Raw genomic sequence first — 113169 nt, forward strand, 5'->3', positions numbered from 1 at the left:
GAGTGGACCGCGTTGAGGGCCCGTAGTTTCAGCTTCTCCCAGCCGGTGACGTCGTCGGTCATGATCGCCCCGACGCCGTCCCAGTCCGGCCGCCCGCCGGGGAAGTCGTCCTGCATCACCCACTGCAGGAACGGCTCGGCGACGACCGGGGCCGCGTCGTCGGCGCCCAGCGCCGCAGCGGTCCGACGGAGGTGATCGGCGCTGGTGGCCGGCACGATCCGGTCGACCATGGTGGCCGGGAACGCCACCTCGCCGGGCAGTTGCGCGCCGGCGACGTCGAGCGCCTGCTCGACCAGGCCGCGGATGCGCGGGCCGTTGCCCATGAGGTTGTCGCAGCAGAGCACGGTGAGCGGTCCGCCACCGGCGGCCTGCCGCCGCAGCAGACCACGGACCAGCAGCGCCGGTACGCTCGCCGGCGGCGCGTGCCCGGTCAGCTGGGCGCGCAGCTCGTCGTCGAGCAGCAGCCTCCCGGCCGGGTCGAGGCGGTACGCCTTCTCGGTCACGGTCATCGACACGATCCGCACCCCGGGGTCGGCGATCGCCGCGACCACGCCGTAGGGGTCGCCGGCGGCGTGCCCGAACCCGGCGAGGATGCCGACCGCTCGGGCCCGGTCGGCGCCGTCGCCGACGGTGAGGACGCTGTACAGCCCGTCCTGCTCGCGCAGCTTGTCGAGGATCGCCCGGGAGCGCGGGGCCACCCCGATGATCCCCCAGTCGCCGCCGGACGCGGCGACCGCGGCCTCGGTGTAGACGGCCTGGTGCGCGCGGTGGAAGGCGCCGAGCCCGAGGTGGACGATGCCGGGCCGGACCGAGCCCGGCGTGACGGCCGGGCGGCTCGCGGCGGGCAGGGACGACAGCGCGCCGCGGTCGAGGCGGTAGGTCACCGTCATGCCTTCTGATCCATCCGGAAGACCCGCTTCGGCAGGTGGTACGCCAGGTCGGCGATGGTCTCGGCGGCCTCGTCGATCGGCAGGGTGCCCTGGGCGACCAGCTTCGCGAGGTATCCGGCGTCGACCCGGCGGGCCACGTCGTGCCGGGCCGGGATGGAGCAGAACGCGCGGGTGTCGTCGACGAAGCCGGACGTGTTGTAGAAGCCGGCCGTCTCGGTGACCGTCTCCCGGAACCGGCGCAGGCCCTCCGGGCTGTCCAGGAACCACCACGGCGCGCCCAGGTAGAGCGACGGGTAGCCGCCGGCGAGTGGGGCGAGCTCCCGGCTGAACGCGGTCTCGTCCAGGGTGTAGAGCACGACCCGCAGGCGGGGGTCGGCGCCGTACGCGTCGAGCAGCGGCCGCAGTGCGTGCACGTAGTCGGTGGCCGACGGGATGTCGCCGCCGGTGTCCCGGCCGTGCCGCTGGTAGAGGTCACGGTTGTGGTTGCGGACCGAGCCCGGGTGCAGCTGCATGACCAGGCCGTCGTCGAGCGACATGCGGGCGAACTCGACGAGCATGTGCGCCCGGAACGCCTCGGCGTCCTCCGCGGTCGCGCCGCCGCCGAGCGCCTTGCGGTAGAGCACCGCCGCGTCCGCGTCGTCGAGCACCAGCGTCCTCGCGGTGAGGTGGCCGTGGTCGGAGCTGGTCGCCCCGGCGGCGACGAACGCCTCCCGGCGGCTGCGCAGCGCGGCCAGGAACCCGGAGTAGGTGCCGACGTCGAGGCCGGTGAGGGCGCCCAGTTCGGCGACCCGCTCGGCCCAGCCGGGCCACTCCGGGTCGACCAGGTTGTCCGGGCGGAAGGTGGTGATCACCCGTCCGCCGGGGCCGCCCCAGCCGTCGGCGGCGAGCTTGGCGTGCGCCTGCAGCTCGTCGAGGGGGCTCTCGGTGGTGGCGAGGACCTCGATGTTGAACCTGGTGAACAGCGCGCGAGGCCGGAACTCCGGCTCGGCCAGCCGGGCGGACAGCTCGTCGTAGATCTCGTCGGCGGTGTCGGCGCCCAGCCGCGCGGAGATGCCGAAGACGTCGGCGAGGACCTTCTCGGTCCAGAGGCGCGACGGGGTGCCGCGGAAGAGTTTCCAGTTCTGTGCCAGCAGCCGCCAGATGGCGCGGCCGTCGGTCTCCACCGCGGAGCCGTCCACACTGGGCACGCCGAGGCGGGCCGGCGGGATGCCCTGGCTGGCCAGCATCCGGGTGACGTAGTGGTCGGGCACCACGAACAGCCGGGCCGGGTCTCCGAACGGCTGGTCGTCGGCGAGCAGCACCGGGTCGACGTGCCCGTGCGGGCTGATCAGGGGTAGATCCTTCGCGTGCTGGTACAGCTCGCGGGCGATCTGGCGCTGGGCCGGCTCGGCGGGGAGGAGATGGTTCTCGTCGGTCACCTGTTGTCCTCGAGATCTAGGAGGTCGTGCACACGGATGGCCTGGCCCTGGACCAGGGACTCGTTGGCGGCGAGGCCGGTGAGCAGGGCGCGGGCGCCGTCGACGGCGCCGGCGGTACGCCCGAGCGGGTCGGCCGGCGCGTCCGGGCGGATCAGGTCGGCGAGCATCCGTACGTCCGCTCCGCCGTGCCCGTGGCGGGCCAGCCCGTCCACCGTGATCTCCCGCGGCGGCGCCCAGAACGGCCGTACCAGCAGCCGTTTGAAGCCTTTCTCGGCGGTCGACTCGGCGCCCGGCTCGCCCTTGACCCCGGCGGCCGCGTCCGGCGCGACGTGGTCGCTTTCCACCACCTCGAGCTCCAGGCGGCCGCGGCTGCCGTTGAACATGACCCGGTAGCCCTCCCACGGGGCGTACGCGGTGAGGTGGTAGCTCATCGACGCGCCGCCGGTGTAGCGGACCAGCACCGCCATGTCGTCCTCGATGGTCACGCCGGGGCCGAACACGTTGCGGTCCCGGTGGTAGCCGTCGTGGCCCTCGGCGTCGAGGTAGAGCTCCTTCATCGCCGGCTCGTCGGCCATCCGGAGCGCGAACGGGTCGCCGTCGGCGTCGGTCGCGCCGTGTGCCCGGTCGTAGTCGCGGGCGTACCCGTGCCGTCGCCCCTGATCGCCGTAGAAGAACAGCCGCCCGGCGGCGAAGACGAGCGAAGGGCTGTCGTCGAGCCACCAGTTGACCAGGTCGAAGTGGTGCCCGGCCTTGTGCACCAGCAGGCCGCCGGAGTTGGCCTTGTCGCGGTGCCAGCGGCGGAAGTAGTCGGCGCCGTGCCGGACGTCGAGCAGCCACTCGAAGTGGACCGAGCCGACCTCGCCGATCTCGCCGGAGGAGATGACCCGCTTCACCGCCTCGTGCAGCGGGTTGTAGCGGTAGTTGAAGGTGACCCGGACGTCGCGGCCGGTGCGCCGCTGCGCGTCCAGGATGCGGCGGCAACCGGCGGCGTCGACGGTCATCGGCTTCTCGGTGATGGCGTCGCAGCCGGCTTCGAGCGCGGCCACCACGTAGTGGTCGTGGTAGCGGTCCACGGTCGCGACCAGCACGACGTCGACGCGCTCACGCTTGAGCATCTCGGTGAAGTCGGCCGCGTCGTAGACGGGCACGGGCGTTGCGAGCCGCCTGTTGTGCGCGGCGAGCCGGGCGGGATTGGTGTCGGCCATGGCCACCAGCTCGGCCACGTCCGCGTGGTCACCGGTGATCGCCCGGACGAACATTCCAGCCCGTGCGCCGGCGCCCACGAGGGCGTACCGGCGGGGTGGGGACGGGGGCATTCCGTCGCCTCCATTCGGCAAACGTTTGCAACAGATTAGGGACGGAAGCACGAGCGAAGTCAATGCGTAACACGGATTTGTCTAGATTTGACCCGGACCGAACACGATCTTGAAATGGGGGCGACATAGAAGGGCGTTGACACCACCGCAACCGTTTGCATTAATGGCTCTCACCGAGAGATCCGGGTCACATCGGATCGCCATCAAGGAGGGCACCGTGGCCGTGACGATCCGGGACGTCGCCAGAGCGTCCGGAGTGCACATCTCCACGGTGTCGCGCACGTTCTCCGCCCCGCATCTGGTCAACCCCGAGACGCGTTCCCGGGTCCTGGCCACCGCGGAGCAGCTCGGCTACCGCCCCAACCGGGCGGCCCGGGCGCTGATCACCGGACGTACCCACAACATCGGCCTGATCGTGGCCGATATCGCGAACCCGTTCTTCCCGCCCCTGATCAAGGCGGCCGAGACCCACGCCCGGCGGCGGGACTACCACGTCTTCGTCGCCGACACCGACGAGGATCCGATCGTCGAGCTCGACCTGGTGCAGGCCCTGGCCAAGCAGGTCGACGGGATCCTCCTGTGCAGTCCCCGGATGAGCGACGACCAGATAGAGCAGGTGCGCCGCGAGGTGCCCCTGGTCGTGATCAACCGCATGATCACCGGCTTGCCCGCGGTGGTCATGGACGTGGGACACGGCGCCCGGGAAGCCGTACGCCACCTGCTCGATCTCGGCCACCGCCACCTGGTCTACCTGGCCGGGCCGCGGGGCTCCTGGACCAACCGGGAGATCCGCCGGGCCGCCGGGGCCACCACCCGGGCGGCCGGCGCGGAGCTGACCGTCCTCGGCCCGAACCAGCCGGTCGAGGAGACCGGCGCCGCGGCCGCCGAGGCGGTGCGCAGGACCTGCGCCACCGCGGTGCTCGCCTACAACGACCTGATGGCCATCGGCCTGCTCCAGGCGTTGCAGGACCGCGGTGTCGACGTTCCGGGGCAGGTGAGTGTCGTCGGCATCGACGACATCGCGTACAGCGGGCTGGTCCGCCCACGGCTGACAACCGTGGCGAACCCGACCGCGGCCGCCGGCCGTGCCGCCGTCGACATGCTGCTCCAGCAGGGTGACGACGGGGCGACCGGGCAGGTCACCCTCCGGACCGACCTGATCATTCGCAACTCCACCGGCCCGGGGCCGTACGCCCCGGCCGTCGCGCTCAACGCTGAGGTTGCCGCAACCGTCAAGGAGTGACGAGACCCCATGACCGCATACCACCCCCTTCCCCGCCGCCGCGTGCTCAGCGGTGTCGTCGCCGCCGTGCTGGCCCTTCCCCTGGCCCTCGGCGCCTGCAGCAGCGACGACGGCGCCGCCGACGACGGCAAGATCGAGCTGAGCTTCTTCTGGTGGGGCGGGGAGGCGCGCGCCCAGCTCACCGAGCAGGCGCTCGCGCTCTACACGTCCAAGCACCCGGAGGTCACGTTCAAGAAGACGTGGCAGGCCAACCAGGGCTACTTCGACAAGCTGGCCACGCTGACGGCCGGCAACGACGCCCCGGACATCTTCCAGATCGACGACAACTACCTGGCCGAGTACGCGACCCGCAACGTCACGGCGGACCTCTCCGAGTACACGAAGTCGGGCAAGATCGACGTCTCGAAGTTCCAGAAGGGCCTCGTCGACTACAGCACCGTCGACGGCAAGGTGGCCGGCGTGGCCATGGGCGAGAACACCCAGGGCCTGGTCTACAACAAGGCCAAACTGGACGCGGCCGGTGTCGCGGTGCCCACCACCGGGCAGAGCTGGCAGGAGCACATCACCTGGGCCAAGGAGGCCGCGGCGAAGGCGAAGATCGCCGGCACCATGGACCCCAGCGCCGACTACAAGGCGTTCTGGGTGTGGCTGCGCCAGCAGGGCAAGGAGTTCTACAACGGCAGCGAACTCGGCTTCACCCAGGCGGACGTGCAGGCCTGGTTCGAGCTGTGGAAGGGCGCCCGCGACGGGAAGTCCACCCCGACCGCCGACGTGATCCACGAGGGCAACGCCACCGACGTCACCAAGCAGCTGGTCGTGACGAACAAGGCGCTCACCTCGTGGGTGTGGGCCAACCAGCTGCCCGAGCTGCAGAAGAACACCAAGGACGACCTGGCCGTGATCGCCTACCCGGGTGACGCTTCCAAGCAGTGGGCCCGTGCCTCGATGTACTTCTCGATCTACCGCGGCAGCAAGCACAAGGACGTCGCCGCCGACGTGCTGAACTTCCTCGCCAACGACCCGGAGGCCGGCAAGATCCTCGGCACCGACCGGGGCCTGCCGTCGAACCTCGACATCCGCACCCAGGTCGCCGCCTCCACGGACAACGAGGCGATGAAGGAGACCATCAAGGTGATGGACGAGCTGGGCAAGAACTTCGGCCCGGCGCCGACGGTTCCGCCGAAGGGCCACAGCACGGTGCGTTCCGAGCTGATCAAGGCCGCTGAGGAGGCCCAGTACGGCCGCGCCACCCCCGCCCAGGCCGCCGAGCAGTTCTTCGCCGCCAGCCAGGCCGCGATCAAGCGGTGAGTCCCATGGCAACAACAACGGCCCGGCCCTCGTCGACCCGGCCGCCGGCCGGCCCCGCCGCTGCTCAGCGGCGGGGCCGCCCCGCCAGGCACCGGACCGACGGCATCGCCGGCTACCTCTTCCTCTCCCCCTGGCTGCTCGGGCTGCTGACCATCACGGCCATCCCGATGCTGATGTCGCTGTATCTCAGCTTCACCAACTACGACGTCCTCTCCGACTGGGAGTCGATGGAGTGGGTGGGGCTGGACAACTACCGCACGATGTTCACCGACGACCCGTCCTTCTGGCACGCGGTCCAGACCACCCTGGTGTTCGCCCTGGTGGCGACCCCGCTCAAGCTGGCCGCCGCGCTCGGGGTGGCACTGCTGCTGAACCGCCCGTTCAAGGGCGCCGGCCTGTTCCGTGGCCTGTTCTACCTGCCGTCGCTGCTCGGCGGCAGCGTGGCGCTGGCCATCGTCTGGGTCAACATGTTCAACCGGGACGGCGCGTTCAACTCGTTCCTGAGCTGGTTCGGCATCGAGGGCAAGGCCTGGGTCAACGACCCCGACTTCGCGCTCGGCACGCTGATCCTGCTGGCCGTCTGGCAGTTCGGCGCGCCGATGGTGATCTTCCTGGCCGGCCTGAAGCAGGTGCCGGTCGAGCTGTACGAGGCGGCGTCGGTGGACGGCGCGAGCCCGTGGCGGAAGTTCATCAACATCACGCTGCCGATGCTGTCCCCGGTCATCTTCTTCAACCTGGTGCTCGAGACGATCAACGGCTTCCAGGGCTTCACCTCGGCGTTCGTGCTCTCCAACGGCACCGGCGGCCCGGTCGACTCGACCCTCATGTACACCCTGCACCTCTACATCAAGGGCTGGAACGAATACCAGATGGGCTACGCCTCGGCGATGGCCTGGGTCTTCCTGCTCGCGATCGGCCTGGTCACCGCCGTCGTCTTCCGGACCGGCAGGTTCTGGGTGCACTACTCGGACGGAGAAGACTGATGACCCTCCAGCGACTGGCCCGGCCCGTCACGCTGGTCCTGCTCTCGGCGGTGGTGCTCTACCCGCTGGTGTGGATGCTCGGCAGCTCGTTCAAGAGCCAGTCCGAGGTGCTGAACAACATGTCGATCCTGCCGAACGAATGGACGCCGGGGAACTACTCCGACGGCTGGAGCAACTTCGACGTCAGCTTCGGGCGGTTCTTCGTCAACAGCGCGATGGTGGCCGGCCTGACGGTGGTCGCCAACTGCATTTCCTGCCTTCTGGCGGCGTACGCGTTCGCGCGTCTCAAGTTCAAGCTGCGCGGATTCTGGTTCGCCATCATGATCGGGACGCTGCTGCTGCCGGGGCACGTGCTGATCGTTCCGCAGTTCGTGATGTTCAAGACGTTCGGCTGGGTGGGCGGCGACTGGCCGTACGCTCCGCTGATCGTCCCGCAACTGCTGGCCACCGAGGCGTTCTTCGTCTTCCTGATGGTCCAGTTCATGCGGGGTGTGCCCCGCGAGCTCGACGAGGCCGCCATCATCGACGGCTGCACCCCGTTCGGGGTCTTCCGGCACGTCATCCTGCCCCTGTCGCGGCCGGCTCTGGTGTCGACGGCGATCTTCTCGTTCATCTGGACCTGGAACGACTTCTTCCGCCAGCTGGTCTACCTCTCCGACCTGGAGAAGTACACCGCGCCGGTGGCGCTGACGCTCTTCATCGACTCGAGCGGCCAGTCCTCGGTGGGCCCGATGTTCGCCATGTCGGTGCTCTCGCTGGCCCCGGTCTTCCTGTTCTTCGTGGCCTTCCAGCGCCTGCTGGTCGAGGGCATCAACACGTCGGGCCTCAAGGGATGACACGCTTCCGCAGCCGCCCGCTCGCCGCCTCGGCGGCGGGCGGCGCGCCCGCTCTCACCAGCACCGGAGATCCGTCCGGGATGGACTGGCCGCGCGAGGACGAGCCGGAGGCCCGCCCCGACTGGCGCGAACGGTTCGCCCTCGGCACCGACCTGGCCCTGATCGGGGTCGTGGTGACGGCCGCCGCCCTGCCGGTGCTGACCCTCACCGCCGCGCTGGCCGCCGGGTCCACCGCCGTGCACCACCGTTACCGGGAGGGACGGCTGCCCGCGTTCCGCCCGCTGCTGCGCCAGTACGGCCGCTCGATCCTGCCCGGCATCCCGTTCGTGCTGGTGGCCGTACTCCTGCTGATCGATCTGCTGGCGCTGAGCCGGGGCCTGGTCCCCGGCGGCACACCGGTCCTGCTGGTCACCGCGGGTGTCGCCGGCCTGCTGGCGGGGGTGGCCACGCTCGCGCTGGTGGCGGTCGGGCGTGACCCGGACACCCCGTGGCGGGCGGCCCTCTCCTGGGCGTGGAGCCGGACGTCGGCCCGGCCGTGGGCGGCGATCGCACCCGCGCTGGCCGGGGTGATGGCGTTCTTCCTGGCGCTGTCGGTGCCGGCGACGATCCCACTGGTGATCGGCTTCCACCTGTTCGCCGCGCACGTGATCAGCGACCGGCTGGCGCCGGCGTCGTCGATCCGCGGCGGCCACCACCCGTCGGCGTGACAGCCGCCGGCGTGACAGCGGCCGGCGTGACAGCGGCCGGCGTGACACCAGTCACAGTGGAGCAACCTCGGGGGCGGGTACCGACACTACGGGCCGATCGGCCCGACCACCCCGCCTCCGAGGATCGCGTGCACCGGAACTCCGCCCTTCGCCTCAGCCGGCCCGGCCCGTCACGGCCCCGCCGGCCACCGCCTCCCCCGCGCCGTCCCGCCTCACCGCAGTGCCCCTCCGGATACCGGTGACCCGTCAGCTCAGCTTCGACCCGCTGGTCACCGGGTTGCCGTTGCCCAGGTAGAAGATGCCGGGCAGGCCGTCGGTCTCGAACTTCCCGCTCACGTTCTTGCGCAGCGTCGAATTGCGGATGGCCAGTGTGCCGGTCCGGTCGTTGCTGACGAAGAAGATCGCGCCGCCGCCCTCGTTGGCCCTGTTCTTCTCCACGATCGTGCCGTTCAGCGTGAGCGTGTAGGTGTCGCCGTCCTGGTAGATCGCCCCGCCGCTGCCGCCGCCCGGTGTCCCCGCGCGGGCCGGGTTCGCCCCGTTGCCGACGGCCGTGTTGCCGGAGAAGACGCTGTTCAGGATGGTCCACGAGACGTGGATGCTGCTCAGCGCGCCACCGTTGGAGCAGACGCCGCCGGTGAACGTGCTGCCCGCCACGTAGATCGGCTGGTTGCCGCCCTGCAACCGGACCCGGATCGCGCCACCACCGATGTCGGGGCCCGTACCGGCGCATCGGTTGCCGGTGAACCGCGAGTTGATCACCCGCAGGCCGCCGCCGTTGACGAAGATCGCGCCGCCGCCGCCCAGCTCGTCGCCCGTCTCGGTGGCGTTGCCCTTCGTGAAGGCCAGGTTCTGCACGGTCAGCCGTGGCGTCACCTTGTCGTGGCAGTGCCCGCTCGCCGGGCTCACGCCCTGCGCGGTGTCACAGACGTTCATGTAGAGGATGCGCCGCTTGCCGCCGCCGCTCAGGGTCACCCGGCCGCCGCCGTCGAGCACCACTTTCGCCACCGGGTTGCGCACCTTCGCGGTCGCGGCCATCGTGATCGTCACCGGCGACGGACCACAGTCGAAGGTGATCACGCCGCCGGCCGCGACCGCCTTCACCACCGCGGCGGAGGTGCAGCTCGCGGGGGTGCCGTCGCCGATCGTACGATCCGGCTTGCTCGTGTCGACCGGCTTCGCCGCCGCCGGGATCGCCGCCGTGCCGGACGGATTGCCGGGTTTCGGAAGGGTCTTCACCGTCGCCTTCGACGGCGACGGCGACGGCTTTCCGGACGCCGACGGCGACGCGGCGCCCGACGGCGCCGCGGCCGACGCGCCCGGCGCCGACGCCACGCCCCCCTCGGTCACCGGCGCGGGCGTCGCGGCGACCGGCTCGGCCGGCGGCGTCCCGCCGGACTGGCAGGCGGCCAGGCTCCCGGCGACGAGCAGGGTCAGAGCGATCCGTCGAATTGCCACCGGGCGATGCTACGGCGGACGGCGCACGTCCGCTGCCCGCCGTCCGGCCACATCAGCGCCGCCGCGTCAGCGTGGCCACCGACCGCCAGGCGCCCAGGAAGACCAGGATCAGCAGGGCCAGGGCGACGATGCCGAGAACGGTGACGAGGATCCCGTCCGCATCGAACAGTGGCGCGGAGCCCGAGCGGATCTCGCCGCGGGCCAGGACGCTGTCGGCCACGTCGATGGACTCGACATCGCCGGCCAGGCCCCACTCGTCGCCGTCCGTCAGGATCGTGCCGGCGCCCAGGTCGATCAGGCGGGCCGCCTTGATCTGCTCCTGACTCGCCAGGTCGTACTGCGGGCCGGGCTTGTCGAAGATCGTCGCTTCGGTGCCCTCGACCGGTGTGTACTCGACGGCCACCGGCCGGCCCGACGGCCACCAGCCCAGCACCCGCAGCGCGTAGCTCCCGTCGCGGGAGTACACCGTGCCGGTCGCCGTCCCGTCGGTGGCCGAGATCGCGGTGACCGTCCAGCGCATCGGGTGCCCGCCGCAGTCGCACGGGGCGCCGGTCGTCACCAGCAGGTTCCGGCCGTCCCGGGTCCACGCGCCCCGGCCGGCGAGCCGTGCCCCGGCCGGGATCGGCACGTCCGCCGTCGTCGCGCCGGCCAGGGTGAGAACGCTGAGCCTCCCGTCGTTCTGGTAGGCGAGCCGGGTGCCGTCCGGGGAGAACGCCGCCGTCCAGCCGCTCATGGCGACGACCCGGTTGAGCTCGGCGACCTCCCGCGGGGTTCCGCCGGACACGTCATAGAGGTAGAGCTTCGTCGTGTCGCTCGCCAGCCCGGGGTCGAGGTGGTCGCCGGCCAGCACCGCCACCGTACGGCCGTCGGGCGACCAGGCCTCCGGCTCCACCGAGACGTGGTCGCCCCACTGCGGGCCCCAGCCGCTCACCTCGCCGGTGGCCAGGTCGACGATGCCGTCCGAAGAGGCCAGCCGGGCGCCGTCCGGGGAGAGCACCGAGCCCATGCCGGCCGGGCCGGACAGGCCGGTCACCCGGTAGGTGTCGTCGCCGCGTCCGACCAGAGCGCCGAGTCCGTCCGACCCGTTCGGGAACCAGGTGTTCGAGCTGTAGAGGATCGAGGCGGCGCCGATCGGGGCGTCCTCGAGATCCGGGGTCCACGCTGCCGGGGCGCCGATCCGGGCCGGCAGTGTGGCCGCGCCCTGCTCGCCGGGGATGGCGGAGCCGCCGATCGGGTGCCACTCGAACACCTGAGCGCCGAACCCGCAGCCGAACGCCGCCACCGCGAACGCCGCGGTCAACGCCACGCTCCTGGCCAGCCGGTTCGTCCAGTCCGGCAGCTGTGCCGTTCGCATCGTGCCTCCCCACCGCCGGGCCCCGTACACGGCGCGCCGAGCATAGGTGATCTTGGCAAGGTTGGTCGTGCCCTCAGCTCGCGCCGCCGCGGCGGTGTTCGAAGATCAGGTACGTCTCGGTGCCGGCGATCAGGCGGGTGCCGCTCAGGCGCTCGGTGATCACGGCGCGCAGGTCGTCGACGTCGGCACAGGCCACGTGCAGCAGGAAGTCATAGGAGCCGGAGACGAAGTAGACGTCGCGGACCGCGGGGATGCCGGCCAGCGACTCGGCGAACCGGCCGATCGCCTCGCGGGCGTCCGACCGCACCCGGACCGCGATCATCGCCTGGATGGGCCGGCCGATCCAGGCCGGGTCGACGTCGGCGTGGAAGCCCCGGACGGCGCCCAGCTCGCGGAGCCGGCGGATCCGGGTGAGGCAGGTCGACGGGGCGATGCCGACCCGGTCGGCGAGGGCGTTGTTGGGCATCCGCCCGTCGGCCTGCAGGAGGCTCAGCAGCTCCAGGTCGATGTGGTCGAGGCCTCGAACATCCTTCGGTAGATCACTCACTTTCGACCATCACCACGAAGAATCTGCATGCACATTGTTACCGACAGAATCTTCTTCGCTCGACTTGCCGGTCTGCTGCACATCGTTCCACCCTATCGCCATCACTTGGTGACGGAAGGAAAGTCCCATGCACATCGGCGTGCCGGCAGAGGTCAAGAACCACGAGTACCGGGTGGCGATCACCCCGGCCGGCGTGGTCGAGGCGGTACGACACGGGCACACCGTGTCGGTGCAGGCCGGCGCCGGAGCGGGATCCGCGATCACCGACGACGACTACGTGGCCGCCGGCGCGGCCATCCTGCCGGACGCCGACGCGGTGTGGGGCTCGGCCGACATGATCCTCAAGGTCAAGGAGCCGATCGCGTCCGAGTACCACCGGCTGCGCGCCGGGCAGGTGCTCTTCACCTACCTTCACCTCGCGGCCGACGCCGAGGGGACCAAGGCCCTGCTGAACAGCGGGACCACGGCGATCGCGTACGAGACGGTGCAACTCGCCGACGGGTCGCTGCCACTGCTCGCCCCGATGTCGGAGGTGGCCGGACGGCTGGCCCCGCAGGTCGGCGCGTACAGCCTGATGCGCAACAGCGGCGGCCGCGGCGTGCTGCCGGGCGGGGTCCCGGGCGTCGCGCCGGCGAACGTGACGGTCATCGGCGGCGGGGTCTCCGGGGTGAACGCGGCGACCATCGCGCTCGGGCTCGGCGCCGACGTCACGATCCTCGACCTGAGCCTCCCGCGGCTGCGGCAGATCGACGCCCAGTTCGGCGGGCGGGTCAAGACGCTGGTGTCGAACGCGTACACGATCGAGCAGTCGGTGCTGGCCGCCGACATGGTGATCGGCGCGGTGCTGGTGCCCGGCGCGAAGGCCCCGACGCTGGTCGGCAACGACCTGGTGAAGCGGATGAAGCCCGGCTCGGTGCTGGTCGACATCGCGATCGACCAGGGCGGCTGCTTCGAGGACTCACGGCCCACCACCCACCAGGACCCGGTCTACCGGGTGCACGACTCGGTCTTCTACTGCGTGGCCAACATGCCGGGCGCGGTGCCGAACACCTCGACGTATGCGCTGACCAACGCGACCCTGCCGTACGTGCTGCGCCTGGCCGACCTGGGCTGGCGCGACGCGCTGCGGGCCGACCCGGCGCTGGCCCTCGGGCTGAACGTGCACGCCGGCGTTCTCACCAACGAACTGGTCGGATCGGCCCTCGGCCTCCCCACCGAGTCCGTCAGCTCGGTTCTGGCCTGATCCGGCCACTCCCGCGCGCCCTCCGTCCCGGTGACGGAGGGCGCGCCTCGTTCGCATGAGCCCGGCGGCCGCGGGTCGGCCGGGAGCGGGCAGCCACCGGCGCCCCGGCGGCCACGGGCGGTGTGGTCTCGGCGGGACGGCGCACGCCGTACCTCTGAGGGCGCTTTTCTATTAGGAAACCTTGCTTTATATTTTTGTCACATCCATCGATAGACGTTCATCTTTGGGGAGTGACATGCGCCGACTCATCACCCTCCTCGCGGTAGCCCTCCTGGGCGCCGCCGGATCGCTCCTGGTCGTGTCGCCGGCCTCGGCACACGGCTACATCTCCTCGCCGCCCAGCCGCCAGGCGCTCTGCGCCCAGGGCCGGGTCGCCTGCGGCCAGATCAAGTACGAGCCGCAGAGCGTCGAAGGCCCCAAGGGACTGCGCAACTGCCACGGCAACAACTCCGTGTTCGCCGAGCTCAACGACGACAGCAAGGGCTGGCCGGCCACCAACGTCGGCACCACGCAGACGTTCACGTGGATCAACACGGCCCGGCACGCGACCGCCAGCTGGGAGTACTTCATCGGCGGCACGCGGGTCGGCTACTTCGCGGGCAACAGCCAGCAGCCGCCGGCGACGCTCTCGCACACCGTCAACCTGAGCGGGTTCTCCGGGCGGCAGAAGGTCCTCGCCGTCTGGACCATCGCCGACACGGCGAACGCCTTCTACTCCTGCATCGACGTCACCATCGGCGGCTCCGGCGGCGGCCCCACCACCCCGCCGCCGACCGGCTCGTGCACGGCGCCGGCGTGGAGCAGCAGCGCCGTCTACGTCGGGGGCAACCTGGCGTCGCACAACAGCCACACCTGGAAGGCCAAGTGGTGGACGCAGGGCGAGACGCCCGGGGTCGCCGACGTGTGGGCCGACCAGGGCGCCTGCTGAGCCCGCTTGCGGAGGGGAGCCGGTGCGGCTCCCCTCCGACGGGTCAGAACGCCGCCAGGACCGAACCCTGGTACTTGTCCTGGATGAACTTCTTCACCTCGGCCGAGTGCAGCAGCTTCTCCAGCTTGACCACGCGGGCGTCGGACTCCTCGCCGGTGCGGACCACGACCAGATTGGCGTACGGGTTGTCGTCACCCGTCTCCAGCGCCAGCGCGTCGGTGGCCGGCTTGAGACCGGTCTCGATCGCGTAGTTGCCGTTGATCACCGAGATCGCGGTGTCCTCCAGGCTCCGCGGCAGCTGGGCCGCCTCCAGAGCCTTGAACTGCAGGTTCTTCGGGTTCGCGGTGATGTCCTTCTCGGTCGCCTTGACGCCCACCCCGTCCTTGAGGGTGATCAGGCCGTTGCGGGCGAGCAGGTTCAGGGCGCGGCCCGAGTTCGACGGGTCGTTCGGGATGCCGACGACACCACCGGCCGGCACGTCGGCGATCGCCTTGACCGTCTTGGAGTAGACGCCGAGCGGCTCGATGTGCACCGGCTTGAGCGGGGTGAACTTGTAGCCCTTCGACGCGACCTCCTCCTCCAGGTACGGGATGTGCTGGAAGTAGTTGGCGTCCAGCTGCTTCTCGCTCAGCGCGACGTTCGGCTGGATGTAGTCGTTGAACTCGACGATCTCGATCTTCAGGCCCTCGGCGGCGGCGAGGTTCTCCGAGACGTACTTGAGGATCTCACCGTGCGGCACGGGGCTGACACCGACCTTGAGGGTGTCCTTGTCGGCCTCCGCAGTGTCGGAACCGCACGCGGCCAGGCCCAGGACGAGGGCGGTGACAGCGATCAGAGAGCGGCGGCGCATGGATGGAGCCTTTCTATCGGTGGGAGAGCCGGCGGACGAGGAAGTCGCCCACCATCTGAACAAGCTGAACGAACACGACGAGGGCGACGACCGTCGCGATCATGACCTCGGTCTCGAAACGCTGGTAGCCGTAGCGGATCGCCAGGTCACCGAGCCCGCCGCCACCGACGACGCCGGCCATCGCCGAGTAGCCGACAAGCGCGATCACGGTGATCGTCAGGCCCGCCACCAGGGCCGGCAGCGCCTCCCGCAGCAGCACCTTGCCGACGATCTGCCGCCGGGTCGCGCCCATCGCGGTCGCCGCGGCCACCACATCCGGCGGCACCTCACGCAGCGCCGACTCGACGATCCGGGCGAAGAACGGGATCGCGCCGATCGTCAGCGGGACGATCGCGGCGTCGGTGCCGATCGTCGTCCCGACGACCGCCCGGGTGAACGGGATCACCGCGACCAGCAGGATGATGAACGGCAGCGACCGGCCCACGTTGACGATCGCGCCGAGCACCACGTTGAGCGGCCGCAGCCGGCCGGCATCGGTGAGCACCAGCAGCACCCCGACGAGCAGGCCGCCGACCGCGGTGAGCAGCGCGGACACGCCCACCATCCAGACCGTCTCCTGCAGACCGCCGGTCAGCAGCTCGAAAACCTCGGACCAGGTCATGACACGACTCCGCGCTCGCTCAGGAATTTCAGGGCCTCGCGGTTGTCGTCGGGAGCGCCGGGCAGGGCGATCCGCCACCGCCCGGCCCGCGTCGCGGCCAGCCTCTCCACAGACCCACCCAGGATGCGTACGTCCGAAGCGAACCGCCGGGCCAGCTCGGCGATGATCGGCGCCTCGGCCTCGGGCCCGCTGACCGTGACGTCGACGACCGTCGCGCCGGCCACCTCGGTCGGCCCGTCCAGCGGGAACAGGCCGCGGGCCAGCTCAGACCCCGGCGTCCGCAGCAGCTCGGTGATCGTGCCGGACTCGACGAACCGCCCGTCCCGCATCACGGCGGCCGACGTGCAGATCCGCTTCACCACAGTCATCTCGTGCGTGATCAGCAGGATGGTCAGCCCGAGCCGCTGGTTGAGGTCGTGCAGCAGCCGCAGGATCGACTCGGTGGTCTCCGGGTCCAGCGCCGAGGTGGCCTCGTCGGAGAGCAGCACCTTGGGCCGGGCGGCCAGCGCGCGGGCGATGCCGACCCGCTGCTTCTGCCCACCGGAGAGCTGAGCAGGATACGCCTCGGCACGCCCGGTCAGCCCCACCATCTCCAGCAGCTCGGCGACCCGCTGCTTACGCCCGGCCCGCGGCGCACCGGTGACCTCCAGCGCGAACGCCACATTGCCGGCCACGGTCCGCGACGACAGCAGCGCGAAATGCTGGTGGATCATCCCGATCCCGTGCCGGGCCAGGCGCAACTGCCCGCGGCGCAGCCGCGTCATCTCCAGGCCACCGACACTGACCGTGCCTGCATCCGGGCGCTCCAGCATGTTGACGCAGCGCAGCAGGGTGCTCTTGCCGGCGCCGGACTGCCCGAGAACCCCGAAGACCTCCCCCTCGCCAACCCGCAGATCAACCCCGTCGACGGCGGCGACAGACCCCTTCCTGGAGCGGTACGTCTTCCGAAGACCGCGTATTTCAATCACGTAAACACCCTGGTCAGCAGTTGTGACGAGCGTCGCAATGCCTACCGTTTCAGTGGGCATTTGCGGCAGGGCCCACGCTAGCCTCTGTTACGTCTCCAAGCCACTTCGTGTAACGACCCTCACGACTCCCGTTACTTTCACCGTCCCCTGCGGACGCCCGGCGGGCCCGAGGGCCGCACACCCACCCACAGCGTCCCGACCCTCCCGCGCTGCTCACGCCCCCTCGATCACGCCGATGCAGGCAACCACAGCCGCGCGGCGCGCCGGCGCCACCGTCCGGTGGTTCCCGCTCGGCACTGCGCGCTTCAGCACCGCGCGCTTCGGCACCGCGCGCTTCGGCACTGCCCGCTTCGGCACTGCCCGCTTCGGCACTGCGCGCTTCGGCATTGCCCGCGGAACTCGATCGCGGGAGGTTCAGCGGGCCTCGTGGATGAGAATCGCGATCTGCACCCGGTTGGCGCAGCCCAACTTGTCGAGCAGCCTGGACACGTAGGCTTTCACCGTCGGAACGCTCATGTGCAGGTCGGCGCTGATCTCCGCGTTCGACCGGCCGGTGGCGACCGCTTCGGCGACGATCCGCTCACGCTCGGAGAGCCGCCGCAGCCTCGCCACAGCCCGTGCCCGTCGCACCGACTCGGCTGCCCGCACGCGGCCACGGCGCTGATCGCCCGGTACGCCGCTACTTTGGTAGCCCCGTCCCGCGCTGTCGCCGTCGCCCGTCCCGCCGCGGCAGCCGTCGCCCGTCCCGCTGCCGTAGCCGTCGCCCCGGCCATCGGCATAGCCGTAGCCATTGCCGAAGCCGCCGTGGTCACCGATGTGAGGATCGCTGCCGCCGTGGCCGCCGCTGTGAACAACGCCGTCATCGCTTCGAACAACGCCGTCGCCGCTTCGAACAACGCCGTCGCCACGGCCGTCGCCGCCGCCTTGAGCGCGGCCGTGGCCGCCGCCTTGAGCGCCGCCGTCGCCGCCTCGAATAGCGCCACCACCACGGCCGTGGCCGCTGTCTTGAGCACCGTCGCCGTCGCCGCCGCCCTGAGCACCACCGCCGCCTTGAACACCGCCGCCTTCAGCGTCGCCGCCACCTTGAGCACCGGCGACGTCGGCAGGCCCGCCGCTCGTGCGGCCGACCGCGTAGTCGATCAGGCGTGGCACCACCGCCGGCGCCAGGATCGACTCGCCCGCTGCAGCCCGCCGCACCGCGTTCAGAATCTCGGTGGGCGCGATGTCCTTCAGCAGAAAGCCGTTGGCGCCGAGCCGCAGCGCCCCCAGCAGATACTCATCGGTGTCGAACGTGGTCAGCACGATGATCGCCGGCTCCGGCCCGTCGCGGCGCAGCGCCTCGGTGGCGGCGAGGCCGTCCGTCCTGGGCATGCGGACGTCCATCAGCACGACGTCCGGCTTCAGCTCGCGGGCCATCGTGATCGCCTCGGCGCCGTCACCGGCCTCGCCGACGATCACCACCTCCGGCGCGGCGCCCAGCACCAGCGACAACCCGACCCGGACCAGCGGATCGTCGTCGGCGATAAGGACCCGGATGGAGTCGGCCATATCGTCGTCGGCGATCAGGGCCCGGATGGAGTCGGCCATGGCGCCCAGGCTTCCAGATCGAAGGTGAGCCCGGTCCGCGGGCTGCCGTGAACACCGTGCCGCAGACTGCCGCCCAGCAACTCGACACGCTCGGTCAGGCCGAGCAGCCCGGTGCCGGCCCCGGGAACCGGTGTGGACGCCCCGCCACCCGGGCGGCCCGGACCGTCCGGCGACGCTGCCCGGCCTGTCGCGGCGCCGCCGTCCGGCAGACCCTGGTCGACGGGTGGCAGCGGGTTGGAGACGCGGAGGTGCAGCTCGCCGTCGCGTGTGCGCTCCAGCAGGAGCGTGACGGGGCTGCCCGGGGCGTGTTTGCCGGCGTTGGTGAGGCCCTCCTGAACGAGGCGGTAGACCGTCCGGCCCAGCGACGGGCTCATCGGATGGCCGCCGAGACGGTCGGCCACCGTCACCTCCATGCCCGCGGCTCCGGCGTCGGCGATCAGGCGGCCGAGCTGGCGCACGTCGGGCTGCGGGCGCAGGGCATCGCCCGGGCCCGCCCGCAGGACGCCGAGGATCTCGCGCAGGTCCTCCAGGGCGTGGTGGGCGCTGTCGCGGATCGTCGCGGCCGCCTCGGCCACCTCCTCGGGCGTCAGGTCGGGGCGGATCTGCAGTGCCCCGGCGTGCAGGCTGACCATGGAGATCCGGTGGGCGAGGGCGTCGTGCATCTCGCGGGCGATCCGTTCGCGTTCGCGGGCGCGGAGCTGCTCGGCCCGCAGGTGCGCCTCCGTCTCGGCGCGGACGGCCCGCTCCCGCAGCGACTCGATCAGCTCGTGCCGGGCGCGGGTGGCCAGCCCGAGCGCCACCGTGGCGGCGAGGAGGGCGATGGTCAGGACGGAGCCGACGACCGTGCTGACCGCGGCCGGCATGGCCGGATCCGGATAGATCACCGAGTAGACGATCCCGGCGGCCAGGTTGACCAGGACGAGGACGACGACCGGGCGGCCACGCCGCAACGAGACCAGCGTGTAGAGAGCGATCAGCCCGGCGAGCCCCGCCCCGTCGGTGACGACCGCGGCAACCGTCAGGAAGAACGCCACCGGGACCGGACGGCTGCGCCGCCACCACAGCGCCAGCGACAGCACACCACCGGCCACGAAGTGCAGGAAGACAGCATCGTCGGAGAGCCCGCGGGCGGTCGCCGCCTCACCTATCAGCAGCAGCCCGCCGAACCAGGAGGACAGGATGGCCGCGACATCCCAGGCACGCCCGCTCAACCGCTGACCCCGGCCGAACGCTGCCACGGCACGACTACCACCACCCGCCGCCGCGGGCGGGCCCAATGAAGCGGGCGTGGACGGTGGCGGTGGCTCCAGGGCCGGCGGGAGGGCTTCGGCGATCGTGCGCCCGTCCGGCGGGCTCATGAGCGGACCAGGGGGCGCCAGAGCTGCCGGTCGCCGTCGTCACGGACTGCGTAACCGAGTTTCTCCAGCGAGTCGCGGAGCTCTGCGGCCTCGCGGGGGGCCTTCTTGCGCAACGCCACGGCGCGGGCGGACAGGACCGCCTCGACCGCCACCGGGAGCTGCTCACCGCCGGGGGTCCACGGCCGGTAGAGGCCGGTGAAGGGGTCCGCGTCGTGCCAGGGGTAGCCGTACTCCATGAAGGTCTTCTGCAACGGGCCGCTGTCCGCCTGTGGCTCGCCGTGGAACAGCCGGCGGGACTCGCGGTCGAGAATGACGAGGAAGCCGCCGTCCATGAAGACGAAGTCGATCTGCGGGCGGGGGACGGCGACCTCCCGGTCTCCGGTCCGCAGGCGCACCTCACCGGCGCCCACGGTGACCCGGGTGCTGCGGCGGACGATCTCCACGCTGATCAGCGCGCCGGCGACGGCCAGGATGAGGACCTGAACCGCGACCTCCCACCAGGTGTCGACGGCCCCGGCCACCCGCCACACCACGCCGAGCACCGGGAAGTGGACGCCGGCCAGCCAGCGCGCGAGGATCGGCGCCAGCACCGCCACCAGCACGCCGGCGAGCGCCGGGCCGAGCAGCACGAGCACCCGGCCGGCCGGGGAGAACGCCAGCACCGTCGGCTCCCGGCCCGATGTGTCGCCGCCCATCCCCACCCCGTTCCGCCGCATCGATGCCCCCGACGCTATGCCCCACCACGGCAGCGGACCAGTTGCCTAAAGTCGACAGTTCAAGACTTTGGTATATGCCTCAGGCGTCCGGGATGGCCAGGGCGATGGTCAGCGCGAGCACCCACTGCGGGTCGCGGAGCCGGTCACCGTACAGCTCCCGCAGCCGCGCCATCCGGTAGCGGACCGTCTGCGGGTGCACGAACAGCTCGGCGGCGACGTCCTCGCGGCGGCCGTGGTGCAACAGCCAGCTGCGCAGCGTCTCGACTAGCTTGGCGGCGGCGGTCCCGCGCTCCCCGGCGAGCGGCGTCAGCGCCCAGGCGCGCAGGTCCGCCAGGGCGCTCGGGTCGGCGGTCACCACCACGGCCGCGAGGTGGTCCTCGGTGTCGGTCACCGCTCCGCCGTCCGGTGGGCTGAGCCGGTGCACCCGTACCGCCCGGTCGAGCGAGCTGCGCGCCTCGGTCCACGGGCGGGCCGGGCCGATCACCACGTTGTGGCCGGTGAGGAGCCGGTTCAGGGTGGGGCGCGAGCATCCCTGCGGATCGGGCACGAAGAGCACCGTCAACCCCGGCATATCGGGTACGGCCTCCGCGAGCTGCAGGGTCCGCGGGTCCAGCAGGTCGATCACCCATCGGGCGGCGCGCTCCGGCAGCAGCAGTGCGGTGAGGCTCTGCGGCGGCGTCCACTCGGCCTGCTCCGCCAGCCCTTGCAGGACGTGGGCCGGTTCGCCCGCGACCAGCGCCTGCGCCAGCTCCTGGAGCCGCCGCCGGCGGATGCGGCCGGAGGCGGCGAGCTCATCGGCGTGGCCGGCGACGCTCGCCGCGGACAATTCGTCGATGTACGCGAAGACGAGCTCGGCGAAGTCGGCGATGGTGGCGGCCGGCTGCCCCGCCTCGACGCTGATCGCTGCCAGCCCGCGCCACGCGACCCGGGCGCCCACCCGGTAGGCCGCGAGGAGCGCGTCGAGGCTGCGGCCGGAACGTGCCTCGCCACGGCCCAGCGCGTACGCCGCCTCGATCGCCGACGACATCGGGGTGCCGGGGTCGGCGCCGGGGCGCGACACCAGGTTGAGGAAGGTGCCGAGGGCGGCACGCACCGCGCGCGCGATCTTGTGCCCGAGCGCGCCGGAGAACGGCTCCGCGTATGCCGGCACCTCGCGGATGATCGCGGCTATGGTCTGTGAGGAGACCTTCGGAAGGCCGTGCCGGAGTGGGTCGATCACCTCGGTCGGCAGGCGATAAGACCGTACGTCACGTACCGGCTGTTTCACGCGGTCTGCCCGCATTTCGCTCGACATGCCCTGTCCCCTCAAGCAGGTTTGTTCACGATGCCCCGCAAACCCGGACTCTAGAAGGGTTTGTACGCGCATCCTTGTCCCCGCCGAACAATTATGCGGGCACGGATTCACTTCCCCTGGTCAGGACTTTGCTGTGGCGAGGCAGCAGGCTTGGTCACGTGGCAGTTACCCAGAAGTTGCGCGACGGCGCGTGGCGCGTAGTCGAGCTGATCACCACCCCGGTGGTGCCGGCCGACTACCTCGACGTGATCGCGCCCCTGCGCAACCCGACCGTCCTGCGAGCCCGGATCGAGGCGGTGCGCCCGGAGACCGCCAAGGCGGTGACCCTGGAGCTGCGCCCCGGCCGTGGATGGCAGCCGCACCGGCCCGGGCAGTATGTTCGGCTCGGCGTCGACGTCGACGGGGTCCGGCTGTGGCGTGCCTACTCGGTGAGCAGCGCGGCCGGCCGTTCCGACGGCAAGTTCACCGTCACCGTCAACGCCGTCGAGAACGGGGTCGTCAGCTCGTACCTTCTGGCCAACGCCCGTAAGGGCATGATCGTCCACCTCGACCTGCCGGACGGCGAGTTCCTGCTGCCCGAGCGGCGGCCGGCGAAGACGCTCTTCATCACCGCCGGCAGTGGCATCACCCCGGTCATGGGCATGCTGCGCAGCGCCCTGCACGAGCTGAGCGACGTCGTCGTGGTCCACTCGGCGCGCACGGCGGAGGCCGTCGTCTTCGGCGCCGAGCTGCGCGACCTCGCCACCCAGGGCCGGATCCGGCTGATCGAGCGGCACACCCGCGCCGACGGGCGGCTCAAGCCGGACGCGCTCGCCGACCTGGTGCCCGACCTGTTCGAGCGGGAGACCTGGGCGTGCGGCCCCGGTGACCTCCTCGACGACCTGCAGGAGCACTGGGCCGACGCGGGCGCCGCCGACCGGCTGCACATCGAGCGCTTCCGGACCGTGGTGCTGGTCGCCGGCGAGGGCGGCACGGTCACCTTCGAGAAATCCGGCCTGGTCGTCGACTCCCCCGGCGGCACCTCGATCCTCGAGGCCGGCGAGGCCGCCGGACAGCTCATGAAGTCCGGCTGCCGGATGGGCATCTGCTACAAGTGCGTGCTCCCGATGCGCGAGGGCATCGTCCGTGACCTGCGTGACGGCACCATCACCACCGCCTCCGAGGTGGACGGTGACAAGCCCCTGATCCAGACCTGCATCTCGGCCGCCGCCGGCCCCTGCCGGCTCGACGCCTGACCCACCGCCCCCTTCAGCCCCACCCGAGAGCCGCTCCCGGCGGGCCGGCTCCCACGAAAGAACGAGGAAGTTCCGTGACGACGCTGCAGCGCAAGGAAGTCAACCCGATCGCCCACCTCTCCCCCGAGGACATCGAGCAGATCGGCCGCGAACTCGACGCCATCCGGGACGAGGTGCTCGCCGTCCGCGGCGAGAAGGACGCGAAGTACATCCGCCGGATGATCGCCGTCCAGCGGCGTCTCGAGGTCGGCAGCCGGGCCGTTCTGCTCTTCTCGGTGCTCCCGCCGGCCTGGATCCTCGGCACCATCGGCCTCTCCATCGCCAAGATCCTGGAGAACATGGAGATCGGCCACAACATCCTGCACGGCCAGTACGACTTCATGCGCGACCCGAAGATCCACTCGACCACGTGGGAGTGGGACTTCGCGGCGCCCGCCGAGCAGTGGAAGCACTCGCACAACGAGCTGCACCACAAGTACACCAACGTGGTCGGCCGGGACAACGACCTCGGCTACGGCATCATGCGCGTCGACGAGCAGCAGAAGTGGGCGCCCGCGCACCTGGGCCAGCCGCTCTACAACTTCATCAACGCGTGCCTCTTCGAGTACGGCATCGCCGCCTACGACCTGGAACTCGGCCGCAACCTGGCGAGCAAGCGCCGCCGCAACAACCCCGACTTCCGGGCCCGGCTGCGTCAGGTCGGCCGCAAGATCCGCAACCAGATGCTGAAGGACTACGTCGCCCACCCGGCCCTGTCCGTGCCGGTCGGCCTTGCCTTCGGCAACCCGTTCGGCGCCTTCTTCGGCACGATGGCCGCGAACGCGGTCGCCAACGTGGTCCGCAACCTGTGGAGCCACTCGGTGATCATGTGCGGCCACTTCCCGAAGGGTGTGGAGACCTTCGAGCGGACCTCGATCACCGGCGAGACCCGCGGCGAGTGGTATCTGCGTCAGATGCTCGGCTCGGCCAACATCTCCGGCAGCAAGCTGATGCACATCATGACCGGCAACCTGTCGCACCAGATCGAACACCACCTCTTCCCCGACCTGCCGGCCAGCCGCTACGCGGAGATCGCGCCGAAGGTGCGGGCCCTCTTCGAGAAGTACGACCTGAAATACGTCACCGGCCCGTTCGTCGTGCAGGTGGCCTCGGCGTGGGCCAAGGTCTTCCGCCTCGCCCTGCCGAACCGTAAGCCGGCACGCGCCATCGACCACACCATCCCGCCGCGCCACCCGGCCGAAGCCACCGTCTGACGGCGCCTCCCCGGCGCCCGGCCTCCCGGCCACCGCCCGAATCCCGCCGGCCACACGTTCTCCGGACCGGCACCGGTCTCCGGCTCGCGTTGCCCGGACCGGCACCGGTTCCGGCGTCGGGGTGTCAGAACCGGCACCAGTTTCCGGCGTCGCGGTGTCAGAACCGGCACCAGTTTCCGGCGTCGCGGGTCAGGACCGGCACCAGTTTCCGGCGTCGCGGGTCAGGACCGGCACCAGTTTCCGGCGTCGCGGGTCAGGACCGGCACCAGTTTCCGACGTGGGGGTGTCAGGACCGGCATCGATTTCCGGCGTCGCGATGTCAGGACCGGCATCGATTTCCGGCGTCGCGATGTCAGGACCGGCACCGATTTCCGGCGTCGCGGTGTCAGGACCGGCACCGATTTTCCGGCGTCGCCTGGCCTCCTGCCCGGCCGCTCACCCGCGGCCGGGCAGGGCCGTCTGCGCCGGTCATCTTGACCGGCCGTCTTCATCGCCCGCCCTCGCCGACGAAATACAGCGGGCGTCACCGCTCCCCCGTCCGTCAAGAAGCGACCGGTGATGACGAGGCGGTGCGGTTCTACTCCGGTGGGAGGCCCAGACCGCCGAGAACGGTGAACTCGCGACTGGTGAACTCGCCGGTCAGCATCGGCATGGCCTCGGCGATCGCGGCACGGGTCTCCGGCAGCTGCAGCGAGGCGTCATGGTCTTCCTTGCTGTCCCACACCTCGTTGACCCAGATCGTCTGATCGTCGTCGTCGGCGACCCCGACCACGTAGAGGTGACATCCGGCGGTGCGCACGTCGTCGGAGGCACGCAGCAGGATCTTCACCACCTGATCACGGTGGCCCGGCTTCGCCTTCATCGAACCGAAGTAGCCGTATCTCGCCATCGTCTCCTCCTCGGTAGTTCCCGGTCCTGCCCCACACCCTGCCAGCCGGGTACGACATTTTCGCCCCACAGCGCCGCACTCCCGCGTCATGCCCTCGGACAGCCGCAGCCAAGAGGAAGGCGACCCGGACAGCCGCCCAGCAGAAAGAAGGCCACCCGGACAAACGCCACCAAGAAGAGAAACACCCGGACAGCCGACACCCAAGGGGAGGCCATCCGGACAGCAAGGCGGAAAGGTGACGAGCGGCGGACGACCCAGAAGGCGGGCCCGCCAAGGGCACGACACCAGCACCAACGGACGACCAAAGGCGGTCCCGCCAACCGCACGGCAAACAGCACCAACCGGACGGCCAAAAGGCGGTCCCGCCAACGACACGGCAAACAGCACCAACGGACGACCCAGAAGGCGGACCCGTCAACGGCGCGACAACAGCAGCAACGGACCACCAAAAGGCGGTCCCACCAACGGCGCGGCAACAGCACCAACGGACCACCAAAAGGCGGACCCGTCAACGGCGCGGCAACAGCAGCAACGGACGGCCAGAGGGCGGTCCGGCGAGGCGACGCGTCAGCGGCCCCGACAGGGGAGCGACGAAGCGGCACGGCAACCTGCCGGCCGGCGGTCCGCGGACGATGTGAGAGGCGGACCGGCGACCAGTGCCGCGTCAGGGGTCCGGTTGGGCGTCGGACAGGCGGGCGATCGTGGCGGTGGCCCGGTGCACGGCGTTGCGGCTGCCCGGCGGGATCACGTCGTCGAGGAAACCGAACCGGGCGACCAGCTCCGTGTCGGTGGCGCTCCGGCGGGTGGCCTGCCACCAGTCCGCGATGTCGCCCCAGCCGGGCGCCGACAGCGAACCGCCGAAGTGCTGGACGGAGAGTGCCCCGACCAGGGTGGCGAAGGCGACCCGGTCGGTCAGCGGCCAGCCGCCCAGGGTGCCGGTGATGAATCCCGCGGTGAAGACGTCACCGGCGCCGGTCGGGTCGAGGGCGTCCACCGGTACGCCGGGAACCGCCGCCACCTCCCCGGTGGTGCCGTCGACGGCCAGCGCCCCGTCGCCGCCGCACGTGACGACGACCACCGGGACCAGGGCGGACAGTTTCTCCAGTGCCTGACGCGGGTCGTCGGTGCGGGTGTAGCGCATGGCCTCGACCTGGTTCGGCAGGAAGGCGTGGCAGTCGGACAGGTGGCCGAGCACGTCGAAGGACCATTGCTCGGTCTCGTCCCACCCGACGTCGGCGAACACCATCGTGCCCGCGGCCCGGGCCCGCCGCACCCAGCCCATCCCCTGCGGTGACAGGCTGACCGCTGCGCTGCGGGCCGCCGGGAGGCCGTTGACCAGACCGTCCTCGTCGGTCGGCAGCGGATGGCCGTGGGTGATCATGCTGCGGTCGCGGTCATACGCCAGTGACACGGTCACCGGGGAATGCCAGTCGTCGACCCGGCGCGACGCGGACAGGTCGATGCCCTCCTGGCGGCTGAGCACCCGGTGGCAGAACTCGCCGTACGCATCGGAGCTGAGCGCTGTGCCGAGACCGGTGTGCAGGCCGAGCCGGCTCGCGGCGACGGCCAGGTTGGCGACCCCGCCGGGGCACGAGCCCATGCCGCTCGCCCACACCTCCTCGCCGGGCGCGGGCAGGTCACGAAGCCCGGTGAAGATCACGTCGAGATAGACGACTCCCGGAACGAAGAGGTCGAGCGGTCGCGCCATCGTCCGATCTTAGCCCCGCTCCTATCGGTCAAGTCGTGATTGATCAGCCTGCCTTTCGCAGGTCGGCGTGGCCGGCACGCAGCGTGTCGACGGAACGGTCGGTGCCCGGTGGCCGGAGGTCGTCGAGCAGACGCCACGCCTCGTCCAAGGCTTGGGAAAGCTCGCCGATCCGCTGGGCGTGCTGACGGCGGACGTCCTCCCGCACCTTCTCGATCCGCCGCATCCAGCCCTCCGCACTGGCGGAGGGCTGGGAGGCCGCAGCGACGGGCGGCGAAGCGGAGGAAGAAGGCGAGGAAGCGCCAACGACAGACGACGACGCGGAGGAAGAAGGCGACGAAGCCCGAACGACAGACGACGACGCGGAGGAAGACGACGAGGAGGGAACAGCACGCGGCGAGGGGACGGTGGATGGTGAGGGGCCGGCAGGTGGAAGGACGGCGGATGGTGGAGGGCCGGCAGGTGGCGAGGCCCCGCCGGGCGGGGCCGGCCCGTTGCCGAGGACCTCGGAGACCGGGACGATCGCGGCGATCGGCCGGCCCCCGTCGACCACGACGGTGACCTGGCCGGTCAGCCCGGTGACCCGGACCAGTTGCTGGAACCGCAGGCGAGCCTCAGCGACCGTGAGCTCGATCCGGCGGCGAATCGGCGTTGCTGGTTCTCCCATACCGCGATGATGCGCCGGGGGTATGACAAAAATGCGTGGGCGGCCGGTCACCCGTACGGATAGATTCCGGCGATGACCACCGCTGACGACGTGCGTACCGCCGTCTCTCTCGCCGCCGCCACCCTCCGGACGGCCGCCGGCCGGGATTGGCATGTGCCCGCCGCGGGCCTGACCTGGACCTGCTGGGAGACGGTGGAGCACGTGGCCGACGACCTGTTCGCGTATGCGGGGCAGATCGCGTCGGAGCACACGCCGCCGGGGGCGTATGTCCCCTTCGGATGGCGGCGCAACCGCCCGGACGGGCCGGCGCTGACCATCTACAGCGAGGACACGAAGAACCCGGAGGGCCTGGTCCAGGTGCTGGAGTCGTCGGGTGGGCTGCTGGCGGCCGTGGTCACCGTCGCGCCGCCGGAGCGCCGGGCGTTCCATCCCTACGGGGTGTCGGATCCGGCCGGGTTCGCGGCGATGGGCGTGGTGGAGACGCTGGTTCACCTGCACGACGTGGCGGCGGGTCTGGGCCTGCCGTGGGCGCCGCCGGAGGATCTGTGCGACCGGGTGCTGCGTCGCCTGTTCCGGGATGCGCCGGAGCCGTACGGCCGGTGGGAGACGCTGCTGTGGGCGACCGGCCGGGGCGAGCTGCCGGGCCACCCGCGCCGCACCGACTGGAAGTGGGACGGGACGCCTATCTGAGCCGGTAGGCGTCGAGCAGTTTCATCGCCTTCTCGGCGCCGTCGGCGAGCACCGCCCGGTCCACGTCGCTGAAGATGCGGGGCCGGGCGTCGATCACGCAGTGCGCCCCGAGGGAGTGCCCGCCGCTGCCGGTGAGCGGCACCCCGAGATAGCTGCGCAGGCCGGTCATCTGCAGGAACGGGTTGTCGGCGTGGCGCGGGTCGGTCGGGCCGTCGATCACGGCGTACGGTTCGCCGGCGAGCACGGTGTGGGTGCACACGGCCCACTCGGCGGGCACGCCCTGGGTCTCGGCGACCCATCCGGCGACGCCGTGTGAGCCGATGATGAACTGTGACGTGTCGAGCACGACGGAGACCAGGGAGACCGGTGCTTCGAGGAGGCCGGCGCTGCGCTGGGCGAGGGCGTCGAGGCTGGTCCGCAGGTCGGGGTCGAAGAGGTCGTAGCCGGCGATCTCCCGGATCCGTTCGGGGACGCCGAGCCGGTCGAACAGGTCGGTCTTCACGACAGCTCCCTCGTCAGAAGTGTCAGCTGGGTGTGCGAGGTGACCCGGATCCGCAGGGCGAGCGCGCACAGCCGGCTGATCGGGTCGGCGTCGTGCATCGCGGCGAGCATCCGTTCGAGTCCCTCCGAGGTGTCGGCGGAGCCGTCGAGCCCGGCGGTCCGCACGAGGTGCGACCAGACGCGCGGCCCGTCCTCGGCATGGACCCGGTGCACCGCGGCCCGCGCGTCGTCGAGCGTGGGCCGCGGCAGCCCGTAGGGCGTCTCCGAGTACACGTTTCCCCCTGATCGGCGATTGATGCGTCAGTGCCGGAATCCGCCCACCAGGGTGGTCAGGTCGCCGGCGAGGCGGGTCAGGTCGGCGGCGGCCTGCTGGGTGGCGCGGGCGCCGTCGGCGGTCGCGGTGGCGACCTCGGCGACGCCGGAGACGGTACGGGCGACGTCCCCGCTGCTGGTGGCGGCGTCGGCGACGGACCGGCTCATCTCGCCGGTGGTGGCGGTCTGCTCCTCGACCGCCGACGCGATCGTGGTGGTGTAGTCGCCGATCCGCTGGATGACGTGGGTGATCTCGCCGATGGCGGTGGCCGCCGAGCCGCTGGACTCCTGGATGGCCCCGATCCGGCCGGTGATCTCCTCGGTGGCCTTGGCGGTCTGCTGGGCCAGCTCCTTGACCTCGCCGGCCACGACGGCGAAGCCTTTGCCGAGCTCTCCGGCGCGGGCGGCCTCGATGGTGGCGTTGAGCGCGAGCAGGTTGGTCTGCTCGGCGATGCTGGTGATCAGCCGTACCACGTCGCCGATCTCCGCACTGGCGGCGCCGAGCTCGGCGACCTGGTTGTTGGTGCGTTCGGCGACGGCCATGCCCTCCTGGGCGACGCGGGCGGCGTCGGCGGCGTTGGAGGCGATCTCGGTGATGGAGGCGCTCATCTCCTCGGCGCCGGCGGCGATGGACTGGACGCCGTGGTTGACGTTCTCGCTGGCGGCGCTGGCCGCGCCGGCCTTGTCGGCGACGTCGGCCGCGCCGGCCTGAAGCTGCGCGCTGACGGTGGACAGCTCCTCGGAGGCGCTGGCGAGGGTGACCGCGGAGCCGCCGATGGTGCTGACCGTCTCGCGGAGGCGGGTGACGGCGGCGTCGAGGGCGCGGCCCATCCGGCCGGGCTCGTCGCGGCTGGTGAGACCGGTGTGCCGGGTGAGGTCGCCGTCGGCGAGGCCCTCGCAGACGACGGTGACGCTTCTCAGGGAGCGGACGATGCCGCGGGCGACCAGGACGCCGAGCGCGAGGGCGCCGGCGATGCCCACGACGAGCAGCGCTATCGCTTCGAGACGGCTGGTCTCGTACGCCGATCGGGCCTTCTGGGCGGAGGCGGCGGCCGCGGCGTTCTCGGTGGCGTCGATCTCGCCGATCTGCTTGCGGATCTCGGTCATCAGCGGGGTGACCTGCTGGTCGCGGATGGTGCCCCAGGCCGCGATCCGGTTGCGCCGCGAGGTGGGGATGAGCTGCTCGTGGGCGATGGTGATGTATTTCTGCCAGCCGTCCTTCACGGCCGTGACCAGCTCCGCCGACGCGGCCGGTTCGGTGGCCTCGTAGGCGGCCATCGCCGCGGCGACCTCCTCGAGGTCCTTCGCGAACGCCGCCTCGTACTTGTCCTTGACCGCCGCGTCCGGGTAGACGACGTGGCCGACCAGGTCGATCCGGGACTGGTTGATCCACGCCTTGAGCTCGCCGAGGGCGGACGCGCCGACCACGTTGCTGCGGTAGATCGACTGCGCGGAGTCGCTGGCCGAGGCGAGCGCGTTCAGTCCGAGAACGCCGATCAGCAGCGCGATCACCGCGGCCACCGTGATCGCGGTCATGATCTTGAGGTTCACGCTGAGGTCGGCCCAGAAACGCCGGCCACCGGCCACATCCGCCACTTCGCTCACCATGTCCTCCCCTGTCCTGATGGCGCGCATTGCCCGCATTACTCAGGTCGGCAGCCCCCGGCAACCTCTGAGCACCCATCCGGCCCGGCGAGGACAGGGACAACGGACCTTGAGGATCAAGACCCAGGGTGGTACGGGTGACCCGGTCCCGCCGAAGCCGAGGCCGTCCCGCCTGCCCCGCGCGGCGACGTCCGCGTCGCCTCCCGATCGCTGGGCCCCGGCGGCTCGTGCATGCCCGGCACGGCCCACCGCCGGCACACGCGCGGAGGCACCTCGGGGACGTTACCGGGGAGACGGCCCGGGTAGTCGCCACTGCATGACCACGGTGCAGAAGGAACAGGATGTCATCGAGCTGCTGCTCAGCCAGCACCAGCAGATCAAGGCCCTCTTCACCCGGGTGAACCAGTCCACCGGGGAGCAGAAGCGGGACGCCTTCCACGAGCTGACCCGGCTGCTCGCGGTGCACGAGAGCGCCGAGGAGCAGGTGGTCCACCCGGCGGCCCGCGACGACGCCGGGGACGCGGTCGTGGAGGCGCGCCTCGAGGAGGAGAACATGGCCAAGCGCGCCCTCGCCGACCTCTACGACCTGGGCGTCGACTCACCGGACTTCGACGTGCGGTTCGCCGGGTTCGAGGCCGCGGTGCTCAGCCACGCCCTGCACGAGGAGCAGGAGGAGTTCCCGCAGCTGCGCACGAAGACCGACCCGGACCGGCTGATCCGGATGGCGGGAGCGGTCCGCGCCGCCGAGGCCGTCTCGCCGACCCGCCCGCACCCGAACGCCGGCGAGAACCCGGTCGCCAACCTGATCGCCGGGCCGCCGCTGGCGATCTTCGACAAGGCCCGCGACGCCGTCCGGGACTGGCGGCAGTCGCACAACGACTGACGGTCTCACGCCGCCCGGCGCGCAGGCGCGGGGTGGCGTGACCGTGTCTGATCAGAAGTGGCCGCCTGCGGGCGCACCCGCTGCCCGGAGGAGATGTGCCGGACCGCGGGCGTGATCCGCAGCCGCCGCAGCAGCGGGGCGAACGGGTCGCCGAAGGTGCGGGCCGCCGTGTTGAGCAGCAGCGCGGCCGCCACCATGCCGACCGCGGGCATCCCCACCAGCAGGGCGATCACGGAGATGACCAGGCCGCCCCAGACCATCACCCGCAGGCCCACGTCGGCGACCGGGATGCCGCTGGGCCGCTGCCTGGTCCAGACCGGCAGGAACGACGAGGCGAGCGCCAGGGTCACCGCGCCCAGCACGGCCGCCACGGTGAGGAACACCTGCGGCCAGTCGTAGTGGCGGCCGAGCGCGTAGCCGCCCGACAACACCACCCCGAACCACACCTTGGCGAGCGCCCAGCGGCCGAAACGGATCAGCGGATCCTCGGTAGGCGTCGACATGCGCACTCCAGCCGTACACGATCCACGGACGGGCGGTGAACAACACCCTACCTTCCGTGACCGCACTGCGGGAGGTGAGCCGCGCGCCGGATGATCAGGGCAGGCCGAAGGCGGCCCGGAACTCGTCGCGGACCGTCTCGCGCCGGTCCAGGATCGCGAAGACCACCCGGTCGAACCACGGCGCGTCGCCGAGCGCCGCGGCGAAGACGGCGGCCACCTCCGCCGGATCGTTGCCGAACACGCCGCAGCCCCACGCGCCGAGCACCAGCTCACGGCAGCCGTGCGCGGCGGCGACCCGCAGCACCCGGGCGGCCCGCCGGGCGAGCGCGCCGGACACCTCCGGCAGCAGTGCGGGCTGGTCGCGGACGATCATCGCCCGGTTCGGCGCGGCCGAGGTCAGGAACGAGACGAGGTACGGCCGGGCGAGCAGCCGCCCGCGGTCGTCACGGAACACCGGCACCGCCGGCGACCAGATGACCCGGTCGGTGTAGAGCAGGCCGCGGTCCGCCCGGTGGAAGGCGTAGAAGTCACCGGCCGCCCGCAGCGAGGGGTAGATCGCCGAGGCCCGGGCGATGCTCTCCTCCTGCGCCTGGGCGCCGTTGAGGAACCCGCCTCCGGGGTTGCGCGCCGACGCGAAGTTCAGGCAGGCCACCCCGTCGTGCTCGGCGGCCAGCCGGCGGCAGGCGTCGAGACTGCTCTCCCCGGTCACCTCGACGACGAGCGGCCCGGTCGCGGCCACCGGTCGATCGAGGGCGTCCCCGGGCAGGTACAGCCGGGTGCCCCGGACCGCGCCGGCGACCGCCCCGGAGATGTCGACCGCGCCGTCCGGGCCGTCGTAGCTCCCGCGCTCCACGATGGAGATCGTCTCGTGGGCGATGGCCCGTAGTCTTCCGCTCACCCCTCGATCATGGCGCATACGCCGCCGGTCGTATCCGGCGCTACGCCCTGGACATGACGACGCCGGTCCGCGGGGCGGCGGATGATCCGGGCATGAGAAAGCCGGCGGAGGTCACGGCGTACGCCATCGGTCTGGTGTTGATCGTGTCCGGGATCGTGCACCTCGGGGTGTTCCTCGCCGACGACGTGCCGTGGAGCGGGCCGGTGTCGTGGCGCAAGCCGGCCACCTTCGGGCTGTCGTTCGGCCTGACGCTGATCACGGTCGCCTGGATCACCCGCCCCCTGATCCTCGGGGACCGCGCACGGGCCTGGCTGCTGGGCGTCCTCACCGCCGACTGCGTGGTCGAGGTCGCCGGGATCACCCTGCAGGCGTGGCGCCGGGTACCGTCGCACTTCAACACCGAGACGCCGTTCGACCGGGGTGTGGCGATGATCCTCGCGGCCGGCGGGGCGGTGCTGGTGGCGACGCTCGGGGCGTACGCGGTGACGGCTCTGCGCGGCCGGATACGCGGGCCGGCCGACATGCGTCTCGCGGTGCGGGCCGGGTTCGCGCTGATGCTGGTCAGCCTGGCGAGCGGGGTCGCCATGGTGGCGCGCGGGACGGTCCTCTTCCGGACGGTGAGCCCGCAGGCGGCGTACGACGGTGGGGGTTTCCTGAAACCGGTGCACGGTGTCGCGCTGCACGCCGTGCTGGTGCTGCCGCTGCTGGCGGTGGTCCTGCGCGCGCTGGGCCGGGACGAGCGGGAGCGGCTGCGGATCGTCGCCGTCGCGAGCGTCCTCTACGGCGTGGCGACGGCCGCGGCCCTGGTCGTGTCCGTTACGTGATCTTGGGCATGACGCGCGTCACGCATCACTGGTCAGCCATATAGACACGCTGCGCCTCGCCGCCGGCCTCGACACCCCCACCTCCGGCCGCGTGCTCGTCGACGGGCAGCCGGTCCGCAGCTTCGAGCCCCGCTGCGCCGTCGTCTTCCAGGAGCCGCGCCTGCTGCCGTGGCGCACGCTGGAACGCAACGTCGCCTACGGCCTGCCCCGCGGCACCGGCCGCGACCACGCCCGCGAGGAGGTCGCGCACTGGCTCTCCGTCGTCGGGCTCGCCGACTTCGCCCGGCACCGGCCCCGCCAGGTCTCCGGCGGGATGGCCCAGCGGGCGGCGCTCGCCCGGGCGCTGGCCCGGCGGCCCGGCGTGCTGCTGATGGACGAGCCGTTCGCGGCGCTCGACGCGCTGACCCGGCTGCGGATGCAGGACCTGCTGGCCGAGGTGCAGCGCGAGGCCGGGACCACGGTGCTGCTGGTGACCCACGACGTCGACGAGGCTCTGCACCTGGCCGACCGGATCGTCCTGCTCGGCGCCCCGGACGACGGCGCCGCCTCGGTCCGGCTCGTGCTCGACGTGCCCGGCGCCCGCCCGCGCGACCGTGGCGACGCCGGTCTGGCCGCTCTCCGGTCCGCGCTGCTGGCCGAGCTCGGTGTCCGTACCCCCACCGCCGTCGTCTCCTGAACCACCGCCCCACCGTGCGAAATCCCCCTGGAAGGACCCCGATATGAAGATCTTGCGCACCGTTGCCGTGGCGGCTGCCGCGACCGTGCTGCTGGCCGGTTGTGTGCAGGGTGAGGACACCCCCGCCGCGAACGCCGACGGCTCGAAGCCGGTGACGTTGCGGCTCGACTACGCCTACTACAACCCGGCGAGTCTGGTGCTGCGGGAGCAGAAATGGCTGGAGACCGAGCTGGCCGGCAAGGGGGTGACGGTCAGCTGGCAGCTGTCGGCGGGCAGCAACAAGGCCAACGAGGCGCTGCGGGCGGATGCCGTCGACGTCGGTTCGACGGCCGGCGCGGCGGCGCTGGTGGCCCGGGCGAACGGGTCGCCGATCAAGACGATCGACGTGTTCAGCCAGCCGGAGTGGGCGGCGATCGTGGTGCCGAAGGGGTCCACTGTCACGTCGGTGGCGCAGCTCAAGGGCAAGAGGATCGCGGCGACCAAGGGTACGGACCCCTACTTCTTCCTCCTGCAGGCGTTGGAACAGGCGGGACTGAAGCCGGCCGACGTGACCGTGACGAACCTGCAGCACGCGGACGGGAAGACGGACGGCGCTGGAGCGCGGTGACGTCGACGCGTGGGCCGGTCTGGACCCGTTGATGGCGACGTCCGAGGTGGACGCCGGGTCGAAGCTGATCTACCGGAACGTGGCGTTCAACTCGTACGGGGTGCTCAACGCGCGGGAGGCGTTCCTGGCCGAGCACCCGGATCTGGCGCAGTCGGTGGTGAACGCGTACGAGAAGGCACGGGCGTGGATCACCGCCAACCCGGATCAGGCGGTCGCCCTGTACGCCGGGGAGGCGAGGATCTCCGAGCCGGTGGCGAAGGCGGTGCTCACCGAGCGGACCGTGCTCGACATCGACCCGGTGCCCGGCGCGGCGCAGAAGGCGGTGTTCGAGAAGATCCTGCCGGTGCTGGTCGCCGACGCGAACGTGAAGAGCGAGGCCGACGCGCGGGCCGCGATCGACACGCTGTTCGAGCCGAAGTACGCGGCCGCCCGGGCCGTTTCGTGACGGTGCCGCGGATCGGCCGGGTCGCCGCCGGGGCGCTGCTCCCGGTGGCGCTCCTGGTCGCCTGGCAGCTGGTCGCGTCGGCGGGCGTCTACTCGGCGGCCCAGCTGCCGCCGCCCGGTGAGGTGCTGTCCGCCCTCGGTGAGCTGCTCCGGCGGGGCGAGCTGTGGCATCACGTGGCGATCAGCACGCAGCGGGTGCTGATCGGGTTCGCCGTCGGGTCGGTGCTCGGGCTGACCCTGGGCGGGCTGGTCGGGTTGTCGCGAGCGGCGAACGCCGTCCTGTCGCCGACGGTGCAGGCGATCCGGGCGGTGCCGTCGCTGGCGTGGGTGCCGTTGCTGCTGCTGTGGCTGGGCATCGGGGAGACCCCGAAGATCGTGCTGGTGGCGATCGGCGCGTTCTTCCCCGTCTACACCACCGTGTCCGCGGCGCTGTCGCACATCGACCCGCATCTGGTGGAGGTCGGCCGGGCGTACGGGCGGTCGGGGCTGTCGCTGCTCGGCACCGTGCTGTTCCCGGCCGCAACGCCGGCGATCCTGTCGGGGCTGCGCCTCGGGCTGGCGCAGGGCTGGCTGTTCCTCGTCGCGGCGGAGCTGATCGCGTCGTCGATGGGGCTGGGTTTCCTGCTCATCGACAGTCAGAACACCGGGCGTACCGATGTGATGCTGCTGGCCGTCATCCTGCTGGCGCTGATCGGCAAGCTCAGCGACACGCTGCTGGGGCTGGTGCCGATCACCCCGTCCTGATCGCCCGTGGACTGTCCGATGCGGAAACCGGTCAGGGGGCGAGGCGGAAGAGTTCGGCGTGGATCTGGCGGGCCGGGACCTTGAGCCGGCGCAGGCTGTCCAGGACGGCGCCGGTGAGGGCGGCCGGGCCGCAGACGTAGACGTCCCGGGAGGTGATGTCGGGGACGAGGGCGTGCAGGTTCGGCGGGGTGAACGGCTGGTTGGCGGCGGAGGTGCGGCCGGACAGCACGTGCAGGCGGGCGCCCTTCTCCCGGGCCAGGTTGCGCAGCTCGCCGAGCAGGACGGCGTCGGCGCCGGAACGGACCCGGTAGAGGACTGTCACGTCGCCGCTCAGGTTCGGGTCCTCGAGCAGCGAGCGGATCGGGGTGACGCCTATGCCGCCGGCGATGAGCAGGGTGGCCGTACCCCCGCGGTTGTCGATCGTGAAGGAGCCGTAAGGGCCCTCGGCGAAGACCCGCGCGCCGATCGGGAGGTCCCGCAGACCGGCGCTGGTGGTGCCGACACCCTTGGCGGTGAGCCGCAGCGAGCGGCCGTTCGGGGCCGCCGACAGGGAGAACGGGTTGACCTGCCACCAGCGGTTGTGGCCGGGGAAGCGCCACAGGAAGAACTGGCCCGCTTTCGCGCCGAGCAGGTGCAGGTCGCGGCCGGTGACATGGACCGAGACGACGTCGTCGGACTCGGGCACCACGGCGGCGACCCGCATCCGGTGCCGGCTGTTGCGGATCAAGGGCACGATCAGGCGGTACGTGAGAAGCGCGCCCAGTGCGAACGCCCACAGCCCCCACCAGTAGATCCGCGTCAGCACGTTGAGGGTGAACGCGGTGCCCTCGTAGGCCTGGTGCACGATGCCGAGCACCAGGACCAGGTAGAGCAGCAGGTGGACGGCGTGCCAGGCCTCGTAGGAGAGGCGGCGCCGGGCGAACCGCACGGACAGCGCCACCACCAGCACGATCAGCGCCACCGCGATCAGCCCGAGCAGCACCGGGAGCTGTTTCGACAGGGTGAGCGCCGTGGCCGTGAACGACACCCGGTCGTAGCGGGCGAAGCCGAGGATCACGAACGCCGGATGCAGGACGGCCAGCCAGAAGACGGCGAACCCGGTCCAGCGGTGCCAGCCGGTGAGACGGTCCATGCCGATCGCCCGGTCCAGCAGCGGCAGCCGGGCCACCAGCAGCGCCTGCACGGTCATCGTGAACGCCAGGTAGAGGCCGAGCAGCCGGCCCGCCTGGCCGAACACGTTGTGGGCGGGCGGTCCGGCGATCAGGAACATCGCGTGGATCACCGCGAGGTTGACGACGAGGAACGTCCCGATCGCGGCACGCGCGACGAACGGCTGAGTCACGGCGGTCTCCCCTGCTGAACCCCTGTCTTCAGCGGTGTACCGCGATCCTCGCCATCCGGTTCACGACAGGAGGCCGCCGCCCGCTCCCGGTTCACCCCCGGGAGCGGGCGGCGTGGGTCAGCGCAGGCTCGCGTCGGTGGCCAGCGCGGCCAGCTCGGCGTCGGACAGCGGCAGCTCCTCCAGCGGCTTCAGCCCGTTGGCGCGCGGGTCGGCGTAGGTCGGCGCCGTCGACTGCATCACGTAGACGACAGTGCCGTCGGAGTGCCGGTACCCGGCCCAGGCCGTCCCGTCGCCCTCGTGGATGACGCCCACCTTCGCGTCGCCCACGGTCACCGGCGTGCAGTCGCCGCCGCGGCCCCAGAACTGCTTCGCCACCGCGCACGCGTCCTGCGGCAGGCCGTTGCCCGGCTCGCTCACCTCGACGATCAGCTCGCCGACACCATCGCCCTTGCCGATCGCCACCGAGGCCAGATACGTCCAGTACGACCCGTCGTTCTGGATGGTGGCCTGGTCGGAGCGGAACGGGATGCCGTCGCTCGTGGCGCCGGACTTCGCCTCGTACCCGTCCGGCACGACGGCCAGCAGCGAGGTCAGCAGCTTCTTGCCGTGCTGGTAGTGCGGGCCGCTGTCGGCGGTGGCGTCACCACCGTTCTCCGGCGGCCACACCGGCTCGGTCTTCTCGCCGCCCGCCGGCGCGGAGCCGGCCCAGCTCGGCGTCCCGGCCGGGAACGGCTGGACCGCGCCCGACGGCTCGGCGGCCACCTGCAGGTCCGTACCGCCGCCGGTTTGTGCCTGCCCCGGGATGACGGCGAGGGTGATGCCGAGGATGGCGGCGGCGGAGCCGATGCCGGCCAGCAGGTTGCGGCGGGTCTGTGCGCGGCGGGCCGCGGTGATCGCGGTCGCCGACTCCATCGGTGGCGGCTCCGGGTGCAGCGTGATCGTCTGCCGGAGCGCGGTGCGCAGTTCGTTCTCGTCCATGTCGGTTCCCCTCAGTCGGCCGTGACAGGATGGGCGACCAGGGTTCGCAGCGTCTCCAGGCCGCGCGCCGCCTGGCTCTTGACGGTTCCCGCGGTGCAGCCGAGGGCCGCCGCGGTCTCCTCCACCGAGAGGTCCTGCCAGTAACGCAGCACCAGCACGGCCCGCTGCCGGGGCGGCACCTGGGCGAGCGCCCGCATCAGCGTCACCCGGTCCTCGCTGGGCTCCGGGTCCGCCGCGTGCTCGATCCGGGCGTCGTGCGGCCGCTCCCGCCGCCACCAGCCCCACCGGCCCTCGTCGATGAAGGACGAGATCAACACCCGGCGGAGGTACGGGTCGAGCGACTCGTGCCTCTGCACCCGGTTCCAGCGCAGGTAGAGCTTCGTGAAAGCGCTCTGTGTCAGGTCCTCGGCGCGATGCCAGTCGCCGCACAGCAGGAAAGCAGTCGCCCGCATAGCGGACGACCGTGCCGCAAAATACTCGGCGAACGCGCGATCACGGTCGCGGTCGCTCATGCCGGTCCCCCATCCTGTCGGTCCGCTAAACACGAGGTGACCATGGCGCGGGGTTGCACGGCTGCGGCGGAAAGTTGCAGGGAGGCCGCCGGACCGGCCTCCCCGCAACCTCTACTTAGGGGCGTTCAGATCGTCGAGCGCCTTCGCCGAGCCCCGGTGCAGGACCACCGGGCTCGTCTTCCGGGCCGTGTCGAGGCTGATCTCCTTGGCCGCGGCGTTGGCCTGCTCCAGTTGCGTCTTGCGCTCGAAGAGGGTCTTGGTCAGCACGCACGCCACGTTCGGGTCCAGGTTCTCCCGGACGAGCAGGACGTTCGGGACCACGATCGTCTTCACATCGGCCGGGGTCTTGTAGACGGCGGCCGGGATGACCCCCTCCTGGTAGACCTCGTTGATCTTCTGCAGCTCCGGCAGAACCGGCGTGATGTCCAGGAAATCGACCTTGTCCGCACCGGTGGTGAGCAGGTCGGTGATCCCGGGCGTGGGCAGGCCGCCGGAGAAGAACATCGCGTCGATCGTGCCCTCCTTCATCCCGTCCACGGTCTTCGTCAGGTCCAGCTTCTGCGCCTGCACGTCGGTCTCGGCCAGCCCGGCCGCCTTCAGCACCCGGTTGGCGATGACCTCGGTGCCGGATTTCGGGGAGCCGGTCGAGACCCGCTTGCCCTTCATCCCGGCGACGTCCTTGATGCCCGCCTCCTTGCGGACGATCACCTGCGTGTAGTTGGTGTGGATCCGGCTGAGCGCCTGCACCGGCTGCTTCGCGGTGAAGCTGCCGGTGCCGTTCACCGCGTCGGCGGCGGTGTCGGCCAGCGAGAACGCCACGTCGTAGGTGCCGGCGACCAGCTGCTGGATGTTCTGCACCGACGCGCCGGTCTCCGACGCGGTGGCCTGGACGTTCTTGCCCACCGCGTTGACCTGCTCGGCGAACGCGTTGCCGACGGCGAAGTAGACGCCGATGGCGTTACCGGTGGCGATGCCGACACGGGTGGCCTGGGCCACCTCGCAGGTGACAGCGCCGCCGGTGTCGGTGCCGGCGGTGTCCTGCCGGCCGCCGCACGCCGCGGTGGCGGCCGCGAGCGTGCTGACCAGCGTGATACCCACTATTCGTCTCATGCTTCTCCTTCAGGAGGGTGGTGCGGCAAGGGGCGAACCTCAAGGGGGGTCTTGGGCCGGCGTCGTTCCAGACCGGCGAGGAGTACGGCCACCAGCAGCGCGGTCAGCCCGGCGAGGACGCTGGCCGTCTCCAGGTACAGCAGCAGAAGCCCGGACAGTCCCGCCGCGACCCGGCTCACCCGGCCGGCCGGGCCCACCCCGGGCACCCAGCCGCCGGTCGCGATCGCCAGCCCGAGCACCGCGAGCCCGGCGACCACCGTCGTCCACACGATCCCGGCGAACGAGCCGCGGGCCAGCAGATGCTCGCCGTTGGAGGTGAGGACGAACGCGAGCGGCGCCAGGAAGGCGGGCAGCGCGTACTTGAGGGCCTGCCACATGGTCGCGATGGTGCGGCCGCCGGTGATCGCGCTCGCGCCGACGGCGGCCAGCGCGGTCGGCGGGGTCACCTCGGACAGCACCGAGTAGTAGAAGACGAACATCGCCGCGGCCGGCGCCGGCACGCCGAGCGTCAGCAGCGCCGGCCCGATGATCACCCAGCCGATGATGAAACTCGCCGTCACCGGCACCGCCAGCCCCAGCAGCGCCAGCGCGAACGCCGCCAGCACCGCGGTCAGCGCCAGCACCGCGGCCGGCTCGTCGGTGATCGCCTTCGCGCCGTTGACCAGCAGCGACGCCAACTGCGCGCCGAGGCCGGTCTTCGTTGTGGTCGCGGTGATCACCCCGGCGGCGGCGCACACGGCGACGACCGGCAGCACCCCGCGCACCCCGGCCGCCAGCGCCGCGAAGATCCGTGGCGGGGTGAGCCGGGCGTCACGGTCGAGGAACGACAGCATGCCGGCGAGGATCGTCGCGTACACCACCGAGCGGGTCGCGCTCTGCCCCAGCGCCAGCAGCACCACGATGACGATCAGCGACGAGAAGTGGTAGCCGAACCGGGTCAGCAGCCGCCACGCGCTGGTCGGCGGCGCGTCGACGGCCCGCACCGCGAACCGCCGCACGTCGATCTCCACCGCCAGCAGGATGCCCAGGTAGTAGAGGACCGTCGGGATCATCGCCCAGCCGAGGACGGTCAGATAGGAGACGTTCAGGTACTCGGCGACGATGAACGCCGCGGCGCCCAGCGTCGGCGGCGAGAGGATCGCGCCGACCCCGGCCGCGGCCAGCATGCCCCCGGCCTGCTCCGGCGGATAACCGGCCCGGCGCAGCATCGGCCAGGTGACCGCGCCGACGCTGACGGCGGTGGCCGTACCCGAACCGGAGACCGTGCCCAGAAGGAACCCGGCAGCGACCGCCGTGCGTCCCGCCGCGCTGCGCGACCGCCGGAAGGCGGCGACCGACAGGTCGACGAAGAACCGGCTCGCCCCGGACAGGTCGAGGACCGCGCCGTAGATGGTGAACAGCACGATGTAGGTGGCCGCCACGTCCAGCGGCGTGCCGTAGAACCCGCTGCCGGAGTTGTAAAGTGCGTCGACGATCTGCCCGAAGTCGAGCCCCGCATGTGCGATCGGCCAGGTCTGCGGCAGCAGCCCGCCGTAGTAGGCGTAGCCGAGGAAGATCAGGCAGACCGCCGGCAGCGCCCAGCCGGTGGTGCGCCGGCACGCCTCGATCAGCAGCACCAGCAGCACCGTGCCGAACACCACGTCGACCGGTTCGAGCAGCCCCTGCCGCGACAGGAACCCGTCGTAGCCGCCGTCGAACGGATTCAACGGATACAGACAGACCAGCAATGCGGCGGCGGCGAGAACCCAGTCACTCACCGAGGGCGATTCCCGCCCCTTGCCCCAGCCCGACCGGTACGCCAGGAAGACGAGCGGAAGCGTGCCGGCCAGGAAGATGATCAGGTAGTACTGGCTGCCCTGGGCGAGCGGCCGGAACACCTGCCACAACACGAGCACCGCCACGGCGAACGCGGCCACCGACACGGCCGCCCCGACCCGCCCGCCGAGCACCCGGGCCGGCCGCTCCTCATCGTCGTAGTGCACAGCGGGCGCCGCCGCCTCCCCTTCGGCCAGCCGCTGAGCGGCCCCCGCCAAAGATCGATCATCGCCCATGAACCGGACAGTACTACGCCCCTTCCCGTCCGGTGATCCACGCCGCTCCCTCACGCCCCCTCAACGACCCACCCCCTGTGCCCGCCACCAGGACCGGCCGGACGGGGGCAGGGAGCTGATCGGGTCGTAGAAGGGGTAGACGGTTCCGGGGGTGTCGGCGTACGGCTTGGTCCAGTGGGAGATTCCGCGGGTGCGGTCGTAGGCGGCGGCCTGGTGGACCCAGCGTTTGCCGACGTACGGGACGTCGCAGACGATGCGGGGCGTGGCGTATCCGGGGAGGTGGCCCATGATCTCGTCCTGGAGGGACTGGGCGCGGTGCAGCGGGACGCGCCAGTGTTCGGCGTTCGGGATCATGTCGCACTGGTAGAAGTAGTACGGGGTGATGCCGGCCTCGCCGTGCAGGGTGAAGCACAGGTCCAGCAGCGTGGATCGGTCGTCGTTGACCCCGGCCATCAGGACGCCCTGGTTGCGGACGTCGCGGACGCCGGTTCGCAGCAGGGTGCGGGCGGCCTCGACGACCAGCGGGGTGATCGACCGGGCGTGGTTGGCGTGGGTGTGGACGGCCAGGTTGACGCCGCGGGCGGCCGCTGTGGTGGCCAGGCGGGTCATGCCGTCGGTCACCTCCGGCTGCAACCAGTGCTGGGGCAGGCCGATGACCGCCTTGCTGGCCAGCCGGATGTCGCGGATCGCGTCGAGGTCGAGCAGCTGGGTGACGAAGTGTTCCAGCTGCGGCCACGGCACGTTCGCCACGTCGCCGCCGGAGACGACCACGTCGCGGACCGTGGGATGGCGTTTCAGATAGTCGAGCATCAGCTCCTGGCGGTTGCCGGAGCGCAGCCCGAAGCGGGCCTTCGTCACCTGCGGGGTGGACTGGCCGACCAGGTCCATCCGGGTGCAGTGGCCGCAGTACTGCGGGCAGGTGGTGACCAGCTCGGCGAGGACCTTGGTGGGATAGCGGTGGACCAGGCCCTCGGTCACCCACATCTCGGCCTCGTGCAACGAGTCGCGCTGGGCGTACGGATGACTCGGCCACCGCGGATCCCGGTCGCTGAGCAGCGGGAGCATGTAGCGGCGGATCGGGTCGGCACGGAACGACGCCGAGTCCCGTACCGCCATCGTGTTGAGCATCTGCGGGGTGAGCAGCGTCGACATGGTGGCGGTGCGGGAGTGATCGGCGGTGAGGTCGGCGTAGACGTCGTCGCCGAGCAGGTTCCCGGCGACGGCGTGCAGCGCTCGGGCGTTGCGGACGCTGTGCACCCGCTGCCAGCGGGGGTCACGCCACTGCCGTGGGGTGACCTCCCGCCAGCCGGGCAGGCGGCGCCAGTCCGGTTCGGCCGGCGCGGCCCGGGTGTAGGCGTACCCGCTCATGCCCGGTGGAACATGCCGGCGTAACGGGTGCGCAGCTCGCGTTTGAGCACCTTGCCGGTCGGGCCGAGCGGGAAGTCCCGGACGATCTCGACGGCGGCGAGGGGGGCCAGGCCGGCCGCGGCGAGCTCCTTGCCGGCCTTCTCCAGCAGCCCGTCCGAGGGTGCGCCGGCCTGCAGCTGAACCACGGCGATCGGCACCTGGGCGTGGCCGTCGGGGCCGGGCACGCCGATCACCGCGCAGTCCAGGACGACGTCGGCGCAGTCGGCGATCAGCACCTCCTCGACGGGCAGGCTGTAGACCGGGCCGTCGGCGGTGTCGATGACGTCGACCGTACGGTCGAGGTGGTAGAAGTTTCCGTCGCTGTCGCGACGGGCGACATCGCCGGTCAGCCAGAAGCCGTTGAGCTCGAAACTCGCGGTGAGGCGGGGGTTCTTCCAGTAGCCGGGGGTACGCGACGGAGTGATCACCCCGAGCAGCCCGACCGTCCCGTCGGGCACCTCGTCGCCGTTCTCGTCGAGCACCGCCGCCTTGATCACCGCCTCCTGCGCCTTGCCGACGCACCTGTCGTTGCGCGGGGTCTCCGGGGTGGTGAGCCCGCCGAACAGGGCCATGCCCATCTCGGAGGAGCCCAGCCCGTCGACGAACTGGGATCCGGGCAGCGGCGCGCCGGCGTCGGCGCCGGGCGGCAGCAGCCACGCGGCGACGAGTCCGGCGGGCCGTTCGCCGAGGGTCACCAGCCGCCGGATGTGGCCGTAGTGCGCCGAGTCGCCGGTGTTGAACCAGGAGTGCACCTTCGCGGCGCCGCGCACCGGCAGCTCCCCCGTGGCGAGCTCGACGAACGTCCGCGGGAAGGACGCCAGCATGGTCGGCTGGAACGCCTCCATCACCGGCTCGACCACGGATCGCCGCCAGTCGCCCATGACGACGGTGGGCAGGCCGAGCAGGACCGCGGTGAGGAAGTAGCTGAGCCCGCCGGCGTGGGTGTGCGGCATCAGCGACATGAGCCGGTCGTACGGCTGTGCCGGGAACCGGGTCATCCGCGGCTGCTTGCCGTCCCAGAAGCTGCGGTGGCCGAGGATCGTCGACTTGGGGGTGCCGGTGGTGCCGGACGAGTGGATCAGCGCGCACACGTCGTCGGGCTCGTGCCGGTACGGGTACTCCCCCGGCAGTTCGGCGGCGCTGTCGTCGAAGGCCTGGATCTCGGCGGCGAGCGCCAGGAACCGGGGCCGCCGGGCGGGGGCGGCGCGGTAGGCGGAGGCGAGCCGGGTGGTGTCGTCGGCGACCACCCCGACCACGCCGACGTGTTCCAGGTAGCGCAGCAGCACGTCGAGCCGCATCGCGTCGTTGATCATCGCGGGGATGGCGCCGAGCGCGGTCAGGGCCAGGTAGTGGATCAGCGGCTCCAGTCCTTCGGCGACCACGATGCCGACCGGGTCGCCGGGCCGGACGCCGTTGGCCCGGTACCACCTGGCGTACCGGTCGCGCAGCGCCACCAGATCGAGCAGGCTGTGCCCGCGCAGGGTGACCCGGCCGCGCGGGTCGGCGCTGTGGGTGTAGATCATCGGCACGGCCCGGTTGGGGTTGAGGCGTACCGCGTGGTCGAGGAAGTTGCCGGCCCCCAGGCCGGGCTCGGTCATGAACTGCTCACGCACGCTCAGCGGAGCGATCGGACTGTCGGTCATCACTGCTTCCCTTCGAGAGAGAGAACCTCGGCGGCCACCCGGTGGCCGGATCGGATCGCGCCTTCCATCAGCCCGAAGAACTCGGTGCTGGTCTCGGTGCCGGCCCAGTGCACGCGCCCGTGCGGGGTGGTCAGGTGCGGCCCGAGGCGGGTCCAGTCGCCGGGCCCGAACACGGCCGCGTAGCAGCCCTTGCTGTACGGCTCGTTCACCCAGTCGGTGACGTGCACGGCGACCGGCGGCGGCAGCTGCGGGAACAGCTCGCGGACCTGCCGCAGCACCCCGGCCTCGCGGGCGGCGGGCGTCAGGCCGGCGAACCGGTACGCCTCGGCGCCGGTGACGAACCCGGTCAGCACCCCGGCCCCGCCCTGCGGCGGCGAGTCGTCCACCGTCGACAGCAGCGGCCCGGTGGCGCTCACCGACCAGCCGGAGAGCCCCTGCTCCTGCCAGTACGGCCGGTCGTAGACGAGCTGCGCCTTGACCGCGCAGCCTCGCCCGGTGACCGCCGTGGCCCGGGGCGCGGGCCGGCCGGGCCGGTAGTCGACCGCCTCGGCCAGCAGCGGCGGCACGGCCATCACGACGGCGTCGCCGGTGACCCGCAGGTCGCCGGATTCGACGACGACCCGGCCACCGGACTGGTCGACGGCGTGCACCGGCCGGGCGAGCCGCACACGATCGCCGAGCTGCTCGGCGAGCCGCTCGGCCACCTGGTGCGCGCCGCCGAGCACCCGGTCCTGCTGGGCGCCGCCCTCGAACGCGTTGAGGTATCTGATGCCTCCGCCGGAGCGCAGATAGAAGGCCATGTGCCGGACCGAGATCGCGGCCGGGTCGGCGGCCATCATCTCGCCGAGGAACAGCGGGAAGAACAGCCGCGCGTCGGGGTGCGGCAGGTTCGCTGCCGCCCAGTCGGCGGCGGTCATCGTGTCGGAGGGCGTGTCCGGGCCGTAGGTCAGGTCGTGGAGCAGGTCGAACATCTCGCCCAGCGCGACCGCGTTGAGCGGCGGGAACCGCCCGGCGCGGGTCTTCCCGCCGTGCCCGAGGGCGAACCGGCTGTCGCCGCGCATCGCCGTCGGGGTCGCCGACAGGCCCAGGCCGGCCATCAGTTTGTGCAGCTCGGTGTGCCGGTCACCGAGATAGGCGGCGCCCGCGTCGACCCACGCGCCGGGCGCCACCTCGATGCCGTGGGTGCGCCCGCCGACCCGGTCGCGGGCCTCCAGCACGACGACGTCGGCGCCGGCCGCGTCCAGGTCGGTGGCCGCGGTCAGCCCGGCCAGCCCGGCCCCGACCACCACCACCCTCATGCGGGACCGCCCGGGAGCGGGCCGGCGGTGACCGTGCCGGCCAGCGTGGCCGGGGTCGGGGCCATCAGGAAGTCCTCGAAGGTCAGCTCGACGCCGTGCTCGCGGGCCACGGCGCTGAGCACCCGGGTGGCCAGCAGCGAGTCGCCGCCCGCGTCGAAGAAGTCGGATTCCTCGGTGACGTCCGGGTTCTCCAGCACCCGCCGGAACAGGGCGGTCGCCTGGTGGACGTTCATTTCAGCATCTCCTCGCTCAGGCGCCGGTCGACCTTGCCGCTCGCGGTCCACGCGAGCCGGTCGACCACGCGGATGTGGCTGGGAACCAGGTGCGCGGGAACTCGTCCGCGCAGGTGGGCGGTGAGCCGGGCGGGCAGGTCCGGGGTCCGCTGACGGGCGACGACGTAGGCGGTCAGCGTGGTGCGCCCGGCGGCCGTGACAGCGGTGACGAAGGCGGCCCGTACCTCCGGATGGCCGGTCAGATGCGCCTCCACCTCGGCCGGGTCGACCCGGATGCCACGGATCTTGACCGCCCGGTCGACCCGCCCGCGATGCAGGAGGACGCCGCCGGGGCCCGCCGCGACCCGGTCGCCGGTCCGGAAGAACCGCTCGGCGCCGATCGTCACGAACCGTTCCGCGGTGGCCTCCGGGAGCCCCGGGTAGCCGTCGGCCAGAGCCGGCCCGCCGATCAGCAGCTCACCGTCGTCGAGCCGCTGGATCACGTGCGGCAGTGCCCTTCCGATCGGCACCGGGTCCTCGCCGCCGTGCAGCTCGACGGCGTGTGTGATCAGGGTGGTCTCGGTGCAGCCGTAGGTGTTGAGCAGCCGGGCCCGGCCGCCGGCCGCGGCCCACCGGGCGACCTTCGCCGGCGCGGCCGCCTCCCCACCGATGATCATGAGGCGCACGCAGTCCGGCAGGACGGAGCCGCTGTCGTGCAGGTGGCCGACCAGCTCGTGCCAGAACGCGGTCGGCAGGTCCAGCACGCTGATCCGTTCCCGCTCGACCATCCGCAGGAACCGCGGGAACGACCCGGAGTGCGCGTCGGCGTCGAACACCAGACACGCCCCGCCGGTCAGCGCCGGAAGGATCTCCTCGAAGCAGGTGTCCCAGTTCAGCGACGCGAACTGCAGCACCCGGTCGTCGGGCGACAGAGCGAAGAGCTCGCGCAGCGACGGTACGGCCGCCCCGATCGCCCGATGCGACGTGGCGACCGGTTTCGGCTCCCCGGTCGACCCGGACGTGAACAGCACGTACGCCGTCGACGGGTCACCGGCCGGCGCGGCGGCCGACGCCATCGCGGCCCGGCGCGTCTCCGGGAATCCCGGGTCGACCGGACAGTAGGTGCCGCCCCCGGCCCAGATGCCGAGCAGCGCGACGATCGTGGCCGTGTCGTGGCGGGCCGGGACGACGTTCGTGCCCGGCCCGGCCCGGTGTGCCTGGACCCGGGCGGCGAGTTCGGCGTAGCTGATCTCGGTGCCGTTGTCCCGGATCGCCGGCCGGTCGGCGTGCTCCCGGGCCGCGGCCAGGAAGCCGGTGAGAACTCCGGACCCGCTCATCGCGGCCCCCGGAAGGGCGAGCCGGGTGACCGCGCGGAGCGGAACCCGGGGTCGCGGCCGAGGAAGGCGAGCAGCCGGTCCAGTCCCGGCGCGTCGTCCGGGACGGCGACGGCGGGCGCGAACGTCGCCCCCGGCCGGCGCCGCCGGGGCCCGTCCGGCACGTCGCTCTCCGCGACAGCGCGGACCGCGGCCAGGGTGTCGTCGTCGGCGTCGAACGGCCGGCCGGTCGCCGCGGCCACGTCCCAGCCGTGCGCCACCGCGTCGAGCAGGTGAAACCCGAGGGCCTCGCGGGCCGGCAGGGTGATGCCGTCGCGGATCGCCGGCAGCCATACGGTACGGGCCAGGGCGCTCTCCCCCGCGAAAGAGGCGATCACCTCGTCCGCCGACGACGCGTGCTCGGCCCGCAGGTCCGCCCCGATCGGGGTGTCCCAGCCGGCGGCCGACATCCGTTCGCCACGGACGGCGGCGGCGAACCCGCGGTTCTCCCGGGTCATGTGCTCGACCAGCTCGGCGAGCGTCCACTCGGCGCACGGCGTCGGCTGCTTCCACTGTTCGTCGCCGATCGCGTCGACCAGCGCGACGGTGCGCAGCACGGCCCGCCGGTGCAGGTCGAGAGTGTGCGGCAGCAGCAAGGATCGGGTCATCGCCAGGACCGCCGCGCCGGACGGGTCGGCCAGCTTGGTGCGCGCGTACTCCGTACCCCAGTCGCTGGTCATGATCCGGAACGGCGGCGCCTCGTCGGTCAGCGCGCGCAGCAGGACCTCCGCCACGTCACGGCCGGTCTGCGCGCCCGGATGCCCGCCGCGCGCCACCTGGTCGAGGTAGTCGGTGAGCGCCTCGGTGTACGGCCCCGCCTCGGCGAGCAGCGACTCCCGGGTGACGCCCGCGTTCGCGCCGAACGCGGTGCCGAGGACCGGCCCCGGCTCGACCAGGACCACCCGGACACCGGTGGCCGCGGCCATCGGGGCGAGGCTCTCCAGGAACCCCTCGACGGCGAACTTGGCCGCCGAGTACGCCTCGTTGAACGGCTGCCCGATCAGCCCGCGGGTGCTGCCGACCGTGACGACCCGGCCGCCGGTGGCCCGCAGCAGCGGCAGGGCCGCCCTGGTCACGGCCACCACCCCGAACAGGTTGACCTCGAACCCGGCCCGGAACGGCGCCATCCCCGCGGTCTCGACACTGGTGAACGTGTTGGCCACGCCGGCGTTGTTGACCACGGCGTCCAGGCGGCCGTGGTCGGCGATCACCCCGGCCAGGCAGCCGGCGATCGACTCCTCGTCGGTGACGTCCATCCGGCGGGCCTCGAAGGGCTCGCCGGCCAGGCGGCCGGGATCGCGGGCCGTGGCGATCGTGGTGAACCCGGCGCGCGCCGCGAGGAGCGCCGTCTCCCGGCCGATGCCGGAGGAGCAGCCGGTGATCAGCACCACCCGTTTCGGCCCGCTCATGCCGCCACCTCCGCTGCGCTCCGGCGTCGGCATGAGTCACAGACATTGCCCGATGATTCGCTCGCAGGCTCGCTCATGCCGGTACCGCCGTTCGTTCACGGTTCAGGCGGGCCTGGGTGGGCGCGATCGGGATCCAGGCGAACAGGACCCCGATCAGCGTGCCGCCGGCCATGGTGATCCGGGCCGCGCCGAGGACCCCGTGGGCCGGGGTGAGCTGCTCGACGAGAACACCGCCGAGCAACGCCGCGAACGGGATGACACCCCAGGTGATGGTGCGGAAGGCGGCGTGCGAGACGGCCTGGTCGGCCGGGCGGACGCGGGCCTGCCGGACCGCCGCGGTGCTGACGTTGTACCAGACCATGAACAGGCCGTAGAGGCTCAGCGTGACACCGAGGACGATCGCGCTGTTCAGGGCCGGGGCGGCGAGGACGCCGAGGCCGACGAGGCAGTGCAGGAAGACCGACCAGGGCATCATCCGGGCCGGGCCGATCAGGCGGCTGACCCGCTGGGCGAGCAGCGCGCCGGCGACGGCCGCGACGGCGGCCACCGACATGACCAGACCCAGCTGGGGTACGGACAACCCGAGCCCCCGGTACGCCAGGATCGGCAGGACTGTCACGAAGATCGGGCCGCCGCAGTTGAGCAGCGTGGTGCCCAGGATCGTGCCGCGCAGGACCGGGTCGTCCCAGTTCAGGCGCACACCGGCGACCAGCCGTGACCACATCGGCTCGGGGTGGGGGCGGCGTTCCCCGTACGGCCGCATGCTCTTGATCGTGATCGCCGAGAAGAGGAAGGTGACCGCGTCGACCAGCAGCGACCAGACGCCGAGCAGGCGGTAGAGGCCACTGGCGACGGCCGGGCCGACCACCTCGGCGACGCTGCGGCTGCCCTCCAGGTTCGCGTAGGCCTGGACCCGGCCGGTGTCCGGCACGATCGCGGCGATGGTCGCGGTGTAGCCGATGTTGAAGAACACCGCCGTGGCGTTGGCGAGCGCGACGACCACGAAGATCAGCGGCACCGACAGCACGTCCAGCCACCACGCGACCGGGATCGTGACGATGGCCAGCGCCCGGATCACGTCGCACCAGATCAGCGTGCGGCGCAGGTCCCACCGGTCGACGAGCACGCCGGCGGCCAGGCTGAGCAGCGGGATCGCCAGGTACTGGGCCATCCCGACCAGGCCCACCTGGAACGCGGAGGCGTCCAGCAGCAGGATCATCACGGTCGGGACGACGAACAGGTTGATCCGGTCGCCGACGTTGCTGACGCTCTGGCCCAGCCACAGCCGGTTGAAGTCCCGCCCGAGGCTCATGTCGCGGTCCGCTGCACCAGGGGCGACACCTTGCCGGTGCGCTCGTTGTGGATCAGGGCGGCGGTGGCGCGTACCGCCAGGGCCTCCGGATCGCGGTGGAAGGCGGTGCTCGGGCCGCCGAACGCCGAGCCGAGGATGTGGTCGCGGACCCGGGCGGCGAGGCCGTCGGCGGTGTCCCGGGCCGGGACGACCAGCACCTCGAGGGTGCTGCCGCGGGCCGGGTACTCGGTGAGCACGAGCTGCGCCTGCAGCACGCCGGGCACCGTGGCGACCTCACGCAGCAGGGCGTCGGCGTTGAGCAGCAGGCCCCGGAACTTGACCTCGCCGTCGCGCCGGCCGAGCACCCGCAGCGCCCGGTCCGGCACCCCGCAGGTGCAGGTCACCCACTCCCCCGCGTCGCCGGTCTGGTAGCGCAGCACCGGGTTCAGGCCGTGCGGCTTGAGCGAGGTGAAGTCGATCAGCTGGTCCGGGCCGACGTGCACGAGCTGGGACGGCAGCGGGTGCCAGGTGTCGTCGGCGCACTGCGGGGTGTTGGTGCCGGCCACCCACGTCTCGGTGCTGCCGAACAGCCCCCACCGGCGGGCCTGCGGGGCGACCACCGGCAGGTCCTCGTCGAGGCCGGGGTTCCAGGCCTCGCCCAGCCACAGCACGGTCCGCAGGTCGGGCAGCTTGACGCCGATCTCCCGGGCCCGGCCGATGATCGGGCGCAGCACGCTCGGGGTGCCACCGATCGACGTGACCCCGCGGGCGGCGAAGAACTCCAGCCACACGTCGTACTCGGTGCGGTTCACCGCGCCCAGGCCGATGCCGGTGCAGCCGGTCAGGTCGGCGTACGCGCCCATCAGGTAGTGGGCGCCCCACAGCTTGCCGGCGCCCCAGCCGTTGACGAACAGGTCGTCCGGGCCGAGCGGTTTCCACTGCTCGTAGACCTCGGTCATGTACAGGCCGGTCGGGGCGTAGCCGAGCTTCGGCGAGCCGGTGCTGCCGCCGCTCTGGAACGTCCACGTCGCGCCGTGCTGGGCCTTCGGCTTGAGGTGATCGAGAGCGATGTTGAGTTCGTCCTTGCGCATCACCGGCACGTGGATCAGATCCTCGAGACTGTCCAGGGCGACGATGTCGGCGTACCGGGCGGTCAGCGCGGGCACCGAGCGCAGCTTGGCCAGGGTGTCCCGGACGGTCTCCAGCGCGAGCGGGGCGGACGAGAAGAAGTCGCTGGTCACAGGGCACCGCCGAGGAAGCGGGTGTGCCAGTCGCGGTAGGCCAGGAACCGGTCGCGGACGATCGCCCGGTTCTGCCGTACCACCTCCGGGTCGCCGCGGTCGGGGCACATGATCGCGCCGTCCGGCTCCACCTCGGACAGCCAGAACCGTTCGCCGTCGTGCAGGAAGTCGACGCAGAAGTACGGCATCGGCAGCTTCTTGGTGAAGTAGTCGACGGTCCCGGCCAGTTCCGCGGGCAGCTCGGTGTAGTGCAGCTTCGCCCCGGTGCTGTACTGCGGGTAGCGGGCCCCGTCGCCGGGGATGCGCACCAGCGTGGTGTGCGGCTTCCCGTCGACCATGTGGATCCGGTAGTCGCGGGTCGCCCGGCCCAGGTAGGGCTGGAACACCAGCGTGGTGTCGCCGCCCTGGGCCAGGCTGAGCAGCCCGCGCACGTCGTGGGCGTCGTGGGCCAGGTTGATGCCACGGGACGCGGCCCAGCCGGCCGGTTTCACGATCGCCGGGTACGTCAGGTGCTCGCAGGCGGTGAGGAACTCGTCGTAGAGCAGGTCACGGCCGGCGCTGATCCGTACCGTCGGGATCGGCGGGATCGGCGCGTCCCGCAGGAACAGCAGGGTGGCCATCTTGTCGTTGCCGAGCGCGGCCAGCCACGGCGGGTGCGGCAGGTAGAAACCGGCCTGCTCCAGCACCGCGTAGAGGGTGAACTGGTTGAAGGTGTCGGCCGCCTGGTAGGGCAGCGTGTACGGCGAGGTGACGAAGAGCGTGTCCTCGGGGGTCACCTGCCGGCCGTCGACGTACACCCGGGGCGACCGGGGGTCGACGGCGTCCACGGTGACCGCCTCGGGCGCGGTCCGCTCCCAGGTCAGGCCCAGTTCGGCGGCCACCTCCTGATAGGTGCTCCAGAACGCGGCGTTCCACTGCGCCGCGGTCCGGGTCGACTCCCGGTCCGGGAAGATCCACAACATCCGCTGCAACATGGGCCGAAGCCTGGTTCCCGTCGCTGCGGATCCGGTACGGATCCACTACAGACGGCGTGTGCAGCCGATCTGCAGCGAATCCGCAGCGACGGCGCCGACGGTCGGGCGATGAGCGATTCCCGCACTGTCGTGATGGTCGACGCGTACGCCCCGACCCGGCGCCTCGCGCCCGTCTTCCACAAGGCCGGATACCGGGTGGTCCGGGTGCAGAGCACACCCGAGGCGCCGCTGGTCTACCGGGGCGCGTTCGACCTGTCCCCGTACGCCGGCAACATCGTGCACACCGGCGACCTGGACGCCACCCTGTCCGCCGTCCAGGACCACGACCCGGTCGCCGTGGTGGCCGGCGGGGAGGTCGGTGTCGAGTTCGCCGACCTGCTCGGCGAGCTGCTGGGGCTGCCGAACAACGGGACCGCGCTGAGCGTGGCCCGCCGTGACAAGTACGTGCAGATCGAGACGCTGCGGGCGGCCGGGCTCCGGGCCACCCGGCAGTTGCTCGTCGAGGACGCCGCCCAGCTGGCCGGCTGGCACGCCGGGATCGGTGGCCGGATCGTGGTGAAGCCGATCCGCAGCGCCGCCGGCGACGGGGTGCACTTCTGCTCGACCCCGGAGGAGTCGGTCGCCGCGTACCGCAAGATCCTGGGCAGCGAGAACATCTTCTCGAACCGCAACGACGCGGTGGTGGCCCAGGAGTACCTGGCCGGCGGGGAGTACGTGGTCGACACGGTCAGCTGCGAGGGGCAGCACCAGGTCACCGACATCTGGAAGTACGAGAAGCTCACCGCCAACGGCATCACCGACCTCACCTGCGGGGTCCGTCTGCTGCCCCGGCACGGCGCGGTCCAGGAGCGGCTGGTGCCGTACGCGCTGGCCGTCCTCGACGCGCTCGGCATCGGCTACGGCGCCGCCCACCTGGAGATCAAGCTGACCCCGGACGGGCCGTGCCTGGTCGAGGCCGGCGCCCGGATGGCCGGCCTGGACCTGCCCGGGTTCTGCGGGCCCGCTCTCGGCGAGGGCCAGCTGGAGTGGATCGTCGACGCGTACGTGCGGCCACGCCGATTCGGGTATCGGGCCGGAGTCGACTACGAGATCCGCAAGCACGTGGTCAGCGCGTGGGCCGTCTCGACGGTCGAGGCGCGGCTCCGGGCGTACCCCCTGATGGGTGTGATCGAGAGTCTGGAGAGCCTCTACGACGTACGGCCGGTGGTGTCGCCCGGCGGACGGCTGCGGCGCACGGTCGACGATCTGAGCACTCCGCTGATCGTCAACCTGATGCACCCGATCGAGGAGATCGTGGACCGTGACTTCGGCACGTTCCGCTACCTGGACGGGCCGTCCTTCTACGAGCTGGACGAGGACTCCTGATGCACGTCGTCGTCATCCACCGGTGGCGCGCCCGGTATGCGGAGTACGGCCGGTACCTCGACCATGACGCGCACACCGTCACCTACGTGTCGACCGAGGTCGGCGCGTCGGCGGTGCCCCCGCAGGCGGCCGCGGTGCTGCTGGTCGACGCGACCGACGATCTGCCGTCGGTGGCGGAACGGGTCAAGCAGCTGGCGCACGAGTTCGGGCCGCCCGACGCGATCGTCGCGCTCAAGGAGGACGACCTGCTGGTGGCCGCGCAGCTGCGCCGCGAGTGGGGCTGTGCCGGGTGGACGCCGGAGCAGGTCCGGCCGTACCGCGACAAGGTCGAGATGTGCGGCCGGGTGGCGGCGGCCGGGCTCGCGGTGCCGGCGTGGACGACGGTGCGGGAGACCGCTGTGGTACGGGCGTTCGGCGACCGGCACGGCTGGCCGGTGATCGTCAAGCCGCGCGCCGAGAGCTCCAGCGCCGGGGTGCTGCGGCTGGACGGCCCGGGTGACCTGCGTGGGCTCGACCTGGCCGGGCAGATGGCCCAGTCGTTCGACCCGCGGCCGATCCACCACGTCGACGGCTGGTTCGACGGGGCGGCGCTCGGACCGTACCGGGTGTCGCGCTACCTGAACACGTGTCTCGGCTTCCGGGACGGCGACCTGCTCGGCTCGGTCGAGGAGGACGACCCGGATCTGATCGCGGCCGTCGGCGGGTTCAGCGCCCGCTGCCTGGCCGCCCTGTCCGGCCGTCCCACCGCGTTCCATCTGGAGGTGTTCCTCGACCGGTCGACCGGCGAGTGCGCGTTCCTGGAGGCCGGGGCCCGGGCCGGCGGCGCGGAGATCCCGTTCCTGTGGCGGGAGCTGCACGGGTACGACCTGATGGAGGCGGCCTTCCACCTGTCGCTGGGCCGGGCGCCGCGTCCCGGGCCGGAACGGTTCACCGAGGTCGGCGGCTGGCTGCTCGCCCCCGCCCCGGCCCGCCGGCCCTGCCGGATCACCGCGGTCCGCTCGATGACCGGCCGGGCGCCCGGACCGTACGCGGAGGCGCTGCTGCGGCCGGGCGAGATCCTGCCGGCCGCCGACGCCTACTACGAGCACGTCGGCGGCCGGTTCCGGTTCCGCGGGCGGACGTCGGCCGAGGTGGAGGCGGCGATCACGGCCACCGCGGCGGCGTTCCGGGTCAGTGCGGAACCGGTCTGAGACCGGACCCGAACAGGTTCCGGGCCAGCCGCCGGTCGGTGGTGCTGACCCGGGGAGCGTCCAGGGCGTCGCTCAGGTAGGCCACGAACCTCGCGCCGACATGCGCGTCCAGGATCTGCCGGGCGCGGCTGAACCGGGTGCCGGTGGCCGCCTCGCACAGGATCAGCGCCTGCGCGAACCGTTCCTGCCCGCGGTCGGCCGAACCGGCCCGGACCAGCAGGTCGGCGTGGGCGTAGAGGGCGATCGTCGAGGCCAGCGGCTCCCGGCTCGGGTCCAGCAGGTCCAGCGTCCGCTCCAGCAGCGAGCCCGCCTCGGCCGGCCGCCCCTGCCGGGCCAGCAGCGCGCCCAGCCCGAACGTGGCGATCCGGACGTGATCCTCCTGGTCCGGACCGAGCAGCTGGATCGCCCGGCGCAGGTGGGCGCCCGCGTCGTCGGCGCGCGCCGGGTCGGTCAGCAGCACCGAGCCGAGCTGGGTGTGCGCGGCCCCGATGATCCGCTGGTCGCCCAGCCGGTGTGCGGCGGCCAGCGCCGACTCGCACGCCTCGACGCCGACGGCCGGGGTCACGGCGAACGCCCGGCTGACGAAATCCCACGTCAGCTGCGGGTCGCGGCGCTGTGCCACCCAGCGGGCCAGGATCGGCAGGTCGGCCCGCTCGGCCGCGAACTCCGGATCGGCCAGCCGGTCCAGCGCGGCCAGATACCAGCGGATCGCGCGCTCGACGGCCACGTCCCGGTCGCTCATGCCGATGCCGCGACGGCGGGCGTAGCGGCGGACCATGTCGTGCCAGCCGTAGCGGTCCGGGCCGGTCTCCACCATCAGGTTCGCCGAGATCAGCTCGTCCAGCAGCCGCCTGGTCCGGGACCGGGTCAGCCCGGCCACGGCGGCGGCCAGGTCGAGGCGTACCGAACCGGCCGGGAGGGTGCCGAGCTGGTCGAACAGCCGCCCGGCCGCCGGGTCGACGGTGATCCGGGCCTGTGCCAGAGCGGCCCGCACGGTCCGCGGGTCGTCGGCGACGGTCAGGGTGTCGGCGCGTTCCCGCAGCTCGTCAGCGAACGAGGCGAGCGGCTGGGCCGAGCGGGCGGCGAGCATGGCGCCGGCCTGCCGCAACGTCAGCGGCCAGCCGCCGCACAGCGCGACCACCGCGTCGCCGCCCGGACCGGAGAGCCGGTCCGGGCCGACGATCCCGGCCAGCACCTCACGGGCGGCCGCGGCGGCGAGCGGGCGCAGCGGCAGGGTCCGTACCTCGTGGTGGGCGGCCAGCGCCGTCAGCCGGTTGCGGCTGGTCGCCACGAGCAGGCTGCCCGACGTCGGCGGGACCAGCGGCAGCAGTTGCGCCACGGCGCCCGCGTCGTCGGCCACCAGCAGGACGCGCTGGTGGTAGAGACGGGTCCGGAACATCGCGGCCCGCTCCTCGAGCCCGGACGGCTGCCGGTCGGCCGGGACACCGAGCGCGGCCAGGGCCGCGCCGACCGCCGCGTCCGGGCCGAGGACGGTGTCCTTCTCCGGCGCCGCCTCCCGTCTCGCCGAGCCGTGCAGGTCGACGAAGACCTGGCCGTCGGGGAAGCGGCCGGCGACGTGGTGCGCCCAGCGCACGGCCAGGGCCGTCTTACCCAGGCCGCCGGCGCCGGAGATCAGCACGATCCGCGGATCGGCGCCGGGCTCCGGCAGTGCCGCGGTCAGCGCCGCCAGGTCGGCCTCCCGCCCGGCGAAATGCCCGACCCCGGCCGGCATCTGGGCCGGTCGCTGCCCCATCCCGGCCGGCCGCTGCGCGGGGGCGGGCTCGGGCCGCGGCGCGGCGTCCTCGTCGCGCAGGATCGAGGCGTGCAGCGCGCGGACGTCGGCGCACGGGTCGCTGCCCAGCTCGCCGGCGAGCCGTTCGCGCAACGCCTGGTAGGCGAGCAACGCCTCGGCCCGCCGGTTCGACCGGTACAGCGCGATCATCAACTGCCCGGTCAGCCGCTCCCGCAACGGATGCTCGGCGACCGCGGTGACCAGCTCCCGGACCAGCTCGGCGTGCCGGCCCAGCGCCAGCTCCGCCTCGAGACAGTCCTCCAGCAGGGCGATGCGCAGTTCGGTCAGCCGTACCCGATCGGCCTCGACGCCGGGCACGGCAACCCCGCCGAGCGGCTCGCCCCGCCAGAGCGCCAGGGCCTGCCGCAGCTTGGCGGCGGCCTCGGCGGGCTGCGCCCTCGCGGCCTGCCGGGCCAGCTCCTCACACCGTCGCACATCACAGGCGGCGGGTGGCAGCGCGAGGTAGTAGCCCGGGTCCCGGGTCACCAGCGCGTCACCGATCTTCCGGCGCAAGGACGAGATCATGCCTTGTACGCGGGCCCGCGGCGCCGCCGGTGGCCGCAGCGCCCACAGGCTCTCGATGATCCGCTCGGTCGACAGGACGGTGCCCTCGGCGAGCGCCAGCAACGTCAGCACGCTGCGTTCCAGCGGGGCGAGCGGGACCCGGGCCCCGTCCGTCCAGGCCTCGACCGGCCCGAGCAGCGCGATCTCCACCACGAGGCCGGTCAGTGTCCCGGCCCGTTCACTGGACGGCCGCTCAGCATCACGCTCTGGCCGCGGAACTCGGCGACCACCTCACCGGACGCCCGGCGCACTGTCACGTCGTAGACCCCGGTGCGCCCGGCCCGCCCACGCTCGACCGCCTCGGCGACCAGCTCCTCGTCGACGGCGGCGGCCCGCAGAAAGGTGACCTGGGCGTGCTGCGCGACAGCGGCCGGGCCGTGGCTGTTGCTGGCATAGGCGAACGCCGCGTCCGCCAGCAGGAACAGGTACCCGCCGTGCACGCTCCCGTGCCCGTTGGCCATCGTGCCGGCGACCCGCATCCGCATCCGGGCCCGGCCCGGCCCGAGGTCGTCCAGCTGGATGCCGAGAGTCCGGCAGGTGACGTCGTTGTCGTACATGGCTGTGGCCGGCTGGATCGTGTCCATCGTGTGAATGCTCCCGGTCGTGACGGTGAGATCGAGAGCGAATCTAACGGTGCCGACACAGCGCACTTGCGCAACGTGACAACCGTTCCACCCACGTCAATGTCCCCTTTGATGGCTTTCTCCGGAGCCTTTTGACGGCATCGGCCGACGTATGACTCATTAGTCATGTTCACCGAGCCGCGACTGTTCGCACCTAACAGCAGCAAGAGATCGGTTCTGCCCTGCGCGCGGCGGTTTTGTCCCGGCACACGCGACAGCTCCGACCAAACTCCAGAACCCCGCGATCAGCCGCAAACCGGCGACAACCGTGCCCGAACCAGCCGTCTCCGGTGAGGCGGGCAGCAGCCCGGCGGCGCGGCAGGGCCGCCGGGGATCGCCCGTGCCGCCCGGGTGGCCCGGGTGCTCCTGGTGGCCGTACCGCAAAGGGCGGCCCGGCCCGGGGAAACCCGGACCGGGCCGCCGGTCAGAAGGTCACGCGGTCCACTTGATGTAGGGGTTGACCTTGCCGCCCCAGTCGAAGGTGGCCATGTTGTCCCAGCCGTCGCCGGTGCCGTTGATGTTCGCCGGGTCCCAGCCGTTGCCCTTGATGGCGTACCAGGTGGGCTCCCAGTAGAAGACGCCGACGGCGCCGGCGTTGCGGGCCGTGTTCTGCACCCAGGTGAACTGCTGGGCCTGGCCGGCCGAGGTGGCCGGGATGTTGTCGCAGAGCACGGTGCCGGGGATCGAGTTCTTCTCGCTGTCGGCGTCGCCGGTGGTGAACTGGTACGCCGTCTCGACGATCACGACCGGCTTGCCGTACCGGGTCCGGGCGTCGACGATCACGTTGTACAGGTTGGCGAGCGTGCCGTGCCACATGCAGTAGTACGACAGGCCGGTGATGTCCCAGGTGACGCCGGCCGCCTTGATGCCGTCGTAGAACCACCGCATGTTCGTCATGCTGTCCGCGTCCGCGGTGTGGATGATCACCTGGGTGCCGCTGTTGCAGGCCTTCGTCGCGTTGTAGCCCTGCTTCAGCAGCGACGCCAGCGGGGCGAAGTTGCTGTTCACCACCTGGCCCTTCGGCCACAGCATGCCGACGTTGATCTCGTTGCCGATCTGCACGCTGTCCGGGGTGAGCCCGGCCGACTTGAGGCTGGTGCAGACGTCGTAGGTGTAGTTGTAGACGGCCGTCTGCAACTGGGCGAGCGAGTAGGACGCCCAGGCGGCGGGGGGATACTGCTTGCCCGGGTCGGCCCACGTGTCGGAGTAGTGGAAGTCGACCATCAGCTTCAGGCCCTTGGCCTTGATCGCCGCGGCCTGCTGGAGCACCTTGGCCTTGTTGTTGTAACCGCTGGCCGGGTTGTTCCAGACGCGCAGCCGGGCGTAGTTGACGCCGGCCGTCTTCAGGATGTCGTAGGGGTTGGCCTGGACACCCGAGGCGTTGTAGTACTTGCCGCCGAGGTCGAGCGTGCGCTGCAGCGACGACACGTCGGCGCCCAGCATGGTGAGGGAGGCTGCCTGTGCGGGGGCGGGTGACACCACCAGCGCGACCGCGAGGACCGCGGCCGAGATGGCGGCTCGGAGGGACGGTTTCATGGGGCTGCTCCTTGACTCGGGGATTTACCGGAGCCAGCGGACATAGGGGTTGATGCGCCCGCTGTCGTCGAAGGTCGCCATGTTCTCCCAGGCGTTGCCGGAGTTCTCGATGTCCTCGGTGTCCCAGCCGTTGCCGTCGATCGCGGTCCAGGTGGGCTCCCAGTAGAAGACGCCGACGGCGCCGGCGTCGCGTGCGGTGGTCTGCACGGCGGCGAACTCCTGCGCCTGGCCCCGCGGCGTGGCGGGGATGCCGTCGCAGGGGGCCGGGGAGAGCATGATGTTCTCCAGGTGGTCGTAGTTCTCGGTGGTGTACGGGTAGGCGGTCTCCGCGATCACCACGGGCCGGCCGTACCGGGACTTCACGTCCCCGATCACGGTCGCCAGGTTGGCCAGCGAACCGTGCCACATGCAGTAGTAGGAGAGCGCCGTGATGTCCCACCGGGCGCCGGCCGCGGTGATGCCGTCGTAGAACCAGTGGGCGGCGTCGATGTTGCCGGCCAGCGCCGTGTGCACCATGACCTGCGTCCGCCGGCTGCACGCCTTGGTGGCGTCGTAGCCGGCGTTCAGCAGCCGGGCGAGCGGTCCGAAGTCGCTGTTGTCGACGCGACCGGCGGGCCACAGCATGCCGACGTTGATCTCGTTGCCGATCTGCACGCTGTCCGGGGTGGTGCCCTGCCGCTTCAGGCTGGTGCAGATGTCGTACGTGTAGTCGTGGACGTCCCGTTCCAGCTGCGCCAGGTCGTGGCCCTGCCACGCCTTCGGGACGAACTGCTTGCCCGGGTCGGCCCACGTGTCGGAGTAGTGGAAGTCGATCAGCAGCTTGTGCCCGGCGGCCTTGGCGGCGCGGGCCTGCTCGAGCACCTTCTCCTTGGTGGAGTAGCCGCTGGCCGGGTCGTTCCAGACACGCAGCCGGACGTAGTTGACGCCGGCCTGCCGGAGGATCTCGTACGGGTTGCCCCGGCGGCCACGGGCGTCGTAGAACTTCTGTCCCAGCTCGATCGACCGCTGGAGGGTGGATACGTCGGCGCCACGCATGGTTTCGCTGCCGTGCGCCAGCGCGGGTGAGGGGATGAGGGCCACCGCGAGGAAGGCGGCGACGGCAAGGGACGGTTTCATGACACTCCTTTGAGGTCGTCCATGACGAGAAAGGGTGTTGATCAGGCGGGGGAGCTTCCGCGCACCACGAGGCTCGTGGGCACGGTGATGGAGAGCGGGGTACGCCCGGCGATCACATCCGTGAGCAGCCGGACCATCTCTTCGCTGATCCGTTCCAGCGGATGACGGACCGTGGTGAGCGGCGGTTCGGTGGTGGCCGCCAGCCCCGAGTCGTCGAAGCCGACGACCCGTACGTCACCGGGCACCTCACGCCCGGCCTCGCGCAGCACCGGCAGAGCGGCCGCTGCCATCGCGTCGGACGCGGCGAACACCCCGTCGATGTCCGGCACCCGGTCGAGAAGCGTACGCATCCCGGCCGCGCCGCTCGCCCGGCTCCAGTCGCCGTGCACGATGCAGGCCGGGTCGACGGTGATCCCGGCCGCGGTCAGCGCGTCGGTGTAGCCGCGCAGCCGGAACACCCCGCCGAAGGTGTCCTGCGGCCCGGTGATCGTGGCGATCCGCCGGCAGCCCTGGGCGAGCAGGTGCTCGACGGCGGACCGGCCGCCGCCCCAGTCGTCGGCCGACACCGAGCTGATCCGGTCCTCGAAACCGAGCACCTGGCCGCACGCCACGATCGGCACCTCGGCCTCGACCAGTTGCCGCAGCAGCGGGTCACCGGAGTGCGGCGACACCAGCAGCACCCCGTCGACGTGCCCGCCGGACAGGTAGGCGATGGCCCGGCTCCGCTCCTCCGGGGTCGACGCGATCATCAGGATCAGCGTCAGCTCCCGGTCGGAGAGGGCCTGCGCCACCCCACGCAGCAGCACCGAGAAGTTCGGGTCCTCGAAGAGCAGGTGCTGCGGCTCGGTGAGCAGGAACGCTATCGACCCGGACTTCCCGGTGGCCAGCGACCGGGCGTGCGGGTTCGCCGTGTACCCGGTCCGGGAGATGGCGTCGCGGACGGCCCGGACCGCTTCCGGGCTGACCCAGTCGCGGCCGTTGAGCACGCGGGAGACCGTCGCGTAGGACACGCCGGCCTCTCGTGCGACGTCGCGGATGGTGGGCCGTTTGCGCGACACGTTCGGGATCATAGTCGTCAGGCCTTCACGCCACCGGCGGCCAGGTCGACCTGCCAGTAACGCTGCAACGTGAGGAACAGGGCGATCAGCGGGACGATCGACACCAGCGCGCCGGTCACCACCGAGGTGTACATGGACGGCATGTTGGAGCCCTGGTTGAGCAGCCCGTTCAGGCCGACCGTGATCGGGTAGAGCTTGTCGTCGCCCAGCATGATGTACGGCAGCATGAAGTTGTTCCAGATCGCCACGAACTGGAAGAGGAACACCGTCACGAGGCCGGTCCGCATCATCGGCAGCACCACCGTGCCGAAGGTGCGCCACTCCCCGGAGCCGTCGATGCGCGACGCCTCCAGGATCTCGGTCGGCACCGACGCGGCCGCGAAGATCCGGGCCAGGTAGATGCCGTACGGGCTGATGAAGCTGGGCAGCAACACCGCCCAGTAGGTGTTGGTCATCCCGAGCTTGGCCAGCAGCAGGTACTGCGGGATGGCCAGGATGACGCCGGGCACCAGGACGCCGGCCAGGATGATGTTGAAGACGGCGCTCTTGCCGCGGAACTCGAACTTCGCCAGCGCGTACCCGGCCATCGCCGAGATCAGCGTGGAGACGGCCGCGCCGACGCCGGCGTAGACGACCGTGTTGCCCATCCACCGCCAGTACAGGCCGTCGCGGTAGGCGGCGAGGTCCACCAGGTTGTCGAACAGGTGGGTGCTGGGCGCCAGGGTGAACGTGGAGAACAGCTCGCCGGCGCTCTTCGACGAGGCGATCAGCACCCAGAGGACCGGGAGCAGGCAGTACGCGGCGCCGAGCAGCAGGAGCGTGGTGGCGATCGGGCTGCGCTTCAACGTGGTGGTCAACTCAGTCCTCCTGATTGAAGGCCCGGCGCCCGACGAGCTTGAGGAAGCCGAAGGACAGGACGAACGTGGCGAGCGCGATGATCACCGAGGTGGCGGCCGCCGCGTAGAGGTCGTTGCGGGCGAACGCGTCCCGGTAGACCTTCATCAGCGGCGTCCACGTGGTGGAGATGGTGTTGGCGAGCGGCCGCAACGTCATCGGCTCGGCGAACACCTGCAGCGTCGCGATCAGAGAGAACACGAAGGTCATCACCAGCGACGGCATCACGATCGGGATCTTGATGCGCCACGCGATCGCCAGTTCCGAGGCGCCGTCGATGCGGGCCGACTCGTACAGGCTGGTCGGGACGGCCCGCAGCGCGGTGTAGATGACGATCATGTTGAAGCCGGTGCCGCCCCAGACCGCGATGTTGGCGACCGCCCACAGGGTCAGGTCGGTGGAGAGCAGGTTCGGGGCGGTGAGGCCGAGCGCCTCGATGGCGTCGTTGATCGGGCTGACCCGGGGCAGGTAGAGGAAGCCCCAGAGCAGCGACGCGACGACGGCCGGCACGGCGTACGGCAGGAAGATCGAGATCCGGGCGAACTTGCCGATCGCCTCGCGGGTCCGGTTCGCGTCCAGCAGCAGCGCGAACAGCAGGGCGAGGCCGAGCATGGTGGGGACGACGATCAGCCCGTACGCCCCGACCCGGTAGACGCTGGGCAGGAAGTCGGGGTCGGTCAGCGACCGGACGTAGTTGTCCAGCCCGGCCCAGATCTCGGTGCGGGACCTGGCGCCCAGGCCGAGGCCGCTGACCTTGACCTTGCGCAGGCTCAGGTAGCCGGCGTAGACGATCGGCGCGGCCAGGAAGGCGGCGAACAGGATCAGCGCGGGGGCGAGAAAAGCGTAGGGGGTGCCGGCGCGTTTCCCGGCCGTGGTTCTCGACGGCATCGCCGTGACTTCCTTTCCGAACGCTCCGGGCGGGCCAGGGGGCCGCCCGCCCGGAGTCGTGCTCATCCGGCGACGGTGAATCCGGCGTTCTTCATGTCGTCGACGGTGGTCTTCTGCATGGCCGCCAGGGACTCGGTGAAGGCGGCGGCCTTCTTCGACTCGGCGGCCTTGCCGAAGGCGTCGTTGAACGCGCTGTAGGCCACGTTCACGTTCGGGCCGTAGGTGAACGGCTTCATCGACTTCGACGCCTCACCGGCGATGGTGTAGAAGTCGGCCTGGTCGGCGAAGAAGGCCGGCGGGCTGGTCAGCACACTCGTCGACTCGTTCGCGGCCGGGTAGAGGAAGGCGGTGGTGGCCAGCAGCTTCAGGGCCTCCGGGTCGCTGTTGAGCCACTGCACGAACTGGGCGGCCTGCTTCTTGTGCTTGGTCTGGGTGGTCACGCTGGTGGCCGAGCCACCCCAGGCGCCGGTCGCCGGGGCGGCGGCGTCCCACTGCGGCATGAGGGCGGCCTTCCACTTGCCCTTGGTGTCCTTGGCCGAGCCGTCCAGCACGCCCGGCGCCCAGACCGCGCTGACCCAGCCGACCTGCGTGCCGTCGTTGAGGGCGGCGTTCCACTCCGGGGTGTACATCGGCTTGTTGTCGATGACACCCTTCTCGACCAGCCCACCCCAGTACGCCGCGACCTTCTGCGTGGCGGCGTCGTTGATGTTGACGGTCCAGGCGTCGCCCTGCACGCCCCACCAGGAGGCGCCGGCCTGCTGGGCGAGCCCGGTGAACAGGCCCGCGTCGTTGGCCGAGAAGGTGCCGAGGTACTGCTTCGGGTCCGCCTTGTGGATCTTCTCGGCCGCCGCGGCGTAGTCGTCCCAGGTCTTCGGCGCCTGCAGGCCGTTCTTCTCGAAGACGTCGGAGCGGTAGAAGAACATCAGCGGGCCGGAGTCCTGCGGTACGCCGTAGACGGCCTCGGAGCCCAGGGTCACGCCGTTCCAGATGCCGGCCGGGAACTTGTCCTTGACCGAGCCGACCTCGGCGGAGATGTCGGCGATCGCGTCCGAGGAGACCAGGGTGGGGATCTTCTGGTATTCGGCCTGCATGATGTCCGGCGCGCCGGAGCCCGCCTTGATCGCGGTGAGCAACTTGGTGACGGCCGGGTCGCCGCCGTCCTGCTTGTTGACGGTGACCTGGATGTTCGGGTTCTTCGCGTTCCAGGCGGCGACGACCTTGTCCATGTTCGGCGCCCAGGTCCAGTAGGACAGGGCCACCTTCTCGTTCGGGTCGCTCTGGTTCTCGGCGCCGGAGTCGGAGCTGCTGCACGCGGTGGTGGTGAAAAGAGCCGCTGCGGTCAGAGCCGCCATGAGCGGGGCGAATTTAATCTTCATCGATCCTCCTTGATCGGCTTGGCCGGGAAACGGAAGCCGGGAACGGGGACCGGCCGGGAAGCGGATGCTCCGGTCAGCCCCTGTGACCGGTTACAGTGCTGGTGTTACGGCCTTGTGTCAAGCCCTTGCGTCCCACCGGTTACGCCTGTGTATCGTTCGGGCCGACCGGCCTGTGACCGGTTACAGTCAACATCGCAAGGAGCTGATCCCATGTCGTGGCCCGAGCCGCTCTCCGTTCGCCACCAAGCCTGGGCGACTCCGCTGCGCCGGCCGCGGATGAGCAACGACGAGGACGCGCGGCCCGGCATCTCGCTGACCAATCGCTACCTGTCCCGCGACGGCGTTCCGGTCATCCCGGTCTCCGGCGAGATGCACTACAGCCGGGTTCCCCGCGAGCGCTGGGCGGAGCGGCTACGGCAGATGAAGGCCGGCGGCGTCACCGTGGTCGCCACCTACGTCTTCTGGCTGCACCACGCGCCGAAACGGGGCGAGACTCGCTTCGACGGCAACCTCGACGTGGGCGCGTTCGTCGACCTGGCCGTCGCGACCGGCCTCGACGTGGTGCTCCGGATCGGCCCGTGGTGCCACGGCGAGTCACGCAACGGCGGCTTCCCCGACTGGGTGCAGCACGCCCCGGTCCGGCACCGCACCGACGACCCGGCCTACCTCGAGTTGGTCACCGAGTGGTTCGGCGAGATCGCCGCGGCGGTCGGTGACCGGTTCGGCCGGGTCCTCGGCATCCAGCTGGAGAACGAGCTGTACGACCAGCCGCAGCACCTGGTCACGCTCAAGCGCCTGGCCCGCGAGGCCGGCATGGCCGCGCCGCTCTGGACCGCCACCGCGTGGGGTGGCGCCGACCTGCCCGCCGAGGAGGTCCTCCCGCTCTACGGCGGTTACGGCGACGGATTCTGGGTCGACGCCGACGCCCCGTGGGACCCGACGTTCCGCGACCACTACTTCTTCTCGCACGTCTGGGACGACGCGGGCATCGGCGCCGACGTGCGCCGCGCGCAGGCGATCGAGGCGGCGTCCGGCGGGCCGCGCACCCCGTCCGAGGAGTTCCCGCCGGCCACCTGCGAGCTCGGCGGCGGCATGGCCACCGCGTACCACCGGCGGCCCCGCCCGAGCGCCCTCGACGTCGCCGCCATCGCCCACTGCAAGATCGGCAACGGGTCGGCCTGGCAGGGCTACTACATGTACACCGGCGGCACCAACCCCGGCCCCGACCTGCACGAATCGCACGCCACCGGCTACCCCAACGACATCGCCCGGCTCGGCTACGACTTCCACGCCCCGATCGGCGAAGCCGGAACGCTGGCCCCCAGCCACGCCGAACTGCGCCGCCAGCACGCCTTCTTGTCCGCTTTCGGTCACCGCCTGGCGGAGATGCCGTCCAGCCTGCCGGACATCCGGCCCGCCGACGTGGAGGACGCCGGCACGCTGCGGTGGGCGCTGCGCAGCGACGGAGAGAGCGGATTCCTGTTCCTCTCCTGGCACCAGCCGCACTTCCCACTCACCGTCCACCACGGCGCGCGCTTCAGGGTGTCGCTGGACAACGGGGACATCACGCTGCCGTCGAAGCCCATCGACGTGCCGCCGGGCACCCTCGCCCGCTGGCCGCTCAACCTCACCGCGGGCGGCGTCACCGTCACGTACGCCACCGCGTCGGCGCTCACCCTGCTGCCCGGCGACATCCCCACACTGGTGCTGGTGGCCGAGCACGGCATCGACGTCGAGATCGCCGTGTCCGGAACCGTTCAGACAGTGACACCGGGCCTCACCCCGATCCGGTTCGGCGGCCTCGACGTGCTCGTCCTCCCGGCCGAGACGGCCGGTTCGCTCTGGGTCGTCGAGGACGGCGGCCGCCGCCTGCTGCTCACCGACGACGAGCTGCAGTGGGACGCGAGCGGGACGCTCACGGTCAAGGCGTCGAAACCCGCGGAGGTACGGTTTTACGACCCCACTGCCGGTGCTTTCACCGCTGTGACAGTTCCCCAGCCCACGGCACCGATGCTCCAGCCGGTGACCGTCGAGCAGCTGCGCCCCGCCGCCCCCACGGTCCCGGTCAGCTACGGCAAACACGACGGCCGCCCGTCCGCCCCCGGCCCGGAGACCCTCGACGAGCTGGCCGCCGTCTACCGCCTGCGGCTGCCCGAGGTGGCCGCCGACACCTCCCGTGACCCGCTGCTGCGCCTCACCTGGGCCGGCGACGTCGGTGAGCTGCGCATCGACGGCCGCCCGGTCACCGACCGCTACTGGGACGGCGCCGGCTGGACGGTCAACCTGACCGACGCCGGCTACCGCCCCGGCGCCCAGGTGACCCTGCATCTGCTGCCGCTGGCCGCCGGAAGCTGCGTGTCGCTGCCGGCCGAGGCCCGCGACCGGCTGGCCGCGACCGAGACCCAGCTGCTCTCCCTGGACTCGGTGGAGGTGCTCGCCCGCACCGTCACCACCGTCGAACTCCCCTGAGCGGGGCGGGAGCGCGGCTCCGCCAGGGCCGCGCTCCCGCTCTCACGATCCAGGGCTTCCACGCCGGAATCTGTTCTATCCGGCAAGCGCCCGACGGAGGTCCTTCATCAGGAGCAACAGGTGCATCGGATCGGTAGGGCTCGGCTCGAACTTGGCCAGGCGCAGGTAGAAATCCCGCGCCGCTTCGGTCTCGCAATGGATGAGAACCGCCCGTACGCCGATGACCTCGGCTGCAGCGGCTATGCGTCGTAGTGCGTCGGCCACCAGAGCGCGACCCAACCCGGCGCCCTGGGCTGTCCGGTCGACACCGAGACGGGTCAGGATCACCACGGGCTGGTGATAGCGTCCGGCGCCCTGCCTCAGCCGCGGAGAAGCGTCAGCAGGTGCCACACTTCCGGCCGCGATCGCGTAATAACCGAGCACCCGTCGATCCGGGCCGTCCAGGTCGCCGACGACATACACACGGGACAGCCCGGCACGATGTGCCTGCAGAGCGTGCTCGGCCAGCCAGATCGACTGAGCCGTCGAACCACAGTCGAAGCCCGCCACCACGTGCGCGGCCGACAACGGCTCGACCGGCGCGAAACGTGAACTCACCGCCCGGCCTCACCCGGATTGTCGAGGACCGCCGGAGACGACAACAGCTCGCGCAAACCGCCGACTTCCTGGGCCGGGCGCTCCAACGCCTCGTCGAACGCGCGCCAGGCAGTCTCATCGAGCAGGAACACCCGCCGGTCCGCCAGTACGTCAGCAGCAGCGTCGGTGGCCGCCTTCAGCACGAACGTCGACACACTCGCACCCGTTGCCTCACTCGCCGCCTCCAACAACGCCTTCTGTTCGGCGTCCACCCTCAGGTGCAGTCTTTCCGCCTTCGCACTCATCCCGCAAGCGTACGCACAATGTACGCCAAGGACCAAGCCGTTGTCGGCCGTCGCCAGGACATCTCCAGCGGGACGCGAGAGTCGGCCCGGCGACGGCCGCCGTACCGGACCATCAGACCCCGGCGGGGACCTGGTCGGACGGGGTCGCGTTGTCGTCGGCGGAGGGAGGGTGGCGCTCCAGGGCGGCGCCCTCCACATCGAGTTCCGGGAGCCACCGCAGCCAGGACGGGAGCCACCAGGCCGACCGGCCGAGCAGGGCCAGGGCCGCCGGGACAGCGATCATCCGGACGATGAAGGCGTCGAAGGCGATGCCCACGGCCAGGGCGAAGGCGATCGGCTTGATGGTGTCGTTGCCCTCCGGGACGAAGGCGGCGAAGACGGCGAACATGATGGTCGCGGCCGCGATGACCACCGGGGCGGCCTGGCGGAAACCGGTCACGATCGCGTGCTTCGGGGTGGCGCCGTGGGCGTGCGCCTCGTGCATGCGGGAGACCAGGAACACCTGATAGTCCATGGCCAGGCCGAACAGGATGCCGACGATGATGATCGGCGCGAGGCTCAGGATCGGGCCGGTGGAGCCCGCGTTGACCGCGTCGGCGGCCCAGCCCCACTGGAAGACCGCGACCGTGGCGCCGAACGCCGCGCCGATCGTCAGCAGGAAGCCGAGGACACCGATCACCGGGACCAGCAGCGAGCGGAAGACCAGCACCAGCAGCACGAACGCCAGGCCGACGACCAGGGCGAGGTAAACCGGCAGCGCGTCGTTCAGCTTCTGCGAGACGTCGATGCTGACCGCGGTGCTGCCGGTGACGTACAGGTGGGTGTCGTCCGTCAGTTTGAACGAGTCGCGGATGCGGTGCACCACGTCGAGGGTGCGCTCGTCCTCGGGACCCGTCGCGGGGATGACCGTGATCAGCGCGGCCGAGCCCGCCCGGTCCGGCTGCGGCGGCAGGACCAGGGTGCCCTCCGGCAGCACCGTGGGGAGCATCTTCTCCACCTGGGGCGCCCACTGGACCGCGCCGGGGCCGTCGATCAGGACGATCAGCGGGCTGGTGACACCGGGGCCGAACCGGCTGTCGATGATCGCCTGGGCGCGGGCCTGGGTGGTGCCCTCGGCGGCGCGCTGGGCGAGCGTGGTCTTCATCGAGAAGAACGGGACGGCGATCACGGCGAGGACCGCGACCGCCGCGATCAGGCTGAGCCAGCGCTGCCCGGTGACCAGCCGGGCCCAGCCGCTGATGAACCCACGCCCGGCCGGCAGATCATCGGCGACGGCGGCGGGCGGGACGAGGTCGCGCTGCTTCCGGGGCAGGGCCCGCCTGCCGATGAAGCCGAGGATCGCCGGGACCAGGGTGATCGCGACCAGGACGGCGATCACGATGGTGGCCGCCGCCGCGATGCCCATCTCGGACAGGAACGGGATGCCGACGATCGACAGGCCGGCCAGGGCGATGACCACCGTGAGGCCGGCGGTGACGACGGCCGCTCCGGCGGTGCCGACGCTCATCGCGGCGGCGGCGTCGACGGACAGGCCGCGGCGCAGCTCGTGCCGGAACCGGGTGACGATGAACAGGGCGTAGTCGATGCCGACGGCCAGGCCCAGCATGACGGCCAGGATCGGGGTGGTCGACTGGAGCTCGGTGAAGCCGGTGAGCGTGACGATGCCGGCCGCGCCGATGCCGACGCCGGCGATCGCGGTCAGCAGGTTCATGCCGGCGGCGACCAGGGAGCCGTAGGTGAGGGCCAGCACGATCAGGGCGACCACCACGCCGAGGATCTCGGACGCGCCGCCGATGTCGGCCGGGTTGCTCAGCGCCTCGCCACGCGCCTCGACGGTGAGCCCGGTCCCGCGGGCCTCGGTGAGGGCGGCGGTGACGGCGTCCCGCTGCGCGTCGGTGACCTCGGACGGCTGGACCGGGAAGGTCACCGAGCTGTACGCCGCCACCTGATCCCGGGAGACGGTCGGCGACTTCGGGTCGAGCGGGTTGCTGACCGCCGCGGCGCCGGGCAGCGTGCCGAGGGCGGCGACGATCCGGGCGACCTTCGCGGCGTTCGCCGGGTCGGTGATCTTCTGGCCCGCCGGGGCTTCGAGCACCACCTGGACGGTGGCGCCGGCCGACGCGTTCCCGAACTTCTCCTTCATCAGGGACAGGGCCGTTGTCGACTCCTGCCCGGGAATGCTGAAGCTGTTCGCGGTGGCGCCGGAGAGGGTGCCCGCGCCCACGCCGACCGCGACGAGGGCCGTCAGCCAGGCGATGGTGACGAGTAAGCGGTGCCGTACTGACGCCAGCCCGAGCCGGTGCAGCAGCGTTGCCATGAGAGGTCCTTTTCTGACAATGAACCGAAATGTCGGACAAATGAATGCGAGGGGTGCAGCGAAGAGGACGTGCGCCGGGTATGGAGCGGGGTCAGCGCAAAGTTCGAGGACGGCCGCCGGAACGAAGCGGTGAGGGCGAAGCAGTGAGGCGAAACGGTGAGAGCGAAACGGTGAGAGCGAAACGGTGAGAGCGAAGGGGTGAGAGCGGACCTCGACGACGGACTCTGGATCGGACAGCCGGGCGACCGGCGAAGGGACGGGACAGCGGCGGAGCGCGGAGGGCGGACGGCCGCACCGGGAAGTGGGTCAGTGGCCCAGGGCGGCGTAGCCGATCTCGGCCAGGCGGGCAGGGGCGTCGGTGGTGAGGTGGTCGCAGAGGGCCAGGCTGGCCACCGCGACGGCGCCGAGCGCGCCGGTGACGCGCAGCGCACGGCTGGTGTCGGTGTGCAGGTCGTCGCCGAAGGCGGTGGCCAGGGTCTGGCCGATCACGGCGAGGGCCTGGCCGATCTCGCTCTCCGGCTCGGCCAGCATCGAGGAGAGCAGCAGGGCGACCATGCCGGGCTGGGCCACGGCCAGGTGGGCGAGGCCGGTGAGCACCACCCGGTCACGCTCGGGGCCGGCGGGGAGGGCCGCGACGTCGGCGCCGGTGTCGCGGATCTGCTCCACGCAGCGGTCGATGACGGCCGTCTGCAGCGCCTCCTTGGTGGGGAAGCGGTGCAGCAGGCCGGTCTTGGAGTAGCCGACCGTGTCCGCGATCCGCTGGACCGAGGTCTCCTTGAACCCGTGCCGCGCGAACAGGTGCGCCGCGGCCTCGAGGATCTCGTCGTCGATCTGCTGCTTCGTGGGACGGGGCATGGGGACCACCGTAGACCGTTATGGACCAGACTGGTCCGTCAGGGACCGTGGTGGTCCCCACACTGCGTAACGTCAGTTCCTGATTCCCGAGCGCAACCCCGATAAACCTGCAAAAGGTACGGATCGGGCCCGTCCACGGCCCATCCGAAGACCAGCGGCTCGTCCTCGCACTCGACCAGGTAGACCGGCAGCCACACCGGCCGCGGCTCGGACGCCGCCACCTCGACCGGCACCGCGGGCCCGCTGAAGCCGGCCGTGTCGGCCCTGCTCAGCAACCGTCCGACGGCGTCCGCCGGAAGCCCGCCGCCCAGTGTTCCGGGCACCGGGGTGAAGACCGTGCCGTCCGGGAGGGTGAGGGCCGGGCCGGGCAGCCAGACGGCGTGGACGACGTGGGCGTACGGCACGGGGTCGCCCACGGCGCCGTCGAAGTGCAGGGTCAGCCGCCGGCCCGGGAACAGACGGTAGCGGCGGCCGTCCGTCATCGATCGGTGGCCCAGCTCGGTCAGGGTCAGGCCGGACGGGGACCGGCGGAGGTGGCCGAGCGACTCCAGGAAACGGGCGGTCCGGTCGACGAGGGGTGGCTCCACGCCGAAGAACGCGGCGAGCTCGGCCACCCCGGACAGGCCGGACTCGGCCAGCGCGCGGGTCAGGTAGCGGTCGAACACCTCGTAGGACTGCGCCTCGCGAACGGTGGCCACCACGTCGACCGCCCACATCGGCAGGAGCAGCGGGGTGAAGTGGCGCGGCCGCACCCCGGGCAGCGCGCCCACCCGCCGGACCACCTCACGCATCGGCAGGTGCGCGGGCTCGCTCACCAGCCGGTCTCCGCCAGGTTCCGGGCCGGCGCCCGGGCCGCGACCAGCTCGAACACGCCGGCGGTGAGCAGGGCGGTCAGTTCGCCGGGGTCGGCGCCGGCCGGGCAGCGGGCGGCCACCCAGGCGCGGGCCACCTCGGGGTCGCGCAACGGCGGGCGGCCGGGCTCGCCGATCAGCACCGCGCGGCGGGCCCGGACCAGCGGCGCCAGCGCCTCGGGCACCGGCACCCGGGTGGCGTCCTCCAGGATCAGCAGGTCGAACGCCAGGTCGCCGTACTCGGGACGGCCCGCGTCCAGACAGGCCGTGGCCACCACGTCGGCATAGCGGAGCAGCTCGGCGTGCAGTTGCCGGGTCGGCCGGGCGGCCCGCTGCCGCCACTCCCGCAACAGCCCGGCCCGGCCGCGCAACACCGGCTCCAGTTCCTGACAGCGGACGGCCAGAGCGGCCAGCCCCTCCGGATCGGCCGACCAGGAGGCAATCCCGGCCAGGGCTGCCGGGAGCAGGCGGGTCAGGTGGTGGGCTGCGCGTTCGGCGGCGTCGAGGGCCCGGCGGGCGGCCACGTCGGCGAACGCGGCCCGGTCCGCCGCGGCACGCACGGTGCTGTCCCGGTGGACCTCTTGCGTCAATTGGCGAGCGCTCTCCTCGTACAACGCATGGGTTTGAAAGAACCGGGAGCGGGCCGCGGCGGCGGACCGGACCGCCTCGCCCAACCGGCGCCGGAGCCCTGCCGTGCGCCATCGGTGAAGCCGGGAGGCCTCCGCCCGCCGGACCGCGACGGTGAGCTGTCCGACCTGGTCAGCGGCCTGATCCGCGGCTGCCTGCGCCGCCCGGACGGCCTGCTCGCGCTCCCGGGCCGCGGCGCCGAGCCGCTCCCGGGCGGCCGCCTCGGCCGCCACCCGGTGGGCCTCGGCGCGGTCGGCTCGCTCTCGGGCCTCGGCCGCCTCGCCGAGCGCCGTGGTCAGCCGCCGCAGCCAGCCGAGGGCGGGCGACGGCTCGCCGAGCCAGGGCTCCAGGGACCGGGCGGCAGCCTGCGATCGGGCCAGGATGCGCTGCTGGACGTCGGCCGCCGCGGCGGCCAGGCTGCCGGGACCGGCGCCGGGCTGACCGGGACGGATCACCAGGGCGCCGGGTGGCAGCCGGGACAGGACGGCCTCGACGGCGGGTGGCCGGGGCGCGGCATACAGCACCCGCTCGCCGCGGGCCGTCGCCGCCCGCACGATCTCCAGGACGGTCGCGGTCCGCGCGGCGCCGGGAGGGGCGGACAGACAGAACACATCCGGTACGGCGAGCGCGCGCGACACCTCGTCGGGACCCGGCGGGTCGCCCCGGTCCTCGGCGAAGCGCCCCTCGGCGAGCAGTGGCAGCAGCCCCGGGTTGACGGTGGCGCCGGTGCGCAGCCGCAGGATCGCCTCCCGCTGGATGCGCTCGCCGAGGCCGGCGTCGCGCCCGCCCGGCGCCGGGCCCAGCTCACGGCCCGCGGCGACGGCCAGTTCGAGTGCGGCGCAGAACCCCTCGTTCCGGTACGGCGGATGCTCTAGATCGACAAGGGTCGACGCCATCCGCCCACCATAGTTGTGCCCGTTGCCGCCCTTCAAACAGCTCGCGATTGAATGGAACGACCACCCGCCCGCACAGATCGGATGCGCTGATGCCCCTCCCCTACGCCGACCTGCTCTTCACCGGAGGGCCGGTGTTCACCGCCGGTGGCGGGCCGGCCACCGCGGTTGCGGTCCGTGACGGCCGGATCATCGCCACCGGCCACGATCTGGGCGCCCTGGCCGGCCCGTCCACCGAGGTGGTGGACCTGGCCGGCCGGCTGCTGCTGCCCGGCTTCCAGGACGCGCACGTGCACGCGGTGATGGGCGGTGTGGAGCTGAATCAGTGCGACCTGACCGAGACCACCGACCTCGACGAGTACCTGCGACGGGTCGCCGCCTACGCGGAGGATCACCCGGACGTGGCGTGGATCGTCGGCGGCGGCTGGTCGATGGAGACGTTCCCGGGCGGGGTGCCGGCCAAGGAGCTGCTCGACCGGGTGTCGCCGGACCGGCCGGTGTTCCTGGCCAACCGCGACCACCACGGCGCCTGGGTGAACAGCCGGGCGCTGGAGCTGGCCGGGATCACCGCGGACACCCCGGACCCGGCGCACGGGCGGATCGACCGCAACCCGGACGGCAGCCCCGCCGGCGGTCTGCAGGAGGGCGCGATGGAGCTGGTCACGCCGCTGCTGCCGGAGGTGACCACGGCCGACCGGATCGCCGGGCTGAAACGGGCCCAGCAGCTGCTGCACTCGCTCGGGGTGACCGCCTGGCAGGACGCCATGGTGTGCGCGACGAACGGCTACCCGGAGGTGTCCGACGCCTACCTGGCCGCCGCGTCGGAGGGCTGGCTGACCGCGACGGTGGTGGGCGCGCTGTGGTGGGACCGGGATCGCGGGCCCGAGCAGATCCCGGAGATCGTGGCCAACCGGGAGCGGCTCACCGTGGGCCGGCTGCGCTGCGACAGCGTGAAGCTGATGCTGGACGGGGTGGCGGAGAACTTCACGGCGGCGATGACCGAGCCGTACCGGGACGGGTGCGGGTGCGCGACCGGCAACACGGGGCTGTCGTTCATCGACCCGGCGGCGTTGCGGTCCTACGTGACCGAGCTGGACGCGCTCGGCTTCCAGGTGCACTTCCACGCGCTCGGCGACCGGGCGGTCCGGGACGGGCTGGACGCGGTGGCGGCGGCCCGTGCGGCGAACGGCTTCACCGATACCCGGCCGCACCTGGCCCATCTGCAGGTGGTGCACCCGGACGACGTGCCCCGGTTCCGGCGGCTGGGCGCGACGGCCAATCTGCAGGCCTACTGGGCGTCGCACGAGCCGCAGATGGACGAGCTGACCATCCCGTTCCTGGATCCGGCGCTCGCCGCCCGGCAGTACCCGTTCGGTGACCTGTGGCGCTCGGGGGCGCATCTGGCGGCCGGCAGTGACTGGCCGGTCAGCACGCCCGACCCGCTGCAGGCGATCCACGTCGCGGTGAACCGGGTGCACCAGGGCGAGGACTACGAGCCGTTCCTGCCGGAGCAGCGGCTGGACCTGGCGACGGCGCTGGCGGCGTACACGGCCGGCTCGGCGTATGTGAACCGTCTCGACGACACCGGCACGATCCGGCCCGGCAACCGGGCCGACCTGGTGGTGCTGGACCGGGACCTGTTCGCCGCGCCGGTCACCGAGATCGCCGCCGCGACCGTGGCCGGCACGTGGGTCGACGGCCGCCAGGTCCACGCCGGATGAGAGAAGGGGCCCCGCGGGGCCCCTCCGGTCACTTCTCCTCGTCGTCGTCCTGCTGCTGCGCCGCCGCCGGCTGCGGCTGCTGCGCCTGCTGCTGCTGTTGCGCCTGCTGCTGCGGGGCGTCGGCCTCGGCCTCGGGCTCCTCGGCCGGCTGCGCGTGCCGCGGGGCCGCCTCGATCACCTCGGCGACCGGCTCCTCCTCGACATACTCGCTCATCTGCGGGGCGTCGACCCAGAGGGCGCGCAGCTGGCTCTGCATGAACCCGGTGAGCCGGCCACGGTACTCGCGGTCGAACTGCTCCAGCGCCTCGATCTGCTGCTGCAGGGCCTCCCGCTTGGCGCCGAGACTGCCGACGACGTCGTCGTAGCGCTGCTGGGCCTGGTGCTTGAGCTGCTCGGCGCCGGCGATGGCGTCGGCGCCGATGGTCTCGGCCCGGGAGCGGGCGTCGGCCACGATCTTCTCCGCGGTGCGCCGGGCCTCCTCGGCGCGGGCCTGCGCGTCGCGGGCCATCTGCTCGGCGCCGGCGCGGGCCTCGGCCAGCACCCGGTCCGCCTCGCGGCGCACGTTGTTGGCGTGGGCCTGGGCGTCCCGCGCGATCTGTTCGGCGGCCGCGAGCGCATCCGTACGGATCTTGTCCGCGTGGTGCTGCGCGCTCGCCACATGCTCCTCGGCGGTGCGCTGCGCGAGCGCGAGCACCTGCAGCGCCTGGTTGGGCAGGCCGGGGTTGGGGGCGATCACCGCGTGCTCCGAGGTCTGACTGTCCGTCCCATTGAGCAGCACTTCCACACGATCCTTACTCGAGGGGTGAGGTCCGGCGACCGGCAGACTGGGGTGGGCCGGCGCATGGCCATGATCGGCGGATGCTACCAAGCTGAGCTGCCCGTTTGCGAGGGTCCGCGGACGATCACATTTACGCCACAATGCCCTAATCCAGACAAATCACGTATTAGGATGAATTGGATCTTGTGTCCGACCCACCGAAGGACGATCCATGCGAACCGCCCTTTTGACCTGCCTCTTCCTCGTCGTCGCGGGCCCGGAGACGGCCGCCGCACACGCCGCCGACCCACGAATGGCCGTCTGGACGATGGACGAGGCGTCCGGCAGCTCCTGGATGGCCGACGTGAGCGGCCACGGGCATCACGGACGAATCGGACCGGAGGTCGGCACAGGTCTGACCGCCGGGTACGTGCGCGGCTACCGGTTCGAACGACTGGAGCCGGACACCCCGCCGACCCGGCCCGGCCATCTGGTCATCGTCGGCGACCACTCGGACCTCGACCCGGGCGACCGGAACTTCGCCGTGACGATGCGGCTGCGAACCACCCACAAGTTCGGCAACATCGTCCAGAAGGGCCAGGCCACTGTCGCCGGCGGGAGCTGGAAGGTGCAGATCCCGAACGGCCGGGCCACCTGCACCTACCGGGGCAGCCGGGGCACGATCGAGCTGATCGCGCCCTACCGGATCAACGACGGCGACTGGCACGTGGTCCGCTGCATCCGGCTGCGCGACCAGGTCATCCTCGCCATCGACGGCTTCCGGGCCGCGTCCCGGGAGGGCTGGACCGGCACGATCAGCAACAACTGGCCGGTCACGATCGGCGGCAAGATCGACTGCGACCAGGTCGACGTCGGCTGCGACTACTACGCCGGCGACCTCGACTGGGTGAAGGTCGAGGCGTCGTGAGCGGGGCTACACGTGGGACAGGGCGAAGGAGAGCAGGAAGCCGGTCACCGTGATCAGGCCGATCAGCAGGTGGGCGTCCTCGAACGCCTCCGGGATCATGGTGTCGGCGACCATGGTGAGGATCGCCCCGCCGGCCAGCGCGGTGATCCAGCCGAGCAGCGTGGCCGGGGCGTCGGCGAGGATCGTGTACCCGGCGATCGCGGAGAGCCCACTGATCAGCGCGATGCCGGACCAGAGGCCGAAGACGTACGCCCGGCTGCGCCCCGCCGCCCGCAGCCCGGCCGCGCTGGACAGCCCCTCCGGGACGTTGCTGACGAAGACCGCCGCCACGGTCGCCACGCTGGCCCCGCCGCCGGCGAGCAGGCTGGTGCCGATGACGATCGACTCGGGGATGCCGTCGAGCAGCGCACCGAGCGCGAGCGCCAGCCCGGACCCGTCGTCCTTGCGGTCCTCCGACCGTTTGCGGTTGCGGGCGCCGCGCCGGGCGAGCAGCACGTTGCAGCCGGTGTAGATCAGCGCGCCGGCGATCGCCCCGGACGCGGCCCACGCCATGCCGGCCTGCTCGTACGCCTCACCGACCAGCTCGAACGCGACCGCCGAGAGCAGCACACCGGCGCCGAACGCCATGATCGACGCGATGATCCGCCGCGGGATGTCGGCCAGGAAGCCGACCGCCGCGCCGAGCAGCAACGCAGAGCCGGCCAGCAAGCCCCAGCCGCCCGCCTCCAACCAACCGGGCATGCCGCTGAGCATTCCCGGCCATCCCGCCCGGTACACCACCCGGGCGGGATGATCGGTGAATCAGCGGCCGAAACCGCGGGCCAGCCGGTGGTACGCCTGGTTCCAGCGCACCTCCTTGACGAACGACCGGGTGGTGGTCGCCTCGTCGATGACCAGCAGCTCGGTGCCGACCATCTCGGCCAGGTCGGCCAGTTCCTCCGCGCCCACCGCCGACGACAGCACGGTGTGGTGCGGGCCGCCCGCGGTCAGCCAGCACTCGGCCGACGTGGACAGCGACGGCGCCGGCTTCCACACGGCCCGGGCGACCGGCAGCTTCGGCAGCGGCGCGGTCGGCGGGACCACCTCGATCTCGTTGGCGACCAGGCGGAACCGCTCCCCCAGGTCGGCCAGGCCGAGCACGATGGCCTTGCCGGGGGCGGCGTCGAAGACCAGGCGGACCGGGTCCTCACGGCCACCGATGCCGAGCGGATGGATCTCCAGCTTCGGCTTGCCTGCGGCGATCGTCGGGCACACCTCGAGCATGTGGGCGCCGAGGATGACCTCGTTGCCCGGCGTCAGGTCGTAGGTGTAGTCCTCCATGAACGAGGTGCCGCCGCCCGGGGCCATCGCCTTGAGCGTGTGCACCAGGACCGACGTCTTCCAGTCGCCCTCGCCGCCGAACCCGTAGCCGTCGGCCATCAGCCGCTGCACCGCGAGACCGGGCAGCTGCCGGAGCCCGCCGAGGTCCTCGAAGTTCGAGGTGAACGCGCGGAAGCCGCCCTCGGTGAGGAACTGCCGCAGGCCGAGCTCGATCCGGGCCCCGTAGCGCAGCGAGTCGAGCCGGTCCCCGAGCAGCTCGGGCGCCACGTCGTAGGTGTCCCGGTACTCCTCGACGAGCTTGTCGATCTCCGCGTCCGACTGCTGGTCCACCACGGCGACCAGGTCGTTCACCCCGTACGTGTTGACCGAGACGCCGAACCGCAGCTGAGCCTCGACCTTGTCGCCCTCGGTGACCGCGACGTCGCGCATGTTGTCGCCGAAGCGCGCCAGCTTGAGGCTGCGCATCGCGGCATAGCCGCGGGCGGCCTTGACCCAGGTGGAGATGCGGGCGACCACGGCCGGGTTGCTGACGTGCCCGGCGACGGTCTTGCGGGGTACGCCCAGACGAGCCTCGATGAACCCGAACTCCCGGTCGCCGTGCGCGGCCTGGTTGAGGTTCATGAAGTCCATGTCGATCTCGGACCAGGGCAGCTCGACGTTGTGCTGGGTGTGCAGGTGCAGCAGCGGCGCCCGCAGCGCGTCCAGCCCGGCGATCCACATCTTGGCCGGGGAGAACGTGTGCATCCAGGCGACCACGCCGAGCACGCCGGGTGTGGACGAGGCCCGCCGGCAGATCTCCAGGATCTGCTCGGCGCTGGTCAGCACCGGCTGCCAGACCACGTCCGCATCGAGCTGCGCGTCCAGCTGCCCCGCGATCTCCCGGGACTGGGAGGCGACCTGCTCCAGGGTCTCGGGTCCGTAGAGACCCTGGCTGCCGGTGAGGAACCAGATTTCCCCGTTGCTCATGTGGTCGCCCTTCTCGTTGCTTTGACAGTCATGCCGGTTATTTCGCTTTTCTCGTGACGAGCCGCTGCATCACGATGAAGGCGAAGAGGAGCACGCCGATGATGATCCGCGCCCAGGCCGCGTTGAGATCGCCCTGGAAGTTGATGATCGTCCGGATCAGGCCGGTGACCAGCACACCGAGCAGCGTCCCCCACACGAAGCCGGAGCCGCCGGTCAGCAGCACGCCGCCGATGACGCAGGCGGCGATGGCGTCCAGCTCCATGCCGTTGCCCTGCAGCGCCCAGCCGGAGGTGGAGTTGATGCTGAACAGCACGCCGCCGAGCGCCGCGCAGAAGCCGCTCAGGGTGTAGACCGCGATCCTGGTACGGCCCACCGGCAGACCCATCAGCAGCGCGGAGTCGGCGTTGCCGCCGATCGCGTAGACGTTGCGGCCGAACCGGGTCCAGGCCAGCACCGCGGCCGCGATCAGCACGACCACCACCGCCACGACGGCGATCGGCTTGGTGACGACACCGTCCGCCAGCGGGAAGCGGGTCTCCGAGAGCGATTTCCACAACGCGTCCCGGATCGGGATCGACTGCTGGTTGATGAACAGCGCCAGGCCGCGGGCCAGGAACAGCCCGGCCAGCGTGGCGATGAACGGCTCCACCTTGAAGAAGTGGATGACAGCGCCCTGTCCGGCGCCGATCAGCGCGCCCAGCAGCAGCACCGCCGGCAGCACGACGAGCGGCGGCCAGCCTCCCTTGAGCAGGGTGGCGGTCAGCACCGTGGTCAGCGAGATGACCGCGCCCACCGACAGGTCGATGCCGCCGGTGAGGATCACGAAGGTCATGCCGACCGCGACCACCAGCAGCACCGCGTTGTCCCGGAACAGGTTGACGATGACGCTGGGGTCCTCGAAGTTCCGGAAGTTGGCGACACCGCTGCTGTACATCACGATCAGCAGGAACAGGGTCGCGAGGATGGGGACGTATCTGGTGTTGGGCTTGTAGACCCGGCGCCGCCTGTTGAGCTCGGGGCCGTCGCCACCCTTGGTGACCGGAGTCATGTCCGTGGTGGTCATGCGGGGACTCCAACTTTCTCCACGGCGGGACGCGACTTGAAGCGCCCGAAGACCTTCGCGCGGAAGTCCGGCGACTGGGACAGGCAGAGCGCCACCACCACGACCGACTTGAACAGCAGGTTGGCCTCGGGCGGGATGCCGACCGCGACCACGGTGACCCGCAGCGTCTGGATGATGATCGCGCCGAGCACGGTGCCGATGATCGAGAACCGGCCGCCGATGAGCGCGGTGCCACCGATGACCACGGCCAGGATGGCGTCGAGCTCGATCAGGTTGCCGGCCGAGATGCTGTCGGCGCTCTTGATGTCGGCGCTGGCGATCAGGCCGGCGAGACCGGCGAACCCGCCGAGCACCACGTACACCATGACGGTGATCCGGCGTGCGCCGATGCCGGCCAGGCGGCTCGCCGTCGGGCTGCCGCCGACCGATTCCAGCAGCAGGCCCAGCGCGGTCTTCCTGGTCAGCAGGACGGTCAGCGCGACCGCGCCGGCGGCGATCAGGAAGGCGACCGGCATGGTCAGGAAGAAGCCCGAGGCGAGCGTCGAGTACGGGTCGGACCGCACGTTGATGATCTGGCCGTCGGTGATCAGCTGCGCCACGCCACGGCCGGCCACCATCAGGATCAGCGTCGCGATGATCGGCTGGATGCCGACGATCGCCACCAGCGCGCCGTTCCACAGCCCGAGGGCCAGCGACACCAGGATCGCGACGCCGATGATCAGCAGCACCGAGCCGATCGAGTTCTGGTTGCCCAGGTCGCTGATCAGCAGGCAGGCGACAGCGCCGGAGATGGCCATCACCGAGCCGACCGACAGGTCGATGCCGCCGGTAGCGATGACCAGTGTCATGCCCAGGGCCACGAGGATGAGCGGCGCGCTGCCGCGCAGGATGTCGATCAGGGTGCCGAAGAGGTGGCCGTCCTGGATGGTGACGAACTGCTGGGAGGTGAACGCGTTGACGCCCAGCATCACCACCAGGATCAGGGACGGCCAGAACAGCCGGTGCTTGAGGATGGTCGTCATGAGGTTGCTCCGCTGGCGATGGTCTGCATGATGCGGTCCGCGTCGACGTCCGCGGTGTTCTCCAACTCCTCGACCAGGCGCCGGTCCCGCAGCACCGCGATCTTGTGGCTGAGCCGGAGGACCTCCTCCAGCTCGGCGCTGACGAACAGCACCGCCATGCCACCGTCGGACAGCTCGGCCACCAGGCGCTGGATCTCGGCCTTGGCGCCGACGTCGATGCCGCGGGTCGGCTCGTCGATGATCAGCAGGCGGGGCTCGGTGATCAGCCAGCGGGCCAGCAGCACCTTCTGCTGGTTGCCGCCGCTCAGGTTGCGTACCGGCCGCTCCGGGTCGGCGGGCCGGATCTGGAGCGCCTTGATGTATTTGTCGACGATCTCGTCCTGCTTCTTGCGCGGGATCGGGCGCGTCCAGCCGCGGGCGGCCTGCAGCGCCAGGATGATGTTCTCCCGGACGCTGAGCTCGCCGATGATGCCCTCGGTGCGCCGGTTCTCCGAGGAGAAGGCGATCCGGTGCTTCATCGCGACCTGCGGGTCGCGCAGGTTGATCCGCTTGCCGTCCACCAGCACCTCGCCGCTGTCGGCCTTGTCCGCGCCGAAGAGCAGGCGGGCCAGCTCGGTACGGCCGGAGCCGAGCAGCCCGGCCAGCCCGACCACCTCGCCCTCGTGGATGGTCAGGTCGTAGGGGGCGATCGCGCCGGCACGGCCCAGGCCCTTGGCCTCCAGGACCGGCTTGGCCTCGGCGGCGCGCTCCCGGTTGCTCTGCGCCTTGTCCTCGAGGTCCTCCAGAGCGGCCAGCTCCTTGCCGATCATCTTCTCGACCAGCTGGACCTGGGAGAGCTCCTCGATCCGGTGCTCGCTGATCAGCCGGCCGTTGCGCAGGATGGTGAGCCGGTCGGAGATCTCGTAGATCTGGTCCAGGAAGTGCGAGACGAAGAGGATCGCCACGCCGGACTCCTTGAGCCGGCGCATGACCCGGAACAGCTGCTCGACCTCGGCGCTGTCCAGGCTGGAGGTCGGCTCGTCGAGGATCAGCACGCGGGCGTCCACGTCGATCGCGCGCGCGATGGCGACCATCTGCTGGATCGCCAGCGAGAAGGAGCTGAGCGGGGCGGACACGTCGAGGTCGAGGTCGAGCCGGGCGAGCAGCTCCGCGGCCCGCTGCCGCATCTTGCCCCACTGGATCTTGCCGAATCGGCGCGGCTCACGGCCGATGAAGATGTTCTCCGCGACGGAGAGGTTGGTACAGAGGTTGACCTCCTGGTAGACGGTGCTGACACCGGCCTGCTGCGCCTGCAGCGGCCCGGAGATGCGCACCGGCCGGCCGCCCAGCTTGATGTCGCCACCGTCGATCTCGTACACCCCGGTCAGGGTTTTGATCAGGGTGGACTTGCCGGCGCCGTTCTCACCCATGAGGGCGTGGACCTCACCGGGGAACAAACGGAAATCGACGCCGTCGAGGGCGACGACGCCGGGGAAGACTTTTCGGATCCCGGTCATCTCGAGGACCGGTGACTGCTCGCCCATCTCTGGCTCCGTTTTCGGGCTCACAGGCCGCCCCGGCGAACCGGGGCGGCCTGCGGGCAGATCAGTACTTGCGGGTGGGCAGAGCCGCCTTGGCCTCTTCCTGGGTGAAGGTGCCCTCCTTGGTGAGGATCCGCTTCTCCACCGGCTTGCCGGCCTTGACCGCCTTGACGGTCTCCATCAGCTGGTCACCGAGGAGCGGGCTGCACTCGACGATGTAGTTGATCTCACCGGCGGCCAGGGCGGTCATGCCGTCCTTGACCGCGTCGACAGTGATGATCTTGATGTCGGTGCCGGGCTTCTTGCCGGCCGCCTTGATCGCCTCGATGGCGCCCAGGCCCATGTCGTCGTTGTGGGCGTAGAGCACGTCGATCTTCGGCACCGACTGCAGGAAGGTCTCCATGACCGTCTTGCCGTCGGCACGCTTGAAGTCACCGGTCTGCGTCTTGACGATCTTCAGGTTCGGGTTGGACTTGATTGCGTCGGCGAAACCGGTCTGCCGGTCGATGGCCGGCGCCGAGCCGGTGGTGCCCTGCAGCTCGACGATGTTCACGTCGCCGGTCTTGCCCGCGTACTCCTTGGCCAGCCACTCGCCGGCCTTCTGGCCCTCCACCTTGAAGTCCGAGCCGATGAACGACTCGTACAGCGAGGTGTCGGTGGAGTCGACGGCACGGTCGGTCAGGATCACCGGGATGCCGGCGTCCTTCGCGTCCTTGAGCACCGCGTCCCAGCCCGAGGTGACCACCGGCGAGAAGGCGATGACGTCCACCTTCTGCGTGATGAAGCCGCGGATGTCCGCGATCTGGTTCTCCTGCTTGCCCTGCGCGTCGGAGAACTGGAGCTCGATGCCGGCCGCCTTGGCCGACGCCTTGATCGACTCGGTGTTCGCGGTACGCCAGCCACTCTCGGCGCCGACCTGGGAGAAGCCGAGGACGATCTTGCCGTCGTCGCCGCCACCACCCTCGGTGCCGCCGTCCTTGCTACAACCGGCGAGAGCGGAGACGGCCAGCAGACCACCGAGCACCGCCACAGACAAGGTCCTACGCACTACAACCTCCAGAAACTGTTACCGTTCACAAATAAGCAGCGGGTAGGGCTACCAGCCCAGATCCGCGGAGATCGGCGTCCTTCTGCGACCGCCGTCACAGCTTGCGTTTCTGGAGTGTTACCGTTCTCATCCGCCTCGTCAAGAGATCCGGATCAACGTTTCGAAGCTGTTGCAAGAACGCCCTCCTCACCCGTGGTGATCGAACCGAAGCTGCTAGGAATCGTCCAATGGCGACATCTGAACAGGTGCCGAGCACTGATCCGGCCCTCGAACCACCCACGCCCACGCCCCGGCCGAGAACCGGCAAAGAGCGTGGCAGCGTCATGCGTGACGTGGCCAAACTCGCCGGCGTCTCGCACCAGACCGTGTCGCGCGTGATCAACGAGCATCCGAACGTGCGCGCCGAGACCCGGGAACGGGTGCTCGCCGCGATGCGGTCGCTCAACTACCGGCGCAACCTGGCCGCCCGTACGCTCGCCACCAGAGAGTCACGAACTCTCGGCATCGTCGGCTTCGAGACCACCCTGTTCGGTCCCGAATCGATGCTCTACGGCATCGAGAGCGCCGCCCGGGCCGCCGGCTACCTGGTCAGTGTCGCCACCGTCCGGGACCTGTCACACCGCCCCGTGCTCGAGGCCGTCGACCGGCTCGTCCAGCACGGCGTCGACGGCATCATCGCCATCGCCCCCAAGCCGGCCGTCACCACGGCGCTCACCCACGCGCCCGCCGGGATGGCATGCGTCGCGGTCGGCGGGGACGATCAAGGCGGCTTCCCGACCGTACGGGTCGACAACGCCGCCGGCGCCCGCCTCGCCACCCGGCACCTGCTCGACCTCGGCCACGCCACCGTCCACCACGTGGCCGGCCCGCTCGACTGGCCGGAGGCACAGGCCCGCGTCGACGGCTGGCGCGAGACGCTGTACGCGGCCGGCGCCGTCGTGCCCCCGGTCACCGCCGGGTGGTGGGACGCCGCCGCCGGATACGAACAGGGCCGCCGGCTCGCCGAGGACCCGTCGGTGACCGCGGTGTTCTGCGCCAACGACCGCATCGCCCTCGGCGTGCTACGCGCCATGCACGAGTCCGGCCGTCGGGTGCCCGACGACGTCAGCGTCGTCGGATTCGACGACATGCCGGACTCCGGCTACTTCCTTCCCCCGCTGAGCACCGTCCACCAGGACTTCGCCGAACTCGGGCGGCGAGCCCTCGCACTCCTGCTCCGCCACCTGGCCCTGCCGGACGGCGACGCCCCACCGGAGGACGTGGTGGTGGCGCCGCGCCTCACTCCCCGGGCCAGCGCCGCCCCGCCGAGCGCCTGACCTTCCGGTTCAGCGCCCCTCGACCCGACGCCTGCCCCCGGACCGGCGCCCGCCGAGCGCTGCCCAGGACCAACGACCGCCCCGCTTGGCCCGGGATCTTCCGGTCCAGCGCCGGCCCCGCTCAGCGCCTTTCCGGCGCCGGAGCCGCCCTTCCCAGCGCGTGAGCACCCGGTGCCGCAGCCGATCAGCCGCGGCACCGTCATATTCAGGGAAATTTATCTGTGATCGTTAACAAGATCTTCGCGGCTTCGCAGGCATGTCCACCAGCGACAATGACGAGCAGCCCGAAGAATCGAACGCACCGGCGCTGTTGACAGGGGCGATTCACGGCCTTGCCGATTCAGGAAGCTCCATGTAAAGATCGGTGCCGCACGGGGGTGCATGATCGATTTGAGGCCGATTACCGAAGCGGCCTGTTTTCATGGCCTCCGCAGCGGTCCGGGGTAGGCACCGGCCACTAAATGCGCTGCGTTACGGGGAGGCCTGCACGTTCACTCTCCGCATCCGCATTCCAGCCGGATGCCGTCCGGGCATCCGCTGACGCTTCAACGATGGGGGATTGTTGTGCGTAACAGGACCGCCTTCCGGGCGATGACCGTCGGCCTCGCCTCGCTCTTCGGCGCCACGCTGCTGGCCCCGGTCGCCGCCCAGGCCGCCACCTGCAGCTACTTCAGCATCGCGGACGTCGGCGTGACCGTGAAGGGTCACCACTGCCGCGACGCCAACGGCAAGTACGTCTCGGTGGACGGCTACGTCGAGGACACCAAGGCCGACGGCAAGTCCGCCTACTACGGCATCTACTTCTTCAAGAACGGCACCGCGGTCAGCTCGGGCAGCGCCAAGATCGGCGGAAAGGGCAAGCGGGCGAACTTCTACATCACGTCCTCGCCGGCCGACACCATCGACGAGTTCACCAACCTCGTCTGATTTCATCCGGTAAATGCGCGGCGTGTGGGTCGACCACCCCACACGCCGCTGCGCCGTATCTTCATTCAAAGTGCCCGACGTCGCGGAAATGACGGCGACGATAAAAAGGAACGTAAACTAACGACTGTCATTCGCGAATCGCATTTCCGCGGACACGATCACGCGGCATGCCAGCGCGCCTTGGGGCCTTCGGGCCATGGGGCCGCGGGCCACGGGCCACGGGCCACGGGCCATGAGCACACGCCACCGGGCCACCGGGCCACCGGGCCACCGGGCCACCGGGCCACCGGGCCACCGGGCCACCGGGCCACCGGGCCACCGGGCCACCGGGCCACCGGGATCATCCTCTCGGGTGGGGGGCATTGCGACCCGGCCAGGCGTCACCGCTCATCCCGCCAATGACAGCTATCCCGGCCCGGCGAGACGCCACCGCTCGCCCTCGCCCATCAGGCCATTGCGACCCGGCGAGACCTCACCGCTCATCCTCGCCGGTGAGGGCCATTGCGATCTGGCGGGACGCCACTACAGTCCGAGGGAGTGCTCGACGACGACCACACCGTTCGCGGATTTCCGGCGCCCCGGCGCGGGGGCGGTCGCGTCGTGCTCGAAGCCGGCGCGGTCGCGAAGGGACGGTGGGCTGGTGGCTCCCGGGACGAACGGATGGTTCCGCCGACGATCACCCAGGCTCTCCGGGACCCTGCACATCCGCGACGCCACCGGCCGTGAGCTGGTTGTCCCGTTGCGCGGCCGGGCCGCCCTGCTGACCGCCGGCGGCACCCGGCTCCGCGGGCACGGCGAGGTGTGGGCGGTGCACACCTCGGCGCCCGCCGCCGAGACCAGCCTGATGATCATCTACGGGGGCGCCGGCGCCGGCGCGGCTGCCTCCGGGCTCTGCGCCGCCGGCCAGACCGTCGTCCTGGACGGCGTCACCTTCACCTGGCGAGCCCCGGGCGGCCCGGTCAACGCCGTACCGCGCCAGCGTCCCGCCCCCGCCGGGCTGCCCCGCAACCGGCGCACTCCCCCGGCCCGCTCGTCGAACACCCGTTCCGAGCCGGTTCCGGCCGCCGGCCTGCGCTCCCGCCTGCGCAACATGGTCCGTGTGGTAACTCAGGCCACCCGTCACTGATCAACCGGTAGCGTCAGTTCCGAGCCGACCCCCACCGGACGCCACTGTTGTCGCTAACATGCCGTTCGGCGATCAAGTCCAGTGCGTTTCGGCCTTGTGTCGGAGCACTGTGGTTCCGTTATCGTGAGCGCTAACATCGTGCGGTCGAGGAGAAGACGACGTGACTTACGGTTCGCCGGCCCTGCGCCGGGCCGTGCTGCTGGCCAATCAGACCATCCCCGAGGCCGGCCTGGCCCAGCTCACCTGGGGCAACGTCAGCGGCATCGACCGCGAGGGCGGCTTCTACCTGATCAAGCCGTCGGGTGTCGCCTACCACGACCTCACCGAGGACCACCTGGTCCCGGTCGACCTGGCCACCGGCAAGGTCCTCGCCGGCGACCTGCGCCCGTCCGTCGACAGCGAGAGCCACCGCGCGTTCTACCTGGCGTGGCCCTCGATCGGCGGCGTCACCCACACCCACTCGACGAACGCGGTGGCTTTCGCCCAGGCCGGCCGCGACGTCCCGGTCCTCGGCACCACGCATGCCGACACGTTCAACGGCCCGGTCCCGGTGACCCGCACCCTCACTCCCGAGGAGTGCGCCACCGACTACGAGCTGAACACCGGCCGGGTCATCATCGAGACCATCGGCGACGACGAGGCAGCCGCCGCGATCCCCGCCGCCCTGGTCGCCAACCACGGCCCGTTCACCTGGGGCGCCACCCCGCAGAAGTCGGTCGAACACGGCATCATCCTCGAAGCCGTCGCCGAGATGGCCCTCAAGACGCTGGCCCTCAACCCGAACGCCGCCACCCCACCCCACCTGCAGGAGCGCCACTTCAAACGCAAGCACGGCCCGGGCGCCTACTACGGCAACCCCACAGCCTGACCCGACCGCGATCCGGTGCGGTCGAGGCCGATGCCAGTCCCGGCCTCACCAGGCCGATGATCAGCCCTGGCCTCACCGGATCGCCACGGTAACCGCAGCCGGGTCAGCGGAGGGTGGACAGGGCCGCGGTCACCCGGGTTTGCAGGGCCGCTGGGAGCGGGGCGTACCCCGCCTGCTCGGCGGCTTGCTGGCCGGACTCCCCGGCGGCGTACGTGAGGAAGCTCCGGGCCACGCCGGAGACCGTGTTCCGGCAGACCAACTCGTAGGTGACCTGGACTATCGGGTAGGCGCCGGCGGTCGCCGCGACGTAGTCGATCTCCAGGCGCAGGTCCTCGGTCACGTCGGCGGCGGCGATCGTCCGGGCGGCCGCCTGGTCGTCGGGCTGTGCGTAGCTGCCGTCGGGGGCGCCCACCCGGACCGTGGGCAGGTCGGTGACCCGGGCGTACGAGGATTCGACGTAACCGATCGCGCCGTCGGTCCGGCTGATCGCGGCCACCACCCGATGGCTGCCCCGCTGGCCGATGCCGCCGGGGAGCGGCCAGTCGCTGCCGGCGCCGTGTGTCCAGTCGGACGGGGCGGCCGCGGTGAGGTAACGCAGGAAGTTGGCGGTCGTCCCGGAGCCGTCCGCGCGGTGCACGATGCTGATCTTCGTCGACGGCAGGACGGCGCCCGGGTTGTCGGCGGCGATGGTCCTGTCGTTCCAGGTGGTCACGGTTCCGCTGAAGATCTTGGCGATGGTGGGTGGGGTCAGGCGGAGGTCACCCACTCCGGCGACGTTGTAGGCGAGCGCGATCGGGCCCACCACCAGGGGCAGGTGGACCACCGGGCCGCCGCAGCGAGTGGTGGCGCCCTGCAGGTCGGCGGTGTTCAGTGGGGTGTCGGTGCCGGCGAAGTCGCCGGTTCCCTCGATGAACGCCTTCACCCCGGCGCCGGAACCCGTGCTCGTGTAGGCGACGGCGGCGTCGGCGCAGGCGATCTGGTAGGCCTTGATCCAGGCGTTCATCGCGTTGGTCTGGGCCGAGGAGCCCTGGCCGGACACCGAACCGGAGGCGCAGGCGATCGGCGTCTCCGGCGCGACCGGGGCGTCACAGGCGGTCAGAGCCAGGACCAGCGGCGCGACGGCGGCAAGTGCTCGCAGCCTCATACCTTTCTCACCTCTCGACAGAAGAGACCAGCCCGGTTGGGTCGCGCCGCCGGAGGCGGCGAACGCGGGTGACGGCGAGGCGGCCGCCGGAGAAGCGGGAGACAGCAGGGCAGGCGCCGCAGAAGCGGGAGACGGCAGGGCAGGCACCGCAGAAGCGGGAGACGCCGGCCGGGCGACCGAGCCCGGAGGCGGGTACGGAAGCCGGGCGCGGCAGCGAGGAACGCGTGACCGCCTCATCGGTATTCGGCCAGGCGTGGGCGTACCGACAAAGGGAGTAAGGCCAGCACCAGCAGCAGGAAGAGAGCCGGCAACCAGGACCAGCCGGTCAGCGTGGTCTCCGCGGCGCGCAGCGCCCGGTCGAAGTCCTGCCGCCGGGTCTCGGTGACGGTGGCGAGCGACGCGTCGAAGTAGGCGAAGTCGAAGGCCGCGTCGCCGCGCCGGATCCCGGTGAGCAGACGCACCGCCTCGTCGGTCTGCCCGCTGTCGGCGAGGGCGACGATCCGCTGGTGAACGGCCTGGTAGGCGGTCCAGCGATCGGCGGCGACGGATCCGGCGAGCGGGGCCAGGCCGCCACGGGCCGAGGCGGCGTCCGAGGTGGCGGAGGTGGCGGTGGAGACCGGTGCGCGGCGGCAGCCCGGGCCGCCGGTGAGGCAGCCGGACTTGGCGGTGAAGTCGTCGCGGTAGTAGGCGAGGTTGGCCGACACGAGGTAGCGGCCGGTGTCGGCGGCGGCGTCGTAGCCGAGGGCCCGCAACTCGGAGAGGGCCAGGTAGGGACCGAGGCCGGTGTCACGGCCGTCGGCGAGCTGCCGGGACTGCAGTTGCAGCACGGCGGTCGCGGCGATCGCGAGCAGCAGGGCGAGCGTGGTCGCGGCGAGCAGGGCCGGGTTCCAGAGGCGGCGGAAGCGGCGGGCCAGCCACACCTGGAGGAAGATCAGGAGCGCGACGAGGGCGCCGCCGAGGAGGACGGCGACGGCGGTTCCGGTGGTCTCGGTGGCGGCTTTCCGGGCGTACGCGTCGTCGAGGCGCTTCTGGCTCTGCCGGCGCAGGTCCTCGGCGTCCGGCAGCAGGCGCTGGTGCAGCAGGTTGGTGGCCTGTGTCCAGTAGCCGAGCCGGTCGGCCGCGGAGGACGCGGCGAGGGCCTGGCCGATCCGCTGACGGTAGACGGCCAGCCCGTCCATCAGCCGGAGCGTGACCGCGCTGTCCGCGGTCGACCCCTGCAGGTCCTGATCGGCCTGGTAGCCGCGGTCCCGGTAGGCGCCGAGCGCGTCGATCCGGCTGCTCGCCAGCTGGTCGCCGTCGCCGGCCAGCAGGATCCGGGTGACCTGGGCGTCCAGGTCGCTGAGCGCGAAATACAGGTCGGCTGCGGTGGCGGCTTGCGGCGCCGCCTCCCGGCCGATGATCCGCACCTGGTCGCGGACGCTGATCATGACGACGGTGAGGACGGTCAGCAGCACCAGGGCGACGGCCGCGGTGACGGCGGTGAACAAACGCAGGAGTCCGGGTGTGTCGCGCCGGAGTTCTATCGCTGGCACGCCGTCACGGTAGGCCATTAATGCAATTCCGTGACAGCACGCCCGTGCGTTCACCGGCAGTTAAGTATCCGTTTTCCTACCGGCTGTGAGCTGGAAAGATGCGCTTGTCGGGGCGCAGCGACGAGGGCAGCTCAATGGTGATCCACTCATTGTTGTCGACCACCCCGGCGGTCCGCCGGCCGGAGAACGGGAAGTTGTTGTCGTTCAATACCGCGACGGTGTCAGGCCCTCACTTTCCTGGAGGGCGCGGGGGCCGTGTCGTGGCGGGGCAGGGTCAGCGGGTCGGGCAGGTCGTGGGCGGCGCTGAGCCCGTCGGCCCGCCGATGCAGGCGGCCCTCGGCGACCAGGTCGGCGATCAGGGTGGTGAGCCGGGCGTCCACCTCGGTGGAGCGCCGGGCCGCCCAGCCGTAGAGCCGGCCGGTCGCCGCGAGCAGGCCGTCCACGTCGATGGCCCCGGCGTCGGTGACCAGGTGCTCCATCGCGACCCGCAGCTCGGCGTCGGCGATCTGGTCGGCCTTGCGGGCCACCCCGTCGGCGCGGAGCCGGACCGTGGGCACCAGCTGGCCGGGGTCGCCGAGGAAGTCGTCCGCCCAGGTCACGTCGCCCTTGGCGGCCAGTTTGCCGATGGCGGCGTCGATGACGGCGCGGGCCTGCTTGGTGATCCGGGTCAGCGCCCACTCGTCGCGGATCCGCTGCAGGGCGATGCTGATGTGCACCGGTCCCTCGACGGCGGCGATCCGGCGGATCGCGTCGGCGATGCGGCGTGCGGTCGCCGGGTCGGCCACGCTCGCCCCGTCCGGCAGGGCGGTGAGCTTCGCCTTCCGGTACGGCTGCGCCCACTCCTGGATCCCGTGCACGGGTTGCGGGGCGGCGGCCTTCTTCGCCGGCTTGGCGCGGGCGCGTTTGCGGGCGGGCGGCGGCTCGGCGGTGAACTCGGGCGAGACGAACACCGGCTGGGCGATCGGCAGGCCCTCGACGGCGGCCGCCGCGGCCCGGGTCGCCGCGGCCTCGGCCTCGGCCAGGCGCTCGGCCGCCTCGGCTTCCGCGGCACGGACGGCCTCCATCCGGGCGGCCTCGATCCGGGCGGCTTCCTCGCGCGCGGCCTCCACGCGGGCGGCCTCCACGCGGGCGGCCTCCACACGGGCGGCCTCGGCCCGGGCGGCCTCCACCCGGGCGGCCTCGATCCGGGCCGCCTCGATCCGGGCGGCCTCCACGCGGAGGGCCTCCACGCGGGCGGCTTCCGCGTGGGCAGCCTCGATCCGCTCGGCCTCGGCGCGGGCGGCTTCGGCACGCTCGGCCTCGGCGCGTCGCACGTCGGCCCGGCTGAGCCGTTCGAAGGTGGCCCGCACGACCCGCGGCTCGCCGAACTCGTCGTAGTCGTCGTAGTCCTCGAAGCTCCCGTACTCGGCGAACTCCCCGGCCGTCTCGGCCCGCGACACCCGCTCGAAGACCGCCGGTTGCACGCGAGGGCCCTCGAACTCCTCGGTCCGGGTCACCCGCTCGAACACCGCCGCGGTGACCCGCGGTCCCTCCTCCTCGACCTCGGCACGGGTGACCTTCTCGAAGATCGCGGCCCGGACCCGGGGCTCCTCCTCCGCCTCGGCCGGTTCCGGTTCGCCGGCGGCCACCGGCTCCTCCGCGAGATCATCCGGGGGTACGGCCTCCGCCGCCCACTGCTCCGCGGCCTGCTCCTCGACATCCCCGACACCGGCCAGGTAGGCGTCCGCCTCGTCGTCGAGGGCGCCCAGCGCGTCGACCGGGACGACCGGCTCCTCGGCCACCTCGTCCGCGGTCTCCTCCGCCACGATCTCGATCGTCTCGACCGGCTCGACCAGGTCGATCGGCTCGGACGGCTCGACCAGGTCGATCGGCTCGGACGGCTCGCTCGTGGCGTACCCCTCGTCGGTCTGCAGGATGACGACCGGCTCCCGCTGCTCCTCCCCGGCCGTCGCGGGCATCGCGGCCCCGTCCAGCTCGGCGGCCTGGTCCTCGGGCGGGAACTCGGCGAGCGCCGCCTCGATGGCGGTCCGCAGCCGCCGTTCCTCGTGCTCCCGGTCCAGGTACCAGGCGGTGCCCCAGACCCGGTGGAGTTTCCAGCCGAGACTTTCCAGCACCTGTTCGCGCAGCCGGTCGCGGTCGCGGGCGGCGGGCGCCGAGTCGTAGGTGGTGCCGTCGCACTCGATGCCGAGGGCGTACGGGGCGTTGCGCCGGGCCGAGCGGCGGACCGCCAGATCGATCCGGAAGGCGCCGGTGCCGACCCGGGTCCGTACCCGGTATCCCCAGGCGCGGATGACGTCGCGGACCGAGTCCTCGAACGGTGTCTGCTGCTCCGGCCGGGTGTCCTCGAGGTCGAGCGCCGCCTCGCCGCGGGTCGCGTAGTCGAGGTAGGCGGCGAGCGGCCGCAGCTCCTCGGTGTCCGGCAGGTCCCGCCCGCGGACCGTGGAGATCACCTCGACCCGGCGGGAGGCCCGGGTGGTGGCGACGTTGAGCCGCCGCCAGCCGTCCGGGCCGGCCAGACCGCCCAGCTCGGCGCCGAAGGCCAGCAGGATCACGTCACGTTCGTCGCCCTGCACGGCGTCCAGATCCTTGACGAAGAACCCGCGCAGCCGGTCGTCCTCGGGCGGCACCACCATGTCGGCGACCGCGGCCTCGATCCGCATCGCCAGGTCGGCGGTGCTGGCGATGACGCCGAGGCTGAGCTCGGGACGGGTGACGAAGTGGTGGGCGACCCGGCTGGCGACCAGATCGGCCAGGCCCTCGTCGCCGTTCTCCGCGATCGCCGGGAACAGCTGCACGCCGGTGTCCGGGCCGGCCGGGCCGGCGGGCGGGAACGTGTTGAGCATGCCCTGGTAGAAGGTGTGGTTGGCGAACGCGATCAGCGACTCGTGCCGGCTGCGGTAGTGGGTGGCCAGGTCGAGCACCGGGAAGGCGGCGCAGCTGATCGCCAGGTCCAGCACGGACCGGCCCTCGCCGGGGGTGGGCAGCGCGGTGAGCTGCCGGTCGTCGCCGACGACCACGAACGACGCGCCCCGGTAGATGCAGGTGACGGCGTCCGGGACGGGCACCCGGGACGCCTCGTCGATGATCACCACGTCGAAGGTGAGGTCGGCCGGGACCAGGCGGCTCACGTCGGCGGGAACGGTCAGGAAGCACGGCTTCACCGCGAGGGTCGCATGCCGGGTACGGCCGATCAGCTCGCTGACCGGCAGCTTGCGGCCCTGCTGGGCGGCGGACGCCCGGAGCAGCGCGGCCTCGGCGGCGGCCGTGCCGGACGGCTGCATCTCGTCGACCGCGTTCATCACGTCGGCCGACGCGGCCCGCTGCAGCCGGGCGTCCCAGATCCGGAACTCCTCGACGAGCCGGTCGCGGGCGGCGGCGTCCAGCGGTGGCAGCCGGTCGTCCTCGCGGATCACGGTGTCCGCCCACGACTGGAAGAGGGCCCGGCCGAGAACCGGCAGGATCTGCTCGACCGCCAGGTCCTCACGGGCGCAGAAGTCGACGGCCGCGTCCAGTCCGTGCTCGGCCAGGATCTCGCGGGCGCCCTGGTAGTCGAACCACTCCTGCTGGCCCTTGCCGTCCTCCAGCAGCGCCCGGATCAGCTCCCGCGCGTGCTCGTAGTCGTCGAGGGCGGCGGTGAGCTGGGCGTGCCGGCGCGGCGCGAAGGCGCGCAGGATCCAGTCGCGGGCGGCCTGCCACTCGGCGACCCGGGACGGCAGCGTGTCGGTGGGACGCGACCGCGCCAGGGCCTCCACCTGCTCGGTGGTGAGAGCGGTGTCGACGCCGACCCGGATGCGCCGGGCCTCCGAGGTCCACGCCATCGCGGAGGCCAGCGCCTCCACGTCGGTCTGGGTGCCGCGGTACGCGTTGCCGAGCACCTTGGCGTACTCCCCGGCGTTGGCCGCCAGGGCCGCTGCGGCGTCGGCGGCGCTCTCCCGGAGCAGGCCGATGGCGGCCGACTCGGCGAGCGTGAAGTCCCGCCCGGCGGCGACGCTGTACGCCTGGACCAGCTCGGCCGTCGCGGTGAGCGGCTCGACGTGCGCCCGCAGCCAGGTGACCGCGTCGTGGATGGGCCCGGCCGCCAGCTGCGGGCGCGGGGCCGGCTCGGGCGCCGGGCGCAGTGCCGCGGTCCACCTGTCGAACTCCTTGCGCGCCTCCGAGACGATCCGGATGATCGCGCTGTTCGGGGTGGGGGCGCTGACCCGTTCGATGACCGCGGGCAGGGCCTCCGGCGGGGTGACGCGCAGAACCTCCTCGGCGGTGCCGAGGGCGTTGCGGATGGCGTCGAAGTCGGTGTCCAGGCGCCTCCAGTGGCGGCCGAGGATCCGGGCGTACTCCCGCTCGGTCCGGTCGAGGTCGGTGAGCGCCTTCTTCCAGGCGGCCGCGGCGGCGAGGTTGGCGACGGCCTGCTTGCGTTTCACGTCCGGCCGGGCGATCTCGGCGGCCGCCTTCCGGTCCCGCCGGTACGGCGCCCGCAGTTTCCGCAGCCCCTTGTGCACGCTGGCGAACCGGTCGGCCAGCTCGTCCACCGGGTGGGCGAGCGCGCCCTCGTTGAAGTGCTCGCGTGCCTTGCCCTCGGCGGCGCGGACCACCTCGACGGCCCGCTGCAGCATCCGGGCGGCGGTGTGCGCGGCGGTCATCCCGGCGGCGTCGAACCACGCGGCCTCCGGCTTGTCGGCGCGGGACAGCAGGTCGACGATGGACGCGACCCGGCCGATGTCGGAGAACGCCACCACGTTGGGCAGGCCGAGCCGCGCGGTGACCCGGTCCAGGCTGTGCTGGTGCTGTTCGAGCCGGTCGGCCTCGTCGGCGAACCGGCGGGCCAGGCCGCGGGCCTGCGCGGCGGTGAGCGGCAGCAGCTCCACCGGCGGCGGGTCGAGGTGCACGAGGCTCGGCACGATCGGCAGCTTGCCCGGGGTGGGCAGCGCCGACCAGGTGACGCCGGCCCGGGAGCGGACCGCGTCCTCGGCCTGGTGCAGCGACTTGAGGTGGCGCAGCAGGCCCTCCGCCGCGCGGGCCACCGGCTCCAGGCTGTCCAGGGTGAGCCACTCGTCGGCGGCCTCCGGCGGGCGGCGGGCGGCGTGCCCGACCAGCGTGGTCAGGGCGATCGCGTCGGCCAGGTGCCGGGCCCGGAACGCGGCGGCGAGCGGATCGTCGCCGGCCGCCTCGACCAGGTGCTCCAGGGCGGCCTGCGCCTGGTGCAGGCGGGCGTCGAGCCGGTTGCGGTCGACCACGTCACGCCACAGGTAGGCGTCGCCCTGCAGGGCCGGGCGCCAGGCGCGGCCCAGGCGCTCGGCGGCGTCGCGGACCTTCTGCAGGGACTGGGTGGTGAGCGGGATCGGCAGGACCGGCGGGACCGGGGCGGCCGGCACGTCGGTCATCTGCGCACACATGCCGAGGACGTCGTGCAGCCGGTGGCCGAGCGGCTCGCGGACCTCGTTCATCGCCTCGGCGTACGCGTTCAGCCGTTCCCGGTGCTCGCGCAGCTCCTGGCGCTCGTCGGTGGACAGGCCGGGCGGCGGCAGCGGGATGAAGTCGAGGGCGGCCGCCAGGGTGGTCGCCACGTGGTCGCGCCCGGTCTGGTCGCTGTGCAGTTCGAGCAGGTAGTCGTCGAGCCCGGCGTGGGTGAGCCGGTCCTTGACCACGTCGAGCGAGGCCGCCTTCTCGGAGACGAGCAGCACCCGTTTCCCGGCGAAGATCAGCGCGGCGATCATGTTGGCGACGGTCTGCGACTTGCCGGTGCCGGGCGCGCCGCGCATCACGAAGCTGCGCCCGGCCATCGCCGCCGCCACGCACGAGCGCTGGGCCGCGTCGGCGTCCAGCACGAGCGGGATGTCGTCGGGCGGCGCCACGTCGTCGATGCGGCGGGCGCCGATCGGCTCGAACTTGAACGCGTCGATCTGCGAGCGGGCGTCGGTGGCCAGCGCCCGGATCACCGGGTGCGCGAGGATCTGCCGCTCGTTGTCGACCAGGTCCTGGTAGACGACCTCACGGTGCACGGTGAACCGGGACAGCAGGATCGCCTCGTCGGTGCGCCACTCCGGGTGCTCGCTGATCGCCGCGTCCAGGCGTGCCCAGAAGACGGTGACGTCCAGCCCGGTCAGGCCCTCCACCGCGGGCAGGTCGACGCCGCGCGACCGGAGACGGACGGCGAGGGCCGGGTTGACCAGCGGGTCGTCCGGGCGGGCCCGCAGTCGCGGGTAGTCCAGCGGGTCCGAGTCGACCAGGTCGACCGGGATCAGCAGGATCGGGCTGGCGTACTCCTGCTCGTCGTCCTTCCAGTGCAGGGTGCCGAGCGCCAGGTAGAGCGCGGAGATGCCGTATTCGAGCTGGTCACGGTGGTCGGTACGGCGCAGGGCACGCAGCGTGGTGTCCATCTCGGCGTCGGTCATGTGCGTCTGGAACACGCTGGCGGTCCGCGGGCGCGGGCCCTCCTCCTGTTCCTCCACGCCCAGGAAGCCGCACTCGCGGCCCTGTTGCAGGGCCTCGAGCACGCCACGCGGCGACGGGCTGTCGATCGCCACCACCCCGGCGCCCCACGGATCCGCGTGGATGAGCGGGTTCGCGGCGGTGAGGTCGAGCAGACCGGCACGCCAGGATTCGAGCACTCCACGGACACGCGCGTCCGGCCGCCCGGTCAACCCGTCAGCTTCATCCCACCGCATGCGCCCATTCCAGCAAGGCGAGGTGGGTCACCGTGGTGGTTTTCCGGGTTAATCCGACGTATCTCGCCCAGAAAGCCGCCCCCGAGGGTCAGTCCCAGGTTGGGACCCACCACTGCCAGCCCGCCGGGGCCAGTGGCCAGGACGGATCGGGCCGCCAGCCCTCCGGCGGATACCACCCCTCCGGCGGGAGCGGCCAGCCCGGCGGCACCACGAACTTGATGCCGGTCGGCGCGGGCGGGATCGGCGCGTGCTGGTTGCCCTCGGCCGGCGCCGCCGAGACCGGGGCGAGACCGGCCAGGGCGCCCGAGTTCGCCTTGACCACCGCGGCGAGCGCCGGGATGACAGTGGTCTCGGCGATCGCCTGCTGCTCCTGCGCGTCGGTGTAGGACGGTGGCGCGGGGCTGACCGGGTGGGCGCCCGCCGACGGGTCGGCGAGCAGGGTGCCGCCGTCGGTCTGCCGCACCGGCGTGGTGGCCGGGGGCTCGAAGCGGGACCCGGAGACGTACGGCGTGGAGTAGCTGCCGGCGTTCCAGGCCGGCGGGCTGACGTTGTTCCAGGCCGGCGGGACGGCGGGCGACGGACTCGTGCTGTTCCAGGCCGGCGGCACGGCCGGCGAACCGGGAGCGGCGGGCGACGGACTCGCGCTGTTCCAGGCCGGTGAGCCGGGGGCGGCCGGCGCGGGGACGCTCGGGGAGACCGGGGTGACCGGCAGCGAGGACGGCGGGAGCGGCGCCACCGCGGGCATCGCCGACGGCGGGGAGGCCCAGCTGGGCAGCGCGTCGGCCGGGGTCACCCAGTTCGGCACCAGGCCGCCGGAGGCCGGGCCGCCGGTCATCAGGCCGCCCGGCATGTTCAGGCCGGGCACCGCGGAGCCGCCGGACGCGGCGGGCGCGAGCGGGGGCGACGGCGAGACCGGGGTGGGACCCGGCGTGGCCGGTCCCGTGCTGGCCACGCCGGGTGCCGGGACGCTCGCCGTGCCGCGGCCCGCCGACGGCGTGGCGGCCGCGCGGCTGGGGCCGGCCTGCCAGCTCTCCGGCAGGTCCTGGACGCGGGCGATGTAGAGCATGACCTCGGTGGTGCCGCTGTTGCCCTTGACCATGGCGCGGGCCGCGGTGACCAGGCCTCGCTCGGCCAGGTGGCGCAGCACCGGCGACAGCTCGCCGCTCATCTTGGGGCTCAGGTCGCCGACCCGGGTGTCGCCGATGCGCACCTCGACCAGGTGGTCGGCGGTCTCGTGCAGGGTGACGTACGCCCAGCACTCCCCCTCCGGGCGCAGCAGCGGGACGAGCGCGTCGAGGGCCTGCTGCTGGCCGACGACCTGCACGGCCGAGCCGGACGGCAGCAGCCGGTGCTCCTGGGCGGGTGCCGCGTTCACCGGGACCAGCATGTGCGGCTCGGCGAGGTCGAGGCGGATGGTGCTGTCGAAGGCGGCGGGACGGCCGTCGGCGGCGCCCCACTCGCGGCCGGTGATCCGGGCGTTGACCTCGGGCAGCAGGCCACGTTCGTGGAGCGCGCTGAGGACGGTGACGTAGCGGGCGGCCTCCGGGCGAGGGAGGTGGCCGAGCAGGCTGTTGCCGGACCAGACCCCGACGGCGTTGCGGTCGTGACGGTTGTTGCGGTCGGGTATGAGCTGGACGGGGATGGTTATGTCGGTCCCGCGGGGGTTGAAGTCGTTACCGAAGAGCGCACGTATCGCCTTCGCGTAGTGCGTCTCGCCGACCACCTCGGCACTAGCCCAGCCCGCTTGTCCCCAGAGGGGGAACCGATTCGCCACACGGGAACGCTAGTGTCTGCTTTCCGTCAGTCACCTCACCCGTACGGACGAGGGCGATCATCCGTACGTTCCGTATCCGGGCCGCTCGGCAGAGCTACTGAATTACCGTTCAGTTTTGGGCGATACCCGGCGACCCGTACGAAAAGGTCGCCGGGCGCAGCTTAATCCCTGGTTAACGCAGCTTGACGACCATCTTGCCGGTGTTGTCGCCGCGCAGCAGGCCGAGGAATGCGGCCGGCGCGTTCTCGATCCCCTCGACGACCGTCTCCCGGGCGGTGATCCGGCCGGCGCGGAGCCAGCCGCCGACCTCGGCCACGAAGTCGGGCATCCGGTGGTAGTGGTTGCCGACCAGGAACCCGCGCAGATTGATCTCCTTGCCGATGGTGGAGGCGAGGTTGCGCGGCGCGGCCGGCGGGGCGGTGTCGTTGTACTGCGCGATGGCGCCGCACATGGCGATCCGGCCGTACTTGTTCATCACGCTGATCGCGGCCTCCAGGTGGTCACCGCCGACGTTGTCGAAGTAGACGTCGATCCCGTCCGGCGCGGCGGCCTTGAGCTGGTCGCGGACCGGCGCGTCCTTGTAGTTGAACGCGGCGTCGAAGCCCAGGTCGTCGATCAGGTGCCGGGCCTTCTCCGCCGAGCCGGCGCTGCCGATCACCCGCTTGGCGCCACGCAGCCGGGCGATCTGGCCGGCCACGCTGCCGACCGCGCCGGCCGCGCCGGAGACGAAGACCGTGTCGCCCTCGCGGAACTGCGCGATGTCCAGCAGGCCCGCGTAGGCGGTGAGGCCGGTCATGCCGAGCAGGCCGAGGTAGGCCGAGAGCGACGGCGCGGCGGCCGGGTCGACCACCCGCACCCGCTCGGCGTCGGCCACCGAGAACTCGCGCCAGCCCAGGCTGTGCACCACGTGCGCGCCGACCGGGACGGACTCCGCGTTCGACGCGACGACCTCGCCGACCGCCCCGCCGTCGAGCGGCTCGCCGACCTGGTACGGCGGCATGTAGGACTTCACGTCGTTCATCCGGCCCCGCATGTACGGATCCACGGACATGTAGACGTTGCGGACCAGCACCTGGCCGGGACCCGGCTCGGGAACCGCCGTCTCGGCGAGCTCGAAGGTCTCGGCGGTCGGCCAGCCGACCGGGCGGGCGGCGAGGCGGATCTCTTTCATCAGGTCTCCCAACGAGTCGTCGTTACTTCTCGACAGTACGTCGAAAAACTCGACACCGCGTTAACATGTTCGGATGAGCACACCGCCGGGCCGGCGCCGGGGCCCCAGCAAGGGCGACCGGCGGGAGCGGGCCATCCTGGAGACCGCCCGGACCCTGCTGGCCCGCAAGCCGCTCGCCGACATCACCATCGACGAGCTGGCCGCCGGCGCCGAGATCTCCCGGTCCAGCTTCTACTTCTACTTCGACTCCAAGCTGTCCGTGCTGGTGGCGCTGCTGCACGGGATGGCCGGGGAGCTGGGCCGCGACGCCGGCCCCTGGCTCGACGGCGCCGGGCCGGACACGGCGGCGCTGCGCGAGGCGCTCACCCCGCTCGCCCGGCTCTGGCGCGAGCACGGCCGCATGCTGGCCGGGGCGCTGGCCGCCGCGCCCGGCTGCCCGCCGCTCGCGCAGTGGCGCGCCGAGCTGCGATCGGCGCACGTGGACCGGCTCGCCGCCCGCATCGCCCGCGACCGGGCCGCCGGGCTCGCCCCCGCCGGGCCGGCGCCGCGGGTCCTGGCCGGGCTCATCGACGACCTGCGGACCGCCGCGCTGGCCGGCAGCGCCGACCCGGAGGCCCTGGTCGACGACCTGGTCACGGTCGAGCTGCGGATGATCTACGCCGATTTCGCCGAAGACCACCCGGCCGGGTGATCGTGGGCGCACCCTGATTGGCATGCGTATCGGTGTCATTGGAGCAGGTCAGCTCGGCGGCACACTGGCCAGGTGGTGCGCCGAGAGCGGGCACGACGTCGCGGTCACCTCGCGGCATCCGGAGCGCCTGCGGACGGAGATGGACGGCGACACGTTGCGGATCATGTCGATCCCGCAGGCGGCCGCCTTCGGTGACGTGGTGATCTTCAGCCCCAACTGGTCGTCCGCGCACGAGGCAGTGGACCTGACCCGGGGCGTGATCGCCGACAAGGTGGTGATCGACGCGACGAACCCGGACGTGCCCGACGACATCTCGGGGCTGGAGACGCTGATGGACTGGGCGCCCGAGGCACACTGGGCGAAGGCGTTCAACACCGTCCCGACCGACGTGCTGAGCCGGCGGCGCGGGCACGACCCGCTGCTCACCGAGTATGTCTGCACCGACGACCGGGACGCGAGGGAGGCCACCTCGCTGATCATCCGCGACCTCGGGTTCGCGCCGGTCTACGCCGGCGGGGCGCACGCCGCGCTGCTCACCGAGACCGGCGGGCCGCTGCAGATGCGCGAGGTCGACGTGAAGGACGCGACCGACGTGCTCGCCGAGGCCCTGGCCGTCCTGCACTGACAGCCCGCCGCCCTTCCGCCCGTGCGAAGCTCAGGCCGGTGACGGCGACGGGGCGGCGGCGCGGGCCGTAGACTCCGGTCCATGCCGGAGATCGTGGAGTTGCTCGCCTCGCCCGTGCATCGTTTCGAGGGACGGCCGTCCGACGGTCCCGCGCCGGCGCCCGAGGGCGAGCTGACCGGCGAGATCCGGATCCGGGCCGGTCTCGGCATCGTCGGCGACCGCTACTTCAACCACCGGGCCCACCGGGACGCGAGCATCACCGTGATCGCGGCCGGTTCGCTGCCGCCCGGCGCCGGGCTGGCCCAGGTGCGGCGCAACGTGCTGCTCGCCGGGGTCGCCGTGGACGAGCTGGTCGGCTCGGTGCTGACGCTGGACTCCGGCGACGGCCCGGTCCGTCTCGCGGTCCGCCGGCCGGCCGCGCCGTGCGCGTGGATGGACGTGACGCTCGGGCCGGGCGGCCACGCCGCGCTCCGCGGGAAGGGCGGGGTGCGCTGCGTGCCGCTCGACGACGGTGTGCTGCGGGTCGGCCCGGTGCTGGTGTCGATCTCGGCCGGGGACTCGACCGCGGCCTGATCCGGCGGGCGCCGATCGTCCGGGAAACCCGGCCGCGGCCCGGCCGGACCGGTGTCGATCTCGGCCGGAACGGTGTCGATCTCGGCCCGGAGCTCAACCGCGGCCTGACCCGGCCGATCAGATCAGCACGTCCACCAGGCCCGGTGGGGTCATCCGCGCGATGGCGTCCCGGCTCTCCAGGACGGCGGTCCGGTCGGCGTGCAGCTCACCGTCGTCGGCGCCGGCGACGACGTCGGTGGCCAGGCGGCTGCAGTCCTCCCGCAGCCGCAGCCACGCGGCGTGGGTCTCCCAGGCCGACGGCGCTTGGGACGAGCCGATGCTGATGGTCATGCGGGCCTCCGTGGGGGTCGCGGCGTTGCGGGCCCCGACTATCGGCCGGCCGCCGCCACGCTGAAGGAAACCGGCGGAACCAGCAGCACCGGGCTCTGTCCCGGCCCGGGCACCCCGCGCACCAGCTCGGCGAACCAGCCGCGCTGACCACTGGCGGCGATCAGCAGGCGGCCCCGGCGCGAGGCCCGGCCCAGGGTGTACGACAACTCGGGCTCGGCCACCACGAGCGGCTCCACCCGTACCCGCGGATAGTGACCGGCCCAGGCGGCGAGCAGTTCGGTCAGCTGCCGGCGCGCCTGCCGGCCGGCCTGGTCGTCCCCGGGCTGCCAGACCCGGACGGCGACGAGCCGCGTCCCGGCCAGGTCGGCCTCCTCGAAGGCACGGCGTACCGCGGAGGCCGGGCCGTCCAGCCCGGTGACCGCGAGCACGACGGGTCCGGTGCGCAGCCCGGCGCCCCGCTGGACGAGCAGCGGGCTGCGGCTGTGCCGGGCCAGGTAGGCGGCGGTGGACCCCCAGCCGGGCCGGCCGGGGCCCTCGTCACGGCGGCCGATCACCACGAGCGAGGCGGTCTCGGAGTGTTCGGCGAGGATCCCGGCGGGGCTGCCGGTGATCAGCTCGCCGGTGACGGTCAGCCAGGGCGCGCGCTGCCGGGCGCGGCGGATGGCGGCATCGAGGAGGCGGCGGCCGTCGGTCTCGCCGGGCACCGGCCCGCGGCACCGGTAGCGGCCGGTGTACTGGCCGGGCCAGACGTGCAGGACGTGGAGGGGCACACCACGCCGGGCCGCCTCGTCGGCGGCCAGGTCGAGGGTGACCGGATGGGTGCGGGAGCCGTCGACGGCGGCCACCACGGGCTGTGCTTCGGAGGTCCGCATGTTCGGACGGTAGTTCTCGGGTCACCTCCCCCGGCACGGCCATTGGTCGGTTCCGTACGGGTAGTTCGGGTTGCCGGGCACGGGCAGGCGGCGATCGTGCCGGGTGGGCTCCGGCGGCACCGGCCCGCCGTCCACGGGCTCTTGGAGAAGGAGCGTTGACGGTCATCGGCTCGCGGAAGACGGGCATGAAGGAGGGCATGCGGCCGGCGATGGCCAGATCGACGCCCTGCTCGCAGAGGGCCGAAACGCCGCACGGGGGCCGACCGGGCACGGTACGGTCGGATCATTATGCCGACCTGGTTGGTCCTCCTGGGAACGCTGATCGCGATGGTGTGCAGCGCGCTGGTGGCCTTCCGGCTGGGTCGCCGCACCCTCGCGCAGCCGAGGCTGGCCGGCGACGGCCGGGAGCCGGGCGAGCACGCGGGGGCGCTGGACGAGCGCGACACCGAGATCGTGCGGCTGCATGCCGAGCTGGCGACGCAGGCGGAGAATTCGCAGGCCTACCAGCGCGAGCTCAACCAGCGGCTGCGGCGCCGGGCGCGGGAGGCGATCGACGACACCGCCGAGGTGATCGGCGGCAAGCTCGAGGACGTGGTGGTGCAGGTCGGCGCGGCCCGGGACGCGGCGGCCGCCACCCACGAGCGGGTCACCCTCACCAGCCACGCGGCGAACGTGCTGGTCCAGCGGGCGCACGGGGCCGGTGAGGCGGCCACCGCGCTGAACGACAGCCTGCACCAGGTCGCCGGGATCGCCGGCGTGATCTCCGGGATCGCCTCGCAGACCCGGCTGCTGGCGCTGAACGCCACCATCGAGGCGGTGCGGGCCGGCGCGGCGGGCAGCGGGTTCGCGGTGGTCGCCGACGAGGTGAAGAGCCTGGCCGACACGACCGCGCACTCGACCGAGCAGATCACCAGCACGATCGCCGCCCTGGAGGCGGACGTGGCCCAGATGGGTCAGACGCTGCGCGCGATCATCTCGGACGTCGGCGACATCGAGGACGCGATGCGTCAGCTGGGCGGGATCGCCGACCGGCAGCACGACATCGTGGGCCGCCTGCACCGCAGCGTGGAGGCGACGATGGCCCAGATCGGCGACCTCTCCGATGTGGCCGAACGGCTGGAGCGCCGCCGCCACGACCGGCTCAAGGTGGAGGGCGCGGTCCGGCTGCAGACGTCGGCCGGCCCGCCGATCACCGCCGACATGGCCGACCTGAGCGCGGACGGGCTGGGCTGTCACGTGCCGGCCGGGGCCCGGGTCGTGGTCGGCGACCTGGTCCGGGCCGAGATCGCGGTCGACGAGCTGTCGGTGGCGGCCGACGCGCGGGTGGCGCGCCGGATCGAGCGCGGCGAGACCGCCGAGATCGGCCTGCAGTTCCAGGGTGTGCCGGATCACGTCCGGCACGAGATCAACCGGTTCCTGACCCGGATCGGCGCGGGCGCCTAGCCTTCGACGCCGGTGGCGGTGTGCGGGCTGCCGACCGGCTTGGACTCCGGGGAGCCGCGCTGCCGCAGGTAGATGGAGAGGATCACCATCGAGGCGACGGCCAGCAGCTCGGACTGCCAGTTCTGCAGGGTCCGGTTCCAGAAGTCCGGCTCGGTCAGGTACTCGGCCCAGGTGACCGGCTCCTGCAGGTCACGCAGCTGCTCCTCGTTGTAGGCGGCGGCCCCGGCGATCGACTGGGTGAGCCACGAGGCGACGAAGAGCAGTCCCATGACGAGGCCGAGCGAGTTCGACAGCAGGGTGCGGCGCAGCCCGGCGGCCCGGGCCCAGCTGGGTGACTCGTCGGTGGCGTACCGGCCGACCTTCTGTTTCTCGTCGGATTCGCGCCCCTGCTCCCCCGGCTTCTTCGACTCGGGCGAGCCGCGCTGCACCAGCCACACGGTCAGGAAGATGTAGAGGAAGAACTGCAGGTACTCGGACTGCCAGTTCTCGGCCACGTCGGCGGCGAACGACGCCGACGTGAGGTACCGGGTGAGCGGGACCGGCTCCATGCCGGCCGCGAGCTGCTGCTGGTTGAAGTCGGCGTGCCCGGCGAACGCCTGGGCGACCAGCACGATGAGGAACAGCAGGCCGAAGACCAGGCCGAGCGAGTTGTCCCGGAGGAACCGTCTCATCGGTGCAGCACCCCCAGCACGGCGAAGTACAGCAGGCCGGCCGAGACCACCAGCAGGAGCAGCAGGTACTGGAATCGCATCGCTCACCCACCCTGGACGGCGCAGTCGTAGGGGCGTTCGCCGCGGGGCACGCAGCCGGCGGCCACCACCCGCCAGCCGTCCGGGAAGACGGCGAGGAACACCGTGTCGCCGGTGAACCGGACCAGCGCGCGTTGCCCGTACACCTGGGAATCGGCCTGATCGGACGGCGCGGTGAGCGCCTCGTCCACGATGGTCCGCGCACACGGCGCGTCGATCTGTCTCTCGGTCTCCGGGGCCAGGGCGTCGCAGGCGGCCTGGCCGTCACCGCCGGCGGCCGCCTGCAGGAACCGCCGGGCGGTCTCCTCGGCAGCGCCGGAACGCTGCTCGACGGAGGCGCACCCGGCCGTCAGGAGCACCGGGATCACCATCATCATCCATCGCACGGAGCGCTGCATGCCCCCGGCAGGCCGGCTTCATGCCGGAAAGACCCCGGGAAGGTCACCCGTGAGGTATCGCTGCACGGCCGGGCCGACCGCCGCGACGAGCGTCTCGGACGGCGACGAGGCCAGCGGCTCCACCTTGATCACGTAGCGGGCCAGGGCCAGGCCGGCCAGATGGCTGGCGGCCAGGGTGATCCGCAGATGCGCCTCGGCCGGGTCGAGGCCCAGCCTGGGCACCGCCCGGCGGAGGATCTGGGTGATGATGAACTCGCGGAACAGCTTGGCCGTCCATTCGGTGCCGACCACCGAGCGCAGCAGCGCCACCGCCGCCGACCCGCGCGGACCGTCCCACATGGCCAGGAACGCGCGCACGAACCGGACGCCGATCTCGTCCCGGTCGCCCGCGGTGGCCTCGGTGATCAGGTCGACCGGGTCGACCGGCGAGTTCATCGTCGCCAGGAACAGCTTGTCCTTGGTCCCGAAGTAGTGGTGCACCAGCGCCGGGTCGACCCCGGCGCCGGTCGCGATGGCCCGGATCGAGGCTCCGTCGTAGCCCTTCTCGGCGAACGCGCTGCGCGCCGCCGAGAGGATCGCCTCGCGGGTGTCCGGGTTGCCGGGCCGGCGTCCGGTCCGTCGCACCATCGCTTCGAACTCCTCACGTTGTACGGGTCAAGCGGTCCTGCGCCGCAGGGTCGCCGCACCGAGGACGAGCGCCACCACGATCGCGCCCACCACGACGGTGAGGTCACGCCACATGATGCCCGTCGGCTCGGCGTGCATGCCGACCTCGGTCAGCGCCTCCACGGAGTAGGACATGGGTAGCACGTTGCTGATCGCCTGCAGCCACCCGGCCATGTCGTCGCGGGGCACGAACAGCCCGCACAGCAGCAGCTGGGGCGCCACCACGAGCGGCATGAACTGCACCGCCTGGAATTCGGTCCGGGCGAACGCGCTGCACAGCAGGCCGAGCGCCACCCCGAGGACGGCGTTGGCGACGGCGATCAGGATGACCAGGCCGATGCCGCCCGCGGTGGTCATGTCCAGCGCCCAGTAGGCGAATCCGGCCGCCACCGCCGCCTGTGCGGTCGCCGCCAGCCCGAAGGCGATGCCGTAGCCGAAGAGCAGGTCCAGCTTGCCGACCGGGGTGGTGAACAGCCGCTCCAGGGTGCCGGTGGTGCGCTCGCGGAGCATGGCGATGCTGGTGATCAGGAACATCACGATGAACGGGAAGACGCCGAGCATGGTGAGGGCGATCCGGTCGAAGACCCGCGGCTGCCCCTCGTACATGAAATACATCAGGGTGATCAGCAGCGTCGGCACCACGATGATCATCGCGATGGTCCGCGGGTCGTGCCGCAGCTGGCTCAGGATGCGCTTGACGGTGCTCACGAGGATCATGCGGTCGCCACCTCCTCCTGCCGCCGGATCAGGGTCAGGAACGCCTGGTCCAGGTCGTCGGTGCCGGCGGCCCGTTTCACCGCGGCCGGGGTGTCGTCGGCGATCAGGGCGCCGCCGCGGATGAGCAGCAGCCGATCGCAGCGGTTCGCCTCGTCCATGACGTGGCTGGAGACGAGGACGGTGGTCCCGTCGGCGGCGAGCCGGCGGAAGTGGTCCCACAGCTCGTCGCGCAGCACCGGGTCCTGGCCGACGGTCGGCTCGTCGAGGATCAGCACCTCGGGGCGGCTCACGATGGCGCAGGCCAGCGAGGCCCGGCTGCGCTGGCCGCCGGACAGGTTGGCCACGAGCTGGCCCCGCGCCGCGGTCAGGCCGACCGCGTCGACGGCGGCGTCGGCGGCGGCCGCGTCGAGGCGGTAGAGGGAGGCGAAGTAGCGCGCGTTCTCCGCCACGGTCAGGTCGGCGTAGACGCTGGGCGCCTGGGTCAGGTAGCCGATCCGGCTGCGCAGCGGCGTGGACCCGGCCGGATGCCCGAGCACGGTGACCGTGCCCGAGGCGATGATCTGCACGCCGACGATCGCGCGCATCAGGGTGGTCTTGCCGCTGCCGCTCGGGCCGAGCAGCCCGGTGACGGTGCCTCTCGGTATGGCGCAGGAGAACCCGTCCAGGACGGTCCTCGCTCCGCGTTGCACGACGAGGTCGCGGACCTCGATCGCGGTTTCCATGATTCCTCCCCGGAAACTCATCAACTGTTGAAATCAACGCTAGATGAGTTTCCGGTCCGGCGGCAAGCACCTAACTCAACACATGATGAAATTTTCCACGTCGGCGTCGGTGAGCTGCTCGAAGTCCTCGTACCAGCGGCCCACGGCGTAGAACGGGTCGGGCGCGTTCAGGTAGACCACCGTGTCCGCCACCGCGGCCATCGCGTCCCGGGCCTCCGGCGAGCACACCGGCACCGCCAGGATCAGCCGGGCCGGGTCCCGGCCGCGCACCCACAGCAGCGCAGCGTGCGCGGTCACCCCGGTGGCCAGCCCGTCGTCGACGACGATCACGGTCCGGCCGGCCGGCGCCGGGGCGGGGCGGTCGCCCCGGTAGCGGTGGATCCGGCGGCGCAGCTCCTCCCGCTCGGCGGCCAGCACCCCGGCCAGCCCGTCCTCGGTGGCCCCGGCCCAGAGCAGATTCCCCGGGTCGTAGACCGGCGGCCCGTCCTCGGCGATCGCGCCCAGCCCGAACTCCGGCCGGCCCGGCGCCCCGATCTTGCGGGCCACCACGATGTCCAGCTCACCGCCGAGCCGCCGCGCCACCGGCCCGGCGACCGGCAGACCACCCCGCGGCAGGGCCAGGATCAGCGGATCGGCCGGCTCACCGAGCTCGGCGGCCAGCCGGTCGGCGAGCGCCCGCCCGGCCTCGGCCCGGTTGGCGAAGATCATGGCGGCTCACCTCGTCATCGCGGCGGTCAGATGCGCGGTGAACCAGTGAGCCGCCTCGCCGGCCACCGCGTCCAGCGCGCCCGGCTCCGGGAACAGGTGCGTGGCGCCCGGGATGATCCGCAGCTCGGCCCGGATCCGCATGGTGTTGCGGGCCTGCTCGTTCAACTCCAGCACATCGGTGTCCCGCTCGCCGACGATCAGCAGCGTCGGGGCCCGGACCTCCAGCAGCGCCGGGCCGGCCAGGTCGGGACGGCCGCCCCGGGACACCACGGCGTGCACCGCCTCCGGCCGGGCGGCCGCCGCGACCAGCGCCGCCCCGCCGCCGGTGCTCGCCCCGAACAGGCCGATCGGCAGGGCCGCGGTCGGCGGCTGGAGGCGCAGCCAGTCGACCACGGCGGCGAGCCGGTCGGCGATCGGGCCGATCTCCGGTGTCAGCAGGTCGATCAGCAACGTCGCCAGCCCGCGCCGGTGGAGCTCGGCCGCCACCGCCTGATTACGCGGGCTCCGCCGGGAGCTGCCGCCGCCGTGCGCGAAGAGCACCAGGCCGGTGGCGTGCTCCGGGAGGGTGAGGTCGCCGTCCAGGCACACCGGGCCGAGGTCGATACGTTCCCGGGTCATCCACGTCGTCATCGTTCCGTCCCTTCTGCGGCGTTACGGAAGGTCCGGGGGGACGAATCTGGCGTCCTGAGGGATACCCGCTGCCGCACCGGAAAACCCCTCAGCAGCACCCGTCCGGCACCGATGTGGAGAGCGTCGAACGCTCCACGGACGGAGGTCCTGGCCCATGTCCATCTCCCGGCTGCACCCGTACCGACCGGTTCTCGCCCCGCCGGTCGCCGCCACCCGCGACCGCAACCACACCGCGCGGGAGGACTCCGCCTCCCTCACCGAACGCGACCGGGAGCTGATCTATCAGGCCACCGGCCAGCGCATCCGCCCCGGCGAGGCCAACCCCGGCTGGATCAACTCACTCGCCGCGGCGATCGCCGCGGACCGGGCCGCCGGACGGCTCGCGCCCTCGCAGGAGATCACCGCGGTCTACCTGAAGGACCTGATCCGCCGGTACGACCGGAGCCCCACCGGCCGCAACCCGATCGCCGGCTACCTGGAACCGGCGCTGCGCCACCTGGAGCAGAGCGGCGCCGGCCGGGGCCGCCTCGACGTGACCGCCTGACCGTGGCGGCTCAGCCGCGCTGGGTGCGCTCGACCAGCGCGGCGGCCACGTCGCGCAGCTTGCGGTTGGTGTCCTGGGAGACCTTGGTCAGGATGGCGAACGCCTCGTCCGCCGAGCACCGCCGCTCGCCCATGATGATGCCCTTGGCCTGCTCGATCACGGCACGGCTCTCCATCGCGGCCTGCATGTGCTGGGCCAGGCTGGCGGTGGTGTCGTAGAGGTGGGCGTTGGCGAGCGCGACCGCCGCGTAGCGGACGAAGGCCTGCGCCGTGGCCACGGTGGGCGGGCCGAGGCCCCGCGGCGCGTCGCCGTAGACGTTGAGCGCGCCGTGCAGCGCGTCGCCGATCGGCAGGCTCAGCGACAGCACGCTGCCCATGCCTGCCTTGGCGGCGTCCGCGCCCCAGCCGTCCCACCGGTCGTCGGCCGCGGTGTCCGGGACCTCCACGACGGTCCCGGCCCCGGCCGCCTCCAGGCACGGGCCGGCGCCCCGGTCGTACTGCAGCTCGTCGAGCTGCAGCGCCGTGTCGCCGGTGTGCGCCGCGGTCACCGCTCCGCGCTCGCGCAGCAGAGTGATCGAGACCTGCGCGGCCCCGGGAAGGGTGCGCCCGGCCAGGTCGGCGACCCGGGACAGGACACCGTCGAGATCGGTTTCGCCCAGCTTGATGCGACCGAGCTCCGCGAATGCGGCAGCGGCGTCGGTCGGGTCGTGCGCCTTCAACGTCAGAGGATCCCCGCAGCGGTCCACGAGCCGCCCGGGGCGGCCGTGCCAGTCGATCGGTGTCGTCCCGTGAGCCGGACGGCCCACGGACCCGCGCCGCTGCTTGACGCTGGTGGGCCGGGGTGTGGACTCCGGCCGCAGGACGACGATATTACCGAACCCGCCGGACGGGTACGTACGCCCCCGACGGGGTACCCGGCTGGGTGTGGACACCACCGACGTGATCCGGGAACTGGGGCGCATCGACCTCGGCGAGACCGGCCTGGACGGGGTCATGGCCCGGGTGGCCGCGCTGGCCAAGGAGACGGTGCCCGGGGCGTACGAGGTCTCGGTGACCCTGATCCGCGACGGCGGCCCGCGGACCGTGGCACACACCGGCGAGCCGGCCGAGCGGGTGGACCGCTGGCAGTACGCCAACCACCACGGCCCCTGCCTGGACGCCGCGGCCGACCGCACGACGATCCTGGTCGACGACGTGGCCGCCGAGCGCCGCTGGCCCGGCTGGTCGGAGCATGCCGGAAGTGTCGGAGTGTGCAGCGCGCTCTCGGTCGGGCTGCCGATTCGCGACCGGACGATCGGGGCGGTGAACGTCTACGCCACGTCGTGCCGGGCCTTGGACGACGACGCGGTGCGGCTCGCCGAGACTTTCGCCGAGTACGCCGCGGTCGCCCTGGCCAACGCCGACCTCTACCACTCCGCTGCCGCTCTGGCCGGGCAGATGGAGGCGGCGATGGAGAGCCGGGCGGTGATCGAGCAGGCCAAGGGGATCATCATGAGCCAGCGCCGGTGCGGCCCGGACGAGGCGTTCACGATCCTGTCCCGCGCCTCGCAGAGCGCCAACCGCAAACTGCGTGACGTGGCGGCCACGGTGGTGGAGCGGGCCCAGCGCCCTTGACAGCATATTTGTGATCGTTAACATAGCGGCAACACGTGAGTCCCCGGCCCGTCCATCCCCCACCGTCCGGGACGGACCGCCGCGCCCGGCCCACCGGCGGGCGCCTCTCACACCGCGCCCCTTTCCCCCGGAGGGACTGCCATGTCTGCACGTCTGCGATCCGCCGGCGCCGTCCTGCTCCTGATCCTGGCGATCGCCGTCGCCGTCGAGTCGCGATCGGCCGCCCCGGCCCGCGCCGCGGCCACCTTCACCAACCCGGTCGCGTCCGCCCCCTACGGCGCCGACCCCTGGATGGGCTACTACAACGGCTACTACTATCTGGCCGCCACCACGTGGAACAACCAGATCGTGATCAAGCGGGCCACCTCGGTCGCGGCGCTGCCGGGCGCCACCGAGAACGTCATCTTCACCGGCACCGCGACGGCCAGCTGCTGCAACGTCTGGGCGCCGTCGATGCACCGGCTGAACGGCCCCAACGGCTACCGCTGGTACTTCTACTACTCGGCCGGCACCGCGGCGTGCTGCGACGGGCAGCGGTCGTTCGTGCTGGAGAGCTCCGGCGACAACCCGCTCGGGCCGTACACGTTCAAGGGCCGGCTCAACGTGCAGGCGAACAACGGCTGGGCGATCGACGGCAGTGTGGCAACCATCAACGGGGCCAACTACTTCCTCTACTCGTCGTGGGTCGGTGACCTGCAGAGCCTGTTCATCGCGCCGATGAGCAACCCGTGGACGGTGTCCGCCTACGGGACGCGGATCTCGTACCCCACCTACGACTGGGAGAAGGTC

At 71.9% G+C, this 113169-nt stretch carries 103 protein-coding genes and 3 pseudogenes (1 of these 106 only partly in view); 32 read left to right on the forward strand and 74 right to left on the reverse strand.

The annotated features are described in order from the left end of the window. The 3 genes in view from BM290_RS09705 to BM290_RS09715 are tightly spaced (each overlapping or abutting the next) and all read right to left on the reverse strand, a layout consistent with a single transcriptional unit that may run on beyond the window. On the reverse strand, positions 1-890 hold the 5' portion of the coding sequence (locus BM290_RS09705; RefSeq protein WP_093612197.1) for a mannitol dehydrogenase family protein. Its footprint begins 574 nt before the window's first position; 890 of the gene's 1464 nt are visible here — the first part of the coding sequence; its start codon is at positions 888-890; its stop codon lies off the left edge, out of view. Further along, positions 887-2308 carry a glucuronate isomerase gene (uxaC, locus tag BM290_RS09710; RefSeq protein WP_093612199.1) on the reverse strand — a complete coding sequence of 474 codons (1422 nt, stop codon included), beginning with the start codon at positions 2306-2308 and terminating at the stop codon, positions 887-889. The genes BM290_RS09705 and uxaC overlap by 4 nt, the downstream gene beginning before the upstream one ends. Continuing rightward, a complete protein-coding gene (locus BM290_RS09715) occupies positions 2305-3624 on the reverse strand; it encodes a Gfo/Idh/MocA family protein (protein ID WP_093612201.1) in 1320 nt (439 codons plus the stop codon). The genes uxaC and BM290_RS09715 overlap by 4 nt, the downstream gene beginning before the upstream one ends. A 217-nt stretch (positions 3625-3841) precedes the next feature. Between BM290_RS09715 and BM290_RS09720 the strand changes: the two genes are divergently transcribed. The 5 genes from BM290_RS09720 to BM290_RS09740 are packed head-to-tail and all read left to right on the forward strand — an operon-like array spanning position 3842 to position 8701. Then, positions 3842-4867, forward strand: a complete 1026-nt coding sequence (locus BM290_RS09720) for a LacI family DNA-binding transcriptional regulator (RefSeq protein WP_093612477.1) — start codon at positions 3842-3844, stop codon at positions 4865-4867. Positions 4868-4876: 9 nt separating this feature from the next. Then, entirely contained in the window at positions 4877-6175 is a 1299-nt protein-coding gene (locus tag BM290_RS09725) for an ABC transporter substrate-binding protein (protein ID WP_093612203.1), read from the forward strand. Between the two features lie 5 nt (positions 6176-6180). Next, positions 6181-7158, forward strand: coding sequence for a carbohydrate ABC transporter permease (locus BM290_RS09730; RefSeq protein ID WP_093612205.1), 978 nt, complete (start codon positions 6181-6183; stop codon positions 7156-7158). After that, positions 7158-7994, forward strand: a complete 837-nt coding sequence (locus BM290_RS09735; protein WP_093612207.1) for a carbohydrate ABC transporter permease — start codon at positions 7158-7160, stop codon at positions 7992-7994. Before BM290_RS09730 ends, BM290_RS09735 begins: the two co-directional genes overlap by 1 nt. Next, positions 7991-8701 carry a hypothetical protein gene (locus tag BM290_RS09740; protein WP_239143209.1) on the forward strand — a complete coding sequence of 237 codons (711 nt, stop codon included), beginning with the start codon at positions 7991-7993 and terminating at the stop codon, positions 8699-8701. Before BM290_RS09735 ends, BM290_RS09740 begins: the two co-directional genes overlap by 4 nt. A gap of 246 nt (positions 8702-8947) precedes the next feature. Here BM290_RS09740 and BM290_RS09745 read toward each other — a convergent pair whose 3' ends face one another. The 3 genes from BM290_RS09745 to BM290_RS09755 form a co-directional block, all read right to left on the reverse strand. Then, on the reverse strand, positions 8948-10156 hold the full coding sequence (locus tag BM290_RS09745) for a hypothetical protein (protein ID WP_239143208.1): 1209 nt from the start codon (positions 10154-10156) through the stop codon (positions 8948-8950). Positions 10157-10208: 52 nt separating this feature from the next. After that, entirely contained in the window at positions 10209-11510 is a 1302-nt protein-coding gene (locus BM290_RS09750) for a TolB family protein (protein ID WP_143133677.1), read from the reverse strand. A 73-nt stretch (positions 11511-11583) separates the two neighbouring features. Further along, entirely contained in the window at positions 11584-12057 is a 474-nt protein-coding gene (locus tag BM290_RS09755; protein ID WP_093612211.1) for an Lrp/AsnC family transcriptional regulator, read from the reverse strand. Between the two features lie 127 nt (positions 12058-12184). Between BM290_RS09755 and ald the strand changes: the two genes are divergently transcribed. Continuing rightward, positions 12185-13300: an alanine dehydrogenase gene (gene ald / locus BM290_RS09760; RefSeq protein WP_093612213.1), complete on the forward strand. Its 1116-nt coding sequence runs from the start codon at positions 12185-12187 to the stop codon at positions 13298-13300. A 235-nt stretch (positions 13301-13535) separates the two neighbouring features. Beyond that, positions 13536-14228: a lytic polysaccharide monooxygenase gene (locus BM290_RS09765; RefSeq protein ID WP_093612215.1), complete on the forward strand. Its 693-nt coding sequence runs from the start codon at positions 13536-13538 to the stop codon at positions 14226-14228. 43 nt (positions 14229-14271) lie between these two features. Here the strand turns inward: BM290_RS09765 and BM290_RS09770 are convergent, their stop codons facing one another. From BM290_RS09770 to BM290_RS09805, 8 genes and pseudogenes are all read right to left on the reverse strand, one after another. Continuing rightward, on the reverse strand, positions 14272-15078 hold the full coding sequence (locus BM290_RS09770; protein ID WP_093612217.1) for a MetQ/NlpA family ABC transporter substrate-binding protein: 807 nt from the start codon (positions 15076-15078) through the stop codon (positions 14272-14274). A gap of 13 nt (positions 15079-15091) precedes the next feature. Beyond that, entirely contained in the window at positions 15092-15739 is a 648-nt protein-coding gene (locus BM290_RS09775; protein WP_093612219.1) for a methionine ABC transporter permease, read from the reverse strand. Continuing rightward, a complete protein-coding gene (locus BM290_RS09780) occupies positions 15736-16707 on the reverse strand; it encodes a methionine ABC transporter ATP-binding protein (RefSeq protein ID WP_203779024.1) in 972 nt (323 codons plus the stop codon). The genes BM290_RS09775 and BM290_RS09780 overlap by 4 nt, the downstream gene beginning before the upstream one ends. Before the next feature lie 414 nt (positions 16708-17121). Next, positions 17122-17334: pseudogene (locus BM290_RS09785) on the reverse strand (response regulator transcription factor); the annotation flags it as partial. 498 nt (positions 17335-17832) lie between these two features. Further along, positions 17833-18255: pseudogene (locus BM290_RS09790) on the reverse strand (response regulator); the annotation flags it as partial. Between the two features lie 14 nt (positions 18256-18269). Further along, positions 18270-19505 (reverse strand): sensor histidine kinase, encoded by a 1236-nt coding sequence (locus BM290_RS09795; RefSeq protein ID WP_239143207.1) that lies wholly within the window; start codon positions 19503-19505, stop codon positions 18270-18272. Between the two features lie 143 nt (positions 19506-19648). After that, positions 19649-20347, reverse strand: a complete 699-nt coding sequence (locus BM290_RS09800) for a YqeB family protein (protein WP_093612225.1) — start codon at positions 20345-20347, stop codon at positions 19649-19651. Between the two features lie 100 nt (positions 20348-20447). Continuing rightward, positions 20448-21635 (reverse strand): PucR family transcriptional regulator, encoded by a 1188-nt coding sequence (locus BM290_RS09805; RefSeq protein WP_177319644.1) that lies wholly within the window; start codon positions 21633-21635, stop codon positions 20448-20450. A gap of 185 nt (positions 21636-21820) precedes the next feature. Between BM290_RS09805 and BM290_RS09810 the strand changes: the two genes are divergently transcribed. After that, a complete protein-coding gene (locus tag BM290_RS09810; protein ID WP_093612227.1) occupies positions 21821-22897 on the forward strand; it encodes a ferredoxin reductase in 1077 nt (358 codons plus the stop codon). A gap of 74 nt (positions 22898-22971) precedes the next feature. Next, complete coding sequence (locus BM290_RS09815) at positions 22972-24150, forward strand: fatty acid desaturase family protein (RefSeq protein ID WP_093612229.1); 1179 nt, start codon at positions 22972-22974, stop codon at positions 24148-24150. A gap of 577 nt (positions 24151-24727) precedes the next feature. On the opposite strand, the gene BM290_RS09820 is transcribed toward BM290_RS09815, so the two are convergent. From BM290_RS09820 to BM290_RS09830, 3 genes are all read right to left on the reverse strand, one after another. After that, positions 24728-25039: a putative quinol monooxygenase gene (locus BM290_RS09820; protein ID WP_093612230.1), complete on the reverse strand. Its 312-nt coding sequence runs from the start codon at positions 25037-25039 to the stop codon at positions 24728-24730. Positions 25040-25703: 664 nt separating this feature from the next. Further along, complete coding sequence (locus BM290_RS09825; protein WP_093612232.1) at positions 25704-26747, reverse strand: carbohydrate kinase family protein; 1044 nt, start codon at positions 26745-26747, stop codon at positions 25704-25706. Positions 26748-26790: 43 nt separating this feature from the next. Further along, positions 26791-26970, reverse strand: coding sequence for a hypothetical protein (locus tag BM290_RS09830; RefSeq protein WP_239143204.1), 180 nt, complete (start codon positions 26968-26970; stop codon positions 26791-26793). Positions 26971-27483: 513 nt separating this feature from the next. On the opposite strand from BM290_RS09830, the gene BM290_RS09840 reads away from it, so the two are divergent. Beyond that, positions 27484-28101: a DinB family protein gene (locus BM290_RS09840; RefSeq protein ID WP_093612233.1), complete on the forward strand. Its 618-nt coding sequence runs from the start codon at positions 27484-27486 to the stop codon at positions 28099-28101. On the opposite strand, the gene BM290_RS09845 is transcribed toward BM290_RS09840, so the two are convergent. From BM290_RS09845 to BM290_RS09855, 3 genes are read right to left on the reverse strand one after another with little or no spacing between them, the layout of a single operon-like run. Then, positions 28094-28603: a GAF domain-containing protein gene (locus BM290_RS09845; protein ID WP_093612235.1), complete on the reverse strand. Its 510-nt coding sequence runs from the start codon at positions 28601-28603 to the stop codon at positions 28094-28096. The genes BM290_RS09840 and BM290_RS09845 overlap by 8 nt on opposite strands. Beyond that, positions 28600-28875 (reverse strand): hypothetical protein, encoded by a 276-nt coding sequence (locus BM290_RS09850; protein ID WP_093612237.1) that lies wholly within the window; start codon positions 28873-28875, stop codon positions 28600-28602. Before BM290_RS09850 ends, BM290_RS09845 begins: the two co-directional genes overlap by 4 nt. 27 nt (positions 28876-28902) lie before the next feature. After that, complete coding sequence (locus BM290_RS09855; protein ID WP_093612483.1) at positions 28903-30522, reverse strand: methyl-accepting chemotaxis protein; 1620 nt, start codon at positions 30520-30522, stop codon at positions 28903-28905. 313 nt (positions 30523-30835) lie between these two features. Between BM290_RS09855 and BM290_RS09860 the strand changes: the two genes are divergently transcribed. Further along, positions 30836-31402 (forward strand): hemerythrin domain-containing protein, encoded by a 567-nt coding sequence (locus BM290_RS09860; RefSeq protein ID WP_093612239.1) that lies wholly within the window; start codon positions 30836-30838, stop codon positions 31400-31402. A 5-nt stretch (positions 31403-31407) separates the two neighbouring features. Here the strand turns inward: BM290_RS09860 and BM290_RS09865 are convergent, their stop codons facing one another. Together BM290_RS09865 and BM290_RS09870 are read right to left on the reverse strand one after the other, a co-directional pair. Further along, the gene (locus tag BM290_RS09865; RefSeq protein ID WP_093612241.1) at positions 31408-31905 is read right to left on the reverse strand and encodes a hypothetical protein; all 498 of its coding nucleotides are present in this window, start codon (positions 31903-31905) and stop codon (positions 31408-31410) included. 94 nt (positions 31906-31999) lie between these two features. Further along, positions 32000-32803 (reverse strand): TIGR02452 family protein, encoded by an 804-nt coding sequence (locus tag BM290_RS09870; RefSeq protein WP_093612243.1) that lies wholly within the window; start codon positions 32801-32803, stop codon positions 32000-32002. Positions 32804-32895: 92 nt separating this feature from the next. Between BM290_RS09870 and BM290_RS09875 the strand changes: the two genes are divergently transcribed. The 5 genes from BM290_RS09875 to BM290_RS09890 are packed head-to-tail and all read left to right on the forward strand — an operon-like array spanning position 32896 to position 36098. After that, positions 32896-33627 (forward strand): hypothetical protein, encoded by a 732-nt coding sequence (locus tag BM290_RS09875; RefSeq protein ID WP_093612485.1) that lies wholly within the window; start codon positions 32896-32898, stop codon positions 33625-33627. A 49-nt stretch (positions 33628-33676) separates the two neighbouring features. After that, a complete protein-coding gene (locus BM290_RS09880) occupies positions 33677-34303 on the forward strand; it encodes an ABC transporter ATP-binding protein (protein WP_280522843.1) in 627 nt (208 codons plus the stop codon). Positions 34304-34346: 43 nt separating this feature from the next. Further along, entirely contained in the window at positions 34347-34910 is a 564-nt protein-coding gene (locus BM290_RS50590; protein WP_203779018.1) for an ABC transporter substrate-binding protein, read from the forward strand. A 31-nt stretch (positions 34911-34941) separates the two neighbouring features. Beyond that, positions 34942-35355 carry a type 2 periplasmic-binding domain-containing protein gene (locus tag BM290_RS50595; protein WP_275413051.1) on the forward strand — a complete coding sequence of 138 codons (414 nt, stop codon included), beginning with the start codon at positions 34942-34944 and terminating at the stop codon, positions 35353-35355. Further along, positions 35352-36098: an ABC transporter permease gene (locus BM290_RS09890; RefSeq protein WP_203779017.1), complete on the forward strand. Its 747-nt coding sequence runs from the start codon at positions 35352-35354 to the stop codon at positions 36096-36098. The genes BM290_RS50595 and BM290_RS09890 overlap by 4 nt, the downstream gene beginning before the upstream one ends. Positions 36099-36129: 31 nt before the next feature. Here BM290_RS09890 and BM290_RS09895 read toward each other — a convergent pair whose 3' ends face one another. The 15 genes and pseudogenes from BM290_RS09895 to BM290_RS09960 all read right to left on the reverse strand — a co-directional run bounded on the left by BM290_RS09895 (position 36130) and on the right by BM290_RS09960 (position 52939). Next, positions 36130-37440, reverse strand: coding sequence for a ferredoxin reductase family protein (locus BM290_RS09895; RefSeq protein ID WP_239143203.1), 1311 nt, complete (start codon positions 37438-37440; stop codon positions 36130-36132). Between the two features lie 117 nt (positions 37441-37557). After that, positions 37558-38418, reverse strand: a complete 861-nt coding sequence (locus BM290_RS09900; protein WP_093612245.1) for a hypothetical protein — start codon at positions 38416-38418, stop codon at positions 37558-37560. 11 nt (positions 38419-38429) lie between these two features. Further along, entirely contained in the window at positions 38430-38930 is a 501-nt protein-coding gene (locus tag BM290_RS09905) for a SigE family RNA polymerase sigma factor (RefSeq protein ID WP_093612247.1), read from the reverse strand. A 111-nt stretch (positions 38931-39041) separates the two neighbouring features. Further along, entirely contained in the window at positions 39042-40040 is a 999-nt protein-coding gene (locus BM290_RS09910; protein WP_093612249.1) for a TAXI family TRAP transporter solute-binding subunit, read from the reverse strand. Next, positions 40037-42091 carry a TRAP transporter permease gene (locus BM290_RS09915; protein WP_093612251.1) on the reverse strand — a complete coding sequence of 685 codons (2055 nt, stop codon included), beginning with the start codon at positions 42089-42091 and terminating at the stop codon, positions 40037-40039. The genes BM290_RS09910 and BM290_RS09915 overlap by 4 nt, the downstream gene beginning before the upstream one ends. A 60-nt stretch (positions 42092-42151) precedes the next feature. Then, entirely contained in the window at positions 42152-43459 is a 1308-nt protein-coding gene (locus BM290_RS09920; RefSeq protein WP_093612253.1) for a KamA family radical SAM protein, read from the reverse strand. Next, the gene (locus tag BM290_RS09925; protein WP_093612255.1) at positions 43456-45141 is read right to left on the reverse strand and encodes a class I adenylate-forming enzyme family protein; all 1686 of its coding nucleotides are present in this window, start codon (positions 45139-45141) and stop codon (positions 43456-43458) included. The genes BM290_RS09920 and BM290_RS09925 overlap by 4 nt, the downstream gene beginning before the upstream one ends. After that, on the reverse strand, positions 45141-46439 hold the full coding sequence (locus BM290_RS09930; protein ID WP_093612257.1) for a flavin monoamine oxidase family protein: 1299 nt from the start codon (positions 46437-46439) through the stop codon (positions 45141-45143). The genes BM290_RS09925 and BM290_RS09930 overlap by 1 nt, the downstream gene beginning before the upstream one ends. Beyond that, complete coding sequence (locus tag BM290_RS09935; protein WP_093612259.1) at positions 46436-46672, reverse strand: acyl carrier protein; 237 nt, start codon at positions 46670-46672, stop codon at positions 46436-46438. The genes BM290_RS09930 and BM290_RS09935 overlap by 4 nt, the downstream gene beginning before the upstream one ends. After that, positions 46669-47988 carry an AMP-binding protein gene (locus tag BM290_RS09940; RefSeq protein WP_093612261.1) on the reverse strand — a complete coding sequence of 440 codons (1320 nt, stop codon included), beginning with the start codon at positions 47986-47988 and terminating at the stop codon, positions 46669-46671. The genes BM290_RS09935 and BM290_RS09940 overlap by 4 nt, the downstream gene beginning before the upstream one ends. Further along, positions 47985-48632, reverse strand: coding sequence for a TIGR03086 family metal-binding protein (locus BM290_RS49620; protein ID WP_239143205.1), 648 nt, complete (start codon positions 48630-48632; stop codon positions 47985-47987). Before BM290_RS49620 ends, BM290_RS09940 begins: the two co-directional genes overlap by 4 nt. After that, positions 48624-49433: pseudogene (locus tag BM290_RS49625) on the reverse strand (SDR family NAD(P)-dependent oxidoreductase); the annotation flags it as partial. The pseudogene BM290_RS49625 and the gene BM290_RS49620, both read right to left, overlap by 9 nt. A gap of 73 nt (positions 49434-49506) precedes the next feature. Continuing rightward, the gene (locus BM290_RS09950) at positions 49507-50745 is read right to left on the reverse strand and encodes an MFS transporter (protein ID WP_093612265.1); all 1239 of its coding nucleotides are present in this window, start codon (positions 50743-50745) and stop codon (positions 49507-49509) included. Then, positions 50742-51965: an AMP-binding protein gene (locus tag BM290_RS09955; protein ID WP_093612267.1), complete on the reverse strand. Its 1224-nt coding sequence runs from the start codon at positions 51963-51965 to the stop codon at positions 50742-50744. The genes BM290_RS09950 and BM290_RS09955 overlap by 4 nt, the downstream gene beginning before the upstream one ends. Then, complete coding sequence (locus BM290_RS09960) at positions 51962-52939, reverse strand: ATP-grasp domain-containing protein (protein WP_093612269.1); 978 nt, start codon at positions 52937-52939, stop codon at positions 51962-51964. The genes BM290_RS09955 and BM290_RS09960 overlap by 4 nt, the downstream gene beginning before the upstream one ends. Positions 52940-53047: 108 nt before the next feature. Here BM290_RS09960 and BM290_RS09965 point away from each other — a divergent pair, with 108 nt between their 5' ends. Together BM290_RS09965 and BM290_RS09970 are read left to right on the forward strand one after the other, a co-directional pair. Then, on the forward strand, positions 53048-54304 hold the full coding sequence (locus tag BM290_RS09965; protein ID WP_093612271.1) for an ATP-grasp domain-containing protein: 1257 nt from the start codon (positions 53048-53050) through the stop codon (positions 54302-54304). Further along, on the forward strand, positions 54304-55494 hold the full coding sequence (locus BM290_RS09970; RefSeq protein ID WP_093612273.1) for an ATP-grasp domain-containing protein: 1191 nt from the start codon (positions 54304-54306) through the stop codon (positions 55492-55494). Before BM290_RS09965 ends, BM290_RS09970 begins: the two co-directional genes overlap by 1 nt. Here BM290_RS09970 and BM290_RS09975 read toward each other — a convergent pair. From BM290_RS09975 to BM290_RS10010, 8 genes are all read right to left on the reverse strand, one after another. Beyond that, positions 55475-58003 (reverse strand): AfsR/SARP family transcriptional regulator, encoded by a 2529-nt coding sequence (locus tag BM290_RS09975; RefSeq protein ID WP_093612275.1) that lies wholly within the window; start codon positions 58001-58003, stop codon positions 55475-55477. The two genes, BM290_RS09970 and BM290_RS09975, sit on opposite strands and share 20 nt — an antisense overlap. A gap of 8 nt (positions 58004-58011) precedes the next feature. Further along, positions 58012-58434, reverse strand: a complete 423-nt coding sequence (paaI, locus tag BM290_RS09980) for a hydroxyphenylacetyl-CoA thioesterase PaaI (RefSeq protein ID WP_239143202.1) — start codon at positions 58432-58434, stop codon at positions 58012-58014. A 471-nt stretch (positions 58435-58905) separates the two neighbouring features. Next, entirely contained in the window at positions 58906-60009 is a 1104-nt protein-coding gene (locus BM290_RS09985; protein ID WP_093612277.1) for a glycoside hydrolase family 53 protein, read from the reverse strand. A 24-nt stretch (positions 60010-60033) separates the two neighbouring features. Continuing rightward, a complete protein-coding gene (locus BM290_RS09990; RefSeq protein ID WP_093612279.1) occupies positions 60034-61125 on the reverse strand; it encodes a glycoside hydrolase family 53 protein in 1092 nt (363 codons plus the stop codon). Positions 61126-61166: 41 nt separating this feature from the next. Beyond that, the gene (locus tag BM290_RS09995) at positions 61167-62183 is read right to left on the reverse strand and encodes a LacI family DNA-binding transcriptional regulator (protein ID WP_239143201.1); all 1017 of its coding nucleotides are present in this window, start codon (positions 62181-62183) and stop codon (positions 61167-61169) included. Positions 62184-62200: 17 nt separating this feature from the next. Further along, positions 62201-63040, reverse strand: coding sequence for a carbohydrate ABC transporter permease (locus BM290_RS10000; protein ID WP_239143200.1), 840 nt, complete (start codon positions 63038-63040; stop codon positions 62201-62203). Position 63041: 1 nt separating this feature from the next. Further along, a complete protein-coding gene (locus BM290_RS10005) occupies positions 63042-63965 on the reverse strand; it encodes a carbohydrate ABC transporter permease (protein WP_093612283.1) in 924 nt (307 codons plus the stop codon). Between the two features lie 62 nt (positions 63966-64027). Continuing rightward, positions 64028-65341: an ABC transporter substrate-binding protein gene (locus BM290_RS10010; RefSeq protein ID WP_093612285.1), complete on the reverse strand. Its 1314-nt coding sequence runs from the start codon at positions 65339-65341 to the stop codon at positions 64028-64030. A gap of 210 nt (positions 65342-65551) precedes the next feature. On the opposite strand from BM290_RS10010, the gene BM290_RS10015 reads away from it, so the two are divergent. Then, entirely contained in the window at positions 65552-67810 is a 2259-nt protein-coding gene (locus tag BM290_RS10015; RefSeq protein ID WP_239143199.1) for a beta-galactosidase, read from the forward strand. A gap of 75 nt (positions 67811-67885) precedes the next feature. On the opposite strand, the gene BM290_RS10020 is transcribed toward BM290_RS10015, so the two are convergent. The 6 genes from BM290_RS10020 to BM290_RS10045 all read right to left on the reverse strand — a co-directional run bounded on the left by BM290_RS10020 (position 67886) and on the right by BM290_RS10045 (position 74237). Then, complete coding sequence (locus BM290_RS10020) at positions 67886-68407, reverse strand: GNAT family N-acetyltransferase (protein WP_093612287.1); 522 nt, start codon at positions 68405-68407, stop codon at positions 67886-67888. Further along, positions 68404-68691, reverse strand: a complete 288-nt coding sequence (locus BM290_RS10025; RefSeq protein ID WP_093612289.1) for a type II toxin-antitoxin system TacA family antitoxin — start codon at positions 68689-68691, stop codon at positions 68404-68406. Before BM290_RS10025 ends, BM290_RS10020 begins: the two co-directional genes overlap by 4 nt. A 112-nt stretch (positions 68692-68803) precedes the next feature. Beyond that, positions 68804-71008, reverse strand: coding sequence for an MMPL family transporter (locus tag BM290_RS10030; RefSeq protein ID WP_093612291.1), 2205 nt, complete (start codon positions 71006-71008; stop codon positions 68804-68806). Between the two features lie 306 nt (positions 71009-71314). Continuing rightward, complete coding sequence (locus BM290_RS10035) at positions 71315-71863, reverse strand: TetR/AcrR family transcriptional regulator (RefSeq protein ID WP_093612293.1); 549 nt, start codon at positions 71861-71863, stop codon at positions 71315-71317. Between the two features lie 38 nt (positions 71864-71901). Continuing rightward, the gene (locus tag BM290_RS10040) at positions 71902-72678 is read right to left on the reverse strand and encodes a helix-turn-helix domain-containing protein (protein WP_093612295.1); all 777 of its coding nucleotides are present in this window, start codon (positions 72676-72678) and stop codon (positions 71902-71904) included. After that, a complete protein-coding gene (locus BM290_RS10045; protein WP_093612297.1) occupies positions 72675-74237 on the reverse strand; it encodes an AAA domain-containing protein in 1563 nt (520 codons plus the stop codon). The genes BM290_RS10040 and BM290_RS10045 overlap by 4 nt, the downstream gene beginning before the upstream one ends. A gap of 89 nt (positions 74238-74326) precedes the next feature. Here BM290_RS10045 and BM290_RS10050 point away from each other — a divergent pair, with 89 nt between their 5' ends. Beyond that, entirely contained in the window at positions 74327-75955 is a 1629-nt protein-coding gene (locus tag BM290_RS10050; protein WP_093612299.1) for an amidohydrolase, read from the forward strand. A gap of 28 nt (positions 75956-75983) precedes the next feature. On the opposite strand, the gene BM290_RS10055 is transcribed toward BM290_RS10050, so the two are convergent. After that, positions 75984-76733, reverse strand: a complete 750-nt coding sequence (locus BM290_RS10055) for a hypothetical protein (RefSeq protein WP_239143198.1) — start codon at positions 76731-76733, stop codon at positions 75984-75986. 211 nt (positions 76734-76944) lie between these two features. Between BM290_RS10055 and BM290_RS10060 the strand changes: the two genes are divergently transcribed. Beyond that, on the forward strand, positions 76945-77640 hold the full coding sequence (locus BM290_RS10060) for a laminin G domain-containing protein (protein ID WP_093612301.1): 696 nt from the start codon (positions 76945-76947) through the stop codon (positions 77638-77640). A 6-nt stretch (positions 77641-77646) separates the two neighbouring features. Here the strand turns inward: BM290_RS10060 and BM290_RS10065 are convergent, their stop codons facing one another. From BM290_RS10065 to BM290_RS10090, 6 genes are all read right to left on the reverse strand, one after another. Next, positions 77647-78381, reverse strand: a complete 735-nt coding sequence (locus tag BM290_RS10065) for a ZIP family metal transporter (protein ID WP_093612499.1) — start codon at positions 78379-78381, stop codon at positions 77647-77649. 60 nt (positions 78382-78441) lie between these two features. Further along, entirely contained in the window at positions 78442-79926 is a 1485-nt protein-coding gene (gene araA / locus BM290_RS10070) for an L-arabinose isomerase (RefSeq protein ID WP_093612303.1), read from the reverse strand. 37 nt (positions 79927-79963) lie between these two features. Beyond that, positions 79964-80989 (reverse strand): galactofuranose ABC transporter, permease protein YjfF, encoded by a 1026-nt coding sequence (gene yjfF, locus BM290_RS10075; protein ID WP_239143197.1) that lies wholly within the window; start codon positions 80987-80989, stop codon positions 79964-79966. Next, a complete protein-coding gene (locus tag BM290_RS10080; protein WP_093612305.1) occupies positions 80986-82011 on the reverse strand; it encodes an ABC transporter permease in 1026 nt (341 codons plus the stop codon). Before BM290_RS10080 ends, yjfF begins: the two co-directional genes overlap by 4 nt. After that, complete coding sequence (locus BM290_RS10085; RefSeq protein WP_093612307.1) at positions 82008-83534, reverse strand: sugar ABC transporter ATP-binding protein; 1527 nt, start codon at positions 83532-83534, stop codon at positions 82008-82010. Before BM290_RS10085 ends, BM290_RS10080 begins: the two co-directional genes overlap by 4 nt. A 61-nt stretch (positions 83535-83595) precedes the next feature. Further along, a complete protein-coding gene (locus tag BM290_RS10090) occupies positions 83596-84579 on the reverse strand; it encodes an ABC transporter substrate-binding protein (RefSeq protein WP_093612309.1) in 984 nt (327 codons plus the stop codon). Between the two features lie 323 nt (positions 84580-84902). Here BM290_RS10090 and BM290_RS10095 point away from each other — a divergent pair, with 323 nt between their 5' ends. From BM290_RS10095 to araD, 4 genes are all read left to right on the forward strand, one after another. Next, positions 84903-85895, forward strand: a complete 993-nt coding sequence (locus BM290_RS10095; protein ID WP_093612311.1) for a LacI family DNA-binding transcriptional regulator — start codon at positions 84903-84905, stop codon at positions 85893-85895. Positions 85896-86459: 564 nt separating this feature from the next. Next, a complete protein-coding gene (locus BM290_RS10100; RefSeq protein WP_143133678.1) occupies positions 86460-86822 on the forward strand; it encodes a hypothetical protein in 363 nt (120 codons plus the stop codon). 640 nt (positions 86823-87462) lie between these two features. Next, a complete protein-coding gene (locus tag BM290_RS10105) occupies positions 87463-87948 on the forward strand; it encodes a hypothetical protein (protein WP_093612315.1) in 486 nt (161 codons plus the stop codon). A gap of 160 nt (positions 87949-88108) precedes the next feature. Then, positions 88109-88816, forward strand: a complete 708-nt coding sequence (araD, locus tag BM290_RS10110) for an L-ribulose-5-phosphate 4-epimerase AraD (protein ID WP_093612317.1) — start codon at positions 88109-88111, stop codon at positions 88814-88816. A 103-nt stretch (positions 88817-88919) separates the two neighbouring features. Here araD and pstS read toward each other — a convergent pair whose 3' ends face one another. From pstS to BM290_RS10135, 6 genes are all read right to left on the reverse strand, one after another. Beyond that, positions 88920-89960, reverse strand: a complete 1041-nt coding sequence (gene pstS, locus BM290_RS10115; RefSeq protein WP_239143192.1) for a phosphate ABC transporter substrate-binding protein PstS — start codon at positions 89958-89960, stop codon at positions 88920-88922. A gap of 233 nt (positions 89961-90193) precedes the next feature. After that, the gene (locus tag BM290_RS10120; RefSeq protein ID WP_239143191.1) at positions 90194-91492 is read right to left on the reverse strand and encodes a hypothetical protein; all 1299 of its coding nucleotides are present in this window, start codon (positions 91490-91492) and stop codon (positions 90194-90196) included. A 76-nt stretch (positions 91493-91568) separates the two neighbouring features. After that, the gene (locus tag BM290_RS50600; protein WP_275413046.1) at positions 91569-91700 is read right to left on the reverse strand and encodes a hypothetical protein; all 132 of its coding nucleotides are present in this window, start codon (positions 91698-91700) and stop codon (positions 91569-91571) included. A gap of 13 nt (positions 91701-91713) precedes the next feature. After that, positions 91714-98154 carry a DUF3320 domain-containing protein gene (locus tag BM290_RS10125; protein WP_093612321.1) on the reverse strand — a complete coding sequence of 2147 codons (6441 nt, stop codon included), beginning with the start codon at positions 98152-98154 and terminating at the stop codon, positions 91714-91716. Positions 98155-98242: 88 nt separating this feature from the next. Next, positions 98243-99928, reverse strand: a complete 1686-nt coding sequence (locus BM290_RS10130) for a hypothetical protein (RefSeq protein WP_143133679.1) — start codon at positions 99926-99928, stop codon at positions 98243-98245. A 172-nt stretch (positions 99929-100100) separates the two neighbouring features. After that, positions 100101-101099 (reverse strand): NADP-dependent oxidoreductase, encoded by a 999-nt coding sequence (locus tag BM290_RS10135; protein ID WP_093612325.1) that lies wholly within the window; start codon positions 101097-101099, stop codon positions 100101-100103. 73 nt (positions 101100-101172) lie between these two features. On the opposite strand from BM290_RS10135, the gene BM290_RS10140 reads away from it, so the two are divergent. The 3 genes from BM290_RS10140 to BM290_RS10150 all read left to right on the forward strand — a co-directional run bounded on the left by BM290_RS10140 (position 101173) and on the right by BM290_RS10150 (position 102988). Beyond that, positions 101173-101790 carry a TetR/AcrR family transcriptional regulator gene (locus BM290_RS10140; RefSeq protein ID WP_093612327.1) on the forward strand — a complete coding sequence of 206 codons (618 nt, stop codon included), beginning with the start codon at positions 101173-101175 and terminating at the stop codon, positions 101788-101790. A gap of 22 nt (positions 101791-101812) precedes the next feature. After that, a complete protein-coding gene (locus BM290_RS10145; RefSeq protein ID WP_093612329.1) occupies positions 101813-102415 on the forward strand; it encodes an NADPH-dependent F420 reductase in 603 nt (200 codons plus the stop codon). An 81-nt stretch (positions 102416-102496) separates the two neighbouring features. After that, the gene (locus tag BM290_RS10150; protein WP_093612331.1) at positions 102497-102988 is read left to right on the forward strand and encodes a molybdenum cofactor biosysynthesis protein; all 492 of its coding nucleotides are present in this window, start codon (positions 102497-102499) and stop codon (positions 102986-102988) included. Between the two features lie 117 nt (positions 102989-103105). On the opposite strand, the gene BM290_RS10155 is transcribed toward BM290_RS10150, so the two are convergent. Both BM290_RS10155 and BM290_RS10160 read right to left on the reverse strand, forming a co-directional pair. Continuing rightward, positions 103106-103318, reverse strand: coding sequence for a hypothetical protein (locus tag BM290_RS10155; RefSeq protein ID WP_093612333.1), 213 nt, complete (start codon positions 103316-103318; stop codon positions 103106-103108). 38 nt (positions 103319-103356) lie between these two features. After that, complete coding sequence (locus BM290_RS10160; RefSeq protein WP_093612335.1) at positions 103357-104190, reverse strand: universal stress protein; 834 nt, start codon at positions 104188-104190, stop codon at positions 103357-103359. 288 nt (positions 104191-104478) lie between these two features. Here BM290_RS10160 and BM290_RS10165 point away from each other — a divergent pair, with 288 nt between their 5' ends. After that, positions 104479-105633: a methyl-accepting chemotaxis protein gene (locus tag BM290_RS10165; RefSeq protein ID WP_093612337.1), complete on the forward strand. Its 1155-nt coding sequence runs from the start codon at positions 104479-104481 to the stop codon at positions 105631-105633. Here BM290_RS10165 and BM290_RS10170 read toward each other — a convergent pair. The 7 genes from BM290_RS10170 to BM290_RS10200 form a co-directional block, all read right to left on the reverse strand. Further along, a complete protein-coding gene (locus tag BM290_RS10170; RefSeq protein WP_093612339.1) occupies positions 105630-106304 on the reverse strand; it encodes a DUF6766 family protein in 675 nt (224 codons plus the stop codon). The genes BM290_RS10165 and BM290_RS10170 overlap by 4 nt on opposite strands. 83 nt (positions 106305-106387) lie before the next feature. Next, positions 106388-106759 carry a hypothetical protein gene (locus BM290_RS10175; RefSeq protein WP_239143195.1) on the reverse strand — a complete coding sequence of 124 codons (372 nt, stop codon included), beginning with the start codon at positions 106757-106759 and terminating at the stop codon, positions 106388-106390. Between the two features lie 39 nt (positions 106760-106798). Continuing rightward, entirely contained in the window at positions 106799-107407 is a 609-nt protein-coding gene (locus BM290_RS10180) for a TetR/AcrR family transcriptional regulator (RefSeq protein ID WP_093612343.1), read from the reverse strand. 27 nt (positions 107408-107434) lie between these two features. Further along, positions 107435-108163: an ABC transporter permease gene (locus BM290_RS10185; protein WP_093612345.1), complete on the reverse strand. Its 729-nt coding sequence runs from the start codon at positions 108161-108163 to the stop codon at positions 107435-107437. Beyond that, positions 108160-108885, reverse strand: coding sequence for an ABC transporter ATP-binding protein (locus tag BM290_RS10190; RefSeq protein ID WP_093612347.1), 726 nt, complete (start codon positions 108883-108885; stop codon positions 108160-108162). Before BM290_RS10190 ends, BM290_RS10185 begins: the two co-directional genes overlap by 4 nt. Positions 108886-108960: 75 nt before the next feature. After that, complete coding sequence (locus BM290_RS10195; RefSeq protein WP_093612349.1) at positions 108961-109593, reverse strand: phosphoribosyltransferase; 633 nt, start codon at positions 109591-109593, stop codon at positions 108961-108963. A gap of 6 nt (positions 109594-109599) precedes the next feature. Then, a complete protein-coding gene (locus tag BM290_RS10200) occupies positions 109600-110223 on the reverse strand; it encodes a dienelactone hydrolase family protein (RefSeq protein ID WP_093612351.1) in 624 nt (207 codons plus the stop codon). 154 nt (positions 110224-110377) lie between these two features. Here BM290_RS10200 and BM290_RS10205 point away from each other — a divergent pair, with 154 nt between their 5' ends. Further along, positions 110378-110767: a hypothetical protein gene (locus BM290_RS10205; protein WP_093612353.1), complete on the forward strand. Its 390-nt coding sequence runs from the start codon at positions 110378-110380 to the stop codon at positions 110765-110767. Positions 110768-110777: 10 nt separating this feature from the next. Here BM290_RS10205 and BM290_RS10210 read toward each other — a convergent pair whose 3' ends face one another. Continuing rightward, the gene (locus tag BM290_RS10210) at positions 110778-111485 is read right to left on the reverse strand and encodes a GAF and ANTAR domain-containing protein (protein ID WP_239143190.1); all 708 of its coding nucleotides are present in this window, start codon (positions 111483-111485) and stop codon (positions 110778-110780) included. Positions 111486-111690: 205 nt separating this feature from the next. Between BM290_RS10210 and BM290_RS10215 the strand changes: the two genes are divergently transcribed. Then, positions 111691-112380: a GAF and ANTAR domain-containing protein gene (locus BM290_RS10215; RefSeq protein ID WP_239143189.1), complete on the forward strand. Its 690-nt coding sequence runs from the start codon at positions 111691-111693 to the stop codon at positions 112378-112380. A gap of 141 nt (positions 112381-112521) precedes the next feature. Further along, positions 112522-113169: family 43 glycosylhydrolase (locus BM290_RS10220; RefSeq protein ID WP_177319645.1), on the forward strand; the 648-nt coding region annotated here is incomplete at its 3' end.

The organism is Actinoplanes philippinensis (genome assembly GCF_900113015.1).
GTDB lineage: Bacteria > Actinomycetota > Actinomycetes > Mycobacteriales > Micromonosporaceae > Actinoplanes > Actinoplanes philippinensis.

Excerpts from the sequence above, each read along its gene's own strand:
- BM290_RS09715 (WP_093612201.1), bottom strand. The coding sequence starts at position 3,624 with ATGCCCCCGTCCCCACCCCGCCGGTACGCCCTCGTGGGCGCCGGCGCA.
- BM290_RS09725 (WP_093612203.1), top strand. The coding sequence starts at position 4,877 with ATGACCGCATACCACCCCCTTCCCCGCCGCCGCGTGCTCAGCGGTGTC.
- BM290_RS09730 (WP_093612205.1), top strand. The coding sequence starts at position 6,181 with ATGGCAACAACAACGGCCCGGCCCTCGTCGACCCGGCCGCCGGCCGGC.
- BM290_RS09735 (WP_093612207.1), top strand. The coding sequence starts at position 7,158 with ATGACCCTCCAGCGACTGGCCCGGCCCGTCACGCTGGTCCTGCTCTCG.
- BM290_RS09740 (WP_239143209.1), top strand. The coding sequence starts at position 7,991 with ATGACACGCTTCCGCAGCCGCCCGCTCGCCGCCTCGGCGGCGGGCGGC.
- BM290_RS09750 (WP_143133677.1), bottom strand. The coding sequence starts at position 11,510 with ATGCGAACGGCACAGCTGCCGGACTGGACGAACCGGCTGGCCAGGAGC.
- ald (WP_093612213.1), top strand. The coding sequence starts at position 12,185 with ATGCACATCGGCGTGCCGGCAGAGGTCAAGAACCACGAGTACCGGGTG.
- BM290_RS09765 (WP_093612215.1), top strand. The coding sequence starts at position 13,536 with ATGCGCCGACTCATCACCCTCCTCGCGGTAGCCCTCCTGGGCGCCGCC.
- BM290_RS09770 (WP_093612217.1), bottom strand. The coding sequence starts at position 15,078 with ATGCGCCGCCGCTCTCTGATCGCTGTCACCGCCCTCGTCCTGGGCCTG.
- BM290_RS09775 (WP_093612219.1), bottom strand. The coding sequence starts at position 15,739 with ATGACCTGGTCCGAGGTTTTCGAGCTGCTGACCGGCGGTCTGCAGGAG.
- BM290_RS09800 (WP_093612225.1), bottom strand. The coding sequence starts at position 20,347 with ATGGGCGGCGACACATCGGGCCGGGAGCCGACGGTGCTGGCGTTCTCC.
- BM290_RS09820 (WP_093612230.1), bottom strand. The coding sequence starts at position 25,039 with ATGGCGAGATACGGCTACTTCGGTTCGATGAAGGCGAAGCCGGGCCAC.
- BM290_RS09825 (WP_093612232.1), bottom strand. The coding sequence starts at position 26,747 with ATGGCGCGACCGCTCGACCTCTTCGTTCCGGGAGTCGTCTATCTCGAC.
- BM290_RS09830 (WP_239143204.1), bottom strand. The coding sequence starts at position 26,970 with ATGCGGCGGATCGAGAAGGTGCGGGAGGACGTCCGCCGTCAGCACGCC.
- BM290_RS09840 (WP_093612233.1), top strand. The coding sequence starts at position 27,484 with ATGACCACCGCTGACGACGTGCGTACCGCCGTCTCTCTCGCCGCCGCC.
- BM290_RS09855 (WP_093612483.1), bottom strand. The coding sequence starts at position 30,522 with ATGGTGAGCGAAGTGGCGGATGTGGCCGGTGGCCGGCGTTTCTGGGCC.
- BM290_RS09860 (WP_093612239.1), top strand. The coding sequence starts at position 30,836 with ATGACCACGGTGCAGAAGGAACAGGATGTCATCGAGCTGCTGCTCAGC.
- BM290_RS09865 (WP_093612241.1), bottom strand. The coding sequence starts at position 31,905 with ATGTCGACGCCTACCGAGGATCCGCTGATCCGTTTCGGCCGCTGGGCG.
- BM290_RS09875 (WP_093612485.1), top strand. The coding sequence starts at position 32,896 with ATGAGAAAGCCGGCGGAGGTCACGGCGTACGCCATCGGTCTGGTGTTG.
- BM290_RS50590 (WP_203779018.1), top strand. The coding sequence starts at position 34,347 with ATGAAGATCTTGCGCACCGTTGCCGTGGCGGCTGCCGCGACCGTGCTG.
- BM290_RS50595 (WP_275413051.1), top strand. The coding sequence starts at position 34,942 with ATGGCGACGTCCGAGGTGGACGCCGGGTCGAAGCTGATCTACCGGAAC.
- BM290_RS09900 (WP_093612245.1), bottom strand. The coding sequence starts at position 38,418 with ATGGACGAGAACGAACTGCGCACCGCGCTCCGGCAGACGATCACGCTG.
- BM290_RS09905 (WP_093612247.1), bottom strand. The coding sequence starts at position 38,930 with ATGAGCGACCGCGACCGTGATCGCGCGTTCGCCGAGTATTTTGCGGCA.
- BM290_RS09910 (WP_093612249.1), bottom strand. The coding sequence starts at position 40,040 with ATGAGACGAATAGTGGGTATCACGCTGGTCAGCACGCTCGCGGCCGCC.
- BM290_RS09915 (WP_093612251.1), bottom strand. The coding sequence starts at position 42,091 with ATGGGCGATGATCGATCTTTGGCGGGGGCCGCTCAGCGGCTGGCCGAA.
- BM290_RS09920 (WP_093612253.1), bottom strand. The coding sequence starts at position 43,459 with ATGAGCGGGTACGCCTACACCCGGGCCGCGCCGGCCGAACCGGACTGG.
- BM290_RS09925 (WP_093612255.1), bottom strand. The coding sequence starts at position 45,141 with ATGACCGACAGTCCGATCGCTCCGCTGAGCGTGCGTGAGCAGTTCATG.
- BM290_RS09930 (WP_093612257.1), bottom strand. The coding sequence starts at position 46,439 with ATGAGGGTGGTGGTGGTCGGGGCCGGGCTGGCCGGGCTGACCGCGGCC.
- BM290_RS09935 (WP_093612259.1), bottom strand. The coding sequence starts at position 46,672 with ATGAACGTCCACCAGGCGACCGCCCTGTTCCGGCGGGTGCTGGAGAAC.
- BM290_RS09940 (WP_093612261.1), bottom strand. The coding sequence starts at position 47,988 with ATGAGCGGGTCCGGAGTTCTCACCGGCTTCCTGGCCGCGGCCCGGGAG.
- BM290_RS49620 (WP_239143205.1), bottom strand. The coding sequence starts at position 48,632 with ATGACCCGATCCTTGCTGCTGCCGCACACTCTCGACCTGCACCGGCGG.
- BM290_RS09950 (WP_093612265.1), bottom strand. The coding sequence starts at position 50,745 with ATGAGCCTCGGGCGGGACTTCAACCGGCTGTGGCTGGGCCAGAGCGTC.
- BM290_RS09960 (WP_093612269.1), bottom strand. The coding sequence starts at position 52,939 with ATGTTGCAGCGGATGTTGTGGATCTTCCCGGACCGGGAGTCGACCCGG.
- BM290_RS09965 (WP_093612271.1), top strand. The coding sequence starts at position 53,048 with ATGAGCGATTCCCGCACTGTCGTGATGGTCGACGCGTACGCCCCGACC.
- BM290_RS09970 (WP_093612273.1), top strand. The coding sequence starts at position 54,304 with ATGCACGTCGTCGTCATCCACCGGTGGCGCGCCCGGTATGCGGAGTAC.
- paaI (WP_239143202.1), bottom strand. The coding sequence starts at position 58,434 with ATGGACACGATCCAGCCGGCCACAGCCATGTACGACAACGACGTCACC.
- BM290_RS09985 (WP_093612277.1), bottom strand. The coding sequence starts at position 60,009 with ATGAAACCGTCCCTCCGAGCCGCCATCTCGGCCGCGGTCCTCGCGGTC.
- BM290_RS09990 (WP_093612279.1), bottom strand. The coding sequence starts at position 61,125 with ATGAAACCGTCCCTTGCCGTCGCCGCCTTCCTCGCGGTGGCCCTCATC.
- BM290_RS10005 (WP_093612283.1), bottom strand. The coding sequence starts at position 63,965 with ATGCCGTCGAGAACCACGGCCGGGAAACGCGCCGGCACCCCCTACGCT.
- BM290_RS10010 (WP_093612285.1), bottom strand. The coding sequence starts at position 65,341 with ATGAAGATTAAATTCGCCCCGCTCATGGCGGCTCTGACCGCAGCGGCT.
- BM290_RS10015 (WP_239143199.1), top strand. The coding sequence starts at position 65,552 with ATGTCGTGGCCCGAGCCGCTCTCCGTTCGCCACCAAGCCTGGGCGACT.
- BM290_RS10025 (WP_093612289.1), bottom strand. The coding sequence starts at position 68,691 with ATGAGTGCGAAGGCGGAAAGACTGCACCTGAGGGTGGACGCCGAACAG.
- BM290_RS10030 (WP_093612291.1), bottom strand. The coding sequence starts at position 71,008 with ATGGCAACGCTGCTGCACCGGCTCGGGCTGGCGTCAGTACGGCACCGC.
- BM290_RS10035 (WP_093612293.1), bottom strand. The coding sequence starts at position 71,863 with ATGCCCCGTCCCACGAAGCAGCAGATCGACGACGAGATCCTCGAGGCC.
- BM290_RS10045 (WP_093612297.1), bottom strand. The coding sequence starts at position 74,237 with ATGGCGTCGACCCTTGTCGATCTAGAGCATCCGCCGTACCGGAACGAG.
- BM290_RS10050 (WP_093612299.1), top strand. The coding sequence starts at position 74,327 with ATGCCCCTCCCCTACGCCGACCTGCTCTTCACCGGAGGGCCGGTGTTC.
- BM290_RS10060 (WP_093612301.1), top strand. The coding sequence starts at position 76,945 with ATGCGAACCGCCCTTTTGACCTGCCTCTTCCTCGTCGTCGCGGGCCCG.
- BM290_RS10065 (WP_093612499.1), bottom strand. The coding sequence starts at position 78,381 with ATGCCCGGTTGGTTGGAGGCGGGCGGCTGGGGCTTGCTGGCCGGCTCT.
- araA (WP_093612303.1), bottom strand. The coding sequence starts at position 79,926 with ATGAGCAACGGGGAAATCTGGTTCCTCACCGGCAGCCAGGGTCTCTAC.
- yjfF (WP_239143197.1), bottom strand. The coding sequence starts at position 80,989 with ATGACCACCACGGACATGACTCCGGTCACCAAGGGTGGCGACGGCCCC.
- BM290_RS10080 (WP_093612305.1), bottom strand. The coding sequence starts at position 82,011 with ATGACGACCATCCTCAAGCACCGGCTGTTCTGGCCGTCCCTGATCCTG.
- BM290_RS10085 (WP_093612307.1), bottom strand. The coding sequence starts at position 83,534 with ATGGGCGAGCAGTCACCGGTCCTCGAGATGACCGGGATCCGAAAAGTC.
- BM290_RS10095 (WP_093612311.1), top strand. The coding sequence starts at position 84,903 with ATGCGTGACGTGGCCAAACTCGCCGGCGTCTCGCACCAGACCGTGTCG.
- pstS (WP_239143192.1), bottom strand. The coding sequence starts at position 89,960 with ATGAGGCTGCGAGCACTTGCCGCCGTCGCGCCGCTGGTCCTGGCTCTG.
- BM290_RS10125 (WP_093612321.1), bottom strand. The coding sequence starts at position 98,154 with ATGCGGTGGGATGAAGCTGACGGGTTGACCGGGCGGCCGGACGCGCGT.
- BM290_RS10135 (WP_093612325.1), bottom strand. The coding sequence starts at position 101,099 with ATGAAAGAGATCCGCCTCGCCGCCCGCCCGGTCGGCTGGCCGACCGCC.
- BM290_RS10140 (WP_093612327.1), top strand. The coding sequence starts at position 101,173 with ATGAGCACACCGCCGGGCCGGCGCCGGGGCCCCAGCAAGGGCGACCGG.
- BM290_RS10145 (WP_093612329.1), top strand. The coding sequence starts at position 101,813 with ATGCGTATCGGTGTCATTGGAGCAGGTCAGCTCGGCGGCACACTGGCC.
- BM290_RS10150 (WP_093612331.1), top strand. The coding sequence starts at position 102,497 with ATGCCGGAGATCGTGGAGTTGCTCGCCTCGCCCGTGCATCGTTTCGAG.
- BM290_RS10155 (WP_093612333.1), bottom strand. The coding sequence starts at position 103,318 with ATGACCATCAGCATCGGCTCGTCCCAAGCGCCGTCGGCCTGGGAGACC.
- BM290_RS10160 (WP_093612335.1), bottom strand. The coding sequence starts at position 104,190 with ATGCGGACCTCCGAAGCACAGCCCGTGGTGGCCGCCGTCGACGGCTCC.
- BM290_RS10165 (WP_093612337.1), top strand. The coding sequence starts at position 104,479 with ATGCCGACCTGGTTGGTCCTCCTGGGAACGCTGATCGCGATGGTGTGC.
- BM290_RS10170 (WP_093612339.1), bottom strand. The coding sequence starts at position 106,304 with ATGAGACGGTTCCTCCGGGACAACTCGCTCGGCCTGGTCTTCGGCCTG.
- BM290_RS10175 (WP_239143195.1), bottom strand. The coding sequence starts at position 106,759 with ATGATGATGGTGATCCCGGTGCTCCTGACGGCCGGGTGCGCCTCCGTC.
- BM290_RS10180 (WP_093612343.1), bottom strand. The coding sequence starts at position 107,407 with ATGGTGCGACGGACCGGACGCCGGCCCGGCAACCCGGACACCCGCGAG.
- BM290_RS10185 (WP_093612345.1), bottom strand. The coding sequence starts at position 108,163 with ATGATCCTCGTGAGCACCGTCAAGCGCATCCTGAGCCAGCTGCGGCAC.
- BM290_RS10190 (WP_093612347.1), bottom strand. The coding sequence starts at position 108,885 with ATGGAAACCGCGATCGAGGTCCGCGACCTCGTCGTGCAACGCGGAGCG.
- BM290_RS10195 (WP_093612349.1), bottom strand. The coding sequence starts at position 109,593 with ATGATCTTCGCCAACCGGGCCGAGGCCGGGCGGGCGCTCGCCGACCGG.
- BM290_RS10200 (WP_093612351.1), bottom strand. The coding sequence starts at position 110,223 with ATGACGACGTGGATGACCCGGGAACGTATCGACCTCGGCCCGGTGTGC.
- BM290_RS10205 (WP_093612353.1), top strand. The coding sequence starts at position 110,378 with ATGTCCATCTCCCGGCTGCACCCGTACCGACCGGTTCTCGCCCCGCCG.